Annotated in this window: 98 protein-coding genes, 1 tRNA gene, 2 rRNA genes and 3 pseudogenes (2 of these 104 cut by a window edge); 56 read left to right on the top strand and 48 right to left on the bottom strand. The window is 48.7% G+C overall.

Translation table 11 applies throughout. The features are described 5' to 3' along the window. From EL645_RS15165 to EL645_RS15140, 6 genes are all read right to left on the bottom strand, one after another. Positions 1–148 carry the beginning of an acyl-CoA carboxylase subunit beta gene (locus EL645_RS15165; RefSeq protein ID WP_126554204.1) on the bottom strand. The gene continues 1,445 nt to the left of window position 1, outside the view, so only the first 148 of its 1,593 coding nucleotides appear in the window; the start codon lies at positions 146–148; the stop codon falls past the left edge of the window. 221 nt (positions 149–369) lie between these two features. Next, a complete protein-coding gene (locus EL645_RS15160) occupies positions 370–822 on the bottom strand; it encodes a hypothetical protein (RefSeq protein ID WP_126551303.1) in 453 nt (150 codons plus the stop codon). 15 nt (positions 823–837) lie between these two features. After that, entirely contained in the window at positions 838–1,077 is a 240-nt protein-coding gene (locus tag EL645_RS15155; RefSeq protein WP_246035546.1) for a hypothetical protein, read from the bottom strand. Positions 1,078–1,288: 211 nt separating this feature from the next. Beyond that, positions 1,289–2,902: a GAF domain-containing sensor histidine kinase gene (locus tag EL645_RS15150; RefSeq protein WP_126551301.1), complete on the bottom strand. Its 1,614-nt coding sequence runs from the start codon at positions 2,900–2,902 to the stop codon at positions 1,289–1,291. Positions 2,903–3,202: 300 nt separating this feature from the next. Further along, positions 3,203–4,858 carry a sensor histidine kinase gene (locus EL645_RS15145; RefSeq protein WP_126551300.1) on the bottom strand — a complete coding sequence of 552 codons (1,656 nt, stop codon included), beginning with the start codon at positions 4,856–4,858 and terminating at the stop codon, positions 3,203–3,205. A gap of 13 nt (positions 4,859–4,871) precedes the next feature. After that, positions 4,872–5,618, bottom strand: a complete 747-nt coding sequence (locus tag EL645_RS15140; RefSeq protein ID WP_126551299.1) for a response regulator transcription factor — start codon at positions 5,616–5,618, stop codon at positions 4,872–4,874. A 246-nt stretch (positions 5,619–5,864) separates the two neighbouring features. Here EL645_RS15140 and EL645_RS15135 point away from each other — a divergent pair, with 246 nt between their 5' ends. The 4 genes from EL645_RS15135 (at position 5,865) to EL645_RS15120 (ending at position 12,227) form a co-directional block, all read left to right on the top strand. Further along, positions 5,865–6,560, top strand: coding sequence for a hypothetical protein (locus EL645_RS15135; RefSeq protein WP_126551298.1), 696 nt, complete (start codon positions 5,865–5,867; stop codon positions 6,558–6,560). Between the two features lie 508 nt (positions 6,561–7,068). Further along, entirely contained in the window at positions 7,069–8,472 is a 1,404-nt protein-coding gene (locus EL645_RS15130; RefSeq protein WP_126551297.1) for a hemolysin family protein, read from the top strand. A gap of 176 nt (positions 8,473–8,648) precedes the next feature. Further along, on the top strand, positions 8,649–11,087 hold the full coding sequence (locus tag EL645_RS15125; protein WP_126551296.1) for an FtsK/SpoIIIE domain-containing protein: 2,439 nt from the start codon (positions 8,649–8,651) through the stop codon (positions 11,085–11,087). 3 nt (positions 11,088–11,090) lie between these two features. Next, on the top strand, positions 11,091–12,227 hold the full coding sequence (locus EL645_RS15120) for an FtsK/SpoIIIE domain-containing protein (protein WP_126551295.1): 1,137 nt from the start codon (positions 11,091–11,093) through the stop codon (positions 12,225–12,227). Between the two features lie 202 nt (positions 12,228–12,429). Here the strand turns inward: EL645_RS15120 and EL645_RS15115 are convergent, their stop codons facing one another. Continuing rightward, complete coding sequence (locus EL645_RS15115) at positions 12,430–12,726, bottom strand: WXG100 family type VII secretion target (protein WP_126551294.1); 297 nt, start codon at positions 12,724–12,726, stop codon at positions 12,430–12,432. A 311-nt stretch (positions 12,727–13,037) separates the two neighbouring features. Continuing rightward, complete coding sequence (locus EL645_RS15110; RefSeq protein ID WP_126551293.1) at positions 13,038–13,322, bottom strand: hypothetical protein; 285 nt, start codon at positions 13,320–13,322, stop codon at positions 13,038–13,040. A 428-nt stretch (positions 13,323–13,750) separates the two neighbouring features. Between EL645_RS15110 and EL645_RS15105 the strand changes: the two genes are divergently transcribed. The 5 genes from EL645_RS15105 to EL645_RS15085 all read left to right on the top strand — a co-directional run bounded on the left by EL645_RS15105 (position 13,751) and on the right by EL645_RS15085 (position 17,841). After that, on the top strand, positions 13,751–14,509 hold the full coding sequence (locus EL645_RS15105) for a 2-phosphosulfolactate phosphatase (RefSeq protein ID WP_126551292.1): 759 nt from the start codon (positions 13,751–13,753) through the stop codon (positions 14,507–14,509). A 173-nt stretch (positions 14,510–14,682) separates the two neighbouring features. Beyond that, a complete protein-coding gene (locus EL645_RS15100) occupies positions 14,683–15,495 on the top strand; it encodes a hypothetical protein (RefSeq protein ID WP_126551291.1) in 813 nt (270 codons plus the stop codon). A 333-nt stretch (positions 15,496–15,828) separates the two neighbouring features. Further along, on the top strand, positions 15,829–16,572 hold the full coding sequence (locus EL645_RS15095) for a hypothetical protein (RefSeq protein WP_126551290.1): 744 nt from the start codon (positions 15,829–15,831) through the stop codon (positions 16,570–16,572). A gap of 68 nt (positions 16,573–16,640) precedes the next feature. Beyond that, positions 16,641–17,180 (top strand): hypothetical protein, encoded by a 540-nt coding sequence (locus EL645_RS15090; RefSeq protein ID WP_126551289.1) that lies wholly within the window; start codon positions 16,641–16,643, stop codon positions 17,178–17,180. A 121-nt stretch (positions 17,181–17,301) separates the two neighbouring features. Continuing rightward, positions 17,302–17,841 carry a hypothetical protein gene (locus EL645_RS15085; RefSeq protein ID WP_126551288.1) on the top strand — a complete coding sequence of 180 codons (540 nt, stop codon included), beginning with the start codon at positions 17,302–17,304 and terminating at the stop codon, positions 17,839–17,841. Between the two features lie 72 nt (positions 17,842–17,913). Here the strand turns inward: EL645_RS15085 and EL645_RS15080 are convergent, their stop codons facing one another. From EL645_RS15080 to EL645_RS15065, 4 genes are all read right to left on the bottom strand, one after another. After that, positions 17,914–18,894 carry an NAD(P)H-quinone oxidoreductase gene (locus EL645_RS15080; RefSeq protein ID WP_126551287.1) on the bottom strand — a complete coding sequence of 327 codons (981 nt, stop codon included), beginning with the start codon at positions 18,892–18,894 and terminating at the stop codon, positions 17,914–17,916. A gap of 357 nt (positions 18,895–19,251) precedes the next feature. Then, positions 19,252–19,776, bottom strand: coding sequence for a YceI family protein (locus EL645_RS15075; RefSeq protein WP_126551286.1), 525 nt, complete (start codon positions 19,774–19,776; stop codon positions 19,252–19,254). Positions 19,777–20,023: 247 nt separating this feature from the next. Beyond that, positions 20,024–20,209, bottom strand: coding sequence for a 30S ribosomal protein S21 (gene rpsU, locus EL645_RS15070; protein WP_126551285.1), 186 nt, complete (start codon positions 20,207–20,209; stop codon positions 20,024–20,026). 5 nt (positions 20,210–20,214) lie between these two features. Further along, positions 20,215–20,565, bottom strand: coding sequence for a zinc-ribbon domain containing protein (locus tag EL645_RS15065; RefSeq protein ID WP_126551284.1), 351 nt, complete (start codon positions 20,563–20,565; stop codon positions 20,215–20,217). 269 nt (positions 20,566–20,834) lie between these two features. On the opposite strand from EL645_RS15065, the gene EL645_RS15060 reads away from it, so the two are divergent. Genes EL645_RS15060 through EL645_RS15050 form a run of 3 tightly spaced genes read left to right on the top strand, consistent with a single transcriptional unit; the run spans position 20,835 to position 24,515 of the window. After that, entirely contained in the window at positions 20,835–22,262 is a 1,428-nt protein-coding gene (locus tag EL645_RS15060; RefSeq protein WP_126551283.1) for a UDP-N-acetylmuramoyl-tripeptide--D-alanyl-D-alanine ligase, read from the top strand. A 28-nt stretch (positions 22,263–22,290) separates the two neighbouring features. Beyond that, complete coding sequence (locus EL645_RS15055; RefSeq protein WP_126551282.1) at positions 22,291–23,418, top strand: D-alanine--D-alanine ligase; 1,128 nt, start codon at positions 22,291–22,293, stop codon at positions 23,416–23,418. A gap of 23 nt (positions 23,419–23,441) precedes the next feature. Continuing rightward, positions 23,442–24,515 (top strand): dipeptide epimerase, encoded by a 1,074-nt coding sequence (locus EL645_RS15050; RefSeq protein ID WP_126551281.1) that lies wholly within the window; start codon positions 23,442–23,444, stop codon positions 24,513–24,515. A 100-nt stretch (positions 24,516–24,615) separates the two neighbouring features. Here EL645_RS15050 and EL645_RS44180 read toward each other — a convergent pair whose 3' ends face one another. Both EL645_RS44180 and EL645_RS44175 read right to left on the bottom strand, forming a co-directional pair. Then, entirely contained in the window at positions 24,616–24,930 is a 315-nt protein-coding gene (locus EL645_RS44180) for an ATP-binding cassette domain-containing protein (protein ID WP_126551280.1), read from the bottom strand. Continuing rightward, positions 24,927–26,453, bottom strand: a complete 1,527-nt coding sequence (locus tag EL645_RS44175; RefSeq protein ID WP_126551279.1) for an ATP-binding cassette domain-containing protein — start codon at positions 26,451–26,453, stop codon at positions 24,927–24,929. The genes EL645_RS44180 and EL645_RS44175 overlap by 4 nt, the downstream gene beginning before the upstream one ends. Positions 26,454–26,861: 408 nt before the next feature. On the opposite strand from EL645_RS44175, the gene EL645_RS15035 reads away from it, so the two are divergent. The 5 genes and pseudogenes from EL645_RS15035 to EL645_RS15020 all read left to right on the top strand — a co-directional run bounded on the left by EL645_RS15035 (position 26,862) and on the right by EL645_RS15020 (position 33,874). Then, on the top strand, positions 26,862–27,704 hold the full coding sequence (locus tag EL645_RS15035; RefSeq protein ID WP_126551278.1) for a sulfurtransferase: 843 nt from the start codon (positions 26,862–26,864) through the stop codon (positions 27,702–27,704). A 436-nt stretch (positions 27,705–28,140) separates the two neighbouring features. Then, a pseudogene (locus tag EL645_RS45435) lies at positions 28,141–28,206 on the top strand (zinc-ribbon domain-containing protein); the annotation flags it as partial. A gap of 99 nt (positions 28,207–28,305) precedes the next feature. Next, the gene (locus tag EL645_RS15030) at positions 28,306–29,310 is read left to right on the top strand and encodes a serine/threonine protein kinase (protein WP_170207705.1); all 1,005 of its coding nucleotides are present in this window, start codon (positions 28,306–28,308) and stop codon (positions 29,308–29,310) included. Beyond that, positions 29,271–30,911, top strand: coding sequence for an ABC transporter substrate-binding protein (locus tag EL645_RS15025; protein WP_126551276.1), 1,641 nt, complete (start codon positions 29,271–29,273; stop codon positions 30,909–30,911). The genes EL645_RS15030 and EL645_RS15025 overlap by 40 nt, the downstream gene beginning before the upstream one ends. Positions 30,912–30,991: 80 nt before the next feature. Beyond that, positions 30,992–33,874, top strand: a complete 2,883-nt coding sequence (locus EL645_RS15020) for a protein kinase domain-containing protein (protein ID WP_126551275.1) — start codon at positions 30,992–30,994, stop codon at positions 33,872–33,874. Positions 33,875–33,939: 65 nt separating this feature from the next. Here EL645_RS15020 and EL645_RS15015 read toward each other — a convergent pair whose 3' ends face one another. The 6 genes from EL645_RS15015 to EL645_RS14990 form a co-directional block, all read right to left on the bottom strand. Continuing rightward, a complete protein-coding gene (locus EL645_RS15015; RefSeq protein WP_126551274.1) occupies positions 33,940–34,197 on the bottom strand; it encodes a DUF167 domain-containing protein in 258 nt (85 codons plus the stop codon). Between the two features lie 4 nt (positions 34,198–34,201). Beyond that, complete coding sequence (locus EL645_RS15010; RefSeq protein WP_126551273.1) at positions 34,202–34,495, bottom strand: YggT family protein; 294 nt, start codon at positions 34,493–34,495, stop codon at positions 34,202–34,204. 2 nt (positions 34,496–34,497) lie between these two features. Beyond that, positions 34,498–34,992 (bottom strand): DUF6391 domain-containing protein, encoded by a 495-nt coding sequence (locus EL645_RS15005; RefSeq protein WP_126551272.1) that lies wholly within the window; start codon positions 34,990–34,992, stop codon positions 34,498–34,500. 63 nt (positions 34,993–35,055) lie between these two features. Further along, positions 35,056–35,796, bottom strand: a complete 741-nt coding sequence (locus EL645_RS15000) for a YggS family pyridoxal phosphate-dependent enzyme (RefSeq protein WP_218031853.1) — start codon at positions 35,794–35,796, stop codon at positions 35,056–35,058. A gap of 485 nt (positions 35,797–36,281) precedes the next feature. Next, positions 36,282–36,692 carry a methylmalonyl-CoA epimerase gene (gene mce, locus EL645_RS14995; protein ID WP_126551271.1) on the bottom strand — a complete coding sequence of 137 codons (411 nt, stop codon included), beginning with the start codon at positions 36,690–36,692 and terminating at the stop codon, positions 36,282–36,284. 33 nt (positions 36,693–36,725) lie between these two features. Next, positions 36,726–37,283 carry a ribonuclease FAU-1 family protein gene (locus EL645_RS14990; protein ID WP_161977376.1) on the bottom strand — a complete coding sequence of 186 codons (558 nt, stop codon included), beginning with the start codon at positions 37,281–37,283 and terminating at the stop codon, positions 36,726–36,728. 607 nt (positions 37,284–37,890) lie between these two features. Between EL645_RS14990 and EL645_RS14980 the strand changes: the two genes are divergently transcribed. Then, a complete protein-coding gene (locus EL645_RS14980; protein ID WP_126551268.1) occupies positions 37,891–41,985 on the top strand; it encodes an adenylate/guanylate cyclase domain-containing protein in 4,095 nt (1,364 codons plus the stop codon). On the opposite strand, the gene EL645_RS14975 is transcribed toward EL645_RS14980, so the two are convergent. Both EL645_RS14975 and EL645_RS14970 read right to left on the bottom strand, forming a co-directional pair. Next, positions 41,966–42,949, bottom strand: a complete 984-nt coding sequence (locus EL645_RS14975) for an MBL fold metallo-hydrolase (RefSeq protein WP_126551267.1) — start codon at positions 42,947–42,949, stop codon at positions 41,966–41,968. The two genes, EL645_RS14980 and EL645_RS14975, sit on opposite strands and share 20 nt — an antisense overlap. A gap of 45 nt (positions 42,950–42,994) precedes the next feature. Next, positions 42,995–43,855, bottom strand: a complete 861-nt coding sequence (locus tag EL645_RS14970) for an amidohydrolase family protein (protein WP_126551266.1) — start codon at positions 43,853–43,855, stop codon at positions 42,995–42,997. Positions 43,856–43,914: 59 nt separating this feature from the next. Here EL645_RS14970 and EL645_RS44170 point away from each other — a divergent pair, with 59 nt between their 5' ends. Further along, a complete protein-coding gene (locus EL645_RS44170) occupies positions 43,915–44,040 on the top strand; it encodes a hypothetical protein (RefSeq protein WP_281276307.1) in 126 nt (41 codons plus the stop codon). On the opposite strand, the gene EL645_RS14965 is transcribed toward EL645_RS44170, so the two are convergent. The 5 genes from EL645_RS14965 to EL645_RS14945 form a co-directional block, all read right to left on the bottom strand. Next, positions 44,038–46,997, bottom strand: a 23S ribosomal RNA gene (locus tag EL645_RS14965). The two genes, EL645_RS44170 and EL645_RS14965, sit on opposite strands and share 3 nt — an antisense overlap. Before the next feature lie 310 nt (positions 46,998–47,307). Beyond that, a 16S ribosomal RNA gene (locus tag EL645_RS14960) occupies positions 47,308–48,787 on the bottom strand. Together the 16S and 23S rRNA genes form the textbook arrangement of a ribosomal RNA operon. Positions 48,788–49,467: 680 nt before the next feature. Then, positions 49,468–50,703: a hypothetical protein gene (locus EL645_RS14955; RefSeq protein ID WP_126551265.1), complete on the bottom strand. Its 1,236-nt coding sequence runs from the start codon at positions 50,701–50,703 to the stop codon at positions 49,468–49,470. Positions 50,704–50,867: 164 nt separating this feature from the next. Next, positions 50,868–52,295 carry a tRNA uridine-5-carboxymethylaminomethyl(34) synthesis GTPase MnmE gene (gene mnmE, locus EL645_RS14950; protein WP_126551264.1) on the bottom strand — a complete coding sequence of 476 codons (1,428 nt, stop codon included), beginning with the start codon at positions 52,293–52,295 and terminating at the stop codon, positions 50,868–50,870. 231 nt (positions 52,296–52,526) lie between these two features. Beyond that, complete coding sequence (locus tag EL645_RS14945) at positions 52,527–53,207, bottom strand: GAP family protein (protein ID WP_126551263.1); 681 nt, start codon at positions 53,205–53,207, stop codon at positions 52,527–52,529. Positions 53,208–53,520: 313 nt separating this feature from the next. Here EL645_RS14945 and EL645_RS14940 point away from each other — a divergent pair, with 313 nt between their 5' ends. Then, entirely contained in the window at positions 53,521–54,219 is a 699-nt protein-coding gene (locus tag EL645_RS14940; RefSeq protein ID WP_126551262.1) for a hypothetical protein, read from the top strand. 28 nt (positions 54,220–54,247) lie between these two features. Here the strand turns inward: EL645_RS14940 and fdhD are convergent. Together fdhD and EL645_RS39305 are read right to left on the bottom strand one after the other, a co-directional pair. Next, a pseudogene (gene fdhD / locus EL645_RS14935) lies at positions 54,248–54,948 on the bottom strand (formate dehydrogenase accessory sulfurtransferase FdhD). Positions 54,949–55,075: 127 nt separating this feature from the next. Continuing rightward, complete coding sequence (locus EL645_RS39305; RefSeq protein WP_161977375.1) at positions 55,076–55,249, bottom strand: hypothetical protein; 174 nt, start codon at positions 55,247–55,249, stop codon at positions 55,076–55,078. A 220-nt stretch (positions 55,250–55,469) separates the two neighbouring features. Here EL645_RS39305 and EL645_RS14930 point away from each other — a divergent pair, with 220 nt between their 5' ends. Continuing rightward, a complete protein-coding gene (locus EL645_RS14930; RefSeq protein WP_126551261.1) occupies positions 55,470–55,940 on the top strand; it encodes a Fur family transcriptional regulator in 471 nt (156 codons plus the stop codon). A gap of 85 nt (positions 55,941–56,025) precedes the next feature. On the opposite strand, the gene EL645_RS14925 is transcribed toward EL645_RS14930, so the two are convergent. After that, the gene (locus EL645_RS14925) at positions 56,026–57,663 is read right to left on the bottom strand and encodes a penicillin-binding transpeptidase domain-containing protein (RefSeq protein ID WP_126551260.1); all 1,638 of its coding nucleotides are present in this window, start codon (positions 57,661–57,663) and stop codon (positions 56,026–56,028) included. Positions 57,664–57,870: 207 nt separating this feature from the next. Continuing rightward, positions 57,871–59,034 (bottom strand): chorismate synthase, encoded by a 1,164-nt coding sequence (aroC, locus tag EL645_RS14920; RefSeq protein ID WP_126551259.1) that lies wholly within the window; start codon positions 59,032–59,034, stop codon positions 57,871–57,873. A gap of 734 nt (positions 59,035–59,768) precedes the next feature. On the opposite strand from aroC, the gene EL645_RS14915 reads away from it, so the two are divergent. Together EL645_RS14915 and moaC are read left to right on the top strand one after the other, a co-directional pair. Further along, entirely contained in the window at positions 59,769–61,118 is a 1,350-nt protein-coding gene (locus tag EL645_RS14915) for a helix-turn-helix domain-containing protein (protein WP_126551258.1), read from the top strand. 168 nt (positions 61,119–61,286) lie between these two features. Beyond that, positions 61,287–61,801, top strand: a pseudogene (moaC, locus tag EL645_RS45430) (cyclic pyranopterin monophosphate synthase MoaC). Here moaC and EL645_RS14905 read toward each other — a convergent pair. The 3 genes from EL645_RS14905 to EL645_RS14895 form a co-directional block, all read right to left on the bottom strand. Further along, positions 61,798–62,847 carry a hypothetical protein gene (locus EL645_RS14905; RefSeq protein ID WP_126551257.1) on the bottom strand — a complete coding sequence of 350 codons (1,050 nt, stop codon included), beginning with the start codon at positions 62,845–62,847 and terminating at the stop codon, positions 61,798–61,800. The pseudogene moaC and the gene EL645_RS14905 overlap by 4 nt on opposite strands. A gap of 33 nt (positions 62,848–62,880) precedes the next feature. Next, on the bottom strand, positions 62,881–63,783 hold the full coding sequence (locus EL645_RS14900; RefSeq protein WP_126551256.1) for a hypothetical protein: 903 nt from the start codon (positions 63,781–63,783) through the stop codon (positions 62,881–62,883). Positions 63,784–64,053: 270 nt separating this feature from the next. Then, entirely contained in the window at positions 64,054–65,436 is a 1,383-nt protein-coding gene (locus tag EL645_RS14895) for a helix-turn-helix domain-containing protein (protein ID WP_126551255.1), read from the bottom strand. A 723-nt stretch (positions 65,437–66,159) separates the two neighbouring features. Here EL645_RS14895 and EL645_RS44165 point away from each other — a divergent pair. The 3 genes from EL645_RS44165 to rsmI are packed head-to-tail and all read left to right on the top strand — an operon-like array spanning position 66,160 to position 68,490. Then, positions 66,160–66,606: an AMP-binding protein gene (locus EL645_RS44165; RefSeq protein WP_126551254.1), complete on the top strand. Its 447-nt coding sequence runs from the start codon at positions 66,160–66,162 to the stop codon at positions 66,604–66,606. Positions 66,607–66,611: 5 nt separating this feature from the next. Then, positions 66,612–67,712, top strand: coding sequence for an AMP-binding protein (locus EL645_RS44160; protein WP_281276391.1), 1,101 nt, complete (start codon positions 66,612–66,614; stop codon positions 67,710–67,712). Positions 67,713–67,755: 43 nt separating this feature from the next. Further along, on the top strand, positions 67,756–68,490 hold the full coding sequence (gene rsmI, locus EL645_RS14880; RefSeq protein WP_126551252.1) for a 16S rRNA (cytidine(1402)-2'-O)-methyltransferase: 735 nt from the start codon (positions 67,756–67,758) through the stop codon (positions 68,488–68,490). Between the two features lie 49 nt (positions 68,491–68,539). Here rsmI and mdh read toward each other — a convergent pair whose 3' ends face one another. Continuing rightward, the gene (mdh, locus tag EL645_RS14875) at positions 68,540–69,469 is read right to left on the bottom strand and encodes a malate dehydrogenase (RefSeq protein WP_126551251.1); all 930 of its coding nucleotides are present in this window, start codon (positions 69,467–69,469) and stop codon (positions 68,540–68,542) included. A gap of 228 nt (positions 69,470–69,697) precedes the next feature. Between mdh and EL645_RS14870 the strand changes: the two genes are divergently transcribed. The 6 genes from EL645_RS14870 (at position 69,698) to EL645_RS14845 (ending at position 74,120) form a co-directional block, all read left to right on the top strand. Further along, positions 69,698–69,771: transfer RNA gene (locus EL645_RS14870), tRNA-Gln, on the top strand. A gap of 320 nt (positions 69,772–70,091) precedes the next feature. Beyond that, on the top strand, positions 70,092–70,298 hold the full coding sequence (locus tag EL645_RS14865; protein ID WP_126551250.1) for a PDDEXK family nuclease: 207 nt from the start codon (positions 70,092–70,094) through the stop codon (positions 70,296–70,298). Positions 70,299–70,605: 307 nt separating this feature from the next. Next, on the top strand, positions 70,606–70,926 hold the full coding sequence (locus EL645_RS14860; RefSeq protein ID WP_126551249.1) for a PadR family transcriptional regulator: 321 nt from the start codon (positions 70,606–70,608) through the stop codon (positions 70,924–70,926). 82 nt (positions 70,927–71,008) lie between these two features. Next, the gene (locus tag EL645_RS14855) at positions 71,009–71,848 is read left to right on the top strand and encodes a hypothetical protein (protein WP_126551248.1); all 840 of its coding nucleotides are present in this window, start codon (positions 71,009–71,011) and stop codon (positions 71,846–71,848) included. Between the two features lie 228 nt (positions 71,849–72,076). Beyond that, on the top strand, positions 72,077–72,817 hold the full coding sequence (locus EL645_RS14850; RefSeq protein ID WP_161977374.1) for a CPBP family intramembrane glutamic endopeptidase: 741 nt from the start codon (positions 72,077–72,079) through the stop codon (positions 72,815–72,817). Positions 72,818–73,364: 547 nt separating this feature from the next. Then, positions 73,365–74,120 carry an RNA polymerase sigma factor gene (locus tag EL645_RS14845; protein WP_126551246.1) on the top strand — a complete coding sequence of 252 codons (756 nt, stop codon included), beginning with the start codon at positions 73,365–73,367 and terminating at the stop codon, positions 74,118–74,120. A gap of 98 nt (positions 74,121–74,218) precedes the next feature. Here EL645_RS14845 and EL645_RS14840 read toward each other — a convergent pair whose 3' ends face one another. Both EL645_RS14840 and EL645_RS14835 read right to left on the bottom strand, forming a co-directional pair. Further along, positions 74,219–74,584 (bottom strand): GspE/PulE/PilB domain-containing protein, encoded by a 366-nt coding sequence (locus tag EL645_RS14840; RefSeq protein WP_126551245.1) that lies wholly within the window; start codon positions 74,582–74,584, stop codon positions 74,219–74,221. Beyond that, complete coding sequence (locus tag EL645_RS14835) at positions 74,566–74,910, bottom strand: nucleotidyl cyclase domain-containing protein (RefSeq protein ID WP_126551244.1); 345 nt, start codon at positions 74,908–74,910, stop codon at positions 74,566–74,568. The genes EL645_RS14840 and EL645_RS14835 overlap by 19 nt, the downstream gene beginning before the upstream one ends. A 367-nt stretch (positions 74,911–75,277) precedes the next feature. On the opposite strand from EL645_RS14835, the gene EL645_RS14830 reads away from it, so the two are divergent. From EL645_RS14830 to EL645_RS14805, 6 genes are all read left to right on the top strand, one after another. Further along, on the top strand, positions 75,278–75,613 hold the full coding sequence (locus EL645_RS14830; RefSeq protein WP_126551243.1) for a hypothetical protein: 336 nt from the start codon (positions 75,278–75,280) through the stop codon (positions 75,611–75,613). An 84-nt stretch (positions 75,614–75,697) separates the two neighbouring features. Next, positions 75,698–76,933, top strand: a complete 1,236-nt coding sequence (locus EL645_RS14825) for a lipopolysaccharide biosynthesis protein (protein ID WP_126551242.1) — start codon at positions 75,698–75,700, stop codon at positions 76,931–76,933. 121 nt (positions 76,934–77,054) lie between these two features. Continuing rightward, a complete protein-coding gene (locus EL645_RS14820; protein ID WP_126551241.1) occupies positions 77,055–77,561 on the top strand; it encodes a glycosyltransferase family 2 protein in 507 nt (168 codons plus the stop codon). Positions 77,562–78,011: 450 nt separating this feature from the next. Then, positions 78,012–79,262 (top strand): glycosyltransferase, encoded by a 1,251-nt coding sequence (locus EL645_RS14815; RefSeq protein ID WP_126551240.1) that lies wholly within the window; start codon positions 78,012–78,014, stop codon positions 79,260–79,262. A gap of 380 nt (positions 79,263–79,642) precedes the next feature. After that, positions 79,643–80,191 carry a signal peptidase I gene (gene lepB / locus EL645_RS14810; RefSeq protein ID WP_126551239.1) on the top strand — a complete coding sequence of 183 codons (549 nt, stop codon included), beginning with the start codon at positions 79,643–79,645 and terminating at the stop codon, positions 80,189–80,191. Between the two features lie 15 nt (positions 80,192–80,206). Continuing rightward, positions 80,207–80,809: a hypothetical protein gene (locus tag EL645_RS14805; protein WP_126551238.1), complete on the top strand. Its 603-nt coding sequence runs from the start codon at positions 80,207–80,209 to the stop codon at positions 80,807–80,809. A 95-nt stretch (positions 80,810–80,904) separates the two neighbouring features. Here EL645_RS14805 and EL645_RS14800 read toward each other — a convergent pair whose 3' ends face one another. Further along, entirely contained in the window at positions 80,905–81,408 is a 504-nt protein-coding gene (locus tag EL645_RS14800) for a nuclear transport factor 2 family protein (protein WP_126551237.1), read from the bottom strand. A 432-nt stretch (positions 81,409–81,840) separates the two neighbouring features. Here EL645_RS14800 and EL645_RS14795 point away from each other — a divergent pair, with 432 nt between their 5' ends. Next, positions 81,841–83,274, top strand: coding sequence for an IS4 family transposase (locus tag EL645_RS14795; RefSeq protein WP_161977224.1), 1,434 nt, complete (start codon positions 81,841–81,843; stop codon positions 83,272–83,274). 116 nt (positions 83,275–83,390) lie between these two features. Here the strand turns inward: EL645_RS14795 and EL645_RS14790 are convergent, their stop codons facing one another. Together EL645_RS14790 and EL645_RS42630 are read right to left on the bottom strand one after the other, a co-directional pair. Next, the gene (locus EL645_RS14790) at positions 83,391–83,903 is read right to left on the bottom strand and encodes a peptidylprolyl isomerase (RefSeq protein WP_126551236.1); all 513 of its coding nucleotides are present in this window, start codon (positions 83,901–83,903) and stop codon (positions 83,391–83,393) included. A gap of 158 nt (positions 83,904–84,061) precedes the next feature. Continuing rightward, complete coding sequence (locus tag EL645_RS42630; protein ID WP_246035367.1) at positions 84,062–84,997, bottom strand: peptidylprolyl isomerase; 936 nt, start codon at positions 84,995–84,997, stop codon at positions 84,062–84,064. A gap of 953 nt (positions 84,998–85,950) precedes the next feature. Here EL645_RS42630 and dnaB point away from each other — a divergent pair. The 7 genes from dnaB to EL645_RS14750 all read left to right on the top strand — a co-directional run bounded on the left by dnaB (position 85,951) and on the right by EL645_RS14750 (position 93,302). After that, a complete protein-coding gene (gene dnaB, locus EL645_RS14780; RefSeq protein WP_126551235.1) occupies positions 85,951–87,285 on the top strand; it encodes a replicative DNA helicase in 1,335 nt (444 codons plus the stop codon). A 17-nt stretch (positions 87,286–87,302) separates the two neighbouring features. After that, positions 87,303–88,055 (top strand): DnaD domain-containing protein, encoded by a 753-nt coding sequence (locus EL645_RS14775; RefSeq protein WP_126551234.1) that lies wholly within the window; start codon positions 87,303–87,305, stop codon positions 88,053–88,055. Continuing rightward, positions 88,001–89,665, top strand: coding sequence for an ATP-binding protein (locus tag EL645_RS40955; protein WP_126551233.1), 1,665 nt, complete (start codon positions 88,001–88,003; stop codon positions 89,663–89,665). Before EL645_RS14775 ends, EL645_RS40955 begins: the two co-directional genes overlap by 55 nt. A gap of 308 nt (positions 89,666–89,973) precedes the next feature. Beyond that, positions 89,974–90,627, top strand: a complete 654-nt coding sequence (locus EL645_RS14765; RefSeq protein WP_126551232.1) for an ATP-dependent Clp protease proteolytic subunit — start codon at positions 89,974–89,976, stop codon at positions 90,625–90,627. Positions 90,628–90,805: 178 nt separating this feature from the next. Continuing rightward, a complete protein-coding gene (locus tag EL645_RS14760) occupies positions 90,806–91,675 on the top strand; it encodes an HAD family hydrolase (protein ID WP_126551231.1) in 870 nt (289 codons plus the stop codon). Next, on the top strand, positions 91,672–92,409 hold the full coding sequence (locus tag EL645_RS14755; protein ID WP_126551230.1) for a class I SAM-dependent methyltransferase: 738 nt from the start codon (positions 91,672–91,674) through the stop codon (positions 92,407–92,409). Before EL645_RS14760 ends, EL645_RS14755 begins: the two co-directional genes overlap by 4 nt. 71 nt (positions 92,410–92,480) lie before the next feature. After that, entirely contained in the window at positions 92,481–93,302 is an 822-nt protein-coding gene (locus EL645_RS14750) for an alpha/beta fold hydrolase (RefSeq protein WP_126551229.1), read from the top strand. A 1,815-nt stretch (positions 93,303–95,117) separates the two neighbouring features. Here the strand turns inward: EL645_RS14750 and merB are convergent. After that, complete coding sequence (merB, locus tag EL645_RS14745) at positions 95,118–95,759, bottom strand: alkylmercury lyase MerB (protein ID WP_126551228.1); 642 nt, start codon at positions 95,757–95,759, stop codon at positions 95,118–95,120. 1,013 nt (positions 95,760–96,772) lie between these two features. On the opposite strand from merB, the gene ftsH reads away from it, so the two are divergent. Then, a complete protein-coding gene (gene ftsH / locus EL645_RS14740; protein WP_170207733.1) occupies positions 96,773–98,575 on the top strand; it encodes an ATP-dependent zinc metalloprotease FtsH in 1,803 nt (600 codons plus the stop codon). A 79-nt stretch (positions 98,576–98,654) separates the two neighbouring features. On the opposite strand, the gene EL645_RS14735 is transcribed toward ftsH, so the two are convergent. Continuing rightward, entirely contained in the window at positions 98,655–99,143 is a 489-nt protein-coding gene (locus EL645_RS14735; protein ID WP_126551227.1) for a PaaI family thioesterase, read from the bottom strand. Positions 99,144–99,485: 342 nt separating this feature from the next. Between EL645_RS14735 and EL645_RS14730 the strand changes: the two genes are divergently transcribed. Continuing rightward, entirely contained in the window at positions 99,486–100,397 is a 912-nt protein-coding gene (locus EL645_RS14730; RefSeq protein WP_126551226.1) for a hypothetical protein, read from the top strand. Positions 100,398–100,533: 136 nt separating this feature from the next. Here EL645_RS14730 and EL645_RS14725 read toward each other — a convergent pair whose 3' ends face one another. Then, entirely contained in the window at positions 100,534–101,367 is an 834-nt protein-coding gene (locus EL645_RS14725) for a phosphatase PAP2 family protein (protein WP_126551225.1), read from the bottom strand. Between the two features lie 227 nt (positions 101,368–101,594). Here EL645_RS14725 and EL645_RS14720 point away from each other — a divergent pair, with 227 nt between their 5' ends. Beyond that, complete coding sequence (locus tag EL645_RS14720) at positions 101,595–102,479, top strand: GNAT family N-acetyltransferase (RefSeq protein WP_126551224.1); 885 nt, start codon at positions 101,595–101,597, stop codon at positions 102,477–102,479. Between the two features lie 196 nt (positions 102,480–102,675). On the opposite strand, the gene EL645_RS14715 is transcribed toward EL645_RS14720, so the two are convergent. After that, positions 102,676–103,923, bottom strand: coding sequence for a 3-oxoacyl-ACP synthase III family protein (locus EL645_RS14715; RefSeq protein ID WP_126551223.1), 1,248 nt, complete (start codon positions 103,921–103,923; stop codon positions 102,676–102,678). A 171-nt stretch (positions 103,924–104,094) separates the two neighbouring features. Continuing rightward, positions 104,095–104,490, bottom strand: a complete 396-nt coding sequence (locus EL645_RS14710; RefSeq protein ID WP_126554199.1) for a zinc-ribbon domain containing protein — start codon at positions 104,488–104,490, stop codon at positions 104,095–104,097. Between the two features lie 315 nt (positions 104,491–104,805). Here EL645_RS14710 and EL645_RS14705 point away from each other — a divergent pair, with 315 nt between their 5' ends. Then, positions 104,806–105,555: an MBL fold metallo-hydrolase gene (locus EL645_RS14705; protein WP_126551222.1), complete on the top strand. Its 750-nt coding sequence runs from the start codon at positions 104,806–104,808 to the stop codon at positions 105,553–105,555. Between the two features lie 9 nt (positions 105,556–105,564). On the opposite strand, the gene EL645_RS14700 is transcribed toward EL645_RS14705, so the two are convergent. Then, the gene (locus tag EL645_RS14700) at positions 105,565–106,725 is read right to left on the bottom strand and encodes an FHA domain-containing protein (protein ID WP_136625215.1); all 1,161 of its coding nucleotides are present in this window, start codon (positions 106,723–106,725) and stop codon (positions 105,565–105,567) included. 468 nt (positions 106,726–107,193) lie between these two features. Here EL645_RS14700 and EL645_RS14695 point away from each other — a divergent pair, with 468 nt between their 5' ends. Next, on the top strand, positions 107,194–107,448 hold the full coding sequence (locus EL645_RS14695) for a PLDc N-terminal domain-containing protein (RefSeq protein ID WP_126551220.1): 255 nt from the start codon (positions 107,194–107,196) through the stop codon (positions 107,446–107,448). 60 nt (positions 107,449–107,508) lie between these two features. Here EL645_RS14695 and EL645_RS14690 read toward each other — a convergent pair whose 3' ends face one another. Then, positions 107,509–108,315, bottom strand: a complete 807-nt coding sequence (locus tag EL645_RS14690; protein ID WP_126551219.1) for a hypothetical protein — start codon at positions 108,313–108,315, stop codon at positions 107,509–107,511. Between the two features lie 704 nt (positions 108,316–109,019). Here EL645_RS14690 and EL645_RS14685 point away from each other — a divergent pair. Beyond that, on the top strand, positions 109,020–109,634 hold the full coding sequence (locus EL645_RS14685; protein WP_126551218.1) for a PadR family transcriptional regulator: 615 nt from the start codon (positions 109,020–109,022) through the stop codon (positions 109,632–109,634). A gap of 32 nt (positions 109,635–109,666) precedes the next feature. On the opposite strand, the gene EL645_RS14680 is transcribed toward EL645_RS14685, so the two are convergent. Beyond that, on the bottom strand, positions 109,667–110,470 hold the full coding sequence (locus EL645_RS14680) for an MmyB family transcriptional regulator (protein ID WP_126551217.1): 804 nt from the start codon (positions 110,468–110,470) through the stop codon (positions 109,667–109,669). 192 nt (positions 110,471–110,662) lie between these two features. Between EL645_RS14680 and EL645_RS14675 the strand changes: the two genes are divergently transcribed. The 4 genes from EL645_RS14675 to EL645_RS14660 all read left to right on the top strand — a co-directional run. Beyond that, on the top strand, positions 110,663–112,426 hold the full coding sequence (locus tag EL645_RS14675) for a long-chain-fatty-acid--CoA ligase (protein WP_126551216.1): 1,764 nt from the start codon (positions 110,663–110,665) through the stop codon (positions 112,424–112,426). A 149-nt stretch (positions 112,427–112,575) separates the two neighbouring features. Further along, positions 112,576–114,369 (top strand): acyl-CoA dehydrogenase FadE, encoded by a 1,794-nt coding sequence (locus EL645_RS14670; protein WP_126551215.1) that lies wholly within the window; start codon positions 112,576–112,578, stop codon positions 114,367–114,369. A gap of 142 nt (positions 114,370–114,511) precedes the next feature. Further along, entirely contained in the window at positions 114,512–114,910 is a 399-nt protein-coding gene (locus tag EL645_RS14665) for a MaoC family dehydratase (protein ID WP_126554197.1), read from the top strand. A 108-nt stretch (positions 114,911–115,018) separates the two neighbouring features. After that, positions 115,019–115,343, top strand: partial view of a thiolase family protein gene (locus EL645_RS14660; protein ID WP_126551214.1) — the beginning only. The gene runs 884 nt beyond the window's last position; the window shows 325 of its 1,209 coding nt (coding positions 1–325); it begins with the start codon at positions 115,019–115,021; its stop codon lies beyond the right edge, outside the window.

The raw sequence follows: 115,343 nt of genomic DNA, 5'->3' as shown, positions 1-115,343 counted from the left end.
TCAGCTTACCTTTCTTATGTTGCGCGGCAATTCGCTTCTCGCCGCCTCCGCGCAATGCCTCGGCCTGTAGTGTCTGCAACTCAGAGATCTTCTCTTGTGTGCTTTTCAGTGCCGACGTCTCCTGTGAACTTCGTTCTCCCGTAGTCATCTTCAACTCATCTCCATTGATCATACATACTGCAATGCTATTAATTGAATGGTATAACCACGAAGCAAATAAGCAACGTGTCACTATTAGAACGAGGGGGAAGAGCATAGGGAACACAAACAAGAAAGGCCGCACGAGATTAGCGCAACAAACGCAACCTCAATGCGGCCCATCCAATTGTGTACACTAGCTCGAACGCCAGGGTCCTGCGTCAGAGATACTTACAAATGCTGGCAACGCAGAGAAATTATGCCGGGAGCGAAATGATTCGCCTTTTGCAAATACTCCTGCTCATTTGCCTCGATCATCAACTTGTGCATGACCACAACATCGCCATCTGGTAGCGGCTCAGCCGGCTGTAAGCATAACTCCATTACTGCGCAGCCACGTTCGTATACCTTTACTAACCCCCCGCCGCCAGGAATTCGATACACCCGGTTATCTATTGTGGGACTTGGCACTTCAAGGTAACCAAACTTGATCAATTGCTGATATTGATTTTCAGAGAGCATCTCGCGCATAAGTGCTTTCGCCCGACTCTCGGCAGAGAGGTGCTCACTCACCGACTCACGCAACCGACCGACACTTCCATCAGGGGACTGCGATAGGTAATAAATCGCGAGTAGGAGAAACAGCAACCAGATACCGAGGAATAAACTCAGCGTCTCCAACATAGCGAATTACACTCCTCACCCACCCACAACACGAGGTACGAGGACAATTTGCTCGGCGGTACGATCAAACTTGTCGATACGCTCTACAGTTTTACCTGGCTCTACTTTGAAGGCAGTGGCTCCCTTTTTGCGCTCATCCGTAAAAATGCGCTCAGCCTCTCGAATAGCCGCTACAGCTTCTGAATCCTGGGCTTCCACTTTCTGTGCATCCCAGATAATGCGATCGTCGCCGCGGCGGGACATGACCCGTAGCATACCCACAGTCTTGTCTCCTTCTCTTGTACAAAAGCCTACACATTACCGAGCCTCATTCCTGGCTTCTCAACAGCAAGGAACATATTGGAATAATTTGAGCATAGCACGCATTCATAAGCGCGTCAAGGGCAAAGTATTAAGCAGGCATAAATATAGCTGAGTAAATGTACAGATCAAGGAACACGCTGCTGGAGGCATCAGGTGGTTTTTCTTAATTTAACAGGCACGGTAAAAGACAGGTAAAGGTGCTGCCCTGGCCGGGTGTGCTTGCTACAGTCACAGTACCGTCATGTAGCTCTACAATCATTTTGACAATCGCCAGGCCCAGCCCCTGTCCTCCCGCACGCCCAATGCCCTCATTTGGAGCCTGAAAAAAGCGCTCAAAGATACGCTGCTGAAACTCGGGGGCGATCCCGCAACCTGTATCCTGCACCTGCAACTGTAACATGGGGTGTGGCTCATCATCCGGCTGCTGGGACGCAGACAGCCCGTTCTCAACCTCAGCCAGAGCAGCTGAAACCACGACCTCACCACCCTCAGGCGTAAAGTGCAGGGCATTGTTGATGAGATTGCGCAGGACCTGCTGCAAACGTACAGCATCTGCATAGAGCCGGGGAAGTTGGGGAGAAATGTTTAAATGGATCTGAATCCCATTATCTAGAGCCGTCAATTCTAGCTCTTCAACAGCGTTCTCAATCACTTCAGATAAGTGGATGAGCTCACGATTCAGCCGCATCTGACCTGCATCGGCGCGCGAGATCAATAACAGGTCCTCTAACAAGGCATAGAGATTCTCACTACCCGCCCGGGCACGCTGGGCGAACTCACGCTGCTCGCTCGTTAATTCGCCTCCGGCCTCAGCCAACAAGAGTTCCAGATAGCCATTAATAGCATTGAGAGGGGAGCGTAGTTCATGGGTAATCATCGATAGAAATTTCGCCCTGCTCCGCGTAGCATCGCGCACCGCCGTCATATCACGCGCAATCACCAGGCAGACAGGAGCATCTTGTAAAGCAACCGGTGTCACACTCAAACCCAGCAAACGTGAGCTCCCCTGAACCGTAATATCCACTTCAGCATAATCTAATGACTGCTCATGGTGTAAGGCATGCTCAATCATACAGCCCTTCAAGCAACAGGCTGGTTTCACTTCAGCGGTACAGCCAAAGACCTCAGCACACTGGCGCTCTACCAGTTGGGCAGCATCTAAAGCAAACATACGGCTAAAGGCTGGATTGGCCTCAATAAAGCGTCGTTGCTTGCCGAGGATGGCAATCCCATCTGAACTGGCCTGTAAGATGGTGCGCTCTAATTGTCCCGCGATACGCTGATTGGTGCTGGCTTGCTGAATACTGACCAGCGAGAGTGCCGCCTGATCAGCGAAAGCACTCAAGATGCGCACAGCCTGCTCGTCGAAGGTTCCAGGCTCAGCCCGCGCAATAGCTAAGGTACCAATACAGATATCATCATAGATCAATGGAACAATGAGGAGAGAACGTCCAAAGAAGCCAGGCAGCTCATGCGCGCGGCTATCCTGTTCGGCATCAGCGATAGCCATAGGCTGGCGCTGCAGCATCACCTGAGCGGGCAGACTATCTGGATAGTTAAAAGGATGTTGGATAGCCGTGTGGTCGCTGGTATAAGTCAACAAGGTGGTATGCGAGGGATGCACGAGCGCGACAATACAGTGGGCAGGGGAAAAAAGTGCGTTCACATTCTGCACAACTTTGCGTAGTGCGGATACCACATCTGGAACACTAACATCAAAAGAGGGAACGTTTTGAAAAAATTCATGATCATGTGAAGATGTCACAGGTAAGGTCATCGGCGCTCTCTTTTACTTCTTTGTTTATAAAGCACAAGGTATATCGGTGTTTATGCCATAAATTAAGATAAACGAGTGAGACATATGCCAGCACCCCTCCCCTACCAGCTTTCTTCATATCTCAAGACAACACAAATATATCTTTCTATATCGGCAAAACAGGTAGTTCATATCAAACTTTAAGTCAAAGTATACCACGTTGATCAGAGCCATTGGTAGATCGCCCTTACTAACGAGCTATACACATCCGGACAAGTGCGTCAGATCCGGACAAATGCTTTATCAAGGGCTGAATAAGGACTAGACCTGGCTCTGACTCAAACGATTTGTCACCAGAGTCGGTTGCTCTTCAACCGGCGAGAGAGGTAAGGTAAAAGAGATACAGGCGCCAGCCCCAGGGATATTTTCAGCCCAGACGGTACCGCCGTGTACAGAGACAATCGCCTGTACAATGGATAGGCCAAGACCGCTGCCACCGGTTTTTGACTGCCGGGCATTGTCAGCCCGGTAAAAACGCTCAAAGATACGGGGAAGCGCTTCCTCAGGAATACCATCCCCGGTATCCGTAACTGAGATAACCGCCATATTCGCATGTTGACGGGCCGAGATGGTTACAGTGCCACCAGCGGGAGTATAGTGCAGGGAATTATTGCAGAGATTGGCAAAGATACGTGTTAACATATCCTGATCAGCTTGAACAGATGGAAAACTATAAGAAATAGCATTGACAGGTTCAACCTGGTGGCGCTCAAACTCGGTCGCCAGCACGGCAAAAGTTTCATCTACCAGCGCAGCCAGGCGCAACCCTTTCATCTTAGGTTGCAAAGCGCCAGCTTCTACCTTCGCCATCACATGCAAATCCTGTACCAGGCGGCGCAGACGCAAGGTCTCACGCACAATAATACGCCCGGTCGCTTCATAATCTTCATGACTCTGATTAATACCATCTACCAATGCCTCACCCAAACCGGCAATAGCGGTTAATGGAGTGGCCAGATCGTGTGTGATATTCATAATCAGTTCCCGGCGCCATACTTCCTGACGCCGTAGCTCATCCACATCTTTCTTGAGCTGGATAGCCATATCATTAAAAGTATGCGCCAATTCACCCAACTCACCAGGACCATCTACGCTTACCTGGGCATCATAATCGCCAGAGGCAATAATTTTTGAAGCCGCCGTCAATTTTGCCAGGGGACGCGTGATCGTCCGGGCATAGAACATAGCCAGGGCAGCCACCAGCAGAGCAATGATAGGAGTAGCGACCAGCACAGAAAGGCCAACCGTGGTCACAAAACCAGGCACAGCATTAGAAAAAGGCGTTACAATGACAACCCCGATGATCTGGTTGGTATTAGATGCGTGATCGCTCACCTCTATCGGTTCCACAAAAAAAGGAAGCGAGTTATCGACAGGAGTTTGACGTCCAAAGACACCTCCCTTACCGTAACCTTTCAAGGCACTCACAACAGCATTCTTCAGCGTAGTTTGATCCGCACTGAGGTGCGCGGTATCAGATATATTGAGCAGCGATTGAATAACCGCAAAAGCACTTCCACGTGTGATACCCGATGGAGAGACAAGTCTTCCCTGGGGAGTTAAAAATAGATACAGGTGTTCAGTGTCCTGATCGCTTTGTCTATGTGCGACATTGGAGACCTCCTTAATCGAGGTTGCGAATGCTGTCGCAGGGGTACTGACAGCTTTTTTCAAACGGGCACTGGCTCCAACACCACCATTTTCCTCAACCAGAGCGCGATTGTGTTCGTAGACAATACTTACACTTTGAGCTTTTCCCTGCGCCAGAGCACTCAAGCGCGACTGTTGATCAACATTATAATAATAGCCAATTACCAGAATAGCTGTCAGCGCCAATAAACCTGCTGAAAGCAACGCTACTATCATCGAGCTTAAGGCCAGGCGCCAGCGAATATTTTGCCACCAGGGTACACGCATGTCTACTATTCCTTTATGAATTTGCAGTTGAACGCGCTTTCGCTTCAAAGCGATATCCGACACGCCAGACCGTCTTGATATAACGCTGCTGAGGATCGAGCTCTATCTTTTTACGTAGCGAACTGATATGTACATCTATTGTATGTCCATCACCAAGATAGTCATAGCCCCAGACCTTATTCATCAATACTTCACGCGTAAAAACCCGGTCAGGTGAGCGGGCTAATAGCGCCAGTAAGTCAAATTCAGTTGGGGTCAAGGCTACTTCACTGCCCTGGACCTCAACGCGGCGCGCCAGCAAATCAATATCCAGGTTAGGAAAATGTAAAGAAGCCTCGCTATCAGACTTTGCGGGCTCCGCGGCTTTAGCGCTTGGCGTTTCAGGGGGCTCCTGATTACCGACCCGGCGCAAGATCGCACGCACACGACTGACTAACTCCCGAGGACTAAACGGTTTAACCAGGTAATCATCCGCCCCGATCTCCAAACCGGCGATCCGATCATCTTCATCACCCCGGGCCGTCAACATCAAAATTGGCGTTTTCGACCAGGCTCTAATGCGGCGGCAGACCTCAAAACCATCAATCGCGGGCAACATTATATCCAAAACCACCAGATCTGGATGTTCGCGCGCATGAAGAGCCAGGCCGTCAGCCCCGTCCCTGGCCACTACTACTTCGTATCCTGCATCTTTTAAGTATAAATTGATCAGGTGAATAATACCTTCTTCATCCTCGATCACAAGAATTTTTTGGGCCATAGACTGTACTCCTCGGAAATATGGATCATATTAATTTCATAGTAGCATATTGCACAGTGAAAAACATGGCCATTCTCATACAAAAAAAAATCTTGATCAATTCTTGAATATTGCAAGAGTTATCCTGGATCTTTCAGCGCTATGATAAAAGGGTCCTGATGGGCAAGGAGAAAAAAGACAGTCTCATGAGTAGTATCAAAAGCAAATAGGTAATTCTAAAAACTTTAGATAAAGGAGTCAATACAAATGAAAGATTTTTTCAAACATAAAAAAATTATTATTGCTGGCCTGGCAGGGGCGGTACTGATGTTAGCCGTGCTTGCTGGTGCGCTTTTTGTCAGCCCTATGTTTGCCTCAGCCGCATCTAATCCAGCCACCCCAACAGCGACGGCTGCCAAAAAGGGGACTGGATACTGTGCGCAGTTTAATCAGGATCTCGCCAAGCGTCTGAATATCTCAGCCGATACGCTGCAACAGGACCGCAAGGGTGCCGCCAGCGATGCTATCGATCAGCTGGTGAAAGACGGCAAATTAAAACAGGCTCAGGCTGATAAGCTCAAACAGCGCATCGCTAAGAGCAATAGCCTTGATTGCCTGAACTTACCAAAGACCAACCAGGCTCGTATCGCTGCATTCTTAAAGAAATACGGCCAGGATGCCTATCAGCAGTTGGCGCAGGGCCTGCATATGACCCCAACCCAGCTCACACTGCAGCTGAAAAATGGAAAAAAGTTGACCGCTATTGCCAAAGCCCAGAACGTCTCTAGCAACAACTTACAGACGCTGATAAACAATACCGTCAGCTCCACATTGAAGAAAGCCGTCAGCGCCGGAGATTTGACTCAGAAGCGTGCTGATGCGATCACAAGCTATATCCAAAAGCATCCACTGTTTGTACAAAGGGTGTTAACAGCTGTAGCTAAAAAAGCACAGGCCGAATAAATTAACTGTTCGTGCCGCCTGGCTGCCGACGGCACGAACATTCTAAATAAGAAGAGATTAAGAGTACGGTTTCCATCCTCCACACAAAAGATTACCATCTCTTATATTCCCAACAATAAGATTACCTCTATCCTCCGATAGCATCCCACACCCCATTTTTACTCAACTGAAGCGTGGGGCTTTTTCATGTTCGTCCAGAGATCACGAGCAAGCCATAAGATGGATATTCTTTCAGGTGTAGAGTGTGTTTGGTGGGCGGCCGCGGCCGCCCACCAAACACACTCTACACTCCCAACCCGGCGCCGCAGGCGCCAGGGAGGACCATGAAAAAGCCATGACTGAAGCATATTAGAGCTTGTCCCCCACTGACATATTGTGTAGGATATAAAATAATATATCGCTTGCTTACTGGTACAGATCTAATTGGAACTTGTAGCGGTTTTCACGTTCAATTTTCATAAGTATGCTTTTTTTGCCGTAACCTATTTGGGGAAAGGGAACGTATTCAGTGGATGTCAGCTCACTTTTTGGCCTGTTGGCAGTTTTCGCGCTCGTGGCAGCCAATGGTTTCTTTGTAGCAGGCGAGTTTGCACTGGTCAAAATTCGCACGACGCGGGTCGCCCAGTTAGTGGCTGAAGGAAATGCGAAAGCAAAGGTGGTTGAAAAAGAGGTCCAACATCTGGATACCTTTATTGCGGCCACGCAGCTAGGCATTACCCTGGCGAGTCTGGCATTAGGCTGGATCGGTGAACCATCACTTGCGCATCTGGTTGAGCCACTCTTTCTCTGGATTGGAGGCACAACAGCGGTAGCGCTTTCCCATACCCTGGCGGTGGCCATTAGCTTTATCTTAATCACGATCTTCCATATCGTGCTGGGCGAACTAGTGCCAAAATCAATCGCGCTCCAGCGCAGTGAAGGGACCGCCTTATTTGTGGCCGGACCACTCTATCTATTTGCGCAGGTACTACGCCCATTTATCACTTTAATGAATGGGATTGGCAACTTTTTCGTGCGTTTACTTGGCCTGGAAGCTACCAGCGCCCATACCTCCGTACATTCGGTTGAAGAACTGGAAATGCTGGTCGCCCAGAGTCGCGAAGCCGGTCTGTTGCAACAGCAAGAAGAGCTATTACTGCGCCACGTGTTTAATTTCAGCGATAAGACGGCTCAGCAGGTTATGGTTCCACGCAGCGAGGTGGTCGCGGTTCCGATTACTATTTCCCGCGAAGCCTTGATACAAACATTCTCGCGCGAAAACTACACCCGCATCCCGGTTTATGAGGATACCCTGGATAACGTCATCGGATTGATCCACATTAAAGATATTTTCCAGGCCCATTCAAGTCAACAGGGTCAGAAATCCAACCTGCGCTCCATGCTACGACCTGTACTCTATGTTACAGAGACGTCTTCCCTGGACGTAATCCTGGCCCAGATGCGTAGTAGACGTATCCATATGGCTATTGTCATCGATGAATATGGGTCAACGGCAGGTATCATCACCCTCGAAGATATCATCGAAGAACTGGTTGGTGAGGTACAAGACGAATTTGATACCAGTGATCGAGGGGTACGCCACGAAATTGAAGTATTACCCGATGGTTCAATCTCGGTTGATGGCTTAATAGCGATCTCTAGCTTTGCCGAACAATTTGGCGGTAGCGAGGCAGAACTTGAAAATATACATGCCAATACGCTGGCGGGCTACATTTTCGAAACCCTGGATCGTCTACCAAAGATTGGAGATACGGTTCCTTTTGGTACCTACCTGCTACGGGTTGAAGAGATGGATGGACGACGTATTGCCCGTGTTAAAGTGATTAAGGCCAAACCAGAGCCAAACACAACCACTGGATCACATCTTACGCTGGTTAAAGAGCAACCTCAGCCACCAGATGAAAAAACATAAAACAAATCAGTAAGCTCGTCTTATACATCAATCTAAGACAGAATTACTATACATTTGCTGTATTTAAATATATATGCTAGGATGCAAAAAACTCTTCTTTTTCATAATATGTAAGGGTTTTCATTATAAAAACAAGCATTTGCACATGGGAATGGATATGTTGAGAAGGGGTCGCAATGTCTTACCAGCAGCAGCCAACGTCAATCATCACGCGTAAAGCGCGTGTATGGCCAGAGATTCCAGCCGATACAATTACACTACCATCACCTCCGACACTACCAAATCCGCCACAAGCCTCTATCCTGATCTCGATTTTTTTTAGCCTGGCCGGGATGGCGGTCTATGGATATGTCTTTACCCACTTGAATACAGGGGCATCCAGCGTTTTCATTATCCCGTTTATCGCTATCAGCGGCTTAATGGCGGCCAGTACCTTGATCACGTTTCTAGGCCAGCTTATCAGTACGCGCTGGCGCAGTAAATATATCCTACGTCGCTACCACGAACAATTACAGGACGCAGAGAAACAACTGAAGCTCTTGCATTGGCGTGAGCGCCAGGCATATATGGAGCTCGATCCTCCATTAGCACGTTTCGAATACACATCAGAGGTTTATAAGCATCTGGATGTCAAGCCGCTACTGCAATATCCATACAATGAACAGAATATGAGTCTATGGGCTCGCAGAGCTGAAGATCCAGACTTCATGAGCGTGCGCATTGGTATTGAGAGACGTCCAGCCAGCTATACGATACGCGATTCTCAACGGGATGGCCGTATTGCGCTGCCAACGCGCCTGGATAGCTATCATGACTACGCAAAATCTCTGTTCGAAGCATATGCACATGTGTATGTGCCGTTGCGCGTTGATCTGCGCAATCAGAGTCCACTTTCGATTGTCGGACCCACGCATAAAGTTATATTAGGCCGTGAATTGATGCACTCTATTGTTAGCCATGTAGCCTATCATCACTCACCAGAAGATGTGCGCATCATTATTCTGGCACCCCATTCACAGGAAGTGGCCTGGCAGTGGATCAGTATTATTCCTCATACGTTACGCTATGACGCCCGGCAATCCAGCACTTCAGTGGAGGAGATGCCCCAGGAGCATACCTGCGCGATTGGCACGGCGGCAGTGATGGATCAGTTACCCGCTATTTCGCGCGAACTGGGACGGCGCGAAATGCTGCTGGGAGATAACCGCCAGCTACAAAAGAGTCCTTTATTGCCGCACATTTTAATTGTGGTGGATACCTTTGATGCGCCCGGAGACCTGGATCAGCCAACACAGGCATTGCCAGCAATGGTAATACCACCTTCACATCCGACGCAGTATCGCCGCCCGCGTCTCTCTGTCTCACCGCTCAAACGACCAGAAATGGCGCTGGCCTTGAGTCGAGGTCGCCAATTAGGTGTCTCAGTACTCTGTCTATGTACTAACCAATCCCAGATGCCACAAACCAGTCAGCTACTTATTGATCTGGATGAGGAACGGCCACCAAAAGTTCTGCTCCCGGATAATGAAGAGGAAGAGGCCACCAGCACCAGACGCTCCAATAAAAAACGCAAACAGGAGAAGCCGGACGAAACACGCCTGATCAGTGGTATCCAGGCGCGGGTGCGCAATTTAAATGAGAAACCCCAGCCAGCGAGACACTGCCTGCAGCTCGACTCAGCAGGACTGGAAGATCTACGCTCCTTTGCGCTTCGCCTCCAATCCCTGCGCGCACTGACCACCAAACAGTTGGAAATGCGTACCCAGGTAGACCTGCGCACACTTTTTGATCCTCCACTAGATCTTAACGCTTATGATCCATTTACACTGTGGAATGATCCTCTTTTCCGCACACCACGGCCACTGCTGCGCATTCCTATTGGTCTAAAAATTGGCGATGAAGTACAGTATCTCGACCTCCTTAAGGATGGTCCGCATGGACTCTTGATCGGTCAGACAGGCTCAGGTAAAAGCGAGCTTCTACAGTCTATTATCCTATCGCTAGCGTTTGTACATAGGCCAACCGAAGTAAATTTTTTGCTGATTGATTATAAAGCAGGGTTGGCGCTCGAACCTTTCTGCCATCTGCCGCATACCATCGGCTTTCTCTCCAATGTCTCTTCACCAGCACTGATCCAACGCTTTATTACCATGCTGCGGGTAGAAGCGGCAAGGCGACAAATCTTGCTGAAAGAAGGGAAAACGGCCCCCAGCCTGGTCATCATCATTGATGAATTCGCAGAGATGGCCAAGCGCACAGAGTCAGTGCTAGATGAGTTCTTTACTATCACACGGGTAGGACGCGAGCTCGGTATGCATTTGCTGCTGGCTGCCCAGCGACCTGAAGGCATCATCGGCAGCAGGGTTAGAGATTATGTTCAATATCGTTTATGCCTGCGTTGTGCTTCACCCGAAGATAGTCGCGAAGTGCTACGGCGCACAGATGCAGCCGACCTGCCCGCCAGCATTCCAGGTCGTGGCTACTTGCTGCACGGGGACAATCAGTTAGATCTTTTCCAATCGGCCCGCGTAACCATGCCAATCATCCAGGATCAGATGGCCAATGGGCAAGCGCAATTAAATTCGCTGCTCTCATTACCATTCAAGGGGAAGTAGAAGATGATGCAGACACCTGTAATCTACAAAACACCACCCACCACTGTCATTCGGCCGCATATGTTATTTGAAGCGGCCATTGAACGCATTAGCGCTGCCTATTCAAAGGAGAACGCCAAACAGGATGGTATCTATTACTGGCCCGACCCTCTGCCAACGCCAACCTATGAGCGACCAGACCCGCTGATCCTATTTTCTCCTGAAGATGAGGATCACAATCACGCAGAAATGGAACAGGTACAGGTAAAGGAATATCAAGCCATTATCCCAATGACCAGGGGCGAAGTATTGGAACGTAGGAGCCGCGAAAATATCAAACCATCAATGCAGATACCGCTTGGTTTAATCGACAAGCCAGAAGAACAGGTACGCGATACATTTCTGGTGGATCTGCATGGGGCAGCAGGCGCGCTGACAGGAGGGCCGCTATTGGTTGCGGGAGCGCAACATAGCGGCAAAGCAACGGTCCTGCAGACGATGCTACTCTGGTTAACCACCCGTTTCCTACCCGGACAGTTACGTTGCGCGGTCATAGATCCTTTTGGCGAACTGGACCAATTCCATGGGCTTCCACATTTCTATAATGCTAATGGCGACCTACTATGGACAGATGGAGGTACAGAGGAACAATTAACACACTTCATTAATAATATTACGACAGAGTTACAGCGACGCCGCGAGGCATTCCCCAATCAGCACTGGAATACCCATACACTCTCACAGCTCTGGTCGCAGGGGATCACGCACCCGCAATTTTTACTCATCATCAGTAATTATCAGTCCTTTGCCGAGCGCATATCCGCCTCCATGGCCCTGAAGAAACTGGCCATGACTATCATAGAATCGCGTACGGCAGGCAACTACCTGGTCATCACCACGTCGGAAACTGGCTCGCGTTACATCCCGCCGGAGATTATGAGCAAATGCAGCACAAAAATTGGTCTTGCCTTGAACGATCAACAGCGCAATGAACTCTTTGGCAGGACACCCTTTATCCCCGAAGCCATCTCGGGTCGTGGATTGATCATTACACCTGAACGTAAAGTACATCAGGTCCAGCTGGCATTGCCAACCACGGGTAAGAGTGAAAGCCTGCGCGACGAACATCTAAAAAATGAGCTAGCCAGGACAATCCATTAGCCTCTGTTCAGCCCCATAGATGAGAGCAGTGCGACTATGGGGCTGAACATTCACATGCCCCCAGCATGCCAGTCCCCATTAAATCCCCTCCTCCCTCCCACCGCAGGCGGGATACATGAGGTATGTTATACCCCACAAAAAAGTAAAAGATCATAAGGGCGCAGGCACTTCTTGTCGCCAGCTGACCAGGCGAACAGCAAGCTTAATGGGTTGTATTAAGCAAGATACGAAGCTCATCAATCTGGGTATCCGCCAGCGTAGCGATTCTTTCGAGGGAACGCGAACAGAGCTGCAAATCATTGCTTAAACACGTCAGGGCTACTATCCACTCAGCGAAGTGAGCTTCAAAATTTGCGACACTGGTACCCCCAAAAGTATGGTGAAGGTTATTGTTGAGTGATTGAAGCCGGATCAATTCCTGTGACAACACCACATAAATGTTATGGGCATTATGAGCAGCCTCGTGGAGTTTATGAGGCTCGATACCTATGGCAATCATAAGAACAATCTCCCTCGGGAAACAATCATTTTTTTATTCTGCATGAGTTACAACCAGTTATCAAATGGAACGCAGCTAAAAGCCTGTATATCAAAAACAAAAATGCATCCACAAAGAGCTCCCGGATACGGGACAAGTCAGAACACATCCCATCGCCATACCAGGAAGATTCTTTGTAAATGCATTAATCACAAAGTTAGATGTTGAAGGCCCCAAAAACACGTAACTATCTTTCAATAGAGTAGCTCATTCCTGGAACTTAACCATCGTGATGCCATAACGGTTAAGTTTATATCAGGATTTGATTAAGTTTATACTGGAATTTGATTCAAAGTAGAAGTCTGGGATTCAACAGTATTGTAGAGTGTGTTCAGGGCTGATTGAGCCGTATCAATCTTCGAGATAAGGCCAGCGAGATCACTGGTCCAATTGCTTAAATGCGCATCAAAGGTTGAAGCGGTTGAACCTGTTAAGGCTGCGCTGGCCAACCCAGCCAGGCTGCTGATAGCACTGCTCTGTCCATCAAGAGCACCGCGGATATTGGTGATGCTTTGCACAAGCGAGTAAAGCTGATCTACGTCAATAGTATTAGCCATGGTTCAATTTCTCCTTTAAGTTGATTATTATTAGCAATAAACTAGTATTTGTGCTACGTAAAAGACTGTAATCTCATATACAGCTTTTTTTGTATCTCCTACTGAAAATGAGTATAACACTGCCATTGATGAGAGTCAATACAAAATTCTAGCAATTATAGCATCTTTAATATATTTTAATTATATTATATTGACATAATAATATTAACTAGACATAATACTAAAAGTCTCAGTAAATCCGAGCAAAACAACTAGAGATGTGTCTTATATCTTGTATATCATCAATGTATTTTATTTAATATTTGACATGAAAATACATACACCTTACAGCCTCAAATGTGTATTTCTTACCCAGCAAAAACTTTTATACAATGATAAAATGTTCTCAAAAATAGTTAGTGAGAGCGTCACACCCCAAGGATGTAGAAGTGAAATTACATATTCATATGAGCCCTGCTGATACCCTGGCGGCACAGCCCGGGGTTGAGGATGTTTATATCGTCATCGACCTGATAAGAGCCACTACAGCCATCACAACTATGTTTGATCAAGGCGCAAAGCGCGTCTTTGCCGCTGATACGGTTGAGCAAGCCAGGAAGGCTGCTCAGTTAAAACCAGGACGCCTGCTATGTGGAGAGCGCAATGCTCAGGCACTCCCAGATTTCGATTATGGGAATTCGCCCGCACAATTCGCACAGAGTGACCTCAGCAACCAGGAATTAATTCTCACTACAACTAATGGCACCCGTGCCTTCTACGCCTGTCCTGAACAGAGTATACGCCTGGCAGGTTGTTTCTATAATGCCCGAGCAGTCACTGCGTGTGCCCTGCGTTACGCACGCAAGCAGCACAGCAATATTTCAATCGTCTGTGCCGCCGAGAACGGCTTTTTTGCCCTGGATGACGCTGTCTGCGCAGGATATCTGGCACAGGAGATCCAGCATCAGCAACCCGATATTAACTGTCATGAAAGCGTTACAGCGGCCAGGGGACTCTACCAGCTCTATCCTCCATCCATCCTGCCATCCCATTGCCATTCGGCCCAACAGGTAATTGCCGCCGGAATTGGCGATGATATCGATTTCTGTATGCGACAAAATGCCAGCGACAGTATCGCCCAGATCGTGGGGAAAGAGCACGAAACAGGACTCTTAATTCTAGAGCGTATCGCAAACGATCCAGGATGAGATCAAAAAAAACGGCAAAAGACGAAATCCACCCGCATACTCCATCCTTTGGAGGAACGCTCACTTCAGTAGTTCATGCTATGCTCTCTGAAAAAGGTGGACTTATTTTTAGAGCAAAAGATCAGGGTCATGTAATTAAAAGCAACAGGCAGACAATTACAGGAGTCCAGTTCATGAGGATACAGGATGAACAGAAAGTGCAGCAATGTGCACTCGCGAACATAGAGGCTTCTTTAACCCTTGCGACAGCAGGAACGCTCTGTGTGTATGCTGGTTCAAGCCGCATACGGGCTGGCATCAATCTCATCGTAGAGTCTACAGTAGTGGCACAGATAGCACAGGCCTATGATAATCTGGTCAGCGAACCACCCCACGAAGATATGTATAATGTAGCGATTACAGAACCCGTACGGCTAACCCTCACACCTACGGAAGTAGACTTTGAAATTGTATTGCAGGATCTGACCAAACACCTTCTCTATTTGTATTCGGCCTTGCGCAACCTGCAACTGTCTTATGCACGTTACCAGGCGGCCAGAGAGACTATGGATACAAGCTATCAAAATCCATCCAGTGAAATATTTCAAGATGCCCGTGTTTTTGCCACTTTACAAAGGCAGGCTATCTGGCGCCACCTGATGCTATGCATCAATTTGCATAACGATACGCTGATGAGCGCTTCACGCGTCAACCTGTTATGGCACAAATTCAAACAACAGTTGCCCAATCAGAGTACATTTTCCAGCCATGAGATCATAGAGGTCATTACCACCGTCTGGCAAGAAAACGCCCCCGAGATTGCAGAATACAATTTACCAGCCTTCGGCATTAAAACGCCACTCGCCATACTGGACCTACTCGCGATCCAACCCGCGCAACACAGACCAATCTTACTGCTCGACAATAACTGGCATAAGAGCATGGCCCAGCTGGAACAGGTCTATCATCAAACCCTCGAAACATTCTACGACGATGAAGGTGAGTAGGCTACTCTCGCCTTCTTTTTTTGCTCCATTATCGCACCACACTATCTCTTCAGCATAGCGTCATTTCCTGTTTCTTCTATTTAATCAATAATACATTCAAATGCAACAATTTGACAAATAGAATTTAAAATGTTATACAATATGCAATATATTGTGCGAGTGAGCAGCGAGCAATAATTGGTATCCATGGTTAATGGGAGTTTATGCCTGGGTCAATTAGTCCTTTTCCAGAGGATAGGCGGGCTCTGCATTGAGGATTCGAGCTGTAGGGGGTTACAGACTGCCAGCAGAGCAATGTGGACAGTGTGGGGGAGTCAGAAAGGAGACTAACTTATGACCAGCCATCCATATCACACTACTCAATCATCAACAGAGCAAAATATCGTTTCAACCGATCAACATCCAATTGTCAGGCAAGCTATCTTAAATGATATTGCGCGCAATGCAATTATCGATGATGAAATGCTAGCACCGCTAAGTATGAATATTGAAGTAGATGATAAGGGAACAGTCATTATCAATGCTCTCGAACAGGATGCCCGAGGAACGGTGACGGATCGCCATCGACGTGTAATATGCGTTCCACAGGAAAAGGCCTACCAACGCATCGTCGATGCCGCCCAAAGAAAAATTGGGCTCCTCGAACAACTTTATGAAGAAAATCGGCGGGAAGCACAGAGCTGGTTTAATCGTAGTTTTCTCACTGCAATAGTTGAGGCTATAATTATTACCTTCTCAATCTTTCTACCTATACTTTTGTACTCACTACAGCTTAATGCTCACATACTCTCAATAACTGGCCTGGCCATTGTTATCAATGTGATCAACGCCTGCATCACGGCCTGGGTCTTTTATCAAACCAAACAGGCCAATGATCGAACCGATCTCTACCTCTGCAGTCTCAATGAAGTACGCAGTTTTTCAACCATTACTCATTTTATTGCTCAGCTTAATATAGATGACCAACATAAACATCTGCTGCAAAAGACCTTAATTTCAACGTCATTGGGACTCTCAACCCGGCAGATAGCAGTTGAGTCTAAGCACTATCAAACCGAGCCATTAGCAGACGAGTAAGTCTTCCACAGATGATGGATGAGGATGTAGCAATGTCCAGGATGGGCTAGGAGGGGTATGGGAGCACAATGGAAAAAAGAAGCAAAGCAAACCCCGTCTCCAGGCGCCAGATCAACGAGTCATACCTCCCTGACGAGGATCTGGCACTTGAGCAAATGTATCAACAGAGCCGCTTTGAGGCCCAGTGCTGGTTCTTCACTAGCCTGATTATCGCGGTTATCGGTACCATATTCATTTTGGGAACAATCCTGCTCTTTCTCCTTTTTACCAATGCCATCTTCGTAAATAGTGCTGGAAAATGGGCGCTCACGATCGCCAATATTGTGACCGGTGTCACCCAGCAATTGATTATCACCCAGGCGCGGGCCGCCAATAGGCGCGCCGATCATTATGCCAGGGAGCTACGCAAAGAAGCGAATGAATTGAATGTCTACGAGATTATTCGTGTAATTTCATCTTCCTTGCCAGAAGGGGATGAGCGCAATAATTTGATTGTACAGACCATTACAGAAGCTTTAATGCATCGATCAGCCTCTGAATTGCCGCTTCCATCCAAGATGGCGGGCACGCCATATCGCAAACCTACATCTAAGCGGCCAAATGTATAAGAACGCAGATCTTTTCCGCGAACCTTTTGTGTATCCAACTCGTAATGCCTTCGGAGCAGAAAAGTCACTCAATATCAGCGATTATTCGGCCAATAAATATAAATTACGGAAGGATACAGCTATGCGTTCTCTAAGCCTTAGTACCACACAGACACTACGCTGGTCACAACCCAATCCATTTAAATGCTATCATGAACTGGTAGGAGGAAATGAGGCTTTTGTAGTTTTGCAGCAATCAGGTATCTTCACTACCCGTCATGCCATTGAAGCGGGCGATCAACGCTGGACCATTGAGACGGTCGACTTCTGGCAAAATCTGGTGATAGTCTCCAATGGCTGGACGGGGGAAGAGGTTGCCCGCTTTAAAAAGAAATACTGCGGTGATGTCGATCTCTGGTTTAAAGATGGTAGACACTTTACCTGGACCGGACCCTGGTGGAGCTATAACCGCCTCTGGATCGATGGAGAAGGACATCCCCTGCTCCACGTTGAGAATTGCGGTAAGGACATGGGCATCGTCCCTGCGGCCTTCACCCTTCCAGAACTGCCCCTGCTATGTGGGCTGGGACGTTACTTATCCGTTCTACAGCAGAGTATGACAATGATGGCCATTATCATCTCAGTTTTCGCTACCACTACCAGTGCTAACCATCACATGTAATGGCATCAAGTTTATTGATAGGGGAGATGGCCTCGTGAGATCCATGTGGATACCATGAGGCCATCAAGCTGCTTAGTCATCGATCTTTATTACTAATTTACCAAAATTACGATTGTCAGCCATCACATTATGGGCCTTAGCGATATCACGCAGTGAAAACACTTCTTCAACAATAGGAATGACTTTCGCACTGGCTAAAAGTGGCACAACGTTGGTCGCAAAACGGCGCGTAACCGCCAGTTTCTCCTCCAGCGTGCGCGAGCGCAAAGTACAGCCACGTATCTGAAGGCGCTTGGCCATTACCACCCCCAGATTAACATCGGCCTGCGAGCCTCCCAGCGTTGCCAGGAATACCAGGCGTCCCCAGGCAGTCAGGGCGTCAAGATTCTGTTCCATATATGATGCCCCAACGAAATCGAGCACGACATGGACTCCCTCACCCCTGGTCAACTGTTTAATTTCTGCCGCAAAGTTTTGATCTGTCATGCCCACTTCTAATCCCAGAGCTTTTGCGCGCTCCAGCTTGCTAGCAGTACGGGAGGTACCATACACTGAGGCTCCCACAGCGTTGGCCAGTTGAATGGCCGCAGTGCCCACGCCACTGCCAACGGCATGCACCAGCAGGCGCTCGCCCATCTGTAATCCTGCCTGGGTAAACAGGGCATCGTGTGCCGTCATAAAGACTTCAGGGACAGAAGCTGCCTGAACAAAATCCAGATTCTCCGGAATTTCCACCAGCATCCCTTCATGTGCCAGCAGATACTCAGCCTGGGCGCCACCACCAGTGATACCCATCACACGCTGACCCGGCTTCCAGAGCTGGACCAGGGGTCCAATAGCATCCACCTCACCTGCGAACTCCATGCCAGGAATGTCCGCGGGCGATCCGGCCGGGGCTGGATAAAAGCCCGCTCGTTGTGCAAGGTCGGCCCGATTCACGCCAGCGGCACGTACACGCACGCGTACCCAATCAGCCGTTGGCTCTGGCATCTCTCTATTCTGAACTTCTAAAACTTCAGGGCCACCAGGCCGTGTAATAATAGCAGCTCGCATCGTTCCATATACTCCTTTAACTACGCTTCAATTTTATAAAAGCTGAATGTTTTCACTCACCATTATTGTATGCTATTTGGACTTTCTTGGCCTGAAATCTCATGCGTACTCCCTTGCGTACGTGCGCAGACGCACCCGAACTGGTTTTATGGTTGGTGCAGAAATACGTGCAGCGCACGTATTTCTGCACCAACCATAAAAATTTTTTGAAGGACTAAGACGTGAGATGCATTTCGGGTAGAGCTTCTTTGGAATAAAAGCAACAATCACAAATAGCATAAAAAAGCGAATGCCCGATAGACACAATGGTGCTATCGGGCATTCGCTTTGCCAATGTATAGAAAAAGGGGAAATGGATTACGCAGGCTGCTGTGTGGCCTCGAACTCGAGGTTCAATTTAACTTCGTCGCTTACCACAGCGCCACCGGTCTCCAGCAATGGGCCCCAGGTCAAACCGAAATCTTTACGGTTGATCTTAGCCTGTGCAGAGAAGCCAGCGCGATTCAGACCATAAGGATCTTTAACATAACCGGAATATTCAACGTCGAAGGTAACGGGTTTGGTGACGCCATGCAGGGTCAGATCACCTGTGACTTTGAAATCACCCTCATTGCCCTCAACCTGTGTGCTCTTGAAGGTTACTTTTGGATAGTTCTCAACGTCAAAGAAATCAGCCGAGCGGAGATGTCCATCGCGGTTAGCATCATGTGTATCAATGCTAGCAGCATCGGCCTCAGCCTCAACCCAGGAAGCAGCAGGATTGGTCTCATCGAGATTCAATGTGCCGCGAACGACATTGAACTGTCCACGAACAGTGCTCACCACCATGTGGCGAACGGAAAAACCGATATGTGAATGCGAAGCATCAATGGTCCAAGCCATGGAAATAATCCTCCAAATAGCAAACTATGTAAATGTTAGTCACTTAATTAACATTAGTAGTAGAGTAACATACATACTTTCTTTTGTCAAGTGACTAATTTAATATTAGCACACTTTCCAAAGGGATGTAACCATAAAAATAGAAAAATAAGCAAAAATAAAGGGCACACCCGATAGACTTTATCTATGGGTGTGCCCTTTATTGACGTTGTGTTACGTTGATTGCCAGAGTTCTGCTTTTAGAAAACTAGAAACGTGAACGACGCTGTTTGCGACGTGCGGCTTCAGCTTTCCGTTTGCGGCGAGACTGTGGACTCTCGTAGTATCTACGACGGCGGGCCTCAGCAAGGATACCCGCGTTTTGTACTTTACGATTGAATCGTTTCAGCGCAAGTTCGAACGATTCACCGGCTTGAATGACAATTTCGCTCATGGATGTTACCAGCGCGATCGGCGATCGCCACCGCGGCTCGCGGTACGAGGCTGGTAGCAATCACTGCAATAAACTGGGCGATCTTCGCGGGGTTGGAAAGGAACCTGAGCTTCATTTCCACAACTTGCGCATATCGCGGTATACATCTGTCTTGGTTCGCGATAACCACCGTCATTGCCACCGCGTGAAGAGCGGGAGCGATCACCCATGCTGCTCTTGCGCGCAGCACGGCATGATGGGCAACGTGACGGATTATTGGTGAGTCCACGGCTAGCGTAAAATTCCTGTTCGCCAGCGGTAAAAGTGAATTCCTGATTGCAATCTCGGCAAACCAACGTCTGATCTGTGAATGACATAAATGCTTCTCAATTCTTGGGTCTAAATCCCATTATAGCTCTTCTTCTGTAATGCACAACTCTCACGGATCAGCCAGTGAGAGCACCTAAGTGCTATACAGTATCTTGGGATTATACCATACCTTGTCATTAAAAGCTATCTCTTTTAGATCTTTTTCCTATTAGTCAGAAAAATTTCCAATTAACTTTTTTTGACCAATACAGGGGTTTAGTTAGCCATGATATAATCAGCTCAAAGTACAGTATAATTTGCAAAGGATAGAAACAGCATGTTCACCCTCAATGACATACTGCAAGGTACTGCTGGTAAGGCTCGCGTGTCGAGTAGTACTGCACCCGATCCACAACTTGTCTTTCGTTCAGCGCATCATGATAATCGCCAGATTGAACCCGGGGACCTGTTTATCGCCCTGAAAGGGGCGCGGGTTGATGGCCATCGCTTTATTCCAGCCGCCGCTCAAGCAGGAGCGATCGGGGCTCTATGTACAGAGGAAGCAGCAGATGTGCCCCCTGACTTTATCCAGATTGTTGTGCCGGATGTGGTTGAGGCGCTGCATGCGACGGCGCGGGCCCGCACCCAGCGGCAACCAGAGACAACCTACATCGGGATCACTGGTAGTAATGGCAAGACCAGTACTAAAGAAGCAATCGCGACGGTGTTAAGTCGTTTAGCACCGACCCTCAAAACCCAGGCCTCCTATAACACGGAGATCGGATTTCCCCTGACACTGTTACGGCTAGAGCCTCAACATCGCTATGCGGTCCTGGAAATGGGTGCTCAATGGGTCGGAGAGCTAGCCTGGCTCTGTACGATCACCAGGCCCAACTGGTCAGTCATCACAAATGTAGGTTCTTCACACCTGGAATACTTCGGGTCCCAGGAACGCATTGCGCAAGCGAAAAGCGAACTGGTACAGGCATTAACCCCCGAAGGAATTGCTATCCTCAATTACGATGATCCCAATGTACGCGCCATGAGCCAGAAAACCCAGGCCCGTATCCTTTCCTATGGAACTGCTGAAGATGCCATAGTACGCGCCAGTGAGATTGGAGGCGATACCCTGCGGGGGCAAACCTTCACCTTGCACTATCAGGGGGAGCAGAGCAGAGTGCAATTGAATATTCCTGGTGAACATGGCATTACGATTGCATTGGCAGCCGCAGCAGTGGGATTGGCAGCCGACATGCCTCTGACAGAAGTCACAGTAGCACTGGAACAACTGAAAGCCTTCAAACGCCGGGGAGAGATCAAAGCTGGTCCCAACGGTAGTACTTTAATCGACGACAGCTATAACGCTAATCGTCAATCCATTCTGGCTATCGCCAAAACGATGCATCAGGCACACATCGATGCCGATGGCAAACGCTGGGTGGTGCTGGGAGACATCCTGGAGCAGGGTGCTTATGCACACGATGAACACTATAATACAGGCATCGCTCTGGCAGAACTGGTAGATTATATCATCGCGATCGGCGATCATGCACGCTTCTTTGTGGAAGGAGCGATCGCAGCAGGAATGCCAGCTGCCAATACCTTCTACTTCGCAGCCAGCCTGGACAATACAGCCGAATTAGAAGCGGCCAAGCAAGCAGCAGCAGATATTTTGAAAGACCAGGTAAAAAGCTCAGACCTGGTATTGCTCAAGGCTTCATTAGGTCTGGGAATGGATACGTTACTTGCCATGCTACAGGCGTAACGTATCCGTGCAATAGAAAGGGTACACAATGACACAAAAAAAGATCCGTGTAGGGATTGTCTTTGGGGGCCGTTCCGGCGAGCATGAGGTCTCACTGGCCTCGGCCAGGGCGGTCATAGATAATCTGAATCCAGAGAAATACGAAGTGGTGCCGATCGGCATTACCAAGGCCGGTCAATGGCTACTGGGTACCGAGCCCGCCAAACTGATTGCGGCCGGCCAAAATGTGGCACATGAGTCAGCCGAGACGGCGCAGACCTTCACCAGCGTAACCTTTACCGGCGACCCTACCGTGGGACATCTCATCCCACTTGAAGGTCACAATAAGCTAGGAGATGAAGGGAAACTGGACGTTATCTTCCCGGTCCTACATGGCACCTATGGTGAAGATGGCACCCTCCAGGGTCTGCTAGAGATGGCCAACGTTCCCTATGTGGGCTGTGGCGTTCTGGGTGCCGCAGTGGGAATGGACAAAGAGAAGATGAAAATGATCTTTGAGAGCGCCCACCTCCCCAATGTCAAATACCTAGTCTTCCGGCGCAACCAATGGGAACGTTCACCAGAGACCATCCTGGACCAGATCGAAGCGCAACTGGGCTATCCCAATTTCGTTAAGCCGGTCAATCTAGGCTCCAGTGTTGGCATCAACAAGGCCCACAACCGCGAAGAGCTTGAACATGCCATGCGGGTCGCAGCCGAATACGATCGCAAAATTATTATCGAGCAGGGTATCAACTGCCGCGAATTTGAATGTGCGGTGCTGGGCAATGACGAACCTATAGCATCGGTGATCGGCGAAGTCATCGCCAGCAACGAATTCTATGACTACAAGGCAAAATACATCGATAATCAATCAAAGGTCATCATACCCGCCGAGATTCCTCAGCAGACCGCTGAAGAGATGCGTCGCTATGCTATCGAAGCCTTCCTGGCCCTGGATCTGAGTGGCCTCTCACGTGTAGACTTCTTCATCGATAAAGATAGTGGAAAAGTATACATCAACGAGGTCAATACACTCCCAGGCTTCACACAGATCAGCATGTATCCGACGCTCTGGCAAGCCAGCGGTCTTCCCTATCCAGAACTCCTGGATCGATTGATTGAACTGGCCATGGAGCGCTATGATGATCGTCAAAGGAACCGTACAAGTCTCTAAATTCGAACTAAAAAGGAGCGAGTATGGACCGTACCACTATTCGTTCAATGACCGTTGAACCATTAAATATTCCACTACTCGAGCCATTCGCGATCGCTACAGGCAGCGTAACAGAGGCCCGTAATGTACTTATTACGCTAACACTGCAAGATGGCAGCGTGGGCTATGGCGAGTGTGCCCCATTTCCGCCCAGTACCGGCGAATCGCAGGAGACAGCCCTGGCGGCCGCCAGGGGCTGTATTGACCTTCTGGTAGGACAAGATGTAGCCCACTGGCGTATGCTCTCTAAACTTGTGCATAGCCTTTATTTCACACAAAAAACTGTTTGTGCGGGCATCGAGATGGCTATTCTTGATGCCCTGACACGTTCCTATGGCATTCCACTCTATGCATTCTTTGGCGGCGCCAGCACGCGTGTTGAAACGGACATGAGTATACCGCTGGTCACGCCTGAACGGGGTTATCAATTAGCGGAAGAGACTGTCAAGCGTAACATCTCAACCATCAAAGTGAAGGTCGGAGGCGATCTACGGGAGGATGTCAATCGCGTCGAAGCCGTACGCAGCGGCGCACCGCATCTGGGCATCACACTGGACGCCAACCAGGGCTACACACCCAACGAAGCCCTGCTCTGCCTGGAAGCTTTAGATGATCGCGATATTCGGCCACTCTTAATGGAACAGCCTGTGCATAAAGATGACCTGGCCGGACTACGCTACATCATGCAGCATACCAGTGTCCCAATTGCCGCTGATGAGAGCGCAAGCAGCCTGGCCGCTGTCTCAAACATCATCACAACGAAATCCGCCAATGTAGTCAATATCAAACTGATGAAAACGGGTATCGTTGAAGCAATGGATATCGCGGCCCTCTGCCGAGCGTCACATATGCAGCTAATGATTGGTGCCATGATTGAGTCACGCCTCGCCATCAGCGCATCCGCGCACTTTGCCGCCGGCCTGGGAGGCTTTCGCTTTATCGATCTGGATACCCCCATGCTCTTAGCTGAAGACCCCTTTAGCGGCGGTTATGAACAGATTGGAGGCATCTACGATCTCTCAGAAATCGAAAGTGGCCTTGGCATAAGCTTGCATTAAAATATTTTTAGCCGTGCTCTCCCGTATTGCTCTATTGAACCTGACCGGTCAGGTTCAATAGAGCAATACGGGAGAGCCCTCAGAGGCATACCTCAATCAGCTAGCGATATGCCTGGGCCTGCAAATTAAATAGCTCAGCATAGCGACCATCTAAGGCCATCAACTCCTGGTGAGAGCCATGTTCCACCATACCACCATGTTCAATGACAAAAATGCGATCAGCCAGGCGTACAGTGCTAAAGCGATGACTGATAAAAATGGCGGTTTTTCCCTCGGTCAGATGGCGAAAACGGGTAAACACATCGAATTCTGCCTGTGGATCAAGCGCGCTCGTAGGTTCATCCAGAATTAAGATACGCGCGTCCCGCATAAAAGCACGAGCCAGGGCCACTTTTTGCCATTCTCCTCCGCTCAACTGCTTCCCCCTTCAAACCAGTGGCCCAACATCGACTCATAACCCTCGCTAAGACCATCGATCACAGTATCCGCCCCACTTTTACTGGCCGCATCCTTTACTTCAAGCAGATTATCGATATCGGTCACGCGTCCCAGTCCAATATTTTCACGGGCCGTCATCTGATATTTCACAAAGTCCTGAAAAATCACCCCTACATATTGACGCAGCTCAGCAAAATCATAATTGCGAATATTGTGGCCGCCGATCAAAATCTCACCCTCATCTGGATCATACAGGCGTGTCAACAACTTTACCAGCGTGGTCTTGCCAGCCCCATTGCGACCGACCAGCGCGATCGACTCGCCCGCGCGCACCACAAAACTTATATGGCTCAAAGCCGCCTCGGTCTTCCCAGGATACGTAAAGCTAACATCGCGAAACTCAATATCCAGTCCCCGGCCATCATCTGGTAGTGGCACCGGCACCGGATGCGCTGGCGGCACAATGGCCGGTGTATAGGCGAAAAATTCGAACAGCGTATTCACAAACAAGGCGTTCTCATACACATTCGAAATACCATCTAGCAGGCTCTGAAAGCTTGAACCAGCCTGGATAGAAGCCTGGGTATACTTGGTTAAGGCACCAAGCGTTATACGGCCCTGTACGGCCTGTAGAGCCACATATAAGTAGATCCCCGAGTTCGCCGCCACCGTCAATGAGGACCAGAGAAAATTATAAAACTGCCGTGGCACCAGAATCTTCTTGCTGTCCTCATAGAAGCTATTCATAAAGCCAATGTAACGACCAATAAAGAAATTTCCCAGGTTAAATAACTTGATCTCTTTATTGTAATCATCCACGGTCATCACATTGTTGATATATTGCATTTTACGGCGCGCGGGCGCTTCATGGCGCATCAAACGATAGCCATACCAGCTATAGCGACTGCCAGCAATAAATGATGGGATAGGCAGGACAAAGGCAATGATCGCCAGCCACCAGGCCAGTTGCAATAACAGGAAGAGCATCGAAACCAGTGTGATTGTGGTGCGCAGCAGGTCAAAGGTTTGTGAGATCATCGAGACTGGCTTATAATTCGCCTCATTTGTCGCCCGGCGCAAATTATCATAAAAATCTGCATCTTCGAATGAAGAAAGATCCAGCGTATTCGCTTTACGTAAAATTAAGAGCTGAATATAATTGGCCACCCGATCTTGCAACAGTTGCTGCACCACCGTATTTAAACTTGTCAACGACCGATCCAACAAACTCACCAACAGTTGTAAACTGACCGGTAACCAGATAGGTGAGATCGAATGCACACGAATACCATGAATCACGCTATCAATTACCAGTTGGGAGATCGATACAGTAACAACCGGGGTAAGGCCACGTAGTATACTCAAAACACCCAGACCAATCGTCATAGAAGCACTGGCCGACCAGACAAGCGCAAAGACGCGGGGCAGACTGGCAAAAGCTGTAAAAACCTGAGCGAGGCTAAATTTCTCATCAGAAGATTTGGATTTGGTAGCAACCATGCACAACTCCCATCATGTAGAGAAAAAAAGATCACAGCAACACGATGCTCAAATACCAGACTCTTTAATAGCTCTGGATGAGTTTTTTTACATCGCTTAAACAGTATACACAACAAAATGGCATATGATAAGCAATACGTGTGCTTCTAAATATGCATCGGGCGTGCGTGAGCTCAAGCTCCCAAACCATTTATGGTATAGAGTGCGCAAAAATTGGCATGTGCCAATTTTTGCGCACTCTATACCATACTATTAGCATCCAACAGTCAGGAATTACACAGAAAGCAGCAAAAACTGTACAGTTTTCCCTTGACATCGACCATGAACAGCTTCTATACTACAGTAGAAGTTTTGAATGTTGATCCACTAAGTCAACAATAGAAGGCAAAATACAAGGAGGCCAGATAAATGTCTGAGTATGCACATCCAGAGGCACTCGTCGATTCAAGTTGGGTGGCGGACCATCTGAACGATCCTAATGTACGTCTAATTGAAGCTGACGAAGATGTACTGCTATACGAAGTTGGTCATATCCCTGGAGCGGTCAAACTGGACTGGCACGTCGATGTTCAGAATCCTCTGAGCCGTGATTTTATCGACCAGGAAGGACTTGAGAAGCTCTTTGGTAATTGGGGCATTAGCAACGATACCACCATCGTACTCTATGGCGATCGCAACAACTGGTATGCTGCTTACTCATACTGGCTGTTCACCCAATATGGTCACAAGAACTTGAAGCTGCTCAATGGTGGTCGCACAAAATGGGAGGCTGAGGGCCGCCCTTATACCAAAGAAGGACCTCATTACGAGCACACCACCTACCATGCACAGCCTGCAGACGAGAGCATCCGTGCATTCCGCGACCAGGTATTGGCTGGATTGAAAGATCCTAACCTGCGTCTCGTTGATGTTCGCTCACCACAGGAATATAGCGGCGAACTGCTGCACATGGTCAACTATCCACAGGAAGGTGCACAGCGCGCCGGCCACATCCCGGGCGCTAAGAACATCCCCTGGGCTGTCACAGCCAATGCCGATGGCACATTCAAATCGGCTGAAGAGCTGCGCGAAATCTATGCCAACAAAGATGTCACCCCTGACAAGCCAGTTATCTCATACTGCCGTATCGGCGAGCGCTCCGCCCACACCTGGTTTGTTCTGACCCGCCTGCTGGGCTATGAGAATGTCCGCAACTACGACGGTTCATGGACCGAGTGGGGCAGCCTGGTCCGCTCACCTATCGAACGCTAAGTTTTTTACAGGGACCCTTTATCGCGTCCCTAACACATTTGACCCTGCTAAAGATAACCTCCTGGCAGGGTCTTTTTTTGTTTCGCCCTCATTTTAACTTTTCGTACAAGATTACGTATGTAATAGCATAATACAGATTTTCAAAGTTATGGCTTTGTACTGTCCGTCCAGAGATCACGAGCAAGCCATACGATGGACATTCTTTCATGTGTAGAGTGTGTTGTGGTGGGCGGCCGCGGCCGCCCACCACAACACACTCCCAACCCGGCGCCGCAGGCGTCAAAGAGGAACATGAAAAAGCCCTGTTTCAAAGTTATGAAGCTCGACTTATATTTTTGTGGCAAGCCTATGTTGCATCCAAACCAGTATGAGACGTAAACAATAATGTCCATTTTAAAGTACGTCTTAGAGTATGTCTTAGAAGGCAGGCAGAAAGATGAATTGTCCTTACTGCGGCGCGGAACTTCGAGATAACGTCCGATTTTGCGGCAATTGTGGGAAGAAAGTAAGTTCGCCCTCAACCTCTTCATCGCCTTCAAATAGCGGGCTTCCTGTGGCAAGCTCTCTTAGCGCAGGTTCACGCTTACAAGGCGGTCGCTATGTGATCAAAAAAATCCTTGGTCAGGGAGGAATGGGAGCAGCGCTGCTCGCAACAGATATTCGTCTCGATGGCAAGTCTGTGGTGATCAAAGAACTGATTTCAGATAATGTGGATCAAAATCAGCGCATGGAAGATGTGCGAAATTTCAAGCGCGAGGTTGCGACCCTGGCCCACATTGATCATCCACTGGTACCGAATGTTACAGATCATTTTCAAGAAGGTGCACGCTATTTTATGGTGCAGGAGTACGTAGACGGAGAAAACCTGGAGGAGCGCCTGAACCGTACCAACCAACCTTTCAAAGAGCGTGAAGCTTTGATCTGTGCCTCAGAAGTTCTGGATGTGCTTGAATATCTCTCGCAACAGATGCCACCAATCGTGCACCGCGATATCAAGCCCGCTAATATCATCATTGGAGCCAGAGATCGCCGCGCACACCTGGTCGACTTTGGTATCGCCCGTGCTGACGAGGTGCGCAATGCGCAACGCAAGCAGACCTCGGCACTGGGAACACCTGGCTATGCGCCCCCTGAGCAGTATCAGGGCAACGCAGATCCACGCTCAGACCTTTACGCATTGGCCGCGACGCTACATCACTTGCTCACCAACCGCGACCCACGCAATCATCCACCTTTTTATTATCCAGCCGTTCGCTCGTTGAATCAGCAGCTCTCGCCCGATATCGAACGAATATTGACTAGAGCATTAAACAACGATATCAACCAGCGCTACCAGAGTGCGGCAGCGATGAAGCAAGATATCGATGCAATCCTGAGACAACGCTTTGGTATCTCTGGCAATATCGATAGCTATACCCTGGGTACCTCAGGTCCAATACAGACTATATCGGCATCCAGTCCTACACAGGCTGCAACACAGCCGGGCACACCGCCAAACATATCGCAACCTACATTAGCCGCGAATAATACGCCACCGACGCTGGTCCCCCACCACCGCCGCTGGGTATGGCTCAAAACGTCAGAGTTGGCGGTGGTGTACCATTGACACCGGTCCAACCCCTTTCGCCGCTTCCCAGTATGCCTATCTCGTCGCCTGGTTATCCCTATCAGCCACAACAGCAGCCACAGCCCAGGAAAAAGAGGCGCGGCGGGTTGATCCTCCTGATTCTGCTACTGGTGATAGTGCTTGTGGCAGGAGGCGCATTTGGAGTTTCCTACTTCCTGACAGGAAACAAAGCCAGCTCACCGATCAGCGTTACGATGATCAAGGGTGAGCCTATCGGTATTAGCGATGGCACGATAGCCCTTGATACCACGCTGGAAGATGGCTCACTGAAAACTCAGGCGGCCCAACAGCTCAAACAAAATCCCAACAACATCAATGCGGCCATCTCGCTCTTAAATGAGGCCACCAACAAAAATTCCAATGATGCCGAAGCACTCATCTATAAAGAGGATATCCATGTCATACAGTCAGGTAGTCCCTATGTGACCCTGGTAGTTGCCACCATGATCAGTGGAGACCAGGTGAGGGTGGGACGAGATGATCTGCAAGGAGCTTATGTTGCGCAGAAAGAATTCAATGATGGGGCCAAACTACGCAACGGGACACTGGTCCGTCTGTTAATTGCCAATACCGGTAGCCAGACCGATACAGTTCCGACCGTGGCGCACCAGATCGTACAGCTCCAGCAGTCAGATCCAACCTTTGCCGGCGTAATGGGCTGGCCATACAGTGGACGCACACAGGCCGCCATCCAGATCCTGAGCCAGAATCATATTCCGATACTCTCACAGACCGCATCCAGTGATGATCTCACCAATGCCTCACCCTACTTTTTCCGTGTTGCACCACCAAACAAACAGCAGGGTATTCAGGGAGCAAAATATGCCGAGCAGACTCTGCATGCAAAGACTATTGGCCTCTTCTATGACCCACAGGATTCCTACAGCCAGAGCCTGGCACAGGATTTTCGTCAACAGTATGAGGGGGTAGACAAAAATAAGGTCTATACGGAGCAATATACGATTGGGAAGGCCGGTACGATTGCCAGTGCCGTACATGATGTCTTAAACAAAAATATTGATCTGATCTACTTTTCAGGTTACGCCACAGACGTCAGTACTGTATTGAGCAACCTCCCTCCAGGAAACTTACCTGTAATGGGAGGGGATGCTCTCTATGAGTTAGGAGGCTATCAGAGTAGCGCTCTGGGTAACTTTAGCCGTTTGCGCTTCACCTCATTTTCGTATCCTGATGAATGGGATGTACTGAAATATAGTGCTCAAAAGCCAGCATTCTTCAATGAATACTCGGCAGCTTTTAATCCTGATGAACAGCACCCTGGAGGCTCATATGGCTTTACGCGTGCAGATAATGATGTTATTCTCTCCTATGATGCAACTGTTACCTTGTTAACTGCGTACGATATTGCATTGAACACAGGGAAACAAAATCCTACCCCTGAGGAAGTACGCCAGGCACTGCTTAAAATCAATGGCGATAATACCATTCAAGGGGTTAGCGGACAGATCAGCATTGGAGCGAATGGAGATCCAATTAATAAGGCAATTCTGATCCTATATGTCGATCAGATGGGTCGCATCCACATGGAGCCAACCTATCTAGGCCGCTTTTTAAAATAGTGATTGGAATTGAGATAATAATAGTATAATGATATCTCTACACGCTCTATAGCTACGAGATTGGAATAATAGGCACAACTATGAAATGTCCTTTTTGCGGTACGGTTAATCCGGCCGATGAAACCTTTTGTGCCAATTGTGGTGGTTACCTGGATACATCAGCTGGTAGTCAAACGGTAGTTGGGCAATCTGGTACAAATAACTATCAAACGATCGCACCAACTCAGGCCGCTGGTGGTAGTAGCAGTGGTGGCATTGGTACAACAAATGGGGGTAGCCATGGTGCTTCGAGTACCCTGACGCCCAATGCGCAGCTACAGAATGGCCGCTATGTCGTTGATAAAGTGCTGGGGCAGGGGGGCATGGGCGCCGCTGTCCTGGCAAAGGATACCCGTGTTTCGAATAAGCGCGTGGTCATTAAAGAGCTTATTTCAGATGAGAGCGATCCAGCACAACGACAGGAAGATGTGCGCAACTTCGAGCGAGAAGTGGACACGCTTGCCAGTCTGGATCATCCACTGATTCCGACCGTGACAGATAGTTTCCAGGAAGGCTCGCGCTACTATATGGTGCAAGAATATGCGCCAGGTGAGAATCTAGAAGACTATATGGAACGTGTCAATAAGCCAATGCCTGAGCAGGAGGCCTTGACTTATATCTCACAGGTTTTGGATATCCTGGAGTATCTGGGTGAGCAGAAACCACCAATTGTACACCGCGATATCAAGCCGGCCAATATTATTATCAGTAGTCGCGATAAACGCGCACGCCTGGTCGACTTTGGTATTGCCCGCGCTGATGAGGCCAAACACGCCAAACGCAAGCAGACCACCGCACTGGGTACCCCCGGCTATGCGCCGCCAGAACAATATCAGGGCAACGCCGATGTGCGCTCAGATATCTACGCGCTGGCCGCTACGCTACATCACCTGGTAACCAACCGTGATCCGCGTAACTATCCACCATTCAACTATCCGGCGGCACGCACACTGAATAAGCAGGTCTCGCCAGAGTTGGAGCGTATACTGGAGAAAGCCCTGACCATCGATATCAACAAACGCTATCAAAATGCCGGCGAGATGAAGCAGGATATCGATGCACTCTTACAGCAAAACTTCCATACCAATGGGACCACCAGTTCCTATCTGCTTGGCTCATCGCGTCCACTGCCAACGCCTCCTGCGCCAGCCAAACCGGCCGCCAACAGCGTGGGATCAACGTATTCCAAAGGCTATAGTGCGCCCAACGCGCCCGCCGCCAATCAGCCAGGACAGTTTTCATCCACGCCCTATGGGATAAATCAGGTCCAACAGCCACCCTACCGCGGACGCAACCAGCAGCAACAGCAGCAAATGGGAATGTACCCTCAGGCCCAACCGCAGAAGAGGAATGACAATAACTATATTCTCTGGAGCTTTCTGCTGCTAATTGTCGTCCTGATCATTATCGGGGCTCTTATCTTCGTCTTACCAAATCTAGGGCATCCCATTCCACCGGGAGGCGGCGCCCAACCCATCGGCGGCACCAGTCAGACAGGTGCGCAGAGTGGCCAGACCAACGCTAACCCGATCAGCGTTACTACGATCAAAGGTGAAGCGATTGGCTTGAGCGACGGCAAATATGTCTTCGATACCCAGCGCGCAGCAGACGCTGATTATAAAAAGCAGGCTGTACAGGCCATGGCGCAGGGTAACACCAGCAAGGCCAACACGTTCTGGAATGACGCCATCAATGGCGACTCTAGCGACGCCGAAGCGCACATCTACCAGGAAGATCTAAACGTACTCTCGTCTGGCAGCCCTTATATTACCTTTGTGGTAGGAACCATTCTGACTGGTCCTAACGCTGGTGTAGGATATGACAACTTGCAAGGAGCCTACGTTGCCCAGCATGAATGGAACAGCCAGCATACATTGGGAAATGTAAAGGTGCGCCTGATCATTGCCAATACTGGTAGTGACTCAGGCAATGCAACGACCGTTGCCAATCAGATCGTCCAGGCGGCCGCCAAAGATCCCACCATCGTCGGGGTCATGGGTTGGTCATTTAGCGCGCACGCTGAAAATGCCTCGGATGTTCTGACGCAAGCCCACATCCCGATGGTTTCAGCCACAGCTTCCAGTGACACCCTGACCAATCGTTCAAACTACTTCTTCCGCGTCGCACCGTCAAATAAGACCGAAGCGGCAGTGGGAGCCACTTATGCTAAGAACACGCTGAAGATGCAAAAAGCGGTCATCTTCCTGGATGATGGAGACTCATACAGCCAGAGTCTGGGCAATGATTTTAAGTCTGCTTTTGAAGATCCCTCTATCGGTGGCCAGATCACCCAGGTGATTAAATATAACAAAGATGATCAAGCGTCAATCATTGCTGGCTTGAAGCAGCTACAGACAGATCCAGGCTTGATCTACTTCGCCGGTTACTCCAATGATGTGGGCTCATTACTGAGCGATCTCCCCAATCATCCCGCGCTGGCGAAGACACAAATACTGGGTGGCGATGCCCTGTATGAACTGGCAGGTTATCCTAAGAATGTAAGTGCCAATCTCTACCGCCTGCACTTCACAGCCTTTGCTTATCCTGATGAATGGGATGTATTGAAGCAGGCGAACAAAAAACCAGCATTCTTCAAAGATTATACCGCTGACTACAGTAGCTCAAAACCAGGCGGTGGTTATGGTTTCACTCGGCCAGCCAATAATGTCATTCTCTCCTATGATGCAATGGTGGCGCTACTTACCAGCTCCAAAGAAGCACTCAATGGAGGAAGTATACTCAAACCTACTGAACTGCAACAAGCTTTGACAAAGGTTAAAGGTCTACAGGGAGTGAGTGGACAAATTTCATTTGGCCAGGATGGAGATCCAATTAATAAAGCCGTTGTTGTATTGTATTTTGATCAGCTGGGACGTATCCATATGGAGGAAAATCTAGGGGCAGGGACGTTTCTAGCACAATAATTAGTTAAAAGACAAAACAGGGGTCACCACTTAACCATGTGGTGACCCCTGTTTTGCTAAAAGATTTATATTTGTGCTAGCTTCTGTTCTAATTCCTGTTTGGTTAGCTGCTCAATATCCACCACTTTTTGCCGACTGGTGGCGCCTCGTACGATGGTAATAGCGCGTTTTGGTCGCGACAATTGGTCAGCAAGCAAAGCAATCAAGGCCTCATTCGCTGCCCCATCTACAGGAGGAGCCGTCAGGCGCGCCTTCAGAATCTCGCCATCCCATTCCAGTTGATTGCGTCGACTACGCGGAAACACCCGTACCGCTACCAGCATCGCCTTACCAACCGTAGGGCATGGATTGCAATAAAAGGGTCTGAATCACAATCAGAGCAAACCAGGTTACAAAAAAGGAGAGATCCAGATTCAGAGCCCCGACCCGACCAACGATGCGCCGTGCAGGTACAATAAAAGGATCGGTCAGGCGCGCCAGGAAACGAATGATGGCATAACGCTCATCGATGTGAAACCAGGACGCAATGGCCCGCACCAGCATGGCGAGAACCAGAAATCCGATACCATATTTAATCAACACGGAAAAGATAGGAAAAGGCAATGGTGGTGGCGTATACATAGTTACTCCTGAATAGTACGAACATCAATAAAGGTAAAACCTAGCACCTTGCGGCGCGTAATGTTGGTCACACGTACACCTGTTAAATCAGGTAGCGTGGTAAAATGCTTTTGCACATATTCGCCCAGGGGGCGGGCAGCCATCCAGCCAGCAACCGATGACGCAGCCGCAGAAGCGACACGGGTCCGATTATTGCTCGATGCCATTCCTAACAGAGTACCAATAGTAACCATTGAGACCCCGACGGCCAGATTCGTGCCACAATTAGGATGGATCGCTAGCTCGGCTTCACCAGCCTTCAAACGCGTCAAGGCTTCATCTAATGCACGGCGCAGTAAGCCAAGATCAACATCACCAAAGATAATAAAGCCATCTGAGTTGGAGCGAGCGCTCGCGCTCAAAGAAGGGTCCATATTACCCATGATAGTAAAGGTAGCATGCTCCAGGGCATGATTTTGTCGTGTCCGTCGGCTAAACACCAGATCATCAATTTTCACGAAAAACTCCTTTCGCACCATCAACGCTGTCAGCTAGAAAGGCCCGCCACGAGCGGCATTGAGTTATTGCTTAACACGCTCACCAAAAATGGCACGCCCAACACGCACAATAGTTGCCCCCTCTTCAATCGCCACCGCATAATCGTCAGTCATCCCCATCGAAAGCTGATCCCAGCTAACATCCCCTACCTCATCACGCAATCTATCCCGTAGTTGCCGTAGAGAGCGGAAGACTGGTCGCACGGTCTCAGGATCGTCCACCAGGGGAGCGACAGTCATCAAACCCTGCACGTCTAAATGAGAGAAAGCAAGGATCTGACGCGCGATGGCAGGTGTTTCCTCAGGTGTCATGCCTTCTTTACTGGCTTCGCCTGAAACATTCACCTGCAACAAAACCGGTTGGCGCATATCCATAGGGGCAGCCTGGCTCTTCTTCTCAGCCGCACGCTGGAGTGCTTCAGCGACATGCAGGCTATCGATACTATGAATACAACTGAAAGAGCCAAAGACTTTTTGCGCTTTATTGGTCTGTAGGTGCCCGATCATATGCCAGTGGAGATCTGATGGACAAAACGCCGCACGCTTCTCTAATGCTTCCTGCACACGGTTCTCGCCAAAATCTCTGATCCCTAGATTATACGCTATCTTCACATAATCGAGTGGCTTTGTCTTGGAGACAGCGACCAGGGTTACATCTTGAGGTGCACGTCCAACGCGTTGCGCAGACTCGGCAATACGCGCGCGTACACGGGCAATATTCTCGGCAATAAGTGCTTCCTGGCTAATGGGGGGCTGATTTATCACAATTTTCTCTCTACTGGTTGCGCTACATCAATTTGATCTTACTATATCAATATTGTACACCAGATATGACAGGGAATAAACAATATATACCACCCTGCTATTGAAAAGCAATTGTAAACGCCGCTTGGACGCGGCTAGCTCCGCTGCCACTGGCTCAACTCTTCGAAGTGATCAGTTGGGAGCAAACGGGTCTGCCTGTCAGGCGGCTACGCTCATACAATTGAATGGCATCCGTTCCCCTAAGCATACTTGATCGACAGAAGCATTTCTCCTGCTAATAATAGTACGTCTATCCGGTGGGATCTGTTGTAATAGCATCGCCAGACATCGCTTCAATGGTGACAAGCACAGTGCAGAGGTTACCCAATTAAAAGGTTCTCTATTCAACCTTCCATCAAGCGGAAATGCTTATCTGATTAAGGGCAATTGAGAAAATAGTAAAAATAACAGCAGGCAATACAGCCGTTACGCAAAGGACAGAGCCCTTAATCTACTTTTTCTAGCAATTCCAACAGTACGCCATGGGTGGCTTTGGGATGCAAAAAGATAGCTCGCCCCTCGGCGGCCAGTCGCGGCTGCTGATCCAATACGGCCGCCCCCTGATCCTTCAATTCTTGCAGGGCTCCATCTATATCTTCAACCTCTAAACATAAATGGTGAAGTCCCTCGCCCCGCCGCTCTAAAAACTTTTGCAGGCTTGCATTGTCTGAGGTGGGCTCAATAAGCTCTATTTGACTACCAGCAGGACCACCCAGAGGAAGAAAAGCGATGCGCACCTGTTCAGTAGGCACATCCTTGATCTCACTGGGAACAATTCCCAGTGTATCGCGATAAAAGGTCAGGGCATCCTCTAGATTGCGCACAATAATAGCGACATGATCAATACGCCTGGGCATGTTTACTTGCTCCTTTTTTCTTCTGGCTGCTGGCTATGATTTGTTAGATTCAGTATGCAATTGATTCAAATTCAAATGATGTGGCACAACGGCAAAAAGGCCAATACTGCGCTGAATAGTGCTGGTAATCGTTTGCAATGCCATCAAAGCGCTAACGCGGGTCTGTTCATCATAATGCAACGTCTCAGCCATATGCTCAAATTCAGCCTGTGTCAAAATCTCATAGCTCAGGTCGGGCTTGATCAGCGTGCTCAAATCCAGATCAATATAGGAAATCCGATCCAGTAGTATCTGAGCGGGCTGGATAATATTGGCATAGGTATGGATAAGCACATCTTCGTTATAAAAAGCACTAAGCATATACCAGCGGTCGGGCCAGAAAAATTGAAGACAATTATTGCGCAATTTACGTGTACCAGACGACCAGTTCATAGGGGTACCAGCGGGAAGCCACAAACTCACATGATCATCAAGCACAGGTGCTTCCTGCTCATTCCCAAGTTGGAGATCGGGGCTTAATTTATACGCTCGCCACGTTCCACGCAGCATCTTATCATAACTTCGGCTCTCAACTAAAAAATCTCGCTGCATAATATATCTCCCTTCATCAACATCCATAGTACGGAACAAAGAGGAAAACGTCAAGTAGAAAATGTGTCAGGCTCTACCTATATAAACAAGATGCTTGAAGTTATTTCATAATATACACCCATCAAAACACCAGGCCTGCTCAAAATCTTCCATCAACCAGACCATCCAGGGCTGACAGCAGGGCTTGGTAATGTTCATCCAGAGATTACGAGCAAGGCGATAAGAAGTACATTCTTTCAGGTGTGTTTGTATGTTTGGTAGGCGTCCAGAAACCGCACGATACATTCTTTCAGGTGTTTGTGTGTTTGGTAGGCGTCCAGAAACCGCACGATACATTCTTTCAGGTGTTTGTGTGTTTGGTGGGCGGCCAGAAACCGCACGATACATTCTTTCAGGTGTTTGTGTGTTTGGTGGGCGGCCGCAGCCGCCCACCAAACACACAAACACACACTCCCAACTCGGCGCCGCAGGCGCCAAAGAGGAAAAATAAAAAGCCCTGGGGCTGGCAGGGATAACAATTTTCATTCTTATCTGAAGTGTTGTACAATGGAGAACAATAGAGTTGAACAATTCATAGCCAAGAAAGAACAGAAAAAGCTGGATTTGTATGCGTTGCCCTAATTGCCAAACCCTCAATCCACCCAATGCCAAATTTTGCCTGGAATGCGGGAATCGCCTGCTTGGCTGCCCCAATTGTGGCACAATTAATCCTTCGGGCGCCAAGTTTTGCATCGAATGTGGGACCGCTCTGCAGCCCAGACGCGAGCCGACCGCTCCACTTAAAACACCATCAATAGTCGATGCTGAAGAGACGCAGCCGATGCCCCAGGTCACAGAACAGCAGTTGAACGCTTCGCTGCTGGCATCCGCCGAAGAGAGGCGCGTGGTAACCATTATGTTTGCCGATATTACCGGATCGACTCCATTAGCAGATCGACTCGATCCGGAGGATATGCGCGCCATCCTGACAGGTTACTTTAATTTAATGAGCGCGCAAATTCGCAAGCATGATGGGACGGTAGAAAAATATATTGGCGATGCAGTCATGGCGGTCTTTGGTACACCGGTCACCCATGAAGACGATCCTGACCGTGCCATCCGGGCGGCCCTGGATATGCAGGCAGCACTAACCAGCTTTAACGAACATCGCCTGAATCGCGATCCTGAAGCGACACGCCTGCAAATGCGTATCGGCATCAATACCGGTGAGGTAGCTACCCCCAGCGCGACTGCCACCCAACACCAGGATTTCCTGATTACTGGCGATGCGGTAAATATCGCCGCTCGCCTGCAACAGATGGCCACACCCGACACCATCCTGGTAGGAGAGCGCACATATCTTTCTAGCCGGGCAGTTTTTGATTTCAATGCGATTGCGCCGCTTCATCTTAAAGGCAAAGCAGAGCCGATATCAGCCTATGTAGTGCAGGGACTGCGCCAGCCGACGCTGGCTATCGCCCAGCATCCACGTGGGCTAACGGGAGGCAATTCACAACTGGTTGGTCGAGATCTGGAATTGACCTTGCTGCACGCCAGCTATGCACGTGTACAGACCGAGCGACGCCCACACCTGATCACTATTTTAGGTGCACCAGGCATCGGCAAATCACGCCTGGTGCGCGAATTTATTACTCGCGAACAAGCACTGGTTAAGAGTGCCTCTTCAATTGGAGAACTGGTCCCACCACTGGTCCTTAAAGGTCGTTGTCCACCCTATGGAGAAGGACTGACATATTGGCCCCTGATTGAGATCCTACGCACAATTCTGCATATCCAGGAAGGGGATACAGACGAGATTGTCCATCAGCGTTTCATTGAATTCTTACATACAACTTTTACGAAAGCCAGAATCAATGAGTCGCCCGAAGAGATAGCAGAGACCTTACTGCGTAGTATTGGCCGCGGTCTGCTTGGTAAGCAAATATCCTCCAGTGAAAGGGGCTATGATGAACGTCTGAGGCCCGAGCAAAGGACGGCTATTAGCTCCACCAATACACTCAAACAAAGCGGGGCTCAGGGAGCCCTATTGCGAGCATGGCGTGTCTTACTGGAAGCTCTGGGTGAGCTACAGCCATTAATAGTGGTCATTGATGATATCCAATGGGCAGATGAGGCATTGTTAAACCTCTTTGAATATCTTACTGACCGTATTACTTCTGTCCCCTTGCTGTTCATTTGCCCTGCTCGTCCCGACTTTTTGGAGCAGCACCGGGATTGGGGCGGCGGACACAGAAATTTTACCGCCATTGAACTGGACTCACTGACCTGGGAAGAGAGTAGCGATCTGGTAGATGCGCTCCTGAATACCAATGAGCTACCTGAAGCTTTACGCTACACAATTCTAGCACGTTCAGAGGGCAATCCTTTCTTCGTGGAAGAGATAGTGCGCATGTTTATAGACCAGGGTATTCTGGTCAGGGGCGAAAATCACGAGCGCGGACAGAGCTACTGGCATGTTGAATATCCCAGGCATAATATTATTGGAGAATTGGGGCAACCGGTCCAGACTGTCAGCAATGAACCATTAGAGGAGGGGCTGCTCAGCAATCCCTATTTAATCCCACTGCCCTATGTACCAGATACTATTCAGGGAGTGCTGGCAGCGCGTGTGGATCTGCTCAATGCGACTGAAAAACTGGTGCTACAACATGGCTCGATTATTGGACGCAACTTCTGGCTCTCCTCGCTACTAGAACTATCACAGGGCTTGAGTCCGGAAACAGTGATCGAGTCCCTCGTGTCATTGATGCGCCGTGACTTTATTGCAGAAATCAGCATTAAGACGGCCAGTCCGACCACACCAGATCGAGCCTTTATCTTTAAACATATCCTGATCCGGGATGTGGTATATAACAACATACCACGGCAACGACGCGCCCATGAGCATGCTCGGATCGCACTCTGGTTGGACGAAAAAGTCTCTAACCAGCGCGCCAACTTTGTTGAGCTCATTGCATATCACTATCAGCGGGCCCTCGCTACCTGGTCCCCAAATGCAGCTATCGATTATATTGAAATTTACAATCAGCACCATCCTACCGCGCGCCCCATTCGTCTGACACGCGCCAACTTACGGGATCGAGCCGTCAAATATCTGACCTTAACCGGGGACCAGGCCATGGATAGCTATTATGCGCTCCGTGCCTTGCAGGCTTATAATGATGCCTTCGATTTGCTAAATGATGGTCATGCTGATGCGCTTACTCAAAGTAAAATGCTGGCCAAGCTAGGTCAGGCCTATGCCCAGCGTGGAAATTTTGATGAAGCCTGGCGGCAATCGCGCAATGCACTGCAACTGATCTCGAACAAAGACATGGAGGCCAACAAAGCACACCTGTTAAAACTATATGAAAGGCTGTCGTTGATGGCTACACGCTGGCTACCTCGCTTTGATACTCCCCCTGATCCCCAGGAGATACGCCAATATATTAACGCCGGTCTAAAAATTCTGGAAGGCACACCTACGAGCCGTGAACATATTGCATTCCGCACTTATCTGGCCTTCTGGTATATCCGTCAACTGGACGCCGCACCCAGCGAACAGAAAGATGAACTGGCGGATCAGGCATTACTAAGCGGGCATCAGGCATTACAGATGGCCGAAGAGTTGGATAGTCCGCGCACGCTATCATTAACCCTGGATGCGATGGGATTCATCTACTTTGAATATCATCGCTATACCAAAGCGTTAGAGCTACAAGAGAGGCGCCTGCAGTTGGAGCAGCTGATTTCGGACCGTGAAGAGCTTTACGACCTCTATTTCTCGCTAGGCAACGCCTACGAACAAGTGGCCGAATATGCGACCGCATTAACCTATTATGGTCGCGCCGGCAGCAATGCTCTGACAATGGAGAGTCCCGCCATGGTATTGACCAGTATGGTAGGGCGGATGCGCATCTGGCAACGTTGGAATCGCTGGGATAATGCGCAACAGGTGGCGCAGGATATTCTGCAATTCGTTGAAAAATATCAGCAGGATGAGAAACGCCAATTATGGGCCATCGAAACACTGGCCAGCATTGCTTACCACCAGGGCAAACAAGAAGAGGGTGATAAATATACCCAGCAATATAAGCGTTTGATATCCAAGCAAAACGAGCGTGGGGCACGCGAAGAAAATCCTGTCCTTGAAACCAGATTACATGCTATCCACCTGGCACAGGAAGATTGGGAGCATGCACTGGCCGATTACCGCATAAAGTTTGAACGCAGTGAGCCATTTCCCGATCCCTCTATACTGGCAACGCTGGTTGATCTACTGGTTACGACGAACAATAGCGATGGACAAGAAGCATTGTTCGATCGCGCTATTCAGTTGTGCAAGGAGGCAGGCGCACGCAAGAGCCTGGCCGTTGCACTCCGCGCGCGCGGTCGGATGTTTATGCACAAACAACAATGGGAACAGGCAGAAGAAGATCTCCGCCAGGCACTTAGTTATTGTGAAAAATTGGATCTCCCCTGGGAACGAGCGCACACCCTCTACAATCTTGGTCTGCTCTACAGCAAACGCTCTAGCACCCATCTGAACAAAGAACAGCAGGCCAGCGATAGCGAACTTATGCACTACTACCTGGAGCAAGCTTCGGGCTTTTATGAGTCATTAGGGGCTCGTCCTTCTATTGAACGCGTACAGATGCTGCTAAAAGGGGAGCAGAGTCCCAGGCCGGTAGTATCGGGTAGCCTCAACTCCACAACTGAGTAGAATCCCATACCTGACCCATAGTAGGGGGAAGGGCGGCCAGGCGGATATGGGCCAGATTCACATGAGCCGAGCGCAAATATAAACGCATGCTTTCCAACGCAAAATCTGGCGTGTTATTAGTGCGACTCAAATGTGCCAGCCAGAGCCAGCGTATACCAGCTTCGCGCCAGATCTGCAACACCGCCTCACCAGCCTGATCATTTGAGAGGTGGCCAGTCGGACTGAGTATACGGCGCTTCAAATGCCAGGGATAAGGTCCGCGTACCAGGCGCTCACGATCATGATTTGACTCTAAGATCAATAGATCGGCGTGCTGCATCTGCTCAAGCATAACTGGCGTAACCTCGCCACTATCAGTCACGAGGCACACACGACAGCCACCAGCACTCAGTAAATAACCACAGGGAGCAGTTGCATCATGGGAAATAGGAAATGAGGTAATCTCAATATCACCAATAGTCAAATGTGAACCGGTGGGAAGCACCTGGTGAAGAAAAGGGAAAGGGAGCCGAGCAACTTTCTGACTGACCGCAACTATCCGTTCTTCAATTACGGTCGTAGAGGTCATTAGTGTACTGGTTTTTTCTACTACTTCAGTTTCGGTAGTGCTTACTATTGCCTGGGGTTCTCTAGGAAATTTCGTGGGAACCATCCTGCCAGAATCACTTCTCCAGACACCACTATTCAATCCTTCTTGAATAGCTGCCAGAGTTCTTTCATCCGCAATCATTGGCAAGGCGTGGCGATTTACCAGCACTGGCACCGCATGCACGTGATCACTATGTTCATGGGTAATTAAAACACCTTGTATCTGAGACAGAGACACACCAACAGAGGTCAGGCGCATAGCCAGTGTACGAGTGCTCAAACCAGCATCCAGTAGCAGTTTTGTGCGTCCTTGTGGACCAGCCTCAACCAGAAACGCATTACCACTACTACCGCTACCAAGAGAAACCACTCGCATAATAAAAATACCTCATAAGGATCAATGATCTGAAAAACTATACTCTTATCCTCGCAAGGCGGGATCGTATAAACTTAACAAGCTCCGCGCATTATTTCCAAGCACCATATCCAACTCAGCAGTATTCAGGCCCGTCTGTTGTATATGTTTGATGACACGTTTTTGTCGTAAGAGGCCATAGTCACTACCAAAAAGAATACGGTCAGCACCTACTAATTGTGCGACCGCGGAAAATATTTCTGGTCGATATAAAAAAGGTGTTGCAGCTGTATCATACCACACATGTGAGGCGATACTCTGGATCTCTGGCATCAAAGTGTAGAAAGGCAGCCCGCCACCCCAATGAGCGGCAATAAAACGAACATCGGGAAAGGCAGTCAAGAATGTAATCACATCCTGCACTGAGACATTCCCTTTGCCTGGATACGCATGACCAACAGGCTCGCTACAATGGGAAAGGACCAGCATCTGATAGTGGCGAACAACTTCTAGCAAAGGAGAGAGTAGATGAATATCACTTAAACTATATCCCTGGCCATGTGGCATTAACTCACCCAGACCAATCATACCCGCCTCAGCACAACGCTCTAGCTCGCTTACGGCCCGTTTACCGGCTAAAGGCTGTATAACAGCCATGCCATAGAGACGGCCTGGATATCGTCGCATAGCGTCGATCACATAGCTGTTAGAGGCTTCAATCAATCCAGGGTCAGTCCAGGAAAATGCAAAGGTAACTGATGCAGCAACGCCAGCTGTATCCATTTCAGCGATAAGGTCTTCGGCACTGGCCATATGAGCACGAGGATTGGCATAGAGGGTTCGAAACCAGGGATCTCGTTCACAATAACGTTCGCGCTGGGCACAAACATCAGGGGGAAAGATATGGGTATGAAAATCGATGAGCATTTCCCTGCTCCTTAAAAATTAAAAACAAAAAAGGATTTGCCTGTGAGCAAATCCTTACAATGTTGATTGACCGAACCACTGGAAATAGTATTCCCTCAATTTTGCCGAGCGCCAGATCAGCCATCGCTGAAGCAGCGGACTCGCATCCTCAGAATGCCACGATGAAGATACCAACGATGGGGTGAAACAAGCCGTACGATCATTAGGGCGACTTCGCTGCACCTGTTACCAGGCGTCCACGTGTCGTCTATCTACCAGGTCGTCTTCCTGGGATCTTGATCCTACGAATAGGATGGGAGAACTCGTCTTGGGTGCGGCTTCGCGCTTAGATGCCTTCAGCGCTTATCCCTTCTCAACATAGCTATCCAGCTCTGGCCCGGGCAGGCCAACTGGCACACCAGCGGTTGAGCCATCTCGGTCCTCTCGTACTGGAGATGACGCCCCTCAATTCTCCTACGCCCACGACGGATAGAGACCGAACTGTCTCGCGACGTTCTGAACCCAGCTCGCGTGCCGCTTTCATGGGCGAACAGCCCAACCCTTGGGACCTACTCCAGCCCCAGGATGCGACGAGCCGACATCGAGGTGCCAAACCTTGCCGTCGATGTGAACTCTTGGGCAAGATAAGCCTGTTATCCCCGGGGTAGCTTTTATCCGTTGAGCCACACTCCTTCCACTCGGGAATGTGGGATCACTAAGCCCGACTTTCGTCCCTGCTCGACCTGTCCGTCTTGCAGTCAAGCTCCCTTCTGCCTTTGCACTCTTGCGGGTGATGTCCATCCACCCTGAGGGAACCTTTGGGCGCCTCCGTTACTCTTTGGGAGGCGACCGCCCCAGTCAAACTACCCGCCTGATCCTGTCCACGTCCCGGCTCACGGTGACGTGTGAGAAACAAAACACAACGAGAGTGGTATTTCACTGCTGTCTCCCCTACCCCCACAAGGATAGGTTCTCCGACTCCCACCTATGCTACGCACGCTCTGCCTCGTTTCGAGGTCAAGGTGTAGTAAAGCTCCACGGGGTCTTTTTGTCCTGTCGTGGGTAACCCGTATCTTCACGGGTACTTCAATTTCGCCGAGTCCTCTGTCGAGACAGTGCTCAACTCGTTACTCCTTTCGTGCGGGTCGGAACTTACCCGACAAGGAATTTCGCTACCTTAGGACCGTTATAGTTACGGCCGCCGTTCACCGGGGCTTAGATTCGCAGCTACGATCACCGCTCCTCGTAACCTTCCGGCACTGGGCAGGAGTCAGCCCCTATACTTCCGCTTTCGCGTTCGCAGAGACCTGTGTTTTTGGTAAACAGTCGGTTGAGCCAATTTCTTGCAACCCCCTCACGCCATCCCGAAGGACATCGCTACTAGGGCACCCCTTCTTCCGAAGGTACGGGGTCAATTTGCCGAGTTCCTTAACAGAGGGTCGCTCGATCACCTGGGGAGAGTTCCCCCTGCCTACCTGTGTCGGTTTGCGGTACGGGCGGAGTACACTCTGGCGAGAGGCTTTTCTTGGCGGCTTAGGGGCCGATGACTTCCGCGGACTGACGTCCGCTCGCTGCACGTGTCATGCACAGGAAACCGGGATTTGCCTCGGCTTCGCACTTCACCGCACAGACCCATCCTGTCCATTCGATGGGCTCACCTTCCTTACCGCGTCCCCCCATTGCTCATAACGAGCTACTCCGGTGCAGGAATCTCTGACCTGCTTGCCATCGCCTACGACTATGACGTCCTCGGCTTAGGACCCGACTTACCCTGGGACGATTGACGGTGCCCAGGAACCCTCAGGCATTCGGTGTGTCTGGTTATCACAGACATGACGCTACTCATTCCGGCATTCTCACTTCTGCACGCTCCACCAGTCCTTGCGGTCTGGCTTCTCTGCCCGCAGAACGCTCCCCTACCAATCCATCTTGCGACGGATTCCATGGCTTCGGTACCTCGCTTGAGCCTCGATACGTTGTCGGTGCCACTACACTCGACCAGTGAGCTATTACGCACTCTTTAAATGGTGGCTGCTTCTAAGCCAACATCCTGGCTGTTTGGGCGTACTGACTCCCTTTGACACTAAGCGCGGATTTAGAGACCTTAGCCGATGGTCTGGGCTGTTTCCCTTTTGACGACGAAGCTTAGCCCCCGCCGTCTCACTTGCATGCATGCTGTCCTGGCATTCGAAGTTTGGTTGGGTTTGGTAACCTGCACGAGGCCCCTAGCCCATTCAGTGCTCTACCTCCAGGATAGTGTTTCATACAGCTGTACCTCAATACATTTCGGGGAGAACCAGCTATCTCCGTGTTCGATTGGAATTTCTCCCCTATCCACAAGTCATCCCCCAGTTTTGCAACACTGGTGGGTTCGAGCCTCGACGGACTGTCACATCCGCTTCACTCTGCTCATGGATAGCTCACACGGTTTCGGGTCGCATCGCCGCAACGTTCGCCCTCTTCAGACTCGGTTGCCCTGGGGCTCCCCAACTTTAGCGTTGGTTAACCAGGCTACGACGATGCACTCGCCGGATCATTCTACAAAAGGCACGCCATCAGCCCTTGGTTCCTCCTGGAACAGTGGCCTCTGACTGCTGGTGAGTACGTGGTTTCAGGGTCTCTTTCATCCCCCTCTCGGGGTGCTTTTCACCTTTCCCTCACGGTACTTGTTCGCTATCGGTCGCTGAAGATGTGTAGCCTTGGAGGGTGGTCCCCCCAGCTTCCCACAAGGTTTCACGTGCCTCGTGGTACTCAGGATACTAGCCAATTCAAGTTCTCCGTCCTCTACGGGACTCTCACCCGCTCTGGTCACGCTTTCCAACGTGTTCAAGTAGAAATCTCTCCTGTGTTGCTAGTCCTACAACCCCAACCGTCCCGAGGGATGATTGGTTTGGGCTGGTCCCGGTTCGCTCGCCACTACTACGGGAATCTCGGTTGATTTCTTTTCGTCGGGTTACTGAGATGTTTCAGTTCACCCACTGCCCCCGTCACTGCCTATGTGTTCAGCAGGCGGTCTCCAGACATCACTCTGGAGGAGTTGCCTCATTCGGAATCTCGGGGTTCATCGCTTGTATGCAGCTCCCCCGAACGTTTCGCCGGTCTCCGCGTCCTTCTTCGGTCTTCAGCGCCAAGGCATCCACCTCGTACTCTGTGTAGCTTGTTCTCTTCGTTCAGATCTACATCATGTCTCTGGAATGCTTTGACTTTTTCTCATTCATCGAAAAAATCGATCCTCTGCTTCAACTCTGGCTGACCTATAAATCGCTCAGCAAAATTGAAGGAATACTATTTTCAGTTGTTCAGGTGCACTGTTGGTCGTCATCCTTCCGTAGAAGGGGACGCTGTACCCCAACAGCTCAAGAGTGGAAACCAGTCCAACCATCTGGCGTGAACACGTACCGATTCCTGGTCGACCTGGAAGTGGGATGAGTATAAAACGTCTTTCGTTGAAAGACCTCATCCAAGCTCCCTAGAAAGGAGGTGATCCAGCCGCACCTTCCGGTACGGCTACCTTGTTACGACTTCACCCCAATCACTGACCCCACCCTCGACGCTTGCCTCTCTTGCGAGTTAGCCCAGCGGCTTCAGGTGTTGCCAACTTTCGTGGTGTGACGGGCGGTGTGTACAAGACCCGGGAACGTATTCACCGTAGTGTGCTGACCTACGGTTACTAGCAACTCCAACTTCATGGAGGCGGGTTGCAGCCTCCAATCTGAACTGAGGCCAGGTTTGACGAGATTAGCTCCCCCTCGCGGGTTCGCAACTCTTTGTCCTGACCATTGTAGCGTGTGTGTCGCCCAAAGCGTAAGGGCCGTGCTGACTTGACGTCATCCCCGCCTTCCTCCGTTTTAAAACGGCAGTTTCGCTAGAAAAATTCAACTAACGACAGGGGTTGCGCTCGTTGCGGGACTTAACCCAACATCTCACGACACGAGCTGACGACAGCCATGCAGCACCTGTGGATCCGCCCCGAAGGGACAGCCCGTTACGGCTGGTGCAAATCCATGTCAAGCCTTGGTAAGGTTCTTCGCGTTGCATCGAATTAAACCACACGCTCCGCTGCTTGTGCGGGTCCCCGTCAATTCCTTTGAGTTTTAATCTTGCGACCGTACTCCCCAGGCGGACCACTTACTGTGTTAACTACGACACTGAAGGGGTCGATACCCCCAACGTCTAGTGGTCATCGTTTACGGCTAGGACTACCAGGGTATCTAATCCTGTTCGCTCCCCTAGCTTTCGCACCTGAGCGTCAGGTACTTCCCAGGACACTGCCTTCGCCATCGGTGTTCCTCCGGATATCTACGCATTTCACCACTCCACCCGGAATTCCGTGTCCCTCTGAAGCCCTCAAGTCAGACAGTTTCCATGGTCCTTCGTCGGTTGAGCCGACGACTGTCACCACAGACTTACCTGACCGCCTGCGTGCGCTTTACGCCCAATAAATCCGGACAACGCTTGCCCCCTACGTATTACCGCGGCTGCTGGCACGTAGTTAGCCGGGGCTGATTCCTCTGGTACCGTCCGTTCTCGTCCCAGAGAAAAGCAGTTTACGATCCGAAAACCTTCTTCCTGCACGCGGCGTTGCTCGTTCAGGGTTGCCCCCATTGACGAAAATTCCTCACTGCTGCCCCCCGTAGGAGTCTGGGCCGTTCTCAATCCCAGTGTGGCTGATCGTCCTCTCAGACCAGCTATCGATCGCAGTCTTGGTAGGCCATTACCCCACCAACTAACTAATCGAGCGCAGGCTCGTCCTCAGGCGCCCTTGCGGGCTTTGCTCGTTCCCGAGCATATGCGGTATTGTCGGCGATTTCTCGCCGGTATTCCTCACCTGGGGTAGATAACCCACGTGTTCCTCACCCGTCCGCCACTCCCTTATTGCTAAGGGCGTTCGACTTGCATGTGTTAGGCACGCCGCCAGCGTTTATCCTGAGCCAGGATCAAACTCGCCATCCAATTTTTTATATGAACATCGCGCTCAACGAGCGGATGTCAATTGCATGTGAAGTGCGATCATGGCCAATTTATAACATTGGCTTTATTTCGCAGATTAATGTGGCCGCTCAATGTTGCCATCAAGCGTCCGAATTGACAGGAACTGGTTTGTGTATTCACTGAGTTCCAGTTGCTGTTCTGCTTTCCACTCTTCAGTTGTCAAGGTACCAGGCGATCTTATTTTCTAGCTCGCCACAGCCATCGTAGTATCGCATACTCGTAGGGATTTGTCAAGTACTTTCTCAAACAAGTTTTTCAAGTCTCTTTCCCTCACCAATTGTTTCAAACATCCAAAATATAAGACACATATAGCCCGCATTGGACATTTTCACTGTGAGGAATTTAAAATCCCTGAGGGACCACGTTATCGTGGTTCGAACCTTAAAGTAATTGTTTTTGCGACAGCCAAAGTATATTAGCACATCGAGGCAGGCTTTGTCAAGGGTTTTCACCCAGACTTTTACAATTTTTCGACCAGTTGATGGAAAATTTGTTTTCTGTCTCTGTGACGAAGGTCATTATGCCATGCGGCGGTGCCCCTGTCAAGCATTTTCCATAGAAAAGGACGAGATTACCTTAATCAGGTAATCTCGTCCTTTTCTATGGGGCTTTTTTCCTTATTAAATTAAACATTAACCAGTTTAGCTGGTCAATGTATTAAGGTAGTCTGAAGGCAAAGCACAACCACCATAGAGCCTGGACAGAAGCTGCAATTGATCTACAACGGTAGCAGATTTACTACCGCAGCGCATAACTAACTTTCTATCCCCCATGTTTAGATCCTGGCGAATAGGCTTAGGATGATTTTGCATGTCGAGAATACCTATCGGCCATTGCACCCCTTGATCAAAGAAATCTTTACCGCTGAAGTAAAAGAACGGTACCTTTAATTGTTCGACCGTTTGTACATCTGTAATCAAGGTGAGAATATGCGATGCCGCCAGTTCATATGGGCTATCAACATTAATGCCGCAACCTTTGAAACAGCCAGTACCTTCAATTACCCACATGTGGTTACCTAGCTGCCCCTTATCAATTTGAAACTGTTGTGACCAGAAATCAAACAGGTCAGATAAGTTGTTGGCTCCTGCCCAACCATTATGCCAGCTGTCAATCAGCCCAATAATTTGATTGCGCCAATTCCAGTTTCCACCCGGATGCACACTGGTGTTCATGGCTGTTTGCATCTGATCCAGATAGCTGACCTGATTTACCAACAATTGATAGTCTGCCGCCGCTACATGGGGATCTAACGATCCAAGGATAACGGGTGTTGCAGTACGCACCTTGTGGATTGAAGTTTCACAAAGATCATAAAATTTGGCAAATCTTGCTGGTGGCACATATAAGAAGGACACAGATGAGTCCTGCTTCATTTGCTCATTACCGCATTGAACGGCATCAGGATAGGCCTGGGCAACATCATCAAACTTTGCCGTGTCGAACAGGCTATTATCGTTCGATTGGCAGATCGAAAACAAAACGCGAATACCTTTGTGGTGGTAAGTTTGAATGGTATTCTTCAACACGTTGCCACGTAAATTGCCCCAGCCACAGGTTGGATAACTTAAACGTACCCAGGGTATGCCAGTATAATTGACCGCAGGATCACCAGCAATGCCAAGCACTTTTGAGCGATCTTCAACAGGCAAGATTAGTGGTGCAGGTGTGGGCGAGGCTTTAATTTTAGGAGTAGGGGTAGGCCTGGTTGGTGTCGGTTGCCTGGTAGGAGTTACAATTGCTGTCGCTTGCTCAGGTGATGCACTCACCAGGCGATAGGAGAGCACAGCCAGAACGATACAAAGAACAGCGACGATAGTTAAAACGACTCCTCCAGGTTTCTTCAATATATTTAAAGCATTTTTCAATACATTCACGTTGTCATTTACCTCTAATTCCTCTCGAGAAGAGTTAATATATTTCAAGCAATGATTGATAATCTGTGATATTTTTCCTGATCGGATTTATGATAGCGGATATGCAACAAGTAGGAAAAAGAGCATCCTACCCACCCGAACATTAAGCATACTATATGTCAACGTTATTTTCCGATACAGAATTCACTAAAAATCTTATCTAATAGATCGTCACTGGCTGTTTCACCAGTTACCTCGCCAAGGGCATCATAAGCAGCCCGCAAATCAATGGAAACAAAATCCAAAGGTACATTTTGCTCTAATGAATAGAACGATGCCTTTAGTTGCTCTGTGGCACGACGCAAGGCCTCTTGATGCCGCGTACTTGTTACAAGTACACTCTCGCTATAAAGCATCCTGCCCGCCAATATTAAATCGGTCAGTGTATCTTCTAATTGTTTCAGGCCGGTATCAGAAAAAGTAGAGGTGGAAATAAATACACTATCAGGCCATAACTGTTTCAACTCTGAGACGTCGATCTTTTGCTCACGATCCGCTTTATTTAGCACCAGCAACACTGGACGCTTGCGGGCAGTCCCCTCTTCATTACTTGCCTGTACACCAAATCCCATCTGCTGAACTTCAGCAGATACCAGGCGATCTTGTTCGGTTAATGGTTCAGAGCCATCAAAGACCAGTAGTACGACATCGGCACTCTCAGCAGCGGCACGGCTACGCTGCACACCTATTTGCTCAACGGGATCATCCGTTGGGGTAATGCCAGCGGTATCAATTAAGTGGAGAGGAACACCACGTAAGTTAGCGGCTTCTTCGACAGTATCACGCGTTGTGCCCGCTATCGGGGTGACGATGGCGCGTTCTGTACGTAAAAACGCATTGAGCAGGCTGGATTTACCTACATTGGGCCGCCCGATAATAGCGGTGCGCACTCCCTGGCGATAGAGCCTCCCCTGATCCGAACCTGCCAGTAAAACAGAGACCAGCTTCTGTGCTTCGGCGATAAGAGGACGTAATTCTTCAGGCTGTGGCGTTGGAATATCATCTTCAGGAAAATCAATACTCGCCTCAATACGCGCAATCACGCCCAGAATAGCATGGCGCGCCTGCTGGATCTGATCCGACAGCCGTCCACGCAACTGCTGCAAGGCTAGACGTTGGCCAGCTTCAGTCTCAGACTCAATAAGATCCATCACAGCTTCAGCCTGGGCCAGATCCAGACGCCCATTGAGAAAGGCGCGCATTGTAAATTCGCCCGGATTAGCCATACGCGCCCCTTGCGCTAAAACGGCACGCAAGATACGGCGCAAGATTAAGGGACCACCATGACCTTGAATTTCTACCACATGCTCACGGGTATAGGTATGCGGAGCATGCATGAAGGCTACCAGGACCTCATCGAGAATCTCTCTGGTATCCGGATCAATGATATGCCCAAATGTTAATTTATGGGAGGGCGGAAGCTCGGTTTGATTCCCAGGCCTCTTAAAAAGAGGGAGAACCAATTCAAACGCGTCACTTCCACTCACACGAATGACGCCAACCCCACCTACACCGGGCGGAGTAGCGATAGCAGCTATTGTATCATTATGCATATGGCGATTATATCATAAGCCAATTTTCCGAGTCTACCAAACTTCCTACAGCCCATAGCGGCTATATACATCAAGCTTGAGCACCAACCGCAGTATTAAAGCCAGGCTCACTGGATCAATAAACAAATATTCTTTTTTGAGAGAGAAAACTTTGGGTGCCTTAAAAAAATACCTCTTCATTAACGATGCTCGTCATCACAGGAATAAGAATGAACCTCTACCACTCTTCTATTACACTAACCCGCTCACTCCTTGATACAGGAAGAACACGCCAAAAGCGAATGAGACCACAATAAGAATGACGCGATCATAGCGGGTCAACCAGGTTGAGAATTTCTGTAGCATGGTCTGAGATCGCCTGGGACTGATTATCCGAATAAAGAGGGGGAGCAGGACCGAAGTTTGAGTCAGCAGAATAAACAGGAAAAAAGCCACGATACTGGACTGTAGTCCTACTTTCGCTTCGCTAATCGTGCCAAGAGCGCTCAGAGTAAAAACCCAGAACTTCGGGCCGATGAGCACTATGCTAAAACCAATGCCGAACGCTTTCAGTGGAGTGAGGCTCGCAATCCGGGTCAACCACCGGGGAGGTGGAGCATCCGGGTCGTCCTCTTTCAGCCACTTTTTGTATGCGGTAATCAGTAACAGGATACCGAGCACCAACAGCAACGTCGAAACAACTGGACCCTTTCCGCCGCTCTTTCCTGCCGAGTCGGCTGTGCTCCTGCCCAGAACCAGCAGAAAAAACAAGCCTTGCAGCAAGCGCAAGAGTGTCATTCCACACACATAGGCTGCCGACTTGAGCAATCCCTGTCGAGGACTCTGGAGGAGCAAGATATTGATGATAATCTGTGCTGGCACCAGTGTACCGCCGAGAATCAAAGGCAGCAGCGAGAGAATTAAGGATCCCATGGTTCCTCCTTTCGAGGTCACCATATTATTTCGGATTAAACGTACGCTAAGGGGCGAAGCCTCTTGGAAGACAGTACAATGTCTAACAGGCCCCACATTGCTTACATCGAGCATATACCCCTGGCACAAAAGGGCATTGCCATAGTTTTATATTAATCGCATTTGCTCGTTTATAAGTAAAAATATGTATCTTACCACTTAGCGTATATGTGATAGAACTGAATAATTTGTATCTATATATCAATATACCAAACAGCAATATTTAAGCTTGCAGAAGTTACACAGCGGGCACTTATGACAAAAGGAATTGTCTATGTCTATACAAAATTCTGATAGCAGCACGCCTCCGTCCCAGGCCGACAATAAAAATGGCTGCCTGATATGGTTTGTGGTTATCTTGCTGCTTATCGCAACCATCAAAATCTATCCTCTGACCCTGCATCCACTCGCCAACCTGGACATGATCCTGGCATATCTCGCTCTACCTGGCATTATTCTTTTACTGCTTACTCCCTGGGCTAAAAGTTTCCTGGAGAGGTTTCGTCCTAACGGGGTGAGCGCTTTGGTAGTAGGAATAACATGTTATTTCATTACTCTGGTAGCACCATTCAGTTGGAAAACTATTGTTTCGACAATTATTATCTGGTTGGTTTCTTATTTCACGCTGTCCTCTAGATCATTCCAACGCCTATGGCCCTACAGTTTTTTCCAAAATCAAAAATTGCAGCGAGGAGAATTGTTGATTGCAGTCAGCATACTGCTGGCATTCATGATCATGTTTCTTGTGATCGGTGGTACAAGAATCTATGCCATCGCAAACCAGCAACCAGTGGATTATATACAACTTTTTATGCTGATAGCATTGCTTATTCTACTACCTGCCATGCTGGTTTTTCTCTCCTGGTGCTTCGCGAAGAATCAAAGCAGGTCAGGGAAGAGCCAGGAAGATCCCGAAGCTGGCAAGAACAAGCGCGATACGCCACGGGCACCACACTTTTTCAGAGCATTGTAAACATAATCATCTGTTAGCGACTGCTTCTTCAATGAATAATGCGCTCGGGATGGGTATAAACATTCATCGAGTGGTTGCGTAAAAAACCAATCAAGGTGATACCACCTTTTTCGGCAAGCTCAACAGCCATGCTGGAGGGGCCGAGATCGCTGCCACACAGGGAATACGAGCCAGCAGGGCTTTCTGAATAATTTCGAAGGAGGTACGACCGCTCACCATAAGGATATGTTCGTTATAGGGAAAAATGTACTCCTGCAGGCCATAGCCGATCAGTTTATCAACGGCGTTATGCCGTCCTATATCTTCACGTAATGCCAGCAATTCACCTTCGCGGGTAAAGAGGCCCGCAGCATGAAGTCCTCCAGTATGCCGGAATACAGCTTGCTCGGCACTGAGACGGGGCGCCAATCCATAGCATGTCTCAGCAGAGATACGTATTTCGTCAGCTTCGAGGGCTGGTACGGATAACATCAGGTCCGCGATGCTATTCTTGCCACAGAGACCACAACTGGCTGAGACTGCGAAGTGGCGCTCAAATTTTGCTGGCTGCGGCTGTAAAGATTCCTGGTAGGTCGTACTGCGCAGCGTTACATTGACGACATTTTCCAGTGGCAGACCATCCTCATCCTGTTCGTTTTTCACATCAACTACATCTTGCGCACCTTGAATAATACCCTCAGACAACAAAAAACCCAGCGCCAGTTCCACGTCATGGCCGGGGGTACGCATGATGACGGCCAGACTCTGATGTCCAATCCGTACTTCAAAGGGTTCTTCCGCCGTTACATGCTCTTCTTTGGGAGTAGCTATATTATCTTGCCAGTGGACAACCTGTATTTCCGTGACACGTTCAGGATCAAGCTCCGAACGCCAGCTGTGAGAAAGTGTCATATGCGCCTGCTTCTTCGTCCTTCGTTGATGATCGGCTGCGTTGTCGGTGCTCTTCATCAAAATCACGCACCACATTGCCAGCAATTGAAAAAACCATTGTTCCCAATAGATAGCGATGTTCCCAGTGTACCATATTCATACCTTCCAGCACTTTACATAACTATTCATTGGGAATAAACGCTTCTCTTAGCTTTTCTCGCAGGATAGGCAGGCGATTTCTGCGCCTCCAGTCAGGCCACTAGCTCTATCAATGCAACAGAGGCAGAGTAGATAGCTCATATTGCATTGACGGTCATTACCGCGCGTGTTAGGATATGCGCAACAAAACGTTGCACTCTCAAAGATGATAGGAACCAGAGATGCATTCTTTTCTGCAGTCAAGTAATGATTTATTGCGCCAGCGAGGCTATCGCCTTACGCCCCAGCGCCATATGATTCTAAGTGTAATTCAAGAAGCTGAAGAACACTTAAGCATTGACCAGATTATGGAGCGTGTTCAACAGTTAAATCCGTATGTGAGCTTATCTACTGTCTATCGAACGATTGAATTGCTCAAGAGCGTTGGCCTGATACGAGAGAGCCATCTCCCTGGTGAGCAACCATTATATGAGACAGCCGAAGGTCATGCCCATCATCATCTAGTCTGCCGCCGCTGCCGAGCTACATTCCATCTCAATGAAGAATTATTAGGCAATTTGAATGAGCAACTACAAAAACAATATCACTTTCATGGCCTTTCCTTAGAACTGGTGGCCGCGGGATATTGCGATGTGTGTTGGAAAAAGATCCAGCAAGAACTGGCTCAGGAACAAGAGCTGTCTCAAGAATAGGCAACCACATAGCAGATTACCTGTATTAGCGCCCTATAACTTTTTCTCATTACCAACCAGGCAATAAACATATCCCCAGCGATACTCAAGAATGGAGTTGCCATAATCCTTGCTCTGGACAATAGAGATAAGGATTATTGGCTGGAGGCAGGGTTGCCTTGATATATCCCTTGCGAAAAATCTCCTGATACATTTGCCATATGGCAGGACCAACCGCGTATGCACCTTCGCCAGCATTTTCGCGCATGGCTACAATAGAAACAACTGGCATTTGATCTGGATTATCAAGCCAGAAAGGAGCCTGAGTTAACATCCAGGCATGGGGTTTTAGCCCACCACCTACTTCTGCCGTTCCCGTTTTTCCAATAATGCCATCTGTATAGCCAAAGGTCTTGTTAAGACGCCAGGCACTTCCACAGGTGGTCACTCCATTCATCGCTTGCCGTATCTGATAGGCGATATCTTTACCAACCACAATACTCAATACCTCGGGACTCGATACCTGCACCGGATTACCATCTTTATCCAGAATCTTCGCGACCAATATGGGACGCATCAGAACTCCATTATTCGCTATTGCATTATCAATCAATGTCATCTGGAACGGCGTAATATCATCGATACCTTGTCCAAAGGCATTGCTTGCCAGTTGTAACGTCGATAGAGGACGATGATCTCGATTCTCCACGCTACTACGAACAAGGGGCAGATCAAATGGCAGATTCTGATCAATATAGAAGCGCTGTGCATATTCCAACCATTTTTCGCTGCCCACCCGGACTCCCAGCTGGGCAAAAACGAGATTATCCGAATTGGCATAGGCATAAGTAGTTGTAATTGGAAAATGGAAGGTATACATACCGTACCCTAGATTATTACCTAGAATGGATCGCCCTTCATATACAACGGGTCCCAGAGCCTCTTGCTTCGACCAGGGACTGTCCAGGGTGGTCACACCCATATCCAGGGCAGCTAACAACGTTAGCGTCTTAAAAATCGATCCTGGAGCATAGCGCGCCTTAAGCGGGCGCATAAGCAATGGCTGATCCTTATTCTGATTTACCTGATTAAAATAGGAGAGGTCGCCGTGGGCTAATGTCTGTACCATCCGATTAGGATCATAGCCTGGGGCACTGACCATGGCTAAAATTTCTCCTGTTTGGGGATTCGAAACAATCACAGCTCCTCGCGTTGACTCATAGGCCATGCCACGAAAAGAGGGGCGCTGATAGAGTTCATCAGTGGCTGGATGATAGTGGGTAAAGTATTGATTGACCAGGCGCTGAATACGCACATCAATGGTCAGATAAATATCATTGCCAATAAAACGGCTATGCAAGGTCTGGTTAATTAGATCATCAAGAGGAATGCGATTCTCTACCCCATCCAGGATATCACTGTATTGCTTTTCAATACCATCAACCAGGCCATACTCGGGCACGTAGTAGCCAATCAAACCCGCTAGAGATGGCTCACTATAATGGCGGATATAACCGCATAACGCTGTCTTATCAGGTATGGATTGAGCCAGTACCACTCCATTTCGATCCAGAATGCGCCCACGCAATGGGGCATTTTGTAATAAGCAATGGCGCTGATTATGCACATTGGCCGTAAGTGCCGGGGCGGCAACCACTTGCCAGTACACCAGGCAAAGACTCAAAAGCAGAAACAGAAACAGAAAAATGTTGGCTACATAGCGAATACTCGCATTAATACTCATTAGCCACCTCCCTATCTACATCACATCCCTTATGTTTATGTTACCACCACTCGATATTTTATGTTCCTTCTATCTTTATTATTCATGCTCCATTAAAAAAAGCGGAAAGATGGCACAGCAAGACGATATTGAGATAGGATGCAAAAAAGGAAAACTTTCTTTTAATGAAAGTTTTCCTTTTTTGCAGTGATACCTATCAGCTCTTTTTTATTGCTGCAGGTAAGAGCGATAATTACGCAGTGTTTCTTCAATACTATCGCCGCCAAATTTATCCAGTAAAGCCTCGGTTAGCACAATCGACATCATTGCCTCTCCAACCACACCTGCCGCTGGTACAACACAGACATCGCTGCGCTCATAGCGGCTCTGGTCAATATTCTCTTTGGTGGCGAGATCAACTGAAGGCAGAGGATGAGCCAGCGTCGGAATTGGCTTGACACCAACACGTACGACGATAGGCTCTCCATTCGAGATGCCACCCTCAATACCACCCGCATTGTTGGTTAAATGAGACCAGCTACCATTTTCCTCGTGGCGCAAAACATCGTGTACATGTGATCCGGTAGTACGGGTGGCATCGAAACCCGCCCCGATCTCTACTCCCTTCACAGAAGGAATACTCATCATAGCCATACCAACGCGTGTGCTCAAACGCCGGTCCCACTGACTGAAAGATCCCAACCCTATGGGTACACCAAAGGCGGCTACTTCAAAAACACCTCCACAGGTATCACCATCACGTTTGGCTTCCAAAATGCGCGCAATCATTTTCTCAGTTAGTTCAGCATCGGCGCAGCGCATTGCGGACTCTTCGACCTGACGCCACATGTCCTCAGGATAAGCATCACCAGTCATAGAACGGGAAATATCATAGCCTACATTAGCAACCGAGAGCACATGACTATGCACGGTAATACCAAATTGAGAGAGAAACTGCCGGCACAGGCCACCAACCGCTACCCGTGAAGCAGTTTCACGTGAGCTTGAACGCTCAATAACATTGCGTACATCATCATGCCCATATTTGACTGAACCAGTAAAATCAGCATGGCCAGGACGCACCCGGGTGACGGGTTCCATCTCAGCTTCTACCGGTGCTGCATTCATACGCTCTTCCCAGTTTACCCAATCCAGATTTTCCACTTGCATGGTAATTGGAGAACCCAGCGTTTTACCATGACGTACACCGGCGAGGAAACGGATAGCATCCTTCTCAATCTTCATCCGGCCTCCACGTCCATAGCCACCCTGTCGTCGACGTAAATCAGCGTCAACAACTTCTTTCTCAACCGCTAAACCCGCAGGTAGACCCTCGACAATCATAGTTAAGCAGGGGCCATGCGACTCCCCGGCTGTCAAGAAACGAAACATAATGCGAACTCCTCAAAATATACACAGCCTTATTCACTCCACATTGAGCTTGATAAAAAGAAACTGATAGTATACTCAATTGTACAACAGACAACATTTTCGCCCAAGATAGTTAACGACATTGTAAAAAAACTCAACATTTCCGTCAACAAAACAATCATTCATAGTGGTTATATAATAATTTGTGGGCAATAAATCGGTCTTCACGAAACCATCTCTCTATATATAACGTCTTTGATAGTAGTACACCTATCGCTTACTCGCTTGCATATTACTAAAAAAATAGAACAGCCACAGTGACATTTCCCATAACTTGTGTAATAAGCAATCTGTTTTAGTGAAGAATATATACAACTATTTCTCATTCTCTCTTCCCAACAAGTATGTTGTATGAGCATCCTTTTCACCAAATTTCAGCATAAATCTCGTAGAAAGCAAGCAGTAAAAATGCAGAAAAAAGCGAAATGCTAGCACGATAGCTTGAGTAGGTAGCACTATCTTTCTGCTGCTTTTACTAGCTTGATTATTGAAGCATGCACAGATTACATCGTTATTAAGGGCGTAAATTAAGAACTGTATTTGTAACACAAGCTATCATCTAACAGTATCTTTCGAATGCAGATTCCACTAACATATTGACACCATACATAAGTGTATTTTACAATACATTTGACCAGGATTTTGTGTATTTATTGACTCTCTCACTTAAAAAATTTTACATTTAGGAGGTAAACATGTCCCCTGAGCAACCATCAACAAAGATTGGCAAAACGGTAGGGGAAAAATTACGGGCAGCACGTATCACGCAACACTATACCCAGAGTCAACTTGCCGCCCCTGATTTCTCAGTCAGTTACATCTCAGCCATAGAACGGGGCCAGATTCATCCTTCGCTCCGTGCATTAGAAATTCTAGCGGCGCGTCTTGGTATGAGCTCCACTCAGCTGCTCCCTAATAAATCCCAACAGGAGGAACGAGCCAGTGCGGCTGCAGCTTTGAGCGAACGTGAAGAGGACGAGATAGAACTAGATTTACTCGATGCACAGATTCTAATTATACAAGGAGAAGCTACATCCGCAATCACACTGCTCGAACATATCTCGACCAGGCGATTGAAACGACAACATCAATTACAGCAGCGCTACCTTTTAGGCTGGGCTTATTATAAAGTAGGCCAGTATCAGGAAAGCGAATATATCCTGTCCGAGGCGATCCAGATAGCCAAAGAGTTGGACGCGCAATATCTGCATTTGCGCATTCTTCACCAGTTAGCATTGACATATGCGGCCATGCGCAATTTCGCGCAGGCTTTACTGGCTCATCAGCGTTGCCTGAATCAATTAGAAGAGAGTGGCATACAAGATCCATTTTTTACTGCTCAAATCTATATTCAAATGGGACAGTATCATACACGTCTAGAAAATTTCGAGCAGGCCTTAGAGGCTTTTCACAAAGCTCTTTCTATCACTGAAGAATTAACAACTCCACAAAGTATCCAGGCAACCTACGCTAATCTGAGTCAATATTATGCTGTAGCAAAAGATAATGAACTGGCAATGTTGTATGCCTATAAGAGCATTCAATTACACAATCTTGATATAATCAAACGCTTGCGCAGTGAGCTCTATCATTATCTGGGCCATGCCGTCATGCAAACAGATAGCCAGCAGGCTCGTAGCTATCTGGATGAAGCGCTACAATCCCCTACCGTTCTAAAGGATCATTTGACGCAGGCCAGTCTGCTGGCCCGCAATGCCGAATGGTACTTTGCGCAACAAAATTTAAAAGAGGCCGAGAGAATTGCGCTACAGGCTAATCAACTGGCACAAACCTTTGGGGATACAATCATTACGGCAGATACATTGATCGTTCTCGGTCGAATCGAATACGCAAAAACAGATTACGATCAGGGCGGTAAGCATTTCGTTGAGGGACTCGATATGCTAGAGCGTTTGGGTAGCCACGAGGAATTGGCGGATGAGTCTGTCCGCTACGCCCAGTTACTTGAAGAGATTGGCAAAGAACGAGAGGCCTTTACCCACATTCGACGCGCCTTCCAAAGTCGTCAAAAACTTGGGAAATAAGCTGTTTCACTACCATATTGACAATCAGGTGGTCGGCATAGCTTTGTTGAGGCAAAACTATGAAATCTTCCTGGTTGTCACTCCTGACTGCTAACCACAGGCGCCAACGTTGACAATTGCGTTTTCGAACATGCTATACTGTGCTCGGAAAGGGGGCACAGTTTATTTATGTCAATGCAATCCCATGATCAATCTGAAAAACCTGCTCAGCTCACCCATCTCGATGAGCATGGCAATATTCATATGGTTGATGTGACCAATAGGCCGGAGACCGTTCGAGAGGCAATTGCCCATGGGCGTGTGAGGATGCGGCCGGAGACCGTTCATTTAATTGAAAACAATCAGATTTCCAAGGGAGCGTGCTCGAGGTGGCGAAGATCGCGGGCATTATGGCTGCCAAGCAGACGCCTCAAATTATCCCTCTCTGTCATCCTCTGCCAATGACCCATATTGATCTGCAGTTCACGTTCGATAGTGAGGCAGGTTTGATCTTTATAGAAGGACGTACCCGCACTAATTATAAAACTGGCGTCGATGTCGAAGCGCTTACTGCCGTGACAGTTGCCGCGCTAACCATTTATGATATGTGCAAAGGGGTAGATACAACTATTACGCTGGAGCAAGCCTATATTGCACAAAAAAGTGGTGGTAAGAGCGGCACAGTCACATTTCAGCCTGACTAGTTGCTTTTACGAACCTCCAGTAACATAAACATGGCCTCAAGTAAGTTGCGCTCTTCAGCCTGCGACATACTCAACTCGGTCTGTCCAATTGGAGTGATCAGCATGCCATTTTCGTCAACCGGGACCGTGCTACGAATGGCATGCGGATTCCCGCCGCGCCAGCGCACTGGTTCCAGCAAGGATCCCAGGAAGACCGAGATAGTGACAAATTGGCCGCGCAGAGCTGGATCTAGATCTTGCAGGTGCAACTCCAGGGTTTCTCCATTTTGGGTCACGCTACCTTCTAAATTACGGGCCTGCAAGTGAATGATGGCGTTGTCGCCAGCATTGGTGCGCAAATTGATCTCTGGTCGCGTTGATGTTTTCCCACGGCGCACCCCGCCAGCGCCAACCATAACTGGTGTGTAAGAGTGGGTATTGGGCTCCTGGTCTGCTGGTGCACTGGCCCCTCCAAACAACGTCGCGACCCGCACCAGATCTTTTAAGGCTTGCCGGCGCAGTGAGCTCTGGTTGATATGTGCGCTCACCCGCAACGCCAGTTGCAATAATGAACGGGCAGCCTCATCGTTATCAATGTGCTCATGGCGCGCCTGGCGCAGGATAGCCTCGGCCTGGCTGATCAGCGATTGACTGAGATGGCTGAGCATTCGATGGGGTGTGGCGGATAACGTACGAGTACCCTGTCCCAATAAAGGTCGAACGCCCCGCGGCTGTACAGCAGCCCGCATCGCATCATAGAGGTCAAGATAAGCATGATGGCATTCGTGACATCCGGCCAGGTGGAAAAGGAGAGGCGCATAGTGAACCGTTGCCTGGGCATCGTTATTGAGTAGAGCCATGATGAAATCTGGGAGCTGCTGATAAAAAGATATATGATAGTCCCCGGTGAATTGAAGCTCTAAATGACTATCATTTTCTTCTGTGAGCTCACCTGTTTCACTGGTTGTCGTTTCGGGGAGCTGCAAAACTTGCTGCAGCCACTGTCCTAGCTTGCTGTAATTCCCGCGGAGTTCAGAGGACCTCCCAAAAATCGTCTCATCGTTCATAAGATCTTCTCCTTTAATGTCGGATGCCTGGCTCTACTCTTCTTTATAAAAACGCGATAGACGTTTCATCTGGGCCGAGGTAAGTTGTACTATCTCCTCGCCGTGCCAATCAAGGAGACCCTCAGAAGACAATTCTTGCAATCCTTTACGCACAGCTTGCACTGTAAGGTCGTTCTGCGCGAGTGTCTGAACGTCCACCTCGTATACATTCTTTTCAGACAAATGTTTCGTTGTATACATGGTTAAACGCAAAGCTACGGTAACTGTCAAATTTGAACTTTGCTGCTGTAAACAGTTGCGCAATTTTTTGTGCGCATGATCTTTGTGCTGGCTGATATGGGGATTGGGCTCGGCCGCAAAGGAAAAATCCAGCTCTTCCGCTAAGGTGTCTACCAGGTCGTCTGCCCCGATCTCTTGTAGCTCTTGCATGACGGCTTGCAGCTGATTGGGAGCTGCACTCAATACAGCGATACAGTGCTTCAGGATATTGCGCAACTCGCTTTGAGAAGCGACATGCAGGGTTATCGCTTCAGGTGTGGAGAAAGGCGTTTCACCCCATATCGACTCTACTGCATCTGAAAGAGGATTGTTGTCCCCCTCGTCTTCATCCGCTCCCTCTAGTTCAGCGGCTGAATTGACCTGTAACCGTCGTTTACGCAGGCGGTCAATCGCTTTATTCCTCACGCTGCGACTAAGAAAGGCATAAAACTGGGCATCGGTCAGTTGATCCAATGCGGTCTTTGGGGTGCGGTCTTCTCCCCCCAGGATACCCAGGCGTACAAGCTGCTCGACGACGTGCCCAATTACTGTATCAACTTCGAATGCATCATATTTTAAAGCACCTAAAAATCTTTGTGCATTTCTATGTAAGTAGGCATACAGTAATGGATAACTTTGCTCTGCCCGATACCTCAAGTCATTGGCTGTAAATGGCATTGCAGGATGTTCCTCCGAGGTGCCGATCCTATAAATAAGTATTGTATATCTACCTCTGTTAGACGACAGAGATGGATCAAATATATGGCTCAAAACTATTTAAACAAAGTTTCAAGTTCGCATTTTCTTGTACATTGTATATTGAAGACGTGTGGGACGCAACAAACTGCGCTCCTACAAAGGAATTCATTAAGTATAATTCCCTTTATAGGAGCGCAGTGATAAGTTTTGACGCCCGTAGAGCCGGGCGCATTCTCTCATTGGCTATGCTTATTCGATATCGCCACGCTTCCCAAGGCGCTGGTGCTCATAGGCTTTTTTGATGATGGTTAAACTGCGCTTGACGTCTCCACGCTCTTCCAATAAATTGGCATAGCGGAAGTACGCATCAGCTGCAATTTCGTGGGCATTTGAGGAGTCCAGCAATTCAAGAGCCTGGGTGAAGTATTGATCGGCCGCATCGTAATCTTCGAGTTGATGACGAATCTGGGCCAGCACAATTAAGGCCTGCCCCTGCGACTGTGAGTCACCACCTGCCTGGGCATACTGTAAGGCTTCCTGGGCCTCTGTTTCAGCCTCTTTGGAGTTACCGCGCTTGAGCAGTAGTTCAGCCAGGCCGGTATGGCAGATGGAGGCGGAAATCTCGTCATTCAGATCACGCTCAATGGCGATCGCCTGACGATATTCTTTCTCGGCGCCATCCAGATCTTGCTGCTTCTCCAGAGCTTTACCCAGACGCTGATGGGTCATACCCACAAGGCGTTGCTCGTCGCGCATCTCGTAGATGGCCAGGCTCTGCATCGCATATTCGCGCGCCATGGACAGCTTACCAACAGTTTTATAATGCTGGCTGATATCCATGTATTTTCTGGCAAAACTCTTGCTATCACGATTCATAGCATCCAGAGTTTCAAGCGCACGATGATAATAGGTAATGGCCTTTTCGAGATCACCCAGCCGGAAATAGTCATTAGCCAGGTTGCTAAACACTTCCAGTGAGAAAACAGGATCGGTAATTTGCCCATTCTCGATGGCGCCGTAACAACGCTGGTGATTTTCTACAGCCAGAGTATAGTTATAGAGTAAAAAGTAAGATTTTCCTAACAGGTTACGGGCCCGCTCAATATATTCACTGTCATTTAGCGCCTCACCTTGCGCTACAGCATTACGCAGGTCTACCACAGCTTCCTGGTACTCACCCGCACCCAAATGCACCTGGCCCTTTAATAAGTAGAGACGGTACACTTGATCTGTGGTTACACGGTCGGGCTGGATCGGATCCAGCAACGCTTCTGCCTGGTGATAATCTCCCTGCTGTACAAGAACATTGGCTTGTAGCAACTCAACATCAACACGCTGGTCAGGTCCTGAATCGGCAGGAGAATAACCAACCGCTCGTGCTTCAGCAGCGCCAGAGGGGGACCCTTCAAGGAGGAATGTCAGTGGTACATCCAGGCGGCGAGCCAGGATGGAGAGGGCTTTTAAGGAGGGACGTATCTTGCCTCGCTCAATGGCCGAAATGTATGAAATAGAAAATTCGGGGGCGGCCAGTTGAGCTTGAGTCATGCCCAATTTCGTACGAACTTCGCGAATATTCGTACCGACTCTTGCGGCAACAGCCTTCCCTACATTTGCAGTTTCAAGGGATGGCATGGAATAGTTCCTTTCAATGAGTAGTATGTTAAACGCTCTCGTTTAGAAGCTTCTGTATTGTCAATGGAAACTAGCTTCCTTTTTCCTTTAAATGAAATCATATACATACCTGCTGTTGTGGCATTCTTTTCGCTCTCACGTATAACTCTCAAAAAATAGAGAGTGTTCTAAGTATTCTGAATGCTACAATAAGGAAAATAGCTAGATATTACTTCATATTTCGTAGTCTATCATAGACTACGATTCTAGTCAACCCATATTGTACTTTTTTCATCGCTTTATTATATAATCTTTGACATCAATGAAGCATGGACAGATCAAATATTGTTTGAATAAAAAACTCATTTGTTTTGCAGTCATTTTAGTCATGTTCCATGCTTGCTACAGTTAATTTAATGAGTTATTAAAATATATTAACGCATGAGCTCACATTGTGAAATGATAGCAAGCAGTCTATAAATGAGTTCAAACACTATGTCAACTTCATAACTATAAGAAGAAGTGATGCTGTAGCTAACTCAAGCATCGCTCCAATCTTGCATATTGAATCACGCATAGAGACTAGCAAAAAGACCTCAACTACACTATAATGCACAATCATTAGATCATCTTTTCTGCAGTTCCGCTGTACTATGACATGCACTCGGAGAAATAACTGGCGTTTCCTGACAATGATGTAAATATTTTATCGCTGCCCCCGAGAAAGGATGTACAAGCTCAAATATGAGTACTATTCCATTTTTATTTATGCGCTCTGCCGATAACTTCGGTAGCCGCCCGGCCTTGCTTGAGCCGCGTTCAGATAACACTATAGCAACCCTTACTTATCAAGAGTTACGTGAACGGGTTCAACAATTTGCCGGTTACCTGCAACAGCAGAATGTAACCAAGGGCCAGCGTATAATGATCTGGTCCTCCAGTTGCTCTAACTGGCTGGTTGCCTATTTTGGATCATTACTGGTTGGATTAGTTGTCGTTCCACTTGATGTAAATACGAAGGAAGATTTTCTGCAGCGACTGGTAGAAATTACAGAGGCAACTTTTCTCATTACAACGCAAAAAAATTATACAAGTCTTAAATCTAACTCTCTTCCATTCATCGATATTGATGCCCTACCAGGGGTGATTTTACTACAGCTCAACTACCAAAAGTTGAAGAAGATGATCTAGCTGAACTGGTCTTTACCTCTGGTACAACAGGACAACCCAAAGGCGTTATGCTGTCTCATGGCAATATTACTTCTAATGCCATTGCTTCTGTCGATGCAGTAAAAATTACAGCTGCTGATCGAGCCCTTTCTATTTTGCCTCTCTCTCATATGTTTGAGATGACCATTGATATGGCCCTTATCCATGTCGGTGCAAGTATTGTGTATGCCCGTTCATTATTACCAGATACATTATTTAGGTTGCTCGCTACACAAAATATTACTTGCATGGTGTTGGTCCCTCAGGCTTTACAATTGTTTATGAATGGCATTGAACGTGAAGTGCGACGCCAAAAACTGGAAAAACAGTGGGAAACTTTACATAAGATTGCACGCCGGGTGCCTTTTCAATGGCGCCACTATCTTTTCCGTTCAGTTCATAAGCGCTTTGGTGGCCATTTTCGCTTATTTGTGAGTGGAGGGGCCTATCTATCACCCAAATTAGGCTATGCGTGGGAAGAGATGGGATTTCGCATTCTTCAGGGCTATGGAGCGACCGAATGCTCGCCTGTGATTTCGGCTAATCCACTCAATGATCATACATTAGAGTCAGTGGGACGCCCCATTCCCGGGGTAGAGATACGCATAGAAGCTGATAATGAGATTCAGGTGCGCGGACCCAATGTGGCACTGGGCTACTGGCAAAATCCAGAGGCGACAGCAGCTGCCTTTCAAAATGGTTGGTATTCTACAGGTGATCTGGGCTATCTTGACAAGCGCAATAACCTGTATCTGAAAGGTCGCAAGAAGAATTTGATTGTACTGGCAAATGGCATGAATGTCTATCCAGAAGATGTAGAAAATGTTTTACACAATCAACCTACAGTCAAAGATGCGGCGGTTTTTGGTTTGACTGAAAAGGATCAGGGTCCAATGATGCACGCGGTTCTGTTGATGGATGATGCGTCCCAGGCTAAAGCGGTCATTCAAAACGCGAATAAACAACTGGCATCACATCAACAAATTAAGGGTTTTACGATCTGGTCAGAAAAGGATTTTCCTCGCACACATACTTTGAAGGTGAAGCGGCAGGAGGTCTTTGAGATGCTTCCGCAACTGCGCCGGTAATCGCTTCATAGAATTACACAATAGGGAGAAGAGAAAGACATTTATGCTCTATTTAGTCGCGACACCCATCGGGAATCTCAATGATATTACATTGCGCGCGTTGGAAATTCTGCGCTCGGTCGATATCGTTGCCAGTGAGGATACCCGTAAGACGGGGATGCTCTTAAAACATTTTGATATTCAAAAGCCTCAGATGGCGTTCCATGAACATAACGAGCAGCGCGCCGGCGAACGTATTGAGGAAATGCTGAAACAGGGTCAATCAGTAGCGGTGGTGACCGATGCTGGCACACCCGGTATTTCAGATCCAGGCTTCACGCTGGTACGTCGTGCGATCCAGGCAGAGGTCGATTTTACGATGATTCCCGGCCCAACGGCTTTTGTGATGGCACTTGTCCTCTCAGGTCTTCCTGTTCATAGCTTTACTTTTCGTGGCTTCCCTCCTCGTAAGCCGGTGGGGCGCCGTAAATTCTTTGAAGTGGACCGTGAAGCTCCCCACACATTGATTTATTATGAAAGCCCTTATCGCCTGGATGGCTTTCTCAAGGACGCGCTAGAGGTCTTTGGGGATCGTCCAGCCGCCCTGGCCAATGATCTGACCAAGATGTTTGAAAAAGTTGAACGGGGTACACTCTCAACCTTGCTTGCCGCACTTCCCCAGCAAACTAAATTGAAGGGAGAATACATTGTGGTCATTGAGGGTCTGGTTAGAACTAAAGAGGCGCGGGGCAAAGGTGGATATGAAGAAGAGGATTCAGCTAGCGATGAAGAGGAATAGAGCCAGTAGATTGGCCTGACTCTATTCCTTGCGGTGTGCTGGTTATGCGCTATGCAATACCCAGCACATCGATCAATTCTTTTACTGCATCAGCAGATTTCTTTAACTGGACCTGCTCATTCTCTTGCAGTTCAACTTCAATGACTTGCTCTAATCCTTTGGCTCCCAGTTTGGCGGGAACACCAACGAAGAGATTGTTCAGACCATATTCGCCTTGCAGGTAGATGGCGCAGGGCATGATCATCTTTTTATCCAGTACAATGGAATCAAGCATCTGCAATACTGAGGCCGAGGGGGCGAAATAAGCGCTACCATTGCCTAGCAGTTTTACAATCTCAGCACCACCATCACGCGTGCGCTGAACAATCTGCTCTATACGCTCCGCAGGCAACAGTTCGGCGATCGGCACACCAGCAACAGTACAAAGACGCGATAGCGGAACCATGGTGTCCCCATGGCCTCCCAGAACATAGGCCTGCACATCCCGCACGGAAGCCCCTAATTCCTGGGCAATAAAAGTACGGAAGCGAGCTGTATCCAGCACGCCTGCCATACCAATCACGCGCTCGCGTGGGAAACCGCTGACTTTTAAGGCGACCTGGGCCATCGCATCCAGTGGGTTCGTTACGATAATCAAAATACTGTTTGGTGAATATTTAACGATCTGCTCAGTTACCTGTGAAACGATTTCTTGATTCTTTTTCAATAAATCATCGCGGCTCATGCCAGGTTTTCTTGGGAAACCTGATGTGATTACCACAATATCAGAATCAGCTGTATCAGCATAATCGTTGGTGCCGGTGATTAATGTATCATAACCAAGCACAGGACCGGCCTGGAGCATATCGAGAGCCTTACCTTGTGGCATATTGGGCACGATGTCAAACATGACGACGTCAGCATAGTCGCGCTCCGCGATACGCTGCACCAGCGTACTCCCAACAAAACCAGCTCCAACTACAGTGATTTTACTCCGCATTGACGTATCCTTTCATCTATTCGCGTTCAGGATTTATATTTTGAAATACAATGGATGTTTGATCCATCAACTTTCTACCGCTATTGTATGCCTTAAAAGGGCTCAATGGCAATTGTTCAGACGATTTTTTTATTTTTTGAAAAACTCTCAAAAAAACCTCTTGACATCCATCAATGGATGGAGTATTATAACAACGCGGTCGAGAGAACGCACAAAACAAATAAATATTGGGGTATCGTTCAACGGTAGGACGGCTGATTCTGGATCAGTTAATTGGGGTTCGAATCCCTGTACCCCAGCCACATGCAGCAGCTCTACAAGCTGCTGTAATACTATAAAGGCAGTTGATTTTGCTATCACTAAATGATGTGAAATCAACTGCCTTTCTTTTTGTCTACCTCCATCATTGATGTTTTCTTCAGCGCAGGGCTTTGTAATGTTCGTCCAGAGGTTGCAGGGAGATCACGAGCAAGCGAGAAGATGGACATGCTTTCGCCACAGTCGCCAAAGAGGAACAGTAAAAAGCCCTGTCTTCAGCGTTTGTTTGTTGCGTTGCCTACCCTTGTGATGTATGTTGTAAGCAGAATGCTTTGGTAGTTCTGTTTGGAAGGGGTGGTGTGCGATGTATGATCCGCTACGTAAATATACTCTAGATGTGTATTGGAGAATTGTTGAGAGTCTTCCGGAACGAAAATACGAGTATATTGATGGCGATATTCGGATGATGACTGGTGGATCTCTAGCACATTCTCAGACCTCAACGCGGATTGCTGGTATCCTTGATCGTGCCTTATACGATACCGAATTTTATCTTTACAAACAATACTGATGTGGTAGTGTTTCCAGATATTGATGTCCGCTTTACGCTACAAGAAATCTATGCCAAAGTTTATTTAGAATTAGAAGAAGACTCGTTGTAGTTGGCAAAATAGTAAATACTAAAAAAGCACCTGGGGCAGATTAGTCCAGGTGCTTCTTGTTTATATGTGATATCCTTCCCAATCTTCCTCAGGTCGTCCTCCACTAAGATAAATATACCCCCTGTTGACATGCCTCATATATTTCTGTTATTATTCAACAATACTTAGTAAGTAAAACGTTATAACGTAAGACTTAATAGTTATCAGGAGAGAGATATGCCCAGGGAAGAGAATTTAGGTCGTTATTCTGAGCCCGCGTTGCTCATTCTTTCTAGCTTGATGGATGGTCCCAAACATGGGTATGCCATGATGGAAGATATCTTACAGTTTAGCGGCACTAAATTAGAACCAGGAACTCTATATGGAGCGATCACGCGCCTTGAACACAATGGATGGATTGAGCCGCTGGCAGCCCAGGAACGGCGTCGCCCTTACCGTATTACCGCTGCGGGTGTAACAGCCCTCCGTGAACGCCTCACGGTCATGCAGCGCATAGTTTCAATCAGTGCCCAGCGACTGCTTGCTAACGGCTCCTAAGCATATAAAAGCTAGCCTTCCCTTATGAGGGTATCGCGTGCTCTGTCATATCTGCTTTACAAAGTATTAGTGGGAGAATAGTATGCAATCTATGGCCTGGTTACTCAAATTTTATCCTCGTCAGTGGCGCGAACGTTATGAAGTCGAAATGCTCGATCTACTAAACCAACAGCAGAATACTTTTTTTACTGGTATCGATCTACTTTTTGGTGCTCTCGATGCACATTTGAATCCACACTATCTAACCGAAAGGATGTTGATCTCAATGGAGCATATACGTCGAATTCGCACTGCCAACAACACTATCTTTTGGGCATTCCCTGTCTTTCTCTTCTGCTGGTTCTCGTTGATCTTGCCTGGCATAAATGTCCCCTGGGAGGTCAGAAACGCCTCTACTCCACTCGTTCAGACCATACAAATAGTTGGTGCGGTGATGGTCTCGCTGGCGCTCTTGCTTCTCTTTGGCACTGGCCTGTTTATTGGGTTCTTTCCTGGACGTTCACAGGCAAACACACCAGCAGATGAAAAGGTCAATTTGCTGGCGCTGAGTTGTAGCATTCTGGCTTTGCTTCTTTATATCGCTTTTACTATTCTCAGGCCACACATCATCATCGCGTACAACTACATCAACCTTACTCCCCTCGCCCTCGTTCCTATTGCTCTGGCTGTTGTCAAAAGCAAAGGCAGTGAACACATGCTGCGTCTTGCTCGCGTACCTGTAACGCTGATAACTCTCTGTATGGTGCTACAAGTACTGACTGGGATTGTTTGTTTACTCGCCCTTACTATTCTCTGGCACGGTAGTGGTCCAGCGCCAAAATTTCTCATCGGATTTATACTTATGGCTATTCTCACAGGCATTGTTGTCTGGAACTTCCTGCGCAGCCGTCCATTCGTGCTTGCTACAGCTGGAAATTCATAGGCTATAACAAAGCAGTTGGAAACGTCGTTCATCCAGCAGCAAAGCCAAAAGAGGTATCCGCTAAGTATTTACCAGAAGTACTTAGCGGATACCTCTTTTGGCTTTGCTGCTGGATGAACCTTTTTTATGTATATTATTAAAGGACAATTTTTATGCCGAAAAGACAGGCTCACGATATCATTACGCTATAACTCCTGAATGCGCTCAGAAAAGAAAGGAATCTATTCAATGAGCAATGTAGCATTGATTTTATCATCGTTATTTACACTTTATATAGGAATAGTCCGCCCGCTACTTAGTCGCAGGCGTTATCAAAAGTTTAAAGAGGCGGTTGTTAATCATCCTACCCTCCGTACGCGCTACTATCGACGCATCCTGGTCGAGCCGTGGCTCTGGCTGGTGGTAATTGGTATTATCTTGCAGCTTGACTCTGCACCGCTCTCGGTTCTCGGTTTAAAAACACCTGATGACTGGACACTTACGATCTTACTCATTGCAGAGGTAGTAATTCTGCTTATCATTGTGCATGCTGTGCTTCTATACCGTATGAAAAAAACGCAGCGCCCTGCTATGGCGGCAGCACTCATATTAAAGATCAAGGAATTGCTTCCTCATACAGCACAAGAACGCAGCCTCTGGCTATTTATCAGTATCACCGCAGGAATATGTGAAGAGATTACTTTCCGCGGTTTTCTTCTCGTGTACTTTCTCGCCATCAGCAATTTTTTCGGACTACAAATCCCTTTAGCGGAAGCAGCCTTCCTCTCTTCAGTCTTGTTCGGGTTTGCGCATATCTACCAGGGCTGGAAGGGTGTATTGGGGACAGGGCTATTAGGAGCTATATTTGCCTATCTCTATATTTCCACAGGCAGCCTTATTCTTCCAATCATTATCCATATACTCATCGATGCTCGTATTGTGTTTCTTGTCCCGGCACTTCTGAAACTGGATCAGCCAAAGAAGGATTGATCTTTCTGTGGAGGATATAGAACAGGTAGCCAGATAAGCTGTACAATCTTTGCACACTCTTAGGGAAAGCACAACCTTTTAGCTTTCCTTTTTTGTATAACCTGAACAAATAAACAATCAGGCAGCATTTATATCGCTGAGCGATCATTCCAGGCCAATTTATGTATAAGCATGTTTGCTCTTAAAGGAGGTATGCTTATACATAAATTGGCCTTTTCTCTTACTTCTTAAGAGTAAGCAATTAACAGGATAGCCTGCGTTATGAAAACGCTTTATCCCGATTTTTTTTGGCTAAAAAATCGGCCATAAAAGTGTCTCCAGTCGCCTTCAAAAGCCGTCGCAACCCGGGTCCAAATTCTTGTTGTGAAATTTTTATTAGCGAATTAATTTCTTATCAGATTACTCATTTTCTCCTCGCTTTATAGATTATGACAGACTATGCACATGCAAAAATTCATGAGCAGGCACACCTTGTTCCCATGTATACTGTATGTTATATTTCTGTATATAGTTTGCACAGTAAACTCTAGCAGGAGGATGAAATCACATGGTCACAGCCACAGCCCGCATCCAGGAGACCACCTCTGTTGTAGATGAGGTCCTAGAAATACCCCCTATCATAGAGAGTGATGAAGATGAAATTGAGACTGATAAAGCTGAAGAAGCTGAAGAGGCTGAAGAAACATTAGACAAACCCGAACTTCTAGAGCAAGAAGCTCTGGTGACCCGTGCTATTCAGGGTGATCACGAGGCCTTTGGCGAAATTGTTGACCAGTACAGTACGCTGATGCTGCGCACTGCATCGATGATTGTTGGCGATCGCGATATCGCGGAAGATGTGGTCCAGGATGCGCTTATCCAGGCCTGGCATCATCTGGCCGACCTGCGCAAGGCGGGAGCACTGCGTCCATGGCTTATGCGTATTGTGGTTAATCAGTGTATTAGTTTCAAGCGCCGTCTGGCTCGTACAAGTGCTTTTATGCGTCAGGCTCTATCAGAGCAGGAAACTGATTTGATCGCGCAGGCCGCGGATGATCATAAAGGACGTATGGAAAGAGATTGGGATCTCGCGCGGGCCATTGAAAATTTACCGCTAAAGCAACGAGTGGTCATTGTTTTGCACTATTACAATAGCATGACTCTTCCTGAAATGGCTCAGACTCTTCAAACATCTGAGAATACGCTGAAGAAACGCATCCAGGCAGCTCTGACAAACCTGCGTCGCATTTTACGCGCATCTGAGATGGAGGATGAGGTAAGCTCAAGGCAGGGAGTTCCTGGCTTTGCAACCTCAGCGGCTTGATAATGGTGAGAGTACTATTAAAAAGCGAGAGGCGGCTACCATTGCGCATTTTATTTCGACTCTGCCGTGCAATGCCTGTAGCTGCCTCTTCCTTTTACTTAAAGCATTAATGTTTTCTGCCAGTAGTGTAAAATATCTTCAATCATGTCAGCCTCGCAACGTACTTGAAAAATATTGCGTTGCACAGATCTCCTCACTAGTCCTAATATATCTGCTTCCAGCCGCTGGCTGGTCGCCAGAGTGAGGCTTCGTCGCTCAGCTCCAATCGGTACACAACGATAACAGCAGGCTAATTCATATGGAAAAAGTTGTAGCAGTTGTTTCGTTGGATAGCTACTTAAAAAGGCCAGGTATGGCAGCAGGTCGGATTTATGGGCCTTGTATGTCCCTCTCTCAGTCGCTAGCTCTTCCACTTGCTCGGGTATATCCTGCTGACTATGCTCGATTATAGTTGCCCGTGCCATACTCCATTCATCTCGAACACGTTGTACAAGGACTGAGCTGCCTCGCCATATATAATTTGTATGTCATAGCGTAAATGACTCAATAAAGCAGAGATGCGCTGTACCACTGCCTGTGCTCCTTCAAAAGGCGTCATTGGCAGGAGAATAATACAGGCATGAGTGGCTTCGAGAAGAATGATGCTATCACTTTGCCGGATGTTGCTCCGGATACGCTGTGCCACATAGCGTAATGCTAATTGTGCCTGATATTCTACCTGAATATAAATCAAAGCTGTACCATTGTTCTGGATATATGCGAGCTCCACCTCGCTAATCATCTCGACCATTCCACTCCCTTTACTGTAGCAATAAAAATTCATGACCATGAGGCTCAAAGAGTATCTCTGGCCTCTTCTCTCTTCTCGAATACCCCTACAAATGCCTGACTATAATTCATTCCATACTACACAGCATCATACAGACCTGCTTGCCCAGCAACATGGATGATATTGGTTGTAATTGGGTTAAAAGTTAACAATACGGGTAGAGAATTTTTCCATATCGTTTTTCTTCAATTCTTAACAGCATTTCGTCAATGTCAACGCGTTTATAACCATACTGGTACTACAAATTCATGGACTTACGGCATATCATGATGCATCATGGTACAATTATAGCTATGTCTGATATTTCTAAATAGAAGAGGTGTAGAAGATGAAAAAAATAGATTGGGCAATTACCTGGCTCGCACCTTTGACGCCTGAACCAACAATGATTCCAACGAGCGATGTGTTTCTGCAGTCAGCTCAAATGCTTTCGTTAGTTGCATTGGATGATAGCTTAACAGGTCTGCTGTTCCTTTGTCCCGATACGCTGGTGATCGTCGCAGAACAGACATTACAGCATGCTGCAGATAGCGATGTAGGTAGCAAAGATTCAGTGCTAATGGCGCTGGAAAAGCCGATATCAAACGTTTCGCTAGATGCAGCATGCCAGGCTGAGCAAGATTTCATGGCTTTTCTGGATGTAGAGGCCTGTTCTTCTCTATAAGCCGGTACTGAGATAACAAGGATTGGTCTTTCTGCCTGCGCAATGGGTTGCGCTGGCAGAGGATATGTGGTGGGTGGAAGGGATATGTCATTGGCACAATCGCACACAGTTCTTGAGCAACAGGCATCTACGACACGCCTGAATAATTCTCGTATCTGGCAAAATGCAATTATCGCTGGCTCTACTCTGGTCAATGTGAGTATCTATACGATCATTGCTCGTGCCCTGGGATCACATATATTTGGTAGCTATCTTTTCGCGCAGTGGTTGGCAACTATAACTATTCCGGTCATTGGAACTGGCATGTCAACCCTCTCCAGTCGCCAGATCGCCGCCACCCAGAGCCGCGAGTCTCCACGTTTAATGGCAGGCATTTTCTATTTTTTGTGGTATCGCCAGCATAGGAGTATCTTGCTCTATTGCCTGATTTACGTGGTCCTCTCATTTGCCCTGACACGTATTTTTCATGATTTCACACCAGGACTACTGCTACTCTCTAGCCTGGCCACGCTCCCTTTACTCTTGAGCAGTGTAGCAGGTATTACCCTGAGAAGTCTGCGCCGCTCTGACTTGCTGACGATGTTGAATCTGTTCGGTAACCTGTTGACGCTCCTCTTTATTATCATCTCTACCCAGGTCAATGGCGAACCAGTTGAGGCCTTTATCCTGGCGTTCGCGCTATCAAATACCATTACGCTGGTCCTGGCAGTGGTTTGTGTCATGCATCTGCTTCCGCTAGAACAGGCTCTGGCGCCAGGTATCTTTCTAAGAGAGCGGTTGGCACACAATATACATCAATCCAGACTCCATTTCGCGCTCGATGCCATTGTCTGGCAAAGAAGTGAGCTACTATTGCTGGCCTGCTGGCATAACTCAGAGGAATTGGGCTTTTACGCTTTAAGCGCGATTATCAGTGCCAGAATTATTGGTCTGGCTCCGTCTCTCTTCACTCAATGGGTATTTCCTCTGTTTGTACGTTATTTGCCTGGCCATCGCTACCTCAATCAATACGATGCCTTTGTGCGTACTTCATGTTACATCATCTTTCTGGCGGTCCCGATCTGTACCGTGATGATTATACTGTGCCCGACGATCGTTGCCTATTGCCTGGGCAGTGCTTATCTTATGATGGTTAAGCCGTTACGTATTTTATTGATCGCGGCCGTCTTTGGTAGTATTGCGACCGTCGGGCTGACACATATGGCCAGCTATGAGCGCTATGATTATCGCCACCTGCAACGCGTGCAACGTGAGTTCAATATAGGCGTGGCCGTGCTTAAAATTTTGCTGGCGATACCGCTGGTCATATTCTGGGTATGACCGGTGCGGCCCTCGCTACCGCGCTGGCTCAGATTATTTCTGCCTTGACCTCTATCTTGCTCTGCAAAAAGTTATTGCTACGCTATAATACCTTGCTCTGATTAAAGAAAGAGGAGAGAGTATGACTACCCGACATTCTTTAGTACACTCTACCCATATTGCTATCCGTACCAGGTCAACAGGAGCCTTTCGTACTGGTCTTAAAGACAATCACCAGACCGGGCAGCATGAGCTCAAACCACCCCGCTTCAGCGTGGTGATCTGTACTTATAATCGTCGCAATATGGTGCTGACGGCCCTGGCCAGCCTGCGGCGACAATCACTGCCTTTAAAGTATTTTGAGGTGATTGTGGTTGATAATGGATCGGCCGATGGCACATTTAATGCCATTCAAACTTATCTTAGTACGGATGCGCTCCATCGTAGTTCATTTGAGGAGCAGTGGAAGGTGCAGTGCCTGCTGGAAAAACGCAATGGTCTGGCCTATGCGCGCAATACGGCTATCATGGCCGCTTCAGGCGACATAATCGTCTTTCTGGATGATGATGTGCTGGTGGATCAATATTTCCTGGAACAACTCTGGAGTGCCTATGAGGAGACCCATGCTGATGCGATTGGGGGTGCGTAGATCTACATTGGGAATCACCACGCCCTTACTGGCTTACCAGTGATCTGCTGGAGGTCTTTGGCTGCTATATGCCCTTTCACTCCCGTACACGCTTACCAGATACGCTCAGTTTTAGCAATAGCTGTTTTTCTATTAAACTTAAAGCACTGCACCAGGTGGGGGTTTCTCTCCTGTTTTAACTAAACGCCTGCACACTCCTATTAATGTGGAGACAACGGATCTATGTCGGCGCTTACGCCAGCATCACTATACGCTCTGGTATGAGCCGTCTGCCCTGGTTTTGCATCGCGTTTCCAGGGCCCGCTTAACACGCCCTTTTCTTATCGGACGTGCCTACTGGCAGGGCGTTCGGAAATTCTAGCTCTTTATGCGGGTAGTGAGCATTATCAGGATGCGACGCACGATTCTTTTCTGCAAACTTTGCGCTCTGGCTGGCCAGAAATAAAAAGCATGTTGCTGATTTTCTTTGTGCATCGTTTGCTGCTCTCTCTGGCACATAAGCCAATGAGCGAGCGACTGATGGCTGCTATGGCCCAGGCCCAAAGTTGGGGACGCATCCAACAACAATTTATGCTTAACAACCACGCTCCAACCACACTACATACACCATGTGTGCTCTTTGTGCAATCTCAACCTCAAGATACTGTCTGGCCAGTTCAGGCCTTGCGCAAACAAGGAATGTATTGCTCAACCAGTATTGCCGATCTTCCTTTTTCGTGGCTATGGCGCCATCGGGCCCACCACGACGCAGTCCCTGGAATTATTCATTTTTATCGTCCGGGCGCTTTTCCTTTAAATTGCTGGCAGCGCCAACAACTGCTTTTAAAGATCTGGCTGGCCCGGCAATTGGGCATCGGTATTATTAGTACTGATACTGGCGGTTACTGGCACAATGCAGGTGGTCTGCGCTACGTCACCAGGCGGGCCTTTGAGGATAAAATTTTTGCTCGCAGCCATATTGTCCTTACCTTCACCCGTCATGCTGAACAGTTCTACCGTACCTTGCCCTGGCGCGACCGGGCTTCTTTTCTGGCTCATCCGGGCTTGCGTGAGGTGTTGCCAAAGATGAGTGATAGCGCGACCGCCCGCATGCAATTAGGTATTCAAGCCGAGGCTGATTTTGTCTATCTTTGCCTGGCTTTCCTGCATACCGAGCGTGAGGTTATTCAATGCATGGAGGCATTTAGCGAACTACGCATCGTACTCTTGAAGTCTGAAGCGACTGCTACACTCAATCCACAATTGTTGCTGCTTGGGACACCAATCGATAAGACACAGTCAGCGAAAATCTTGAAGCGGGCCGCTCTTAACTCGGCTATCCATGTCTTTTTGGAATACCAGCCTGCTGACCTGGCTATGTATGTGGCTGCCACTAACGCGCTGGTATTACCTTATGCTACGGTAAGGATGGCTGGCGTGCCTGAGCTGGCGATGCTCTTTTATTCCTATGAGCGTATCGTTATCTCTCCTAACCTTCCACGTTTTCATGGCCTGCTCCCGCCGCATGGAGGCATCCTTTATAATCCTGGTAGCCATACTTCATTGGTCCAGGCTCTATTACTGGCACCCAAGCGAACCTTTAAGCATACTGAGAAAGAGGCGGCGATGCTCCACTATCAACACGGCTGGCGAAATTATGCCTTGCTTCTTCTGGATACCTACAAAACTCTTCTATCGCATCTGACTAAAAAGAAAAACTGAAGGCTTGCGTTAGTACTATATAACCATGAGTTTACTCAATTTTATTAAAGTCCTGTGACTATATAGATATAGTTTGTGTCACTTATCTCACTCATTCGAGCTCCCTCAGTAGCAGCCGCCATGCTAGTTCTACAGCTTAATAGTGCTGTTTCTGATCTTTTCACCTTCTGCTATTCTCTATGAGATACTCCATGCTGCCTGGTAACTATTTACCTGCGGACTCGCCGACCTCAAAAAACTCTACCAGAACGGGTGAGCAGAGGTGAAAGCAACACAGGTAATCAGCTATAATGGGAGCAACGTAAAAACAGGGCGAAGTGGCAATTTTTTGGCTGTCGACCTTATGAGCCACGCCGGCCAGCAAATAAGAGAGGTTTGAGTTGAAACGTTCACAATTAATACGTGAGATCGTCGAAATATTAGCGCTGACGCTATTGATATTTCTGGTTGTGCGCTTTGTGGTCCAGAGCTACCGTGTAGATGGTCCAAGCATGGAACCTGGACTTGTCAATAATGAATTTGTTATGGTTAATAAGGTCTCTTATTTATTTCATGAGCCCGCACGTGGAGATGTCATCGTCTTTCACTGGCCAAGGGATACAACAAAAGATTTTATTAAGCGTATTATAGGTTTGCCTGGGGATACAATAACGACTGATCGTGAACATGTTACTGTCAATGGCAAGGTACTGAATGAGCCATATATCAGTGCCCCTGATAATCCAGAGGGGCGCACCTGGAAGGTACCGCCGGGTCAGTATTTTGTGATGGGAGATAATCGACCCGTTAGCGATGACTCACGTTCCTGGGGATTTGTGCCTAAAGACTATATCGTAGGCAAAGCTTCTGTTGTCTTCTGGCCGCTTTCAAATTTACATTTTATCAATACCTACCCGGATGTCTTTAAGGACATACCGACACAGAAGTAAGAGGAACATAGCACTATGTCAAACTCGGAGAAACATTATCCAACTTCACGTCCAGACTCTGTTGCATCTGATGCGGATTATATTGATGAGCGGGAGTATGTTGAGGCTCCTTCTCTGCCACCAAATGGATTAACGGTGGCATTAGGAGTTGGATGCGTGGGCGGCGTACTGGCTGCCCTGCTCTCTATTGCTACAACCCTCTTCAATGCGTCGGCCTTTCAAGAAGTTGCACGCCTGGGCGATAAGATCTCTTATGGGACCGCTCAATATATAGCTGGCTTGACTTGCCTTACCTATACGGTTACCTTGATCCTGGCTTTTGTCGCCGGCTATGTGGTTGGTAAACGGGCGGTACGCCGCCTCTACGGTTTTTATGCTGGCGCCCTGGTTGGGGCCATCTCATACCTCGGAAGTTCGCTGGTCCAATATATTCCAAATTATCCTGGCCACATCAGCAGTTCTGCGGTTTCAGCATCTGCTTTGAGTGGAACCCTGGTCTTACTTCTCTTTGCACTGATCTGGGCTGTCGTGGGAGCTTTAATCGGACTGTGGGGAGCCTTCACAACCACTAAACGCCATCCTTATTATCTGGCTAAACAGGCTCAGGTGGAAGAGTAATATTTAAAAAGCAGGGGCGGTTCTATCCCCTGCTTTTTAATTGTAGATGTTTCCAGCTCTCACCAGTACACAATTATTACTTCTTCTAATCTGTATTATTCCGTACCATCACCATTCTCCCCGTCAGGCTCGTTGAGCTCATCCTGCAATAAGGGAAGCTCTGAACCAAGCTGCTGCAGTAAACCCACCAGACCTCCTCCAGTGACATTTTCGAATTCTGCCCGCGTCAGCTGATCATGCTCTACATGGCATATGAGGGTTGTTTGCGGCAGCGAAACATCGATCCCTGTGGCGGCTATTTTTTCCAATCCAAACTGAGGTAACTCGAGGTCATGGGTGTGGGTGCCGGTCAATATTACTGAGGCGCTTACGGTATTTGCCTCTTGCGTGCGTACAACGTTGTCGAGGTTATAGGAGAGATCTGGCATAGCTGCCAGTAGTTCATCCTGAAAGCTAAGGAACTGGCCTTTATTCAACGCCCTGGTGACAAATCCAGTCATTGTGAAGCTATCAGCAAGTTTCGCTGCCGCGACTTCTGTATCACCAGACTGCAGTGCCGCGATAACTGTTTTGACGATTTCAACTCTATTCGCGCTCATATATGACATCTCCCATCAACACTGACTGGATAGAGGGCGACCTTATCCAATCTGCATCTCTATATCTGCCTCATCCTCTATCTGTGCTTCGTTCTTCACTTTACTATACGTGTGAAGATAGAAAAATGACTAATTCGCACCATAATGCTCAAAAAAATGCTATTAAGTGAGGTATTAAAGATCTATGCAAGCCGTTAATATCTCGCTTAATAGCATAAATGACTCATAATAAAAGTCATCCCGGATTTTCGCGCTCCCAATGCGGGAGGTGCAGGAGGGCGGCGAGCCCTCCTGCCGGGGTGCGGGGACACCCCGCACCCCGGCCTGACTTTTTATCACATTTTTAGTCGTTGAATCGTGGAAGCAGAAAAACCACGGTTCTTGGTGCACATGCCATTGGAACGACCAAGAACGAAAAGAAAGGAGAAGGTGATGTTGTCTCCAGCAATCTTGTTGTCGTCTCAGCAGTGGGCTCAAGCCACCTTTGGCTCGGTCCAACTGGGCGATCCACGTCGTGTGCAGCGTGCCGTCGATCTTGCGTTCCACCTTGCGCAGCATCCACAAGCGTCTCTGCCCGGTGTGTTGAGCCCGGCGGGCTTGGAAGCGGCCTATCGATTTGTGCATTCGTCGCATACCTCGTATGAACATCTGGTTGCTCCCCACCTGCAACACACACGGCAAGCATGCCACCAGCAGGCACAGGTCTTGTTGATTCAGGATACCACAGAGATGGATTACCAGGCTCATCCTACGACGCGTGGACTGGGGCCCATTGGCAACGGAACGCATCACGGCTTTCTGTTGCAAAGCGTCCTGGCTGTTGTACCTCAGCACGATCAGTTGTTGGGATTGGCTCATCAAGAACCCTTTTTGCGCCAGCCAGCCCCTGAGAAAGAGAGCAAGCAACAACGCTGGAAACGCGAACGGGAATCGGAGGTATGGGAGCGCAGTGTGCGCATCCTGGGCTCGCCTCCTGCTGGCAGTCAATGGATTCATATGGGCGACCGCTACAGTGACATCTTTGCGTTCATGCGCCAATGTCGAGAGCAGGGGTGTGATTTTCTCGTCCGGGCCTATGAAGATCGCTGTATTGATCTGTTGGTGGAACAAGGAGAGACACCGGTGCCCCCACGATCGCATCATCATCGTAGCCCCACGCTGCATTTGCTGGAGGTGGTCAAGCAGATGCCCATTCGGTCGAGCATGTGGCTGGAACTCAAGAGTAGCCAGAAACACCCGGCCCGCAAGGCCCTTTTGGCCGTGAGTTGGCAGCCCGTGCGTCTGTTGCCTCCCCGCACACGGGAAGCCAACCAGTGGCGTCCGCTGGTGATCTGGGTCATCCGTGTGTGGGAACCTGATCCCCCAGAAGGGGTTGAAGCCTTGGACTGGATCTTGTTGACCTCGGTCCCCACCCACACGGCAACTCAAGCCCAAGAGCGGGTCGAGTGGTATCGCAGGCGTTGGATTGTTGAGGACTATCACCAAGGTCTCAAGACGGGATGCCATATGGAAGAACGAGAGATTCGGGATTACGAGGGGTTGCGAACGTTGCTGGGCATCATTGCCCCCATTGCCGTGCGCTTGTTGCAATTGCGTGTGCTTTCGCGTCAATGTCCTGACGAGCTGGCACGGGCAGTGATACCCACTGATATTGTCCTGGTGGTGGCTCATTTGAGTGGGCATCCAGCAAAAACCATGACGGTGCAGCAATGCTGGCATGGCATTGCACGTCATGGTGGCTACTTGGGTCGCAAAGGCGATGGCCCACCTGGATGGAAAACCTTGTGGTTGGGGTGGATGTATATCCAGAACGTGTTGCAGGGAATGCAACTCGCTTCCCTCCTTTCGAATCAACTAGATTTGTGATAAAAAGTCAGACCCCGGCAGGGAGGACCCTGCACCCCCCAGTTTTGGGAACTTTTTCAAAAGTTAGGGATGACTCATAAAACGGTGCGGGCACCTCAGTGCCCGCACGCGAGTATTTAGCTCTCGATAATCTCGATGAAGTGCAGTGTATCGCCAGGGTTGCGATCACGCATTGGATCACGCTCGCGCAGTGAACGCAATACATCCAGACCCTTGGAGACTTTACCGAATACACCATGCTTACCATTGAGGTGTGGCTGGCTATCGTATGTAATGAAGAACTGGGAACCATTGGTGTTGGGTCCAGCGTTCGCCATTGATAAGATACCAGGGCCTTCGTGGCGCAGGCGTAATGCACCCTTCTCGTCGTCAAAACGATAACCAGGGCCACCACGGCCAGAACCCTCGGGATCTCCACCCTGGGCCATGAAACCACCAATGACACGGTGGAAAGTGGTGTTGTTATAGAAACCATCACGAGCAAGAAAAACAAAGTTGTTGACGGTAGCTGGTGCCTCGGCGGCAAACAGGTCGACTGTCATATCACCTTTGTCTGTATGGAAAATCGCTGTGTATTTCTTGCTAGGATCGATCTGCATTGCTGGTGGAGCACTATATTGCTTTGCCAAGAATATTTCTCCTTCCATTACTTCAGGGCAGCTTATCAGTTTAAGTGCCCTTATAGTTTAAGGGCTCCCTACACTTATTAGGAAGCCCTTAACATTTTATTGTATGTTGTCAAGTTATGTGGGTGCCTGCTACAGGCTCCTTACTCTTAAATGAAGAATTAGGAGGCTGCTTTGACTACTACATAGTTCATAGTATCGGGTTTAGCACTGCCATTCTCAACCAGGGTCAGGCTCTTGGCAACATTCAAACCCTCAACCACATGACCAAAGAGGTTATATTGTTTTTGCAGTTTGGATGAGTTGTCCGCGATGCTGATGAAGAACTGGCTGCCATTGGTGTTTGGACCCGAGTTGGCCATGGCAACACTACCATCGGTATATGTACCCTGTACTGGCTCATCAGCAAACTGATAACCAGGGCCACCAGTGCCTGTGCCAGTTGGATCTCCACCCTGGGCTACGAAGTCTTTGACAACACGATGGAAGGTTAATCCATCATAGAAGTGATTCTGGGCCAGGAAGACAAAATTGTTGACTGTCTTGGGAGCAATTTTGGGGTCGAGTTCCAGTACAATGAGTCCGCGATTGGTATTGATGCCAGCGCAGTATACTTTATTGTTATCAATCACGTTCTGAGCACTGCTGTACTTGTGATTGATCTTTTTGACGTCGTCCGCACTTGGTGCTCCTGTCCTGGTGACGGCACTAACCATTGCTGGTTTCGCGCACACCGAAGCCGCGTCGTTTACGCTACTGGCAACGGTAGTAGGTGTAGCCGCTGGGGTACTGGCGGCGGCAGGAGTGGTTGCCGCAGTGGCGGTCGCCGCTGGCTTGGCAGCTGTACTGGATTTTGCTTGCGCGAATGGCGGATAGTGATTGACATATAGCGTGAGAAAAACGCCAGCAATTACCAGGCATAAAATAATGATGGAAGCCCAGGGATAACGAGCGATTCCACGAGCCGGGGCCTTTTTTCCAGGAGCAGTGCGTCGACGCTCCGGGTCGTTGGCCTCTAGATCTGGCAGTTGAGTAGAATGGGCCCGAGCTATTTTAGCGGCACGCCTCGATTCGGCGCGTTTTGTTGTCTTTGGCATGAGGTGTGTTTTGATGCTCCTTCTTCATTACGTGACCGACACGGACTCGTGTATTTATTGGTCTATAATAAACCTTACTACATTTTATGGTCAAGACCCGATTTGTTAGAGGTGCTCATAAATAGACTGCTGGCCCTAAAAGAGGGGTCGAAAGTCCTTCTTTATAGCTCTTCCTCTATTATAGGGGCATAAGTTGACATAGCAATCAACCAGGCACGATAATAGATCTCTCTAGCCCATGATTCCCCCCCCTTTTTCCAACCATCAATATGAAGTTATCCACATCTTTTGATAAAAATGGTGGATAACTCTGTGGATAACCGGGGAAAAGTCCCTGTTTACTGTGGATAAATCCCTGAAACAGGTGTATAAGTCACTTTTCTGCTTTAATTGAAGCAAAAATTATCCACTTATCCACATAGCACAGCCATATATATCATTTGATTTCGGCCCAAATATTCGTTACACTTTGTGCACATGAGTTAGATACACGCAACACCACTCACTCCTCGGGGCCTTAATGAGAGCCCTGTATTACCAGTCCAGAGATCACGGGCAAGCGATACGATGGACGTTCTTTCAGGTGTGGAGTGTGTGTGGTGGGCGGCTGCGGCCGCCCACCACACACACTCCACACCCGGTGCCGCAGGTGCCAAAGAGGAAAAGTAAAAAGCCCTGCTGTATTACGGCTGACGTAGAGACACATAACAAAGGTTATTTATCAGACCTGAATTGTGCCTGCAGTGGTATTAATAATAAGGAGTAATTATCAGTCTATTTATCAGATCAAATGTTCGTGTATATGCTATAATGCTTGTTGCTGCAGTCTAAATTCATTCAAAACAGTCAGCTTGCATGCTGCTAAAAAGCATTGGAAGATGCTGCACCCGGGCGCCGTTTTTAAAGATACCTTTTACAATATGTGAAGATATGTAGATGCTGGAGTCGAAGACGTGGAAAAATTGTTACCGCAGAATATAGAAGCCGAGTCTGGAGTCCTCGGAAGTATTATTATCGACCCTGAAGCGATCGTACAGGTCGCTGATTTTCTGGTGGCCGAAGACTTCTATCGCGATGCTCATCGTACTATTTATGAAACGATCATCCAGCTCTATGAACAGCGCGAAGCCGCTGATTTTATTACTATTTGTGATGAGCTTGAACGCAAAAATAAACTGGAAGAGGTTGGGGGCGCAAGCTATATTACTTCGCTCATCAATCAGGTACCTACCAGCGGTAATATTGAGTATTATGGCCGTATCGTTGAACGTACGGCGATTCTCCGCCGTTTGATTCATGCGGCAGGGGAGATCGCAGCAACAGCCTATGAGGAAGGCGATGCCAATATCGCGCTGGATAAAGCAGAAAAACTTATTTTTGGCATTAGCCAGCGCCACGCCCGGGCAGATTTCTCTTCTCTGAGCGAATTGCTTGGCGACTATATGACTAAGCTGGATCAGCTCCATGAACGTCGTGGGACTGTCGTGGGGGTTCCTACCGGTTTTACTGACCTGGATCGTTTAACAGGGGGATTGCAAAAATCAGATCTGATTATTCTGGCTGCCCGACCGGCGGTCGGCAAAACCAGTCTTTGTCTTAGCCTGGCCTATAATGCGGCTGTCAAACATAAAAAATCCATTGCGATCTTCAGTCTGGAAATGAGTAAAGAGCAGCTGGTGCAGCGTTTGCTTTCTATGGATGCAGGTATCGATCAGCAGCGCCTGCGTACCGGCTGGATTGAGGATGACGAGTGGGAACGCATTGTTTTCGCGATGGGCACATTGGCTGAGGCCAGTATCTGGTTGGATGATACGGCTGGCATTTCGACGATGGAGATGCGCAGTAAGGCTCGCAGGCTACAGGCTGAACATGGGGTTGATATGATTATCGTTGACTACTTGCAGTTGATGCAATCTTCGGCTGGCAAACGCAACGATAACCGCGTACAAGAAATCTCTGAGATCAGCCGTAACCTTAAAGGTCTGGCCCGTGAACTGGATGTGCCGGTTATGGCCCTCGCCCAGCTCTCACGTGCCGTAGAAAGCCGCCAATCCAAAGTCCCCCAACTCTCAGACTTACGTGAATCGGGATCGATCGAACAGGATGCGGACGTTGTTATGTTTATTTATAGAGATGATGTATATAATCCCGATACAGAACGAAAAAATATTGCCGATATTATTGTAGCTAAACACCGTAATGGACCAGTCGGCGAAGTCAGCCTTTATTTCCAGGCCAGCCAGACCCGCTTTAGCGATCTGGAAGTTTCACCACCAGCAGAAGAATAATTTGGGGGTGACCTTTGATGTCAACATTTACAGAATCCTCTGGATTCGCGGGCTTTCCGGCTGGGAAAAATCCTTTTGTGCCCATTCCAGAGGTCTTTTTCACTCAATTGTTGCCCGATATAGAAGATAGTGCCGAACTTAAAGTAACACTGCATATCTTCTATTTGCTAGCAAAACAACGTGGCAATCCCCGTTGTGTTAGTGAGGGCGAACTAATACATGATCAGCTTTTGCTGCGTAGCTTAAAACGCCGCGGTGATCCGCGCCCACCTGAAGAGCGCTTACGCATTGGCCTGGAACAGTCTGTTGCTCGGGGAACACTGCTCAAGGTGCATCTACACCTGGCTAGCGAGGGAGAAGACGTTCTGATCGGCTGGTACTTTTTTAATACCGCTCGCAGCCGAAAGGTCGTCGCTGAATTACAAGGAGGTGAAATGATTTCTGCCCAACTGCTCACACGCGATGAACAGCCCGCACAGTCGGTCAATCAACTCGCCGTTGGAGCAGGGGTGTATGCTAGTTCTATAGGCTACAACAATACTATTCGCCCTATGCATATTGAGGTGGAACGTCCAAATATTTTTGTATTATACGAGCAAAATATTGGCTTATTGTCACCAATGATAGCGGATGAGTTAAAAGACGCAGCCGATCATTATCCCCAGGATTGGATTGAAGCAGCTTTTCGTGAGGCTGTTGAGCAGAACAAACGTAAATGGAGTTATATTCGCGCCATTCTCAGGCGCTGGGAAACGGAAGGCAGGCAGTAATGGAGCGCCTCAATGAAATATTCGATCGAACCGGGCGGCGTCACCCTCTTTCCGAGCAACGAACACAGGCACGCACGCCACAATCTCAGGGGCCTTTGACGCGTCGTTATCCGACGACGGAGCCTCAATCTCGTCCTGCCCAAAAATATTCTCAAGGGACGTCGTCTCAGGCTTCTTCTTATCCACAAAATAATTATTCATCACGAACACGGCATTATTCAAATATTCATCAGGAAGCCGCTAATACGGACGGTCGTTCTTATGGCGAACCGGTCTCCCGCGGAGAACCTATCTCTCGGGCTGATCATCCAACCTACCCGTCTTCATATCCTCGGCGCACGGTTAGCGATACAGGTTCTGTCTATCAACCTCAACCGCAACCACACCAGGATCAACCGCGTATCCAGCCGTTGCAGCCACGGCCAACCAGCGATTATCATCCGATACACACATCGGATGCCTATACGCCTAATCCACGCGCTGATGTAGTCGAGGAGTGGGAGGAAAATGGTTTAACCTATGGTGATTGGGAGCAAGAGGGCGGCGAGTATATCTATGAGGATGAAGAGGTTGAGGTCTATGATGAGCCTGCGCCCAGCACTTATCAGCCACCAACCTATCGTCAGCGGCCACATTCTGAGGTTGAGTCTCCTTCACGGGGTTCACGCAATTTACATGATACACGCCTGGCGTCAGCTATTGCCAGCCAACAGGCGCGCGCCCAGGAGATGCCAATACCGCAACGCATTACCCAGCCACTCAATCCACATGCGGTTTCGGGTATGGTTAGAGGAGAGCGCAGTCCGTTGACGCGGCCTGGCCTCTCAACCTCTTCACGCTATCTTAAGCCGGTGCGTCAGGAGACGATGCCTCCACCACAAGAGGTACCCCCTCCTACTACCAACACGCCTGTAATAGATAAAGGTACCTGCCCTCGATGCAGGGGCGCGGGCTTTCTACGTGCCGATGTACCCTTTGGCCATCCTAATTTTGGGAAGCCAATTGCCTGCGAGTGCAAAGAATTTGAGCGTAAAGAGAAGCGCCGCCAGCAGTTGCGCACTATGTCGAATATGGATGCCTTTCGGAACCAGAGCTTTCGCTCATTTACCCTGCATACACCAGGCGTTCAGGAAGCGTATGATGCCGCGACCAATTTTGCCCAGAATCCTGAGGGTTGGCTTGTGCTGGTCGGTCCTAATGGCTGCGGCAAGACCCACCTGGCCGCCGCTATTGCTAACTTGAGTCTGGATAGCGGGGCGGTCGTCCTGTTTGAGGCTGTGCCAGATTTACTGGATCATCTGCGGGCCGCCTTCGCTCCTACCGCCAATGAGGTCTATGATCAGCTCTTCTCGAAAATGCGTGAGGCTGAACTGCTGGTGCTCGATGATCTGGGATCACAACAGAGCTCTTCCTGGGCCAATGAAAAACTTTTCCAGTTACTTAACTATCGCTATAATCTATCGATGCCGACGGTAATCACCGCTAATCCTAAGGGCTTACAGGGAATCGATGATCGCATCCGCTCGCGTCTAAGTGACGTTAGCCTGGTCACGCAAATCAATATGGATCGGGCACGCGATCATCGACCACATAACGTCCGGAAACGTTAAATCTAATCCTTACATATATGGAGGGCGTTCTCACAGTTATTAACCATCCCACTTTTCACTACGAGAACACCCTCTACTTCTTCTTTATGCTCAATTTACTTACAAAAACCTCCCGAAAGCCTCTCAGACGACACCTTTCACGAATTGCCCGGCACTTACCCGCCATTTCTTGCACTCGCATCTTGTAAGTGCTATCATAACGTTAAACGTCCCCCATTTGTGGGTTTCCTCTGCACATTCATTTTTTGCCAACGGCTTATTTCTGACCTTGAAAAGAAATGACCGTTATAGATAAGTAAGGAGCGCACATGACCAAATACGATCCGCGCGATCCTAAATGGATCAAAGAATCTCGTGACATTCTGGAGCCAAGGGGTATTATCCCAAACGTAATTGAGACGACACCACGTGGCACCTATGGCTCGGATCTTTTCTCGCGCCTGTTGAAAGAACGTATTGTATTCATTGGTACACCTATCGATGATATGGTCGCGAATAGCGTTGTCGGACAGTTGCTTTATCTGCAAAGCGAAGATGCAACTAAAGACATCAATATGTATATCAACTCTCCAGGGGGAAGCATCTATGCTGGATTAGCTGTCTATGACACAATGCAGTGGGTACGCCCGGATGTTTCTACTGTATGTATGGGTATGGCGATGAGTATGGGTGCAGTTCTGCTGGCCGGTGGTGCTAAAGATAAGCGCTATTGCTTACCTAATTCAACCATGCTGATCCATCAGCCTCTCGGTGGTGCTGAAGGTCAGGCCGCGGATATCGAAATCACTGCTCGTGAGATCTTGCGCCTGCGCCGTAGCCTGTACGAGATTCTCGCACATCATACAGGTCAAACAACTGAGCGTATTCTACAAGACTCCGACCGTAACTACTATCTGACCGCGCAACAGGCGGTTGAGTATGGTCTGGTTGATGATATCCTTTCTTCTACTAAAGAGCAATAATAACTCTTTGAAGAAACATCACCAGCAACATTGCTCTCGATAGTAGCGTAGGTGCAAAGATGCGTAGGGCCAGGTATGTTACTCATGTTTCCCTATCAGGGTTCATGCAAGTGAAACTACCTGGCCCTTTTATGTGTGCATACATAAACAGGCCACGATAAAAGGAGATTCGCCCTTCATGGATAGAAGAATCCGCTGCATTTTATTTGATATTGGCTATACACTCTGGGAACGTATTATACCCGATACCGCCTTAGCCTCTGAAGCGCTCGATCAGGCCTTGCTCTTCTTACAGGAATATATCAATCCGCAACTCTTTCAGCAGCTCGATCAGGATAAAGTGAGGCGCGAGTTGTTGCCGGCACTGCTGACTGAATTGAAGCGGGAAGAGAAAAAGGACCCCAATTATGAGCCTGATTTTGGACAGGTTACGGCCACTGTATTGACCCAATTTGGCTTGCCTGCTATTGAGGCAAGGGCTGGTCGACGCCTCTTTTCAAGCTTGCAAGTCTCGGCGGCTGCTACACGCCGCCTCTTTCCGGGTGCCCTGGAAACACTGCAGGCCTTGCAACAACGTGGCTATATGCTTGGCGTCGTCACTAACCGCTCCTGGGGCGGCCCATCCTTTCTGGCGGATCTCCAACAATTGGGCTTGCTCAATTTTTTCCCTATTAACGCGATTGCCATTTCAGCCGATCTCGGGATTCGCAAACCTCATGCGGCTATCTTTCACTATGCATTAAATGCCCTCCATGCCTCACCTGTTGAGGCTGCTATGGTTGGAGACTCACTATATGCTGATGTAGGAGGCGCACAGTCATTGGGGATAGCTACGGTCTGGAAACCAGTTCCTCAGCTATATAGCTCTCTTCGTGAGCACAATGGACTTCCAGCCTCTGAGCCGGTCGCGCCCACGGCGCTTTTTGCCGCAGGCCTGGAATATGAGCAACAGAGACGCCGGCGTCAGTTAAATGTTGCACCACCAGACCATACGATTGAACAACTACATGACTTGCTGACTATCTTTACGGGGGCAGATATCCAATGACACCAAATCTGCGCAAGTTGCTTTTTGAAACCTTATATAAAAATCGCTACCTCTACCGCTTTGCCAGTACGGTACCATTCGCTGGTCAGTGGCGTGTCTGGCAGGGATTGGTCCTTACTCGCTTGCGTGGACACGATGTTCTGGAACTGGGCTGCGGCCTCGGTGATTTATTGGCGGATATGCTGGAAGCTGGCTATATGTGCCGGGCAATAGAACATTCCCCGGAGATGGTCGCGGCTGCACGCGATACGCTACATCGCCGCCATGCTGGGCCCGCATCCTGGGTCATCCAGGGCTCAGCTCAATCCCTGCCTTTCTCCGCCAATACCTTCGATACAGTGGTCAGCACATTCCCGTCCGAGTATATCTATGATCCCGATACGATTGCCGAGGTTGAACGCGTCTTGCGTCCCGGTGGCCGCCTGATCATTGTTGAGGGAGCACATCTACAGCCAGTTGGCTATCTGCAACCTTTCCTGGTTCTGATCCACCTGCTCATCTATGGTCCACGCTCCCTTTCATCGGGCATCCGAAACCATACACAGTCCACAACAACAACGACAGTGGATGATGAGGCCTTTACAACCGAAGAGTTACCCGGTATGCCATTTGGGAGCCTCATTCCATTAGAGCAGTCTGGCTTACATCGTCGTTCTCAACGTGTGCGTAGCCGTCGCTGGCAGGTTTTTATTACACTGGGTGAGAAAGCGGCTGCCGCTAAAAATGAGCAATAAGTTCAGCAACCCGATGGAAAGATAGCGTATACTAACACGATAACTATTTTAAGCGAGGAGACGATGTAGATATGTCACAATGGTTTGAAGGCCATGTTCTGGCGAATGATGTACAGCTACATTATTATCGCACGGGAGGGGCTGCCAAACCTCCGGTGTTGCTGTTACATGGCTTTACCGATGCTGGTTTATGCTGGACCTCAGTCGCCCGAGGATTAGAGGCTGATTATGATGTCGTGATGCTGGATGCCCGTGGACACGGCCGTTCAGGTGCTGCGGTTAATGGTTTTAGCACCAAGTTGCTGGTCTCTGATGTGGCAACCGCTATCCAGGCCCTACAATTGGAACCTGTAGCCTTGCTGGGGCATTCAATGGGCGCCCATACAGCCGCCCATGTCACAAAGCAACATCCCGAACTGGTACGCTTGGTTATGCTTGAAGATCCTCCCTGGCGTGGCTTTGTCGCAGAACCATTATCTCAGGAAGAGGAAAATGGCCTCAAGCAATGGGAAGCCGGCATGCGCGAACTGCACAAGCAGCCGCTGCCCGAGCGCATTGAGGATGCCGCTGATTTTAATCCACGCTGGTCAACTGAGGATGTCAGCACCTGGGCAGAGGCACAGGGACAGTTTCGAGTTGAGGTATTTTCTCAGGGTCTGTACCAGGTCAGTCGCGATTGGCAGGTCATCGTTCCACAGATGGAGCGGCCAGGACTGCTGATTACTGGCGATCCTGCTCGTGGCGCTATTGTGACATCTGACGTTGCTCAACAGGCACTTGATACCTGGCCGTGTGGCAAGCTGGTCCATATTGAAGAGGCAGGCCACAGCATTCGCCGGGATCAATATGAGGCCTTTATAACCGCCGTTCGTCAATTTTTAAAAGAAAATTAACTTATGCAAACATCTATTGAGCAGTTAGCCGATCAATATCCACATCTTGCACAGGCCTTTACCGCTATCCCTGAGGGCGAGCAACACCTGAAACGCCTGCAAGATCTCAATGAGAGCTGGCAAAACTTGCTTCTCTCTGGTGATAGGCGCACGTATGCTGAAGTTGTTGTGACTGAAGAACGACCTGTGGTGACTGCTAGCGATACGTTTGACATCATTTATGCTGGTGGCGGCTTGAACCTGCTACATGCAGCGGTGATGACCCGGCGCTATGGCTTTCGGGTCCTTGTCTTTGATCGCTTTACAGTCGGAGCAGTACACCGTGAGTGGAATATTTCACGGGAAGAACTTCAGGAACTGCTCGATAGTGGTCTGCTAACCCCCACAGAGCTGGAGTCGGTGATTCAGCGCGAATATCAGGATGGTTTGATTCGCTTTCATGCTGAACATATCCAGGTCGCCCCGACCGAGCTGCATCTCAAAGATGTGCTTAACGTTGCGATTGACGCTGAAAAACTTACCGCGCTCTGTGTCCAAAAAATCCAGGACCATTGTCCCCGCAATGGTGCCTCCAACGTTATCCTACACAATACAACCTTTGTGCGTTGTGCGGTCCAACCAGCACATAGCGTCACCGTCGATGTGATAGATAAGCAGGGGACACCCCATAGCTATCAGGCTAACTTACTGATTGATGGTATGGGCTCAACCTCGCCCATTGCCTGCCAGCTCAATTGCGGCCGTCCCTATTCATTGGTCTGCCCCACAGTCGGAACCGTTGCTCGTGGCTATAAGCAGGGAACAGCATCGGATCAGATTGACCCTGCGATCGGTGAGGTTCTGGTCTCGACTGAAGATAGCCGTAAAGGACGCCAGTTAATCTGGGAAGCGTTTCCTGGTAAGGAAGACCAGGTAGCCATCTACCTGTTTTACTACGCTGAATCCGGCGGCCACGTCGATCTACTGGAGCTCTTTGACGATTTCTTTGCGCTCCTACCTGGCTATAAGGATACCAGCGCGGTTGAGATTCTAAAGCCAGTCTATGGCTTCATTCCAGCTGGCTATAACATTACATTGCCCTGGCAGCCGGAAGCCAAGGTATTAGCCTATGATCGCGTTCTGTCCCTGGGAGATGCGGCAGCCTTTCAATCACCGTTGACGTTCTGTGGTTTCGGCTCCTATGTCCGTAACCTACAACGCATCACGACATTGCTCGCTCAGGCCTTGCAGAGTAATTGCTTGAGCGCGGCAGAGCTCAATCAGATTCGTGCCTCGGAGGCGGTGCCGGCTGTAGCTAGAGCATTTAGTAAGTTTATGATTGCCAAACCCGATCATGCTGAGCCAACCTGGCAGGTAAATGAGACCCTGAATGTTTTTTGCCACGTCTTAAAAGAGCTAGGACCCCGAATTACCAATGACTTTTTCAAAGATCGCGTAAGCTGGCTGGACTATACACGCATTGTGTTGAACACACCTGGCTACTATCCCAACATTTATGCCCTGGCCCTTAAAACACTGACGCCGACCGAGATTCTGGGCTGGATTACCGCCTGGCTGCAATTAGGACGCCAGAGTGCCTCGTATCAGCTCTATCGCCTTTTGCGTCCCTGGCTCTATTCACCTATAGGCCAGCTGTTACAGTCAACACTGCTGCGCCGCCAGCCAGCTCTAGGACTGCGCAGCGCTATCTGGCGCGAGACCATGGCCCAGCTGGCACGCAGTCGCCAGGATGGATTGCCTGCCCGCCAATCACATAACCATATAAGCCCCTGGGCTTCTGGCTTGGCAATCGCTGGCCACGGGGTTAAGCAGTATTTATTCCGCCACGTCAAAATAAACTTTCCGAGCCACCTGCCACACAATACGATAGGCCTCTACCACGGGCAGCGGTATCGCGTTACTGTGGGTCTGACACCACTGGTCTGCTGCCTGCTCGGAAGAGAAAAAATGTGTCTGGTTACAAAAATTCGTACGAATGTCGCTGCATATATCATCAGTTGATGGCAGGGCAATGGCAATATAAGCCCCGGTGGGCTCAACATCTTGCAATCCATCAGGCATAACCTGCATTGTAATCATCTCATTCGTCATCGGACAACTCGAAGAGACCTGCACCGGCTGCTGCAAGATCACTGGATAGGCCAGGCTGTCAAAAGCGCACCAGGTAAACAGCTCATGCCCCTGGACCTGAAAATGGTGTTTGGTTGGCAATAAAGACAATCCAGCCGCTACAATCCGTCCCTCAGAATTATATTCGATCTTTGGCAACTCTTTCAGCTGCTCAACCAGATCCGCCACCGGCACATCCAATACCTGAGCTAGCGTCCTCGCATCAACAGCCTTTCCGTTGCCCAATAAAAGCAACAATTCACGCCACAACCCTGTATAGCCTCGGCAGCTAGCCTGTAAGCGTTCAGTCAAAGCATCAATCAATGCCACATCAGAAATTCCCTGCATATCTCTCTTTCCTATCCTTCAAATCAATCTCGCTCTTATCCAGCAAAGAACACAAATATTCTCATTTTCACCAATCTTAACGCCTGGACCAAGCAGGCTAGAAAAACTTCACACCCCTGCCACGCGTTATAAACCACAAAAAGCCCCACGTCAAGCCTCGCTACATCGACCAACCCGGTACTATCTTCCCAAAAACATGCAACGTGAGCTACCAACTCAGCGTATTATAATCGAGATAATCATAATCACCAGTAGAGGTATCTCCAGAATACCACTCTGGTGCGTCTAATATATGAACCATAACTTGTAGTCCGAACAGCAAAACCACAAAGCAGGCAGTACAGGAGGCCAATCATCCTCCTACAAGAATCCAACCTACCCCCGCTTCCCTTTTCTTTCCCTCGCTTTTGCAGGCAGCAAAGAAAGCAGAGTGATGCAGGAGAGCCAGGTGGGCCCTCCCGCCGGAGCATGGGGCAGGCATGCCGGGGGTACAGCAGCTCCCAACATACCTTCCTTTTGATTGCTTCCGCGATTCTTAGGAGAAAGCAGGGGGGTGCAGGAGGGCCTGCCTGGCCCTCCTGCCGGGGTGTGGGGTGTCCCCACTTCCCTTCCTTTTGATTGCTCCCCGCAGGGAGCAATCAAAAAAGAAAAATTCTAAGTGATGCATTTCCGCTAGCAGTGAGATATAATATGGGATGTTACCAAAAAAGGCCTATAGTATTTTCCTTATGCATACAAAAAACAGTGGTATTGCATGTCAAGGGCCAAGAAAGCAGGTAATTTGCAATGGAAAAACCGCCGGAGAATGTGTACTGGCTACAAAACGGCAACGATAGGCAGCAGCAAACGCGTCCTGGCCCTACAGGTAGGCCTAACGGGCAAACGCCACAGCAACGACCGTCAAATAATCTCAACAAGTGGCTACTCGCGCTTGTTGGAATTATGCTTGCTTTGTACATATATAGTATCTTCAGCAATAACTTTGGCAGTGGGGCAGTTCACAACGTCTAGATCTGTCCTACAACGATTTCACGAACCAGATTCAAGCCAATAATGTCAAAGATGTCACCATTATTGGTACATCCGACATTATCGGAACCTTCCAACAACCGGTAAAGGATCAGAAACAGTTCCATACGTATCAGTTACCCAATGGCGATCCTCAATTGTCACAGTTGCTCTATAGCCATAATGTGACATTCAGGTATCAGCCCCCACAGGATAATTCGATCTGGCTCAGCCTGGCGATTAATATCCTACCCTGGGTCTTCTTGATCGGACTTTTCTTCTTCTTTACACGCCGCTCGTCACAGGGACAACAGGGCATTTTCAGTTTCGGCAAGAGCCGTGCCAAACTGATCCTCGAAGATCGTCCAAGTACGACGTTTGCCGATGTTGCCGGTGTCGATGAATCAAAATATGAGTTGCAGGAAGTGGTGGAATTCCTGAAGACGCCTGGCAAGTTCCAGCGTCTGGGTGGTAAAATTCCTCGCGGTGTCTTGCTCGTAGGACCTCCGGGAACAGGTAAAACCCTGCTCGCCCGTGCGGTCGCCGGTGAGGCAGGCGTTCCATTCTTCTCAATGTCTGGCTCCGAATTTGTCGAGGTGCTGGTTGGTGTTGGTGCCAGCCGTGTACGTGATCTGTTCGATCAGGCCAAGAAGGCTTCTCCCAGTATCATCTTTATCGATGAAATTGATGCCGTCGGTCGTCAGCGTGGCTCCAGTATCAATACCAATGATGAGCGTGAACAGACCCTGAACCAGTTGCTGGTTGAGATGGATGGTTTTGATGCTCGTCAGGCTGTGGTCGTAATCGCCGCGACCAACCGCCCCGATGGACTGGATCAGGCGCTGTTGCGTCCCGGTCGTTTCGACCGCCGCGTGACCGTGGACCGTCCAGACTGGAATGGTCGCCTGGCTATCCTGAAAATCCATACCCGCAAGGTTCCTCTGTCGAGCGATGTCAACCTGGTAACGGTAGCACGTTCTACAACTGGTATGGTGGGTGCCGACCTGGCTAACCTCGTGAATGAGGCCGCCTTACTGGCGGCGCGGCGCAACCGTGATAACGTGGATCAGCGCTGCTTTGACGAAGCACTGGATAAGATCCTGCTGGGCGCAGAACGTCCTTTGGTACTCAGCGATAGCGATCTGAACGTGACCGCCTATCACGAGGGTGGACATGCTCTGACAGGCCTCTTGCTTGAGGGTACCGATCCCGTCACCAAAGTAACGATTGTGCCTCGCGGACAGGCCCTGGGTGTTACCATGTATACACCTTTGGACGATCGCTACAACTACTCGAAAGAGTATCTGTTAACCCGCATTGTGACTGCCCTGGGTGGTCGTGCCGCTGAGAAGGTGGTCTTTGATCGCATCACAACTGGCGCAGAAAACGATCTACAGCGTGTTACACAGATCGCCCGTCAAATGGTCACTCGCTGGGGTATGAGCGAGCGCCTGGGCACAGTCTCCTTCAGTGAGCGTGAGAATCCATTTTCAGGCGGTGGCGATACAGGCGCCCCAACTGATTATAGTGAAGAGACTGCTGAACTGATCGATGAGGAAGTTGATCGCATTGTACGTGCCGCTTATGAAGAGGCGCTCAATCTGCTCACAACCTATCGACTAACCCTGGATCGGATCGCGCAGGACCTGCGCCGTTACGAGACAATCGACATTAAGCAGTTACACGCCATCATGGAAGAGACGGGAGCTCCAGTTGCTCCATCTCAACTCAGAGCAGTGCAACAGGCTGTGACGGCCCTGGCACCACCCCCTCCAACCGATCCGGTGGCTCCAACCGAAACACAATAAACAGTACAAGCTAAATAACAAAGGCCGCTCGCCAGTTGTATGGCGAGCGGCCTTTGTTATTACCTTCAAAGCTATTCCATCACATATCGTTTACTTCGTCCTCAAAAAAGGAGCGCATACCCGGATAATCTTGCATCACAGAATCCAATATTTCTGGAGTCAGAGCCATAAATGTACCCTGGGCCTCTGCCAGCACAACACTTTCGTCATCCGCCAGCGTTAATTTTCCACTGGCCTGTACCATGCGGCCGCGTTTTGATACTAACGAGGCACGAGCACGCAACATAGGACCATAGGGAACATAGCGCCGATAGCGCACCTCTAAGCGTCCAGTCATGGTCCAGGTCGGCTTGTCAGCCAGCACAGAAGCCCGATTCAAGGCCTCATCCAATGCAGTCGCAATAATACCTCCATGAATAACCCCTGGGAAGCCCTGATGCTCCTCGCGAGGCTGGAAATCGGATACTACTGTGTCATTCTCGGTACGAAACGTCATTTTCAAACTGGAAGGATTATTCTGGCCACAGGCAAAACAACGTTGATAATCCGTCGTATCATTGACATCCATAATATAAAAATAGCTCCTCCTTATATGGGCTTTTCTGAGTCTATCACAAAAAAATGTCTATGCGAACTCCCTGATTGTTCTATGCGTTATAATTTCAATAGCAAAATAATAATTACGTCCCAACCCGCCATAGATAGCCTTAAATGTTGTATAATATAAGACACACTTACCTCTCAGATTAGACCAGTCCGGGCGCCTCTGTCTTGATATTTCTGCGTACCAAAGACCTACGTCCAGGGATAAGAATGAGACAGAAACCAAGATTTTGTTCGTGTCGTATAAAAGACATTGAGCATATCTTCTATTACAATTCAGGCATCGTAGCTAGATAAGGATGTGACTATGGCAAAGACAAATGTCCAGGAAAAAATAGCATCGTCTCAAGATAATGATAATGCTCTGAAAAACCGCAAGAAACTGGCCAAAAAAGAGGCTAAGCTTATGCTGAAAGTTGAGCAGGTAAAAAAAGATGTGCGAAAAGCAGAGCAGAAGATCCATAGGGCGGAAGATAATTTAAAGACAAATACCGACCGTCTTCACGATCTTGAGGATATGTTATCTCAACTCCAAAAGATGGCTGCACAGACGCCAGATAAAGCCGACAAAACCGCTAAAGCCGACAAACAAAAAAAAACAGAGAAATTAGAAAAAAACCATAAGGCGGAAAATGCCGACAAGGCGGACAAAGCAAATAAGAAAAAACAGGCTAAGCAAACTCCAGCTACCGGGGGTCAGGAATTAGATCCAGGCGAAACGTATCAAGATACGGAGGCGGTCCAAGAACTACACTTATCTTCACCCGAACCGGTTGAAGGGGGTGTAACGCAGACCGAGGAAGCTACTACTAGCGAAACCAACGCTGCAAAAACCACCCACACCAATCATTCTGGTCATCACACCTCCAAAAACAGCTCCTCAGCCGGGGATGTGGTAATCCAATCTGGTGAAGGAAGCATGCCTGTCGAGACAAGCGATGAACACGCGTGGCCTCCGCCTGCGGTACGTGAAGAGCTGGCGGAAGCAATTACCGAAGAAGTTAAGCACGAACAGGCTACAACAGCCGGACATGCCAAACAGTCAACCACCACGTCCTCTGAAGATACGGATGAGGAGGATGACGACGAATCATCTACACCCCGAACCACACGCAAACGGCGCACGCATACATCAAGTGCAAATAATCAATCAGACGAGAAAAATCAGGAACACCAGGAAGATAATCATGCACAGCACAATGAAAATGCCAGCAAATAAGATTAGCTTCCAGACAACATCTGTCTGATCAACTGGTATAGCAACAAAGAAGCGGCCCCATCTTTTATAGAGGTGGGCCGCTTCTTTGTTGCTAATAGACCTGTATCCTGCAGGCACAATATATATTATATGCAGCTTAAGATTGAGCAGGAATATGCGGTCGACGAGTTCGTGGTTGGGGATCCAACAGGTGTTCTTCTGGTTTACGCAGCTTTGGTGTTAAGACACCTCGGCCCTTCAAAAACATATAGAGCCAGAGAGTCAGGCCTAGCAGTAAACCACCAATCATATATGCCCCCAACACATCACTGGCCCAGTGATCTCCCAGATAGATACGTGACGGACCCACCATCACGACAAAGAAGGCAGGCACAATCAATAGGACATAGTTCCACCAGCGATCCCTCCTAAACAGAATCAACCCCAGTGAGAAGATCAAACCCCAGAATGCTACATATGACATCACGTGCCCACTGGGGAAACTTTGTCCAGTTGCCCTTTGAAAAACGTCTACCAGGTTGGCGGTCGGGCGCGGTCGGCTGACAAGATACTTTAAGAGAATATTCAAGGGTGTAGAGATCACAGAGAGACCAATAATGAAGAGGGCTTCCAGGCGCAAACGCACTACCCAGAAGGCCAGAGCAGTCAACGCAATCAAGCCAAAAAACACTATTGGCTGGTTCCCCAGATAACTTACCGCTATCATCAAACTATTGAGAATAGGATTCTTGTTCTCCTGGAACTCTTTGGTAATCACAATGTCTACTGGGAGAATTGGATGGACATGAACAAACCAGGCCAGGGCTGAAAAAGCTACGAAAATAATCAGGTAGGCCACAATTAGAAATTGGGCGCGCCGCGACACCATATACCATGGATCTCGGCTCTCCGTTACTTCTTGCTGTACTTTTTCCACAGCCCCTTCCACATTTTCCTGCATCTGTTCATTAACAGGCTTCTCCTGCTTCATATACGCTACCTCTCACCAATCAATAATCTATACATCGTATACATATCTTATCTTTAAGGAATATATCTTTTCTGGTTACTTTGATTACGGGAGACTCAACTAAAAGGTTTCTAGGTTATAATGCTATCTTATTGCTCAGTAACAACTACAAAAATTCCTATCTGGAGTGCTATCATACAGGTATAAAAAATCCTGTGTATCATACATAAAATCATTGAGGAGCTTCAATGTCACACATAGAAATTCGACCAGCGCTGGCAAGTGATCGTGAACCGATATTGGCATTTTGTGCTAATACCTGGGAGTGGGGAGATTATATTGAACAGGTTTGGGACGAATGGTTACAGGAACCGGAGGGACAACTCCTGGTGGCTGTAGTAGATCAACAGCTTGCCGGGGTGGTACATATTCAGGTGTTTAATGAGACAGAGGCATGGCTTGAGGGTCTGCGAGTCAATCCCGATTATCGTCGCCAGGGACTGGGCAGAGCCCTTAATGAAGCAGCGATGGTCGAGGCCATGCGCCGGGGCGCAACTACTATCCGATTGGCAGTTGACTCACACAATATGGCTTCGATCGAGCTTTCAGAAAGCATGCATATGCGGCGTGTGGGAGAATTCTCACTCTATTCGGCTCCGCCTTTTAGCAATCCTTCTTCTCGCTCAAAACAGCAAGCTATCAGGCTGGCAACGCTAGAAGACATGGATACAATCATTGACTATCTAAATGCCTCAAACATCTTCCCATTGGTCGGTGGCCTATATTACGTCAAGTTTCAAGCCGTCCCAATCACAGCCAGGTTGCTTGAGCAAAAGATTAAAGGCCAACAGGTATATCTGCTACAGCGCTGGGAGCGTCTGGATGGGCTGGCCATAGCCGAGCCGCTGCACGAACATGGTGAGCAACGTCTCTCGGTAGGCTATCTGGATGGTACCGCAATAGAAGCCATTAGCTTTATCGCCTATGACCTGCGGCTACGCCTCCAGGAAATGCAACTGGAACGTGTACGAATTTACGCACCAGAAACCCTACTTATCCACGACGCCTTTGATGGCGTCGAATACGAAGCCAACCCCGCCTCCTTCTACACCTACGAACGAGGCCTCGTTTAGCCAACCGGCCCAAACAGCTTTACGGCCAAAAAAAGTCTTTCTCTGCCAAAAAAATCTTTTAAAGGGAGGTTGCAGAAAATATGTGCTCCGCATATATTTTCTGCAACCTCCCTTTAAAAAACCAACGCGGGCGCGCATGCGCACGCACACCAAAATAAAACATGCTTCCCATAACCATGGGAAGCACCAAAACCCCTTAAGCAGGATTAATCACTGCCTCTAGATTTTTCAAACCATGGAAACGTAAGAGCCAGCAACCATAATTCAACCCTCCACCAACAGCAGGCAAAGCTATCCACTGACCCTCTTTCAGCCGTCCATGCCGTAACAACTCAACCAGAGCCAGAGCAATACTGGCATTAGAGAGGTTACCATAATAGCGGAAGTTATCAGCCAGCTTACCCATTGTATCTTCAGGCCAGCCAAAGTCATGGATCAGCAGTTCTCCCATGCGGCGCGTAATCCGTGAGTTAGCCTGGTGAGGGACAATATGAGCCAGTTCTGCGGGACTCAATCCAGCGTGGCGGCACAGGGCATCTACACACTCGGCCATAGCGCGCGGTGCCTCGCGATAGACCTCTTTACCATTCATCTTAGTGTAACCAACCATGTATTGCGCAAGAAGCTGACTGAGCTCCTGACCACGACCCTCGTTATATAACTGACGAATCTTGAGGTCTACCTCGGCCATCTCCACAGCATCCTTGCGTAAAGGAGTCTGGTAGAGTAGCGCCTGAGCCTGGCGAGCATCTGAGCCATTGATGACATATGTATCTTCGTCACCCTGCTCAACGATAAAAGCGGCTGCCCCTTCACCAAATAAAGAACTGGTCTTCCAATCTAACACGTGCATGATATTGGGTAAAAGTGCTTCGGTAGCAACCAATAAGATACGTTTAGCCGTACTGGCTGCCAGAATTTCTGCCCCAACCTGAAAACCTTCTGTCTGACAGGCACAGGCACCTTTCAACATGGTTGAGCGCAATGGTCCTAAACCCAGCCTATGAGTGACCATACCTGCAATGGTGGGGAAACCATCATTGTCTGATGAGGAAATACCAACCACAGTATCGATATCCGTGGCTTTTAAACCTGCACTGGCCAGTGCACGCTCAGCTGCAATCACTGCCATATCTACCATTGACTCTTCACGTGGGGCAGTGGGATCTCCAATCAGGCCAGGCGCGTCCGCACCAGCCATTTCGCGGCATAATTCTAGCGTGCTGCTACGTACGTGGCGCGTCTCCAGACCCGTTACGCGCTCTAGATCTTCTGCTTTACGGGAGCTTCCAAGACGTGTAGAAATATAGGCAAAAAATTCATTGGTAATCACGCCATTGGGCACATAGGTACCGAGACCAACCAGTCGCACTTTAGCCTGGGTAAAGATATGCGGTATAACAAATGAATAATGTGGCCACTGGCCAGCATCGGTGCGTGTCATTGAATGCAAAACCTCCAATAGTGAGGATGATAAGAGCCTGTAAATTACCACTTAGTATATCATATCGTGCGTAATTCAGATGAAAGCTCTGGCCAAAAGTAAGATAACCAGGTACTATGCAAGCACCTGGTTGTCGTCAAAATACGTTTTTATCGCTTTGATTTGCTAAAATTACCAGCGATCCCGGCGATCTCTACGATCGTGGCGATCACGGCCACCACTGTAACTATTATCACTATAACTACGGTAGTCATCACGACGTGGCTGAGAAGCACGCTGAGACTGGAAACAATCACTACAATAAACTGGACGATCTTCGCGTGGAATAAACGGTACAGTTGTTGTACGTCCACAGGATGCACATACGGCTTCGTGCTGCTCACGTGGGGCCCGTGGCGCACTGGATTGCTGGCCGCCGCGACGTGCTGCGCGACAGCTTGGGCATCGGGAGGGTGAATTGGTCAGGCCTTTGCTAGCGTAAAACTCTTGTTCACCTGCAGTGAACGTAAACTCATTACTACAGTCACGACAAACAAGTACACGATCCCGGTAGCCCTCATTAAACATCATGGGTGGAATTTCCCCTTCTTCAGGTTACACACGTTCCATCTTATACGACTCATACTACAGTGGTGATAGAACAGGAGTGAGTATCTTCTTCCATGCATAGAAACAATATACATCTCCTGGTGGTTATCAGGCTGTGATTCCTATGCGACCGGGAGATGGAACGGGAGCCGGGGGCCGGATCTTACATACCAAACGGGATTTTTCCCTAACCACATATTTAATTGTAACATATTCATTATAAAAATGCAGTATATCCTTGACCTCGATGCTAGGATATAGTTATATTTCTATTGTAGGTGCCGGAGGATAACCTTGAACTCTGACTACGCTAATCAGTCACCAGCCGGAGAAATAGCGCTTGATGCACGCCGGGTTCATACGATTACGGATCGCTTTTCAATGGCAAATACCTACCTGATCAACGAGGAACGCATGGTAGTGGTAGATCCTGGTACTGAACTTAATGTTCGACAGCTACAGTTCTATCTGCAGCATTTTCTACATCGTACACTGCAACAAATCGATTTAATTGTATTGACACATCTCCATCCCGATCATACTTCAGGTGTGGAAGCTCTGCGCAAAATCTGTGACGCCCCTGTCGCCGCTTCTGCGGTGGCGCGCAATCTATTACAAGGCCAGCAAAAAGGTCACCATAGCTCTTCTTCGATTGCACACCTGGCCGAACATATTTTGACGGGCCCACTGCAACATGTCGATCTCTTCCCGCCCGTTTATGAACACCAGTATAAGCTGGTGAATATCTGGTTAGAAGATGTGGCGGGGCTACCAGGACATCCCGAATGGCGCGTCATTGCTAGCCCGGGCCATACCCCTGAAAGTCTTTGCCTGTATAATCCTTTTAGCCAGGAGCTCTTATGCGGCGATACGGTAATTACTATTCAGGGGGGAGCGCCTTTGTTGCGCGGAAGCGCTAATCGTCGACAACTGTCAGAAACCTTGCGCGTCTTACGTAGCCTGCAGGTTCATTATCTCTATCCCGGCCATGGTCGTCCAATCCTTGCCCTGCATCCGCTAACAAATGTGGACGTGGAATGGTAAGGCCATTCATCATTGAGGTTTCATCCGACTTGGCAAACGTAGAGGCAACGGACCATTAGCCGAGCGGGCAACCGGAATTGGTGGCATAGTAGTATTACGTAGCTGCGCGGCTCTGCCATATTCGAGCCGAATAATACCTATTCTTACGATATCGCCGGCCTTTAACTTACAGGGTACACGCACAGGTAGATCATTTAAGAATGTGCTATCGCAATTGGTCAAATCTTGCAGATAGAGTTCACCCGCCTGATTACTAATCTGGGCATGCACTTGCGCTACCGAGACATCGTTTAACATGATCGTACATTCCAGGCCGCGACCAATCGTTATGATTGCGCCATCCAGGCTCAGTCGCTGCCCCATACGTTCTCCATCCCTGACCAGAAAGTAGCCGGACTCTGAAACTGGATTAGAGGTGAAGGAGGCCTCGTCTGGTGGCTGAAGTAGAGCTTGCTGACTAGCAATAATGGCGGCTGGCAAAGGACTACTGGTATCTCCTTCAGCTTGCAGATCAAAGGTGGAGCGCCAGGTATGATTGATCAGAGGATCATACTGGTCGGCCAAGAGCTCTTTTTGTTCGGCCAGGATAAAGCCAAACTGCTGCTTGCCAATCTCCATTAAATCCAGGGAGGATACCAGGACACTACCCTGGACACGCTGGCCGTTTAGCAGGATACCATTTAAACTGCCACAATCTGTTAAGTAGACCTGCCCCTCGTGCCAGGCCAGCTCAGCATGATGGCGCGAGGCCATTTCATCATCCAGCCAGATGTCGCAGTCTTCTTCGCGTCCCAGGGTGGCTACCACGCGCTTCAAAGCCAGGCGCTGGCCCTGAAAATTACCATTTTTGTATTCAAGCCATCCCCAGGGGATATCTTCACGGAAAACATAGGGCGCCTCTTTGCCTGCCTGATAGCGGGGCGGTTGCGATGTGCTCGGGGCTGAAGTTGGAGCCAGTTCAGAAGATTGGCTATGAGTAGCTATAACCTGGGCCTGAGCACGCCCAAAGAGCCAGAAGAGGATAACCGAGAGAATGGGGTTGATCCAACCACAGATCAAGCTATATGCGATAACGCCCCAGCGCTCCATGACAGTTAAAAGCGTGTGGGGGCCACTAAGGCGAAAATGATACCAGATAAAAACAGGCACCAGTAATAAGGCGGAACACAAACACGCTACACCGGCAATCGTAAGCTGGTAGTTGGTCCCTCTGTGGAGTACTTTTTTTATCGCGACACTCGCAACAATAGCAAGCGCACAACATAATAGGCCTCCATAGCTCACAGAGTTAAAGAGGGGAGGAAAGTTTAATGTATTCGTAATCCGTTCCTCCCTCTATAAACTGAATATCCATTCACAGAGTTAGTTGAAAGGAACGTCAATACAGCCAACCTACAAAAGAAAATACCTTGCTGTCTATCCATTAAGCTCTTACACCTTATCATGGCAGGCATGCCCCCTTGCCAGGAGGTTACTTTCGTGACAATCATATCATTTTGTATCAGGACGGGCAAATAAATGGGACTTGTGGGGGAGATTTTATTTGATTTTTTCTTCAATATGGCGTCTTTAAAAGCATGAGATTTTAAATTTAAGGATAAGTCTGCAATATACATTTTGAAAAGGATTTCATGATTTATGAGCACAATTGGCGTGGCTCCAATGGTCATTCTTTCCGCCGTCTATTGTCTGATGGGCATAGCGGTCCTGCTAGGCACGGTCTTCTGGATCTGGATGCTGATAGATTGTTTAAAGCATGAGCCCTCAGGCAGCAACGACAAAATCATCTGGGTGCTAGTGATTGTCTTTCTGCATGCCATTGGCGCCATCATCTACTTCTTTATGCGCCGACAACCAAGAACTCGTCTGGGTCAACCATATAATATTCCCTGACTAAAAACGCCTCCCTTTCTTTTAAGACAAAGGGAGGCGTTTTAAATTCTACAATTAAACTTAATGGATCTGTACGTCCAACGCTCCTTGTTGGCGCAGGATCTCGCTGGCCTCTTGTTGACGCTGCGTGTCTTTGACGGTGATGATGGTGCGACCCTCTTTGACATCCTGGGCATACTGCCTGGCATGTTCTTTGGGAATACCAATATCTGTCAGGGTACCCAGGAAATTGCCAGCGACGCTACCGACGGCTCCTCCACCTAATGCGGCGGCGATAATACCACCAGCTACGATAGGTCCAATACCCGGTAAAAACAAAGCAGCTGCGGCTGCACCCAACGCGCCACCTACTACTCCGCCAGTGACGACACTCGCACGCTGCTCATTCTGCTCAGAATGGCGAGCCGCCGTATCTTCAACCCTGGCCTGCTCCTGCGACTCTGCTGATACGATCCCACTTTGTGTTTTAGCTACAGGTTCCTGTTGTGTACGCATTGCATCATCGGGACGCTGCAACGGTTGCTTATCTGCATGAGAACCAGGGTACGGCAGATTATCGATGGCCTCTTCCGTAATTGGCAGTGCCGTAGCCAGAATATTGGAGGCATCGGCAGGACCAATAAAAGGAACCAGCAAAATATCGGCGGCACCGATGATTCCTCCGATAATGCCACGTGCGATAGCCTTTGGACCATGCCCATGCTGGACATGATGTTGTGCCTGTGCAATGTTCTCGTCGGATGTGCGGGCCACAAAACCCAACTGGTCTTCTTTGAAACCGGCCTTGATTAAAGCATCCATCGCCTTAAGGACCGCGTTGCGATCCTCGAATGTTCCCACAATAACAGTCTGTTCTGATTCAGCCATGGTGACTACATTCCCCTTTATTTTATCTCTCTATCGTATACGTCTGAATGGGTCCCCTACATATACAACAGCTTTAAGACAAGCCAGGATTCATAAAACTATCTATCTGACTACCATTCTATTGTAATGCCTGTGTTCATCATCTTGCTATTAGTTTGTGATTTCTATTGTCGTCGGGTTCTTGTTGCTCTCTTGCATACGAGAGCTCAAGCTAAAACATGCTGTTCGCGCCTGCGGCGCTCATAAATTTTATATATTGTTGCAGCAAGGGCGCAGCTGCGCCCTTGCTGCAACAATATATAAAATTTGTCAAAAACGTTGGGTGACGTCAGCGCCCCAGCCATTCGTCCTGGCAGCTGCGCCCTTGCTGCAACAACGTATAAAACCTGTCAAAAACGTTAGGTGACGTCAACGACCCAGCCATTCCATCCTGGCAGTTGCGTCATTGGCGCTCAAAAAACGTTATGCATTGTTGCATAACGGACGCGCATGCTCCATTGGCGCTTAAAAAATGTTATGCATTGTTGCAGAACAGGCGCGTGCGCGCACGTTTTGCAACTACTCATAAAAAACAGCTCGGGCGCGCATGCGCACGTCCGCAAAGAAGTGGCACACTTCCCATAAACAGCAGCGTGCCATCCAATTGGATGGCATGCTATAATACACAACATTAATTTCAGCTTATCAGACGAGAGAAGTATTCCATGCGTGAACAATTAGACACATTCACTGAAGGAAACGAAACCAGCGAAAACCCTTCACGTAACACTCTGCGCTATATCATGCTGGGTCTGCTCTGGGCACGCCCGATGAGCGGCTATGATATCAAACAAACCTTTGAGCGGGCTATCGCTAGTTATTGGAATGCTGGCAATAGCCAGATCTATACCACATTGAAAAACTTGCATAAGGCCGGGTTGATCGATGCTGAAATCATTGTTCAAACCAGCCGTCCTAATCGTAAAGTGTATCGCCTGACACCGGCGGGTGAGGATGAATTATCTCACTGGCTACAAGAGGATGTGCCCGAGCGGTTTACAAAGGATGAGTTTCTGGCCAAACTCTTCTTTTGCGGTGAGACGACCGATGATGTGGCTCTGGTCCATTTGCAAGGCCATCGAGAGAGCCTGTTGAAACAGCTGGAGCATATGGAATGGGCGCGCAGGGAATATGGTTCACGACCAGTACGCCGACCGCATTTGCTCGAATACCAGTTGCTGGTACGCGAATATAAAGAGGCCGTCCTTAAGGCGGGTTTAGATGTAACAGAGAAGGCGATTGCGCGCCTGGAACAGCGTCTTAATCCTCAACAATCTTAAACCAGGCCCGCAAAATCTCCTCCTTCTCCATTCTATCCAGGCTGCCAGCCGTGGGTGCGATAAATATCCAGTGTTTGCTGGTCGCCTGGCACATAGCTAACCATAGAATATGTAGAGAGATTGGTAAAGACGGTGGTGGCGGTGCGCAAGGTGAGTCGTCCTAATTCACTGTGCTGGATTTGAAACACAAACGAAGGCGCTGGCTTGCTGCGAGTATAGACAGAAGATGCGATACGCCGATATTCTGGATATTCGCGCAACATTTTGATCAAAGATTTGTATTCAGCCAGGTGGGTCAGGGTACGCGTATTATAGAGGAAGTCCCCGACCAGGCGCCGCGCCAGGTTTTCCCAGCCGTGAAAGCGTTTGCGCATCTCAGGATCAAATACTAACCCCAGCAGGTGAATGTGCTCGTTGCGCTCCAGCATCTCTTGTGTTTCAAATAAATAGATCGCGGCCTTATTCCACGAATGTAAAAACCACAAATGGTCCAGAGAATGGGCTGGATATGAGGTATTATGGACCAGCAGGTGCGCTAACTCACCCAGGTCCAGCAATGTGCTCTCTAATTGATCCACATCCACAAATTGCCCCGTTTGCTGCCGATAGGCTTCAAAGAAATGTGACCTGTCTTCTGTTGATAACTCCAGGACACGAGCAATGTTTTGCACCACCTGCGGTGAGGGATTCGCGCGCTGACCCGTTTCCAGATGATAGACATACGTTCTTGAAAGTCGTGTGGCCTGGGCAAGCTGACCTTGCGAAATACCTCGGCGCTGGCGGTACTGTGTTACCAACTGGGCAAAGGTTGAAAGTTCTCGTGAGTTGTCAAGCATCCATATATCCTCAACAGTTACGTTTCGTTAGCTATCTGCACATTATGACGTAAAAATTGTTAGCTGGCAACATGGTCATCTTCACATAGTTAACATATAATTTGATCAGTGGGTTGTTGCTTATAGGTAGCGACAGAGTTGTCGCCCAGGTATCCTATCCCGGATGCCCCTATGGAGAGGAGCTATTACCGAATGTCTGACCCGTCGTTAATACACAACACACAAGCAGAACAGCACTCCATCGAGCGAACGAAGGAAGAAAATTCTTTTCCCTGGTTCCGCCATTACGATCATGGTGTCCCCACACACCTGGATATACCTGAGCGACCTCTCACGTCATTGCTGGATAATGCGGCAAAGCGCTATCCGAATCAGGCCGCTTTCGTATACTATGGGAACAAGATCACTTATGCTCAATTTTCTAACCAGGCCAATCGCTTTGCTATTGAACTGCAACGCTTAGGAGTGCAAAAAGGGGATCGCGTTGCTATTGCTCTCCCCAATATCCCTCAGTTCCCAATTGCTTTTTATGGTGCCCTGCGAGCAGGGGCCGTCGCCGTACCGACCAATCCTTTGTACACTGAACGCGAGATGCAGCATCAACTCGCGGATTCAGGGGCCAAAGTTCTGATCGTGCTGGATATGTATTATCCTATTATACGCAATATCCGCAACCAGACGGCACTCGAACATGTGATTGTGACCAGCCCGGCTGATTTTCTCCCACCATTGTTGCAAAAACTCTATCCTTTGAGTCAGAAAAACAATAAATTGCCACAGCCTGCACTGACCAGGAAAGAGGTGGAGAGCGATCCGATTTTGCATACGATGCAGCCCATGTTGCAGTCCCATGCTAAAGGTGGTATTGAGCTGTTCAACCTGCCAGTTCATGTACAGTCTGATGACCTGGCAGTATTACAGTATACCGGTGGTACAACTGGCCTCTCGAAGGGGGCTATGCTGACCCACCGTAATCTGCTCGCCAATGCTATGCAAACGCGCTATTGGGTACCAAAGGCGAAAGATGCTGCCGAAACCTCGCTCTGTGTGGCACCCTTCTTCCATGCTTATGGACTGAGCGTGGGCATGAATTTGTCTATTCTGGCGGCCGCTACTATGATCTTACTGCCACAATTTAAGGCAAAAGATGTTCTGGATGCGATTCATCATTATCATCCAACTATGTTTCCTGGTATTCCAACTATGTATGTTGCAATCATGAAAGAAGCCGGAAAACATACTGAATATCTGGAGTCGATTAAGTATTGTATCAGCGGCGCTTCTCCTTTGCCGGCAAAGATTCAGACGGATTTCGAGACCATTACTGGTGGCAAGCTCGTCGAGGGCTATGGCCTGAGTGAGGCAGCTCCGGTTACACATTGTAATCCGCTTTCTGATAAGTCGCGCAATGGTAGCATTGGTCTTCCTTTACCTTCCGTTGAGGCGACTATCCTCGACAGGACAACCTCGGAACCTCTGCCAGTAGGCGAGGTTGGCGAACTGGTGGTCAAGGGTCCTAATGTGATGAAGGGCTATTGGAAGCGTGAAGAAGAGACACAGGCGCTCTTTGTCAATGGTTGGATGCGCACCGGTGATATCGGCAAAATGGATGAAGATGGTTATTTTTATGTCGTCGAGCGCGCGAAGGATATGATTATTGCCAGCGGCTTTAATGTGTATCCACGCGAGGTCGAGGAAGTCTTGTATCATCATCCAGCCATCGCTGAAGTCGCTGTTGCGGGCGTCCCGGATGCCTATCGCGGTGAGACGGTGGCCGCCTTTATTGTTCTGAAGCCCGAGTTTAAACCTTCGGAACAACTTGAACAGGATATTGTTGCTTTCTGCAAACAAAAGTTGACCGCTTATAAAGTGCCGAAGCGTATAGAATTCCGCGACAACCTACCAAAATCACTCGTGGGTAAAGTCTTACGCCGAGAGTTACGCAAGCAATTGTAGCGCCTTTGGCTTAAATAAATAGCGTGCGGGCGCCTGGAATTTTTTCTTTGTGTGGATACACAGATGAGAATTCTGACACCGCACGCTTGTACGTGCCATGATGCACGTCTATGTTCGTAGCGACTATCAACTCGAAGGAGATTTTTCACATGTCGACGACCGTAAAACCAACGGAGCCAGGTACAGCATTTCTCACGACTTCGGTCAGCGAGAGTGCTTCCAAAATATTTATACTGGAAGAGCGTGATGATGAGCAGCGTTGGATCGAAGAGTCTGCAGATACATTTGTGACCCGTGAGGTGCTGCCAAAGGTAGAGGCTATCGATCGGCAGGAACCTGGCGTGATGCCTGGACTGGTGAAGCAGGCCGGCGAACAGGGTCTGCTGATGATCGATGTACCTGAGCAGTATGGCGGCGCTGAATTGGGCTTGCTGACCAGTGCGCTGGTCGCTTCTCAGTTGCGCGAGGCGTCATTTAGTGTGGCCTTTGGCGCACATACGACCATCGGTACCCTGCCAATCGTTTATTATGGCACCGAGGAGCAGAAACAACAGTATCTCCCTAAGCTGGCTTCGGGCGAGTGGATCTCGGCCTATGCCTTGACCGAGCCTGGTGTGGGCTCGGATGCGATGGGATTGACTACGCGCGCCGCCCTGTCAGAGGATGGTAAATACTATATCCTCAATGGTACCAAGCAGTGGATCTCTAATGCTGGCTTTGCGAACCTGTTTGTGGTCTTTGCACGCATCGGCAATGAGCGCCCATCAGCCTTTATTGTAGAGGCTACCTGGCCTGGCATTTCAACTGGCCCTGAAGAGAATAAGATGGGCATTAAGGGCTCCTCAACACGCCAGGTCATCCTGGAAGATGTGAAGGTGCCGGTTGAAAATCTGTTGGGCGAGATCCATAAAGGTTACAAGATCGCTTTTAATATCCTCAATATTGGCCGCTTGAAATTAGGTGCAGGTAGCGTTGGTGGGTCACGCTCCGCCCTGAATCTGGCTGCGACATATACGACTGAGCGCAAGGCTTTCGGCAAGTTTCTGCATGAGTTTGGCATGATCAAAAAGAAACTGGCCCGCATGGCTGCTGAGACGTATGCTGCGGAGAGCGAAGTCTTCCGTACCGCCAGCAATATCGCCCAGGCGCAGAAGAGCGCTGGCGCCGATACCGAGACGGTCTTTAAATCCATTGAGGAATATGCCATCGAGGCATCTATCGCTAAGGTCCATGGTAGTGAGGTCCTGGCGCAGGTGGTCGACGAGGGCGTACAGATCTTTGGTGGCTATGGCTTCATGCATGAGTATCCCATTGAGAAGGCCTATCGCGATGCTCGTATTCAACGCATCTTCGAGGGCACCAATGAGATCAACCGTATTGTGGCGGTAACAACCCTCTTCCGCCGCGCCCTGGCTGGCAAAATTGATCTGATGACCAAATATGCCGAAATTGAGGCGCGCATGAAAAACGATCAGATCCCGGCCGGTGTGGGCGAAGAGATACCGGTGGATCTGCGCGATGCGGCCAATGCGCTTGAGCGTGCGAAGGATGCCACCATCTATGCCACGATGCAGATTGCGCTCAAGTATATGCAGAATCCGCAAGCTCTGGCTGAAGAGCAAGAGTTTATTGAATACCTGGCCAATTTGATGATCGACCTCTATGCCGCCGATAGTGCCCTCGCCCGTGCTGCCAAGATTACTAATCAGGGTGCGGAAAATAGTGGCACCCACATCAAACTTGCTCAACTGGCTTCCTGGAACGCGTTGTCACGTATCCGTGGTAACCTGGACCAGTTAATCCAGACCTATGTGGATGAGAAGCGGGCCGAAAAGGTGCTTAGCCGCGTGCGCTCCTATGTGGGCGACTATATGCTCAATGCCGTACAGGTGCAGCGTGAGATCGCCGCATTGGTGGTTGAGAAACAGGGCTATCCGCTCTAGGCTTAAGTATTCGGTTAGCGTTTAAGACACTTCAGGTTTTGTAGGTACTTCTCATATTCTCCTGAAGCCTCGACGGCATATTCTCTCGCTCTGCTCGTCGAGGCTTTAGCAGAGAATTGTACCCCCAGTGAGGAAACAGATGATGCAAGTTGGTGATACACAAAAATGGGAAAGAACGTTCACAGAGGACGATGTGCGCCTCTTTGGGCGCGTATCCAGGGATATGGGCACTCACCATATTTTGCCCGATGAACAGGGCCGTGTAATGGTCCATGGCTTGTTGACAGCGACCTTGCCCACCAAAATTGGTGGAGAACTTAATTTTATTGCACATGATATGTCTTTTGAGTTTGTGCGACCAGTCTTTGTTGGCGATACTGTACGCTGTGAGGTAACCATCACACAGCTTGAGAAGATTGAAAACCGCCTTAAGATGAGCGCGGCCGTCTTTTGCCGCAATCAGCAGGGCAAGGTTGTCTTAACGGGCCATACCACTGGTATTATCCGCGAACCCCAGATCCTGTCTGTTGGCCTCCACTAAACTGAAAAATAGAAGTTCTACCATCGAAAAAAAGATTAATTCCATACAGTGTTTTTAGCTTTGTGCTTGAACTGACTGTATGTGCATCATGCGAAGGAGCAAAATATCATGGCAGAAGCCGTCATTGTCAGTGCTGTACGCACGCCTATCGGACGTGCCAATAAGGGCGCATTGAAAGATGTTCGTGCCGATGATCTGGCCGCGTTGGCGGTCCGAGCGGCAGTTGAGCGCGTCCCACAACTCGATCGCTCTTTAATTGAGGATGTTATCCTGGGCTGCGCCTTTCCTGAGGGCGAACAGGGAATGAATCTGGCACGCCTGGTTGGCGCGCTGGCTGGCCTGCCGGAAACCGCTGGCGGCGTCACAGTTAACCGTTTCTGCGCTTCCAGTCTGCAGGCCGTCAATATGGCCGCCCAGAATATTATGCTGGGAC

Source organism: Dictyobacter kobayashii, from assembly GCF_003967555.1.
Classification (GTDB): domain Bacteria; phylum Chloroflexota; class Ktedonobacteria; order Ktedonobacterales; family Ktedonobacteraceae; genus Dictyobacter; species Dictyobacter kobayashii.
This window is presented reverse-complemented; position numbering and strand designations above follow the sequence as displayed.

Coding starts and splice junctions, on each gene's coding strand:
- EL645_RS15065 (WP_126551284.1), bottom strand. CDS start 20,565: ATGTCATTCACAGATCAGACGTTGGTTTGCCGAGATTGCAATCAGGAA.
- EL645_RS14725 (WP_126551225.1), bottom strand. CDS start 101,367: ATGAAGCAGGAGAAGCCTGTTAATGAACAGATGCAGGAAAATGTGGAA.
- EL645_RS42630 (WP_246035367.1), bottom strand. CDS start 84,997: ATGCCAAAGACAACAAAACGCGCCGAATCGAGGCGTGCCGCTAAAATA.
- mnmE (WP_126551264.1), bottom strand. CDS start 52,295: ATGCATAATGATACAATAGCTGCTATCGCTACTCCGCCCGGTGTAGGT.
- EL645_RS14840 (WP_126551245.1), bottom strand. CDS start 74,584: ATGGCACGGGCAACTATAATCGAGCATAGTCAGCAGGATATACCCGAG.
- EL645_RS44170 (WP_281276307.1), top strand. CDS start 43,915: ATGTTGATTGACCGAACCACTGGAAATAGTATTCCCTCAATTTTGCCG.
- EL645_RS15160 (WP_126551303.1), bottom strand. CDS start 822: ATGTTGGAGACGCTGAGTTTATTCCTCGGTATCTGGTTGCTGTTTCTC.
- EL645_RS14715 (WP_126551223.1), bottom strand. CDS start 103,923: ATGACACGCACCGATGCTGGCCAGTGGCCACATTATTCATTTGTTATA.
- EL645_RS44165 (WP_126551254.1), top strand. CDS start 66,160: ATGAGTACTATTCCATTTTTATTTATGCGCTCTGCCGATAACTTCGGT.
- EL645_RS15150 (WP_126551301.1), bottom strand. CDS start 2,902: ATGACCTTACCTGTGACATCTTCACATGATCATGAATTTTTTCAAAAC.
- EL645_RS15060 (WP_126551283.1), top strand. CDS start 20,835: ATGTTCACCCTCAATGACATACTGCAAGGTACTGCTGGTAAGGCTCGC.
- EL645_RS14940 (WP_126551262.1), top strand. CDS start 53,521: ATGTCTATACAAAATTCTGATAGCAGCACGCCTCCGTCCCAGGCCGAC.
- EL645_RS14720 (WP_126551224.1), top strand. CDS start 101,595: ATGTCACACATAGAAATTCGACCAGCGCTGGCAAGTGATCGTGAACCG.
- EL645_RS15145 (WP_126551300.1), bottom strand. CDS start 4,858: ATGCGTGTACCCTGGTGGCAAAATATTCGCTGGCGCCTGGCCTTAAGC.
- EL645_RS14895 (WP_126551255.1), bottom strand. CDS start 65,436: ATGCCATCCCTTGAAACTGCAAATGTAGGGAAGGCTGTTGCCGCAAGA.
- EL645_RS14865 (WP_126551250.1), top strand. CDS start 70,092: ATGTATGATCCGCTACGTAAATATACTCTAGATGTGTATTGGAGAATT.
- EL645_RS15155 (WP_246035546.1), bottom strand. CDS start 1,077: ATGCTACGGGTCATGTCCCGCCGCGGCGACGATCGCATTATCTGGGAT.
- EL645_RS14860 (WP_126551249.1), top strand. CDS start 70,606: ATGCCCAGGGAAGAGAATTTAGGTCGTTATTCTGAGCCCGCGTTGCTC.
- EL645_RS14765 (WP_126551232.1), top strand. CDS start 89,974: ATGACCAAATACGATCCGCGCGATCCTAAATGGATCAAAGAATCTCGT.
- EL645_RS14735 (WP_126551227.1), bottom strand. CDS start 99,143: ATGGATGTCAATGATACGACGGATTATCAACGTTGTTTTGCCTGTGGC.
- EL645_RS14815 (WP_126551240.1), top strand. CDS start 78,012: ATGTTGCTGATTTTCTTTGTGCATCGTTTGCTGCTCTCTCTGGCACAT.
- EL645_RS15115 (WP_126551294.1), bottom strand. CDS start 12,726: ATGATTGCCATAGGTATCGAGCCTCATAAACTCCACGAGGCTGCTCAT.
- EL645_RS14800 (WP_126551237.1), bottom strand. CDS start 81,408: ATGAGCGCGAATAGAGTTGAAATCGTCAAAACAGTTATCGCGGCACTG.
- EL645_RS15085 (WP_126551288.1), top strand. CDS start 17,302: ATGCGTTCTCTAAGCCTTAGTACCACACAGACACTACGCTGGTCACAA.
- EL645_RS15010 (WP_126551273.1), bottom strand. CDS start 34,495: ATGTATACGCCACCACCATTGCCTTTTCCTATCTTTTCCGTGTTGATT.
- rsmI (WP_126551252.1), top strand. CDS start 67,756: ATGCTCTATTTAGTCGCGACACCCATCGGGAATCTCAATGATATTACA.
- EL645_RS14825 (WP_126551242.1), top strand. CDS start 75,698: ATGTCATTGGCACAATCGCACACAGTTCTTGAGCAACAGGCATCTACG.
- EL645_RS14710 (WP_126554199.1), bottom strand. CDS start 104,490: ATGTTTAATGAGGGCTACCGGGATCGTGTACTTGTTTGTCGTGACTGT.
- EL645_RS14820 (WP_126551241.1), top strand. CDS start 77,055: ATGACTACCCGACATTCTTTAGTACACTCTACCCATATTGCTATCCGT.
- EL645_RS15020 (WP_126551275.1), top strand. CDS start 30,992: ATGAAATGTCCTTTTTGCGGTACGGTTAATCCGGCCGATGAAACCTTT.
- mce (WP_126551271.1), bottom strand. CDS start 36,692: ATGCCCAGGCGTATTGATCATGTCGCTATTATTGTGCGCAATCTAGAG.
- EL645_RS14665 (WP_126554197.1), top strand. CDS start 114,512: ATGCAAGTTGGTGATACACAAAAATGGGAAAGAACGTTCACAGAGGAC.
- EL645_RS14835 (WP_126551244.1), bottom strand. CDS start 74,910: ATGGTCGAGATGATTAGCGAGGTGGAGCTCGCATATATCCAGAACAAT.
- EL645_RS14975 (WP_126551267.1), bottom strand. CDS start 42,949: ATGCGAGTGGTTTCTCTTGGTAGCGGTAGTAGTGGTAATGCGTTTCTG.
- aroC (WP_126551259.1), bottom strand. CDS start 59,034: ATGTTTCGTTTCTTGACAGCCGGGGAGTCGCATGGCCCCTGCTTAACT.
- EL645_RS15015 (WP_126551274.1), bottom strand. CDS start 34,197: ATGCTGGTAGCGGTACGGGTGTTTCCGCGTAGTCGACGCAATCAACTG.
- EL645_RS14945 (WP_126551263.1), bottom strand. CDS start 53,207: ATGGGATCCTTAATTCTCTCGCTGCTGCCTTTGATTCTCGGCGGTACA.
- EL645_RS39305 (WP_161977375.1), bottom strand. CDS start 55,249: ATGAATATGGTACACTGGGAACATCGCTATCTATTGGGAACAATGGTT.
- EL645_RS15035 (WP_126551278.1), top strand. CDS start 26,862: ATGTCTGAGTATGCACATCCAGAGGCACTCGTCGATTCAAGTTGGGTG.
- EL645_RS14915 (WP_126551258.1), top strand. CDS start 59,769: ATGTCCCCTGAGCAACCATCAACAAAGATTGGCAAAACGGTAGGGGAA.
- EL645_RS14980 (WP_126551268.1), top strand. CDS start 37,891: ATGCGTTGCCCTAATTGCCAAACCCTCAATCCACCCAATGCCAAATTT.
- EL645_RS14970 (WP_126551266.1), bottom strand. CDS start 43,855: ATGCTCATCGATTTTCATACCCATATCTTTCCCCCTGATGTTTGTGCC.
- EL645_RS14775 (WP_126551234.1), top strand. CDS start 87,303: ATGTCAACATTTACAGAATCCTCTGGATTCGCGGGCTTTCCGGCTGGG.
- EL645_RS15025 (WP_126551276.1), top strand. CDS start 29,271: ATGGCTCAAAACGTCAGAGTTGGCGGTGGTGTACCATTGACACCGGTC.
- EL645_RS14990 (WP_161977376.1), bottom strand. CDS start 37,283: ATGCAGCGAGATTTTTTAGTTGAGAGCCGAAGTTATGATAAGATGCTG.
- EL645_RS44175 (WP_126551279.1), bottom strand. CDS start 26,453: ATGGTTGCTACCAAATCCAAATCTTCTGATGAGAAATTTAGCCTCGCT.
- EL645_RS14680 (WP_126551217.1), bottom strand. CDS start 110,470: ATGCTTGACAACTCACGAGAACTTTCAACCTTTGCCCAGTTGGTAACA.
- merB (WP_126551228.1), bottom strand. CDS start 95,759: ATGCAGGGAATTTCTGATGTGGCATTGATTGATGCTTTGACTGAACGC.
- EL645_RS14845 (WP_126551246.1), top strand. CDS start 73,365: ATGGTCACAGCCACAGCCCGCATCCAGGAGACCACCTCTGTTGTAGAT.
- EL645_RS15110 (WP_126551293.1), bottom strand. CDS start 13,322: ATGGCTAATACTATTGACGTAGATCAGCTTTACTCGCTTGTGCAAAGC.
- EL645_RS14905 (WP_126551257.1), bottom strand. CDS start 62,847: ATGAACGATGAGACGATTTTTGGGAGGTCCTCTGAACTCCGCGGGAAT.
- EL645_RS14675 (WP_126551216.1), top strand. CDS start 110,663: ATGTCTGACCCGTCGTTAATACACAACACACAAGCAGAACAGCACTCC.
- EL645_RS15075 (WP_126551286.1), bottom strand. CDS start 19,776: ATGGCTTGGACCATTGATGCTTCGCATTCACATATCGGTTTTTCCGTT.
- EL645_RS15055 (WP_126551282.1), top strand. CDS start 22,291: ATGACACAAAAAAAGATCCGTGTAGGGATTGTCTTTGGGGGCCGTTCC.
- EL645_RS14930 (WP_126551261.1), top strand. CDS start 55,470: ATGCATTCTTTTCTGCAGTCAAGTAATGATTTATTGCGCCAGCGAGGC.
- EL645_RS15090 (WP_126551289.1), top strand. CDS start 16,641: ATGGAAAAAAGAAGCAAAGCAAACCCCGTCTCCAGGCGCCAGATCAAC.
- EL645_RS15050 (WP_126551281.1), top strand. CDS start 23,442: ATGGACCGTACCACTATTCGTTCAATGACCGTTGAACCATTAAATATT.
- EL645_RS14850 (WP_161977374.1), top strand. CDS start 72,077: ATGAGCAATGTAGCATTGATTTTATCATCGTTATTTACACTTTATATA.
- EL645_RS14695 (WP_126551220.1), top strand. CDS start 107,194: ATGAGCACAATTGGCGTGGCTCCAATGGTCATTCTTTCCGCCGTCTAT.
- EL645_RS14830 (WP_126551243.1), top strand. CDS start 75,278: ATGAAAAAAATAGATTGGGCAATTACCTGGCTCGCACCTTTGACGCCT.
- mdh (WP_126551251.1), bottom strand. CDS start 69,469: ATGCGGAGTAAAATCACTGTAGTTGGAGCTGGTTTTGTTGGGAGTACG.
- EL645_RS15100 (WP_126551291.1), top strand. CDS start 14,683: ATGAGGATACAGGATGAACAGAAAGTGCAGCAATGTGCACTCGCGAAC.
- EL645_RS15095 (WP_126551290.1), top strand. CDS start 15,829: ATGACCAGCCATCCATATCACACTACTCAATCATCAACAGAGCAAAAT.
- EL645_RS14900 (WP_126551256.1), bottom strand. CDS start 63,783: ATGCCATTTACAGCCAATGACTTGAGGTATCGGGCAGAGCAAAGTTAT.
- EL645_RS14690 (WP_126551219.1), bottom strand. CDS start 108,315: ATGGCTGAATCAGAACAGACTGTTATTGTGGGAACATTCGAGGATCGC.
- EL645_RS14760 (WP_126551231.1), top strand. CDS start 90,806: ATGGATAGAAGAATCCGCTGCATTTTATTTGATATTGGCTATACACTC.
- EL645_RS15120 (WP_126551295.1), top strand. CDS start 11,091: ATGATGCAGACACCTGTAATCTACAAAACACCACCCACCACTGTCATT.
- EL645_RS40955 (WP_126551233.1), top strand. CDS start 88,001: ATGGAGTTATATTCGCGCCATTCTCAGGCGCTGGGAAACGGAAGGCAG.
- EL645_RS14795 (WP_161977224.1), top strand. CDS start 81,841: ATGTTGTCTCCAGCAATCTTGTTGTCGTCTCAGCAGTGGGCTCAAGCC.
- EL645_RS14750 (WP_126551229.1), top strand. CDS start 92,481: ATGTCACAATGGTTTGAAGGCCATGTTCTGGCGAATGATGTACAGCTA.
- EL645_RS14670 (WP_126551215.1), top strand. CDS start 112,576: ATGTCGACGACCGTAAAACCAACGGAGCCAGGTACAGCATTTCTCACG.
- EL645_RS14755 (WP_126551230.1), top strand. CDS start 91,672: ATGACACCAAATCTGCGCAAGTTGCTTTTTGAAACCTTATATAAAAAT.
- EL645_RS14685 (WP_126551218.1), top strand. CDS start 109,020: ATGCGTGAACAATTAGACACATTCACTGAAGGAAACGAAACCAGCGAA.
- EL645_RS15140 (WP_126551299.1), bottom strand. CDS start 5,618: ATGGCCCAAAAAATTCTTGTGATCGAGGATGAAGAAGGTATTATTCAC.
- rpsU (WP_126551285.1), bottom strand. CDS start 20,209: ATGAGCGAAATTGTCATTCAAGCCGGTGAATCGTTCGAACTTGCGCTG.
- EL645_RS15135 (WP_126551298.1), top strand. CDS start 5,865: ATGAAAGATTTTTTCAAACATAAAAAAATTATTATTGCTGGCCTGGCA.
- EL645_RS14925 (WP_126551260.1), bottom strand. CDS start 57,663: ATGAGTATTAATGCGAGTATTCGCTATGTAGCCAACATTTTTCTGTTT.
- EL645_RS14730 (WP_126551226.1), top strand. CDS start 99,486: ATGGCAAAGACAAATGTCCAGGAAAAAATAGCATCGTCTCAAGATAAT.
- EL645_RS14855 (WP_126551248.1), top strand. CDS start 71,009: ATGCAATCTATGGCCTGGTTACTCAAATTTTATCCTCGTCAGTGGCGC.
- EL645_RS15080 (WP_126551287.1), bottom strand. CDS start 18,894: ATGCGAGCTGCTATTATTACACGGCCTGGTGGCCCTGAAGTTTTAGAA.
- EL645_RS15125 (WP_126551296.1), top strand. CDS start 8,649: ATGTCTTACCAGCAGCAGCCAACGTCAATCATCACGCGTAAAGCGCGT.
- EL645_RS14805 (WP_126551238.1), top strand. CDS start 80,207: ATGTCAAACTCGGAGAAACATTATCCAACTTCACGTCCAGACTCTGTT.